We start from the raw sequence: 115,343 nt of genomic DNA on the forward strand, positions 1-115,343 counted from the left end.
ATTGTTCCAAATGATTTGCCATTAAGGTTTGCAAGTCTTGCATTTCTTTTAATAACAATAACATTCGCTCACCGCCAAATTCATCAATGATTTTTTGTTCAAGGTTTAACAGCGTTTCAATAATGGGTTTGGCAAAGGCTTTACCCTTATCGGTCAAGGATAGGATTTTTTCTCGTTTGTCATTTTGACTAATGATACTTGTGATTAAACCGTCTGCCTCAAAGCGTTTGCATAAAGTATTAATGGTTTGTTTGGCAAGCACATATTCATCGGCAATTTGTTTTTGCGTGCGAAATTCATTGACCCAAAGGGCATAAAAAATCGCCAATTCATTATCGCTAATGCCATATTTTTTTGCAAAAATGGCATAACTTGCCACTATTTTGGTAGAAATATCGCCCAGTTGGTCTAGGGGATTTTTGGGGGTATTGCTCATAAAAATAGTCCTAAAATTCACTAATTGCATATTTTAGTCAATTTTAGGATGAATTGCAAGGTTTTTTCAGGCTAGTTGAAAGTTTATTTTGCAAAATTCCAATCAAAAAACACCGCCTAATTTTTAAATTAAACGGTGTTTAAAATCAGCCAATTACTCTGGTTTCACTAATCATAAAATTGGCAATGCGGTGTTTAATCAGCCACTTGCCATTTTCTTTGACATAGGTGTCATTGTAGCGAATGCTGTGGTCGTGCAGGATTTCTTTGCCGTCTTTGGTCTCAACCAATTTAACCGCACAATAGTTAATCGCTGTGGCATTATTTTCATCAACAAAAGACACGCTGTGCTGTCCGTTGATATGATACACGGTGTGAAAACTTGCCAAAAAATCGCTAAATGTTTTTTCAATTTGGGCAACGCCTGCCATATCAAACACCAGTTTTCCACCAATAAAAGTTTGCACGATGGCATCAGGGGTAAACAATGACATTTGCTCGGCGACTTTTTTCTCGTCTGCTAAATTGGAAAAAGTATCTACCAAATCTTTTAAGGCTTGGCGTTCGGTGTGGATATTAAAATTCATTACTGGCTCCATTATTTATTCACACATCAACCTTATAATTCATCAAAAACTTGGCGATTTCTGGGTTGCTGTGGTCAAAAATTAGCGATTTTCCTAAATCAAGCGTGGCGATTTTGGCATTGTCGTCCGCCGTGAGTTCAAAATCAAAAATAGCTAAATTTTCCTGCATTCTTTCAAGGCGACTGGATTTGACCAAAGCGACAATGTTTCTTTGCACAAGCCAACGGCTGATAACTTGGGCGGGCGTTTTGCCGTATTTTTGGGCGATTTGTACCAGTACAGGATTGTTAAAAATGTCATTTTTCCCTTCGGCAAAACTTGCCCACGCCTGCACTACTATGTCATTTGTTTGCAATTTTTCCACTTCATCAAACCGCTGATAAAACGGATTGACCTCAATCTGATTGACCATTGGCATCACCTGATTGCCCGCTCCGAGTGCCACCGCAAACGCTGGCGTAAAATTGCTCACGCCAATGGCACGGATTTTGCCGTCATTGTACAGATGTTCCAAATCCCGCCACGCAGAATAAGTATCGCCAAACGGCTGATGAAGTAGCACCAAGTCCAGATAATCAAGCCCCATACGGTCAAGCGAACGCAACACACTTGCCTTGCAATCGGTGTAATTGGAAATCCACACCTTAGTGGTAATGAAAAATTCATCTCGGGCAATTCCGCTGTTTTTTATCGCCAAGCCGACTTCACACTCGTTTTGATAACTTTGGGCGGTGTCAATATGGCGATAACCTGCTTGTATGGCTGTACTTACCAAATGCTCGGTATCTTGTGGGGCAATTTGAAAAGTGCCAAAGCCCAAAATTGGCATTTGTACGCTGTTGGATAAAGTGATGTTTTGCATAAATTACTCCTATTTCACTTCTGAAAATTTTAAAATGGCTTCTGGCAAACGCTCGCCCATAATTTGAATTTGCTCCAATTCAGTGCGGAATGCTTTTAATTCATCATCACCAAAGACAATGTCGCTTGCCCCCAAATTCTCCATTAAATGAAAGCCTTTGGTAGTACCTGCAATCGGTACAATGCCGTCATATTGAGCAAGTAGCCACGCCAATGAAAATTGGGCTGGGGTGCAGACTTTGCGGTTTGCCCATTTTCTGATTAACGCAAAGAGTTTGGCGTTTTGAGCCAAATTTTGCGGAGCAAAACGGGGCAAAATGCCACGCAAATCTTGACTAGGGTCATTGGCAAAGCGTGTGTGTTCATTGACATAGCCCGCCAAAGTCCCCATACCCAAAGGCGACCACGGCACAAAGCCAATGCCAAGCTGACGGCACACAGGCAACACATCATTTTCACGCCCACGAAACAGCAATGAATACTCGCTTTGAATGGCAGTAATGGGAGCAATGGCGTGAGCTTTTTCAATGGTTTGAGGCGACACTTCACACAAGCCATAGCCCAAAATCTTACCTGCCTGTATCAACTCTTTCATTACCCCTGCAATCTCTTCTACTGGCACTTCGGGGTCGGCACGGTGCTGATACAACAAATCAATGCGGTCGGTTTGCAAACGACTTAACATATTATCCACCACCATTTTGATGTGGTTAGGCTTGCTGTTTACCTTGCCTGTGCGTTGTCCTGTTTTTTGGTCAATATCCCAACCGTATTTGGTTGCCAAAACGATTTGATTGCGAAAAGGCTTAATCGCCTCGCCCACAATCCGCTCACTTTTAAAAGGTCCATAGGCTTCGGCTGTATCAAAAAAAGTAACACCGTGTTCAAAGGCTTGGCGAATGATTTTAACCGAATGATTTTTATCAGGTTCTGGCACGCCATACATATTTTGCCCAAAGCCTTGACAGCCAAGCCCCAAAGCTGACACGGTCAAATTGCCTAATTTTCTTGTGGGCAAAACAGATTGGGTGGTTTTGGTGGTGGATACAACATTTTTTGAGTGTCTAGCATTTGCCAACACACCAGAACAGGCGGATACCGCCATACCTACACCGATTAACCCACTGCTTTTTAACAGATTTCTGCGAGAAATACTCATCAAATTTTCCTTAAAATTTTCAAAATGCCAAATATTGAGTGTATTGTAATCAATCATTTTGTTAAAATATATAAGCAAAATCAAAACAGACTGTTTAGGATATTGGAACAATGCCATACTTTGACGACTTATATTTATTTTTAACGATTGTACAAACAGGCAGTTTTACCAAAGCTGGCGAAAAATTGGGCGTATCTAAATCTGCACTATCGCAAAGTATCAGTCATTTGGAAAACCGCTTAAATATCCGCCTATTAAACCGCACCACAAGAAGCGTCTCACCCACGCCAGAGGGTTTGTCTTTGTATAACGACCTTGCACCCCATTATTTTGCCATTGGCGAGGGGCTTGCCAAACTGACCGAACATCAAGCCCACATCACAGGCACAGTACGCATTAACGCCAGTCATTTGGCGATACAAACGGTGATTTTGCCCAAACTTGCCCCTATTTTGAGCCAAAATCCGCATATTTTTGTACAACTTTACAGCGATAACCGCTTTGTGGATATTGTGGCAGAAGGCTTTGATATGGGGGTACGGCTTGGCGGTACGGTCGCAAGCGGTATGATTGCGGTCAAAATTTCACAAATGGTGCAAATTACGCTGGTTGCCACGCCCAATTATCTAAAAAATAAAGACATTCCAAAAAGCATTGATGACCTAGACCATCATCATCTGATTAATCTGCAACTGGATAAAAATAAACCGCCAATGGACTGGGAATTTTGGGTCAATGGCAAGGTGGTCTCTTACACGCCCAAAAGTCAAATTTTAATGAATGGCAATGGACTAAATGCCATTTTGCAAGATTTGGGCATTGGGCTTGTGGGGCTGTCGCAAGTGGAGCGTTTCATCAAAACAGGGGAACTTGTTGAAATTTTACCAGAGTTTAGAATGACTTATGAGCCATTTTATGCCTATTACCCTAGCCGAAAACACCATTCAAAGGCGTTTGAGGTGGTATTAAATGCGTTAAGGGAATAGGTTTCAGGCAGCCTGAAAGGTTATTTTGCCCATTTTAAAATAAAAAAAACCGCTTGAATTGCTCAAACGGTGTTTTTCTTTTCAAAATTGTGTCAAAGCATACTCTGCCAATTCCGTCAGCACTTCATCGGCAGGTCTTTGTGTGGGTTTTAAATTTAACGCCAAATGCGTTACGCCTTTTTCTTGTTCTTTTACCCAAAAGTCTGCCAAGCCTTTTGCCCCGCCACGCAGATAAATGTTGTTAAACAGTTGGGTGGGGGAATTTTTATCCGCCAGCACTTCCACAAATTGAGCATAGCCAAAGGCGGTTGGCGTCTCTTTTTGGCGTAAATCGGCAAGGGTTTTGATGATGTTTGCCGTGTCATCGGGGTTCACGCCGTGCCACAGCCACGCATCAGGTACATTGGCAAGATACGCCATTTCTTGCCTTGCTCGCCCAATCGCCACAATGGGCAAGCGGTGTTTGGGTTTGGGGAGTAAATCCAAATTGCCTGTTAAATCGCCATAATGTTTACCATTAAAATGGGGAAAGTCCTGCTCGGTCAAGGTTTTAATCAGTTCAATGTTTTCACGAAAACGCTCGGCACGATTGGTAAAATTTTCATTAAAAGCAGGGTATTCCACAGGTCTATCGCCAGAGGATAAGCCCAATAAAAACCGTCCATTACTGAGTTTATCCACGCTGACCGCAGACTTGGCAATGTGAATGGGACTACGCAAAGGGGCAATCAGCCCTGCCGTGCCAAGGGCGATTTTTTGGGTGTGGGCGGACAAAAAACCAAGTGTAACCATCGGGTCAAGCCCTTGCCCCACATCGCCAAAATGAGGGTCATAAAACGGCACATCTCGTACCCACAATGCTGAAAAGCCCAAGTTTTCAGCCAGCCGTGCATTGTCGGCAATGGCGGTCAAATCGTCTGGAATGTGCTTTTGATAGCCCATAAAGGGAGCGATTAAGCCCAGTGTTAATTGATTTTGCCCAAAAACTTGGGAGAAAATGGGGGAAAGCGTGTTCATTTTGGTGTACCTGTCTTATTTAAGATAAGGTATTTTAAGGGCTTTTGAGTTTGCTTAAAATGGGATAAATTGAGAAAGTGTTTTGCTAAATTGGCATAAATGATTTTTTTGGGCTGGCTGAAAAGGATTTTACCCCATTTTAAAAAACACCGCTTAATTTAAAATTAAACGGTGTTTGTACTCATTCAACAAATTGGATTGATTTGCTCGAAAACCAAATAATAATTGTTGAGTTTTGGCTAGATAGCGTACGCCTATCCTTGTGCGTTTACGATAATCTTGCTGTTGTGAACGAATCGGTTTTAGCCATTCATCAGGTTGAACCTGTGCCAAATGCTGAAAATGTGATGCCAAAACGTGCTGTTTATGCTCAATTTGTGCATTTAAATCCAAATGCTGCAAATTACAACCACCACATTGCCTATAATATGTACAAAACGGTTGAACACGATTGCGTGATTGTTCCCCAATAATCCGCACCATATCTGCCTCAATAAATATTAATTTTATTTGCAATACCAGAGACCAAAATAGGATTATACATGGGTCATATTCTCAAAATTTCATCATAAGTTATGATTTAAATTGACATCTGGCTTTATTTTCAGTTTGATAATCAAAGCGATATTTTTGCACACCGTCAGGCGTTTCTTTGGATAAAATCACATATTTTTTAGGTTTTAATTTAACCAAATGCAACTGCGTTAAAAAAGGTCGATAATCATAACCAGACGAGATATAAAAATTAGCCATCACGCCATTATCATTTTCAGGCACGCCAACAATACGATATAAGGGTTTCTCTGTATTATGACAATCATATTTCCATTCACGATAAAAATAATAACCCTTGTTATCACTATGTTCGCCTAATTCAAACACAATCGAATGATGTGTTGTTGGGTCATCATAGACCCAAAAAGCATTGGCTAAACGGCTTGCCAATGGTTGACGTTCGATATTGATTGATTGTGTGCCGACACCTGATTTTGCATAGCTGATTTGACTACACAATACTCCACCCAATAAAATACACCACACCAAGTTAAAACGCATTATACATCCCCTTCATCAATCGAAAATATTCCCACTCTTCCACCACCTGCCCATTTGGCAACACACAGACACCGTATTCTGAACCGTCAGCATTTTTACGGATTTGCGATTGTCCGCCTTGTTTCACACAAAATTCCGAAGCTGGATTAAGTGCATCGGTGATTTGGTTTGGCGTACTTTGACAGGCGGTCAAAACACTCATCATCACTCCCAATAGCAGTAAGTTTTTCATTTTTAATACCTTTTTCAGTTAAGAAATGGCGGTATTGTAAGCGGTTTTGGCTTAAAGTTTAAGTATTCAATTGTGAAATGGCTTGTCAGGCAGCCTGAAAACCCATTTTGCAAAATTTTTATAAAAAAACACCGTTTTCAATTTAACGAAAACGGTGTTTTTAATTAAAAATCAACCAATTCGCTTACCAAATTCAAATGGCATATCGCTATACACCACTTCAAATAAGCCATTGAAATATTGAATGCCGTCCATTACCCCTGCTGGCATATCTTTGTGGGCAGTTTGCAGGGCTTTTTGGAATTTCTCGGGGCTTTCCCATAAAGCGACATTCACAAATTTAAAATGCCCATTGGGGTCAATGTTTTTGTGTAATTGGGTAGCGATATAGCCATCTTGGGTTTTTAAAAATTCGGCAGACTTTTGCCAAAATTCCAACATTACCGCTTCTTTTTCGGCTGGGACAATAAAGCTGTTAATCAGCACATAAGCGTCTTTTGGATTGAAAGTTACATTGCTCATAGATTACTCCGATGGTTAAAATAAACAGTTAAAAAATAGAAAACTTATGCAATAAATTATATCATTTTTGATAAAACTTTCTCGCCTTTTATTTGATGGAAAATTGCCAATCCAATATGCCCAACAATTAAAAGTAATAAAAGCATTGCTAATTCGCCGTGCAAATTATTACCAAGCTGTACCAAAAATTCATTGCCATTTTCACGCCCAATATTTCTTGCCATTCCCAAAACAGGAACAATCAACATCAAAGCATATAAGGCAAAATGTCCAATTTTGACTTTCGTATCGTTTTTTGGGCGTTTTTTGGCATTAACCGCCGCCCACACAATGCGAAGCACGGTCAAAACCAGCACCGCCATTCCAAGAGCCTGATGTGGCTGTAACAAAAAGCGTAAGTCCGGGTTAAATTTGGCAATGAGTGCTGTGGCAAACATAGCGATGTAGCCTAAAAATATGCCCCAGTGCAACAGGCGTGAGATGGTGCCGTAGCGGTTTTGAGTGTCTGGTTTCATTTGCGTTCTCCAATTTATATAGCTTACTATGGAAAATAGTATAGCACACTATGCATTTAAATAGCAAGCTATATTTTTATTCATTTTTGTGTTATAATAATAGTACTTTGATTTATAAGGAAAAATAAATGACGATTAACCAAAAAAATTCGCTGGGCTATCTGACCAATATGATTGCTCGCCAGTTTGCCCAGCTTATCGGACAAGAGCTTGCCCCTTTGGGCTTAAATCCTGCCTATTTGCCTGTGCTGTTTGAGCTGTGGGACGGACAAGAGCTGACCCAGCAAGAATTGACCGAAAAAAGTTCGGTTTCGCAAGCGACAATGGCAAACACGCTGGGGCGTATGGAGCGGGACGGTCTGATTGAACGCCTGCCCAACCCAAACGATGCCAGAAGTCGGCTGATACGGCTGACCTCTGCCGCCCTTGCCAAAAAAGACGATTGTGTCGCCGCCGCTCAAAAAATCAATAACGGCGTGCTAGAAGCCCTTGACGAACAAGAAATCAAGGCGTGGCTTGATATTATGAATAAAGTGGTACAAAGACAAAAACAGATGTTGGGGTAGGTTTGGGCTGGCTGAAAGTTTATTTTGCAAAATTTGAAAACAAAAGTGCCGTCTGAAATATTTTTCAAACGGCATTCCATTTCATTTAAAAAACAATCAAACCTTAACCACAATCTTACCAATCTGCTGATTGCTTGCCATATATTCGTGGGCTTTAACCATTTCATCAAAGGCAAAGATTTTGTCAATTTCTGGGCGTAACTGACCGCTTGCCAAACCGTCATAAACAAATTGTTTGGCTTGGGCGAGTTTTTCAGGCACGGTGGTGATTTCAAAGAGTTCATACCCCCTCACCGTCAAATGTTTGCCCAAAATCGGAAAGACTGGCACAGCAATATCATCGTGGCTTAATGCCCCATAAATGATGTAACGACCATCTTGTGCCATTGCGTTGATGATTTTTGCCGCCTCTTGTCCGCCCACAGGGTCAAATACCACATTCACGCCTTTGCCGTTTGTGATTTTAAGAAGTGTGGCGGTTACATCGTCTTCGCTTGTGGCGACCACAAAATCCGCCCCTTTTTCCAAAAGTACATCGCCTTTGGCGTGGGTGCGAGACAAGGCAATCACCGTTGCCCCTTGCATTTTGGCGATTTGAATGCTTGCCAGACCGACCGAACTGGTTGCACCGCCCAGCACCACCACATCGCCTTTTTGTACTTTGCCAAACTCAATCAGTCCGCCATAAGCGGTAACAAACGCCATCCAACTGGCGGACGCTTGTTCCATTGTCAGATTGTCAGGGTGCTTGACCACGGCGTGTTTGGGCATATTGACGATTTCGCCATAAGTGCCGTATTCGGTAAACATAAAAGATGGAATAATGCTGACCTTATCGCCAATGGCAACTTCGCTCACACCCTCGCCAATCGCCACGACCACGCCTGCCCCTTCGTAGCCCAAAGTCGCAGGGAATACAGGGTCAATCACATACGCCCCTTCTCGGTACATCATTTCGGCACGGTTTAAGCCAATGGCGTGGATTTGGATTTGTACTTCGTGTGCTTTTGGTGTAGGAATTGCTACATCAACGATTTGTAGCACATCAGGCGAACCTGTTTTTGTAAATTGGATTTGTTTGCTCATTGTTTTGACCTTTTGTGAAAATAATGGGCGTATTTTAATGCAATGAATTTATTTTAAAAATCACATCAATCGCAAAACACTTTTGCTAAATTGGCATAAATGATTTTTCAGGCTTCTTGAAAAGAAAAACACCGCTTATCATAACGATAAACGGTGTTTTTTTAAAACATTGTCTTAAAAATTAATTTTAATCTCAACTGCCGAAATATCAACATCTGCGGCATAAGCGATCATTTCTTTCGCTTCGGCAATAATCTCAACCAAATCACGCTTGTCATCAACTTCCATCTTGGAGGCGTGATTGGTCATACTTTGTTTTGACATAAATGGTTGCCAATCTAAATCAGGTGAATTGACATCAAGCCCCATTTTTTGTAACACCTCATCAGCATTCAGATAAGAAACAGGGTAACGCTGTCCATTCGTCAGTTTTTTCCACACATTCTCCGTTGAATTATCTTGGGGTAATAACACATACTCACTAATTAGGATAATTTTTCTGCCTTTATAAGGCGTATCAGAAGAACAGCCTGCAATTTTTCCCAGCATATAGGCTTGTCCGTGTTGAAAACCATCATCTTTAGCAGACCAGCTCTCACGATGATTTCGCATTACCAAAACATATTTGGCATTTTTGACACGCCCAGACTGCACAATCCAGTAACCAATACCACCCTCTTCCTCAAAGGTGGCTAAATTTTTACCTGAATAAATACCGATAACTTTATCCATAGTTTAAACCTCGTTAAGAAATAAAACAGAATTTATGCGTATAATTATATAATTTATCGCTTAAATTTGTCAATACTTAGCGTTAATTTTTTTAAAAATATCGCTTAGTTTTTAAAAAATTATCGTTAATTATTGAAAATATCGCAAATATAATGCCATTTACCCAAAAATCTGCTAAAATAACAAAATACTTTTACCAAATCAGCACAAATGAACCCCAAAAACACCACACTCCACGCCCTAGAAATTTTTTTAGCCGTTGCCCGTGAAAAAAACTTTTCCGAAGTCGCCCGCCAGTACGATGTGGCAAGTTCGGTCATTTCTCGGCAAATCAAGCAGTTAGAAGACGATTTTGGGCAAACCTTATTTTACCGTAGCACAAGGGCGATGAGCCTGACGCAGGCTGGGGAAGTTTTTGCCACGCACGCCAAAGCGATTTTGGGCGAATTTTCCCATTTAACCGACAAATTAAATGATAAAAATCAAGAACCTAATGGCATTATTCACATCAACGCCCCTGTATTTTTTGGGCAAAAACACATCGCTCCACATTTGGGCGAACTAGCCAAACGCTATCCCAAATTACAAATCTACCTTACCCAAACCGATGATTTTATTGACCCTTATGGGGAAAAAGCGGACATTATTGTCAGAGTTGCCGTGCCGATGGACAGCAATTTAAAGCAAAAAATCATTGCTCGCCAACGCCATTTTTTGCTTGCCTCGCCTGCTTATTTGGCAAAAAACAGTACGCCCCAAACGCCTGATGAGCTTGCGACACATCAGGGGCTTTTTTATCGTGGGGAGTTGGGCGTATTGCGTTTTAAAAATTTAAATACAAATCAAATAATTGAAATTAAAGAGAAAATGGTCAGCAACAATGCGGACAGTTTGATTCAAATGGCAATGGACGGTGCAGGCATTGTGATGATGCCCGATTGGGCTGTGGCTGATGAAGTCAAAACAGGCAAACTTGTGCCGATTTTGTCCCATATCCCGATTGCCAGTGGTAATGAGGAGATTGTGCTTGCCATTTTGACGCCGCAAAGCACCTACCGCCCTGTGAGCGTGCAAGCGGTCATTGATTTTTTGGTGGAAAAATGGGACGGTGGTCAAGTGTGGCAGGTGTGATTTTTTAAGGATTTAAAAGATTGGGTTGCCCAATACGGCAATATACCTGTTGCCAGATGGGTTATTTTTATGTATGAACGATGAATCTGCTGAGCTTTGGTGTCAAGCTGAGCAAGATGAACACCAATTCAACTTTTAAAAGTCCCACCAACTTAATCGCAAATCATATCATGATGACAAAAATGGCATGGCGATTTTACCCACACCGCCTCAATGCCATCATGATATGGCAAAATTAACAGTCAAAAGCTTATTTTTTGGAAATATGGTTTTTAAAAATGGTGCATAATCTGTTATGATAAGACATCTTTTTTGTTGATAACATGAGAACAGCAGCCATGGATACAGCCACTTTTTTGAACGCTCTAAGCACGCTTCTGCCAGAACTTAGCATCAAAACCGACCAAGACAGCACCCAGCATTGGGGCAAGGACTGGACGGTACATTTTGAGGTGGATTGCTCGGCGGTACTTTTCCCAAAAAGCACCGAAGAAGTTGCCCAAATTGTTCGCCTTGCCAATGAACATCAGGTTGCCTTAGTGCCTAGCGGTGGTCGTACAGGGCTGTCATCGGCAGCGGTGGCAAGTCGTGGCGAGGTGGTGGTCAGCTTTGATAAAATGAATCAAATCGGTACTTTTTATGAAGCTGACCACATGGTCGAAGTTGAAGCTGGTGTGGTTACCAAGACTTTGCAAGAATACGCTGAAAGTCAAGGCTTGTATTATGGCGTGGATTTTGCTTCTAGTGGTTCTAGTCAGATTGGTGGCAATATCGGTACTAATGCTGGTGGCATTAAGGTCATTCGCTATGGCATGACTCGCAATCAAATCTTAGGTCTGACGGTCGTTACAGGCAAAGGCGATATCTTAGAACTGAATGGCGGTATGCTAAAAAACGCCACAGGCTATGATTTTCGCCATCTGTTCATCGGTGCAGAAGGCACGCTTGGTTTTGTGACCAAAGCCCTCATCAAACTAGAAAAACAACCCACCAACTTAACCGCAATGGTACTGGGCGTGCCTGATTTTGGCTCGGTGGTTGGTCTGTTAAACCGTTTTAATAAAGCACTAAATTTGACTGCTTTTGAGTTTTTTGACGCCATCGCCATTGATAAAGTCATCAGTGCAGGACACGCCAAAGCCCCCTTCGATAGCCAAACCCCGTTTTATGTGCTGCTTGAATTTGAAGCAATCAATGATGAAGTGCTAGACACAGCCATGTCTGTCTTTGAACATTGTGCCGAAGAAGGATTGATTGTCGATGGCGTGATGAGCCAAAGCGTGGGTCAGCTCCAAGAACTCTGGAAATTGCGTGAAAGTATCTCAGAAACCATCTCGGTATTTACGCCTTATAAAAATGATGTTTCGGTGCTGATTACGCATTTGGGCGATTTCATCAATGACATCGAACGCATCGTTAAAGACAATTATCCAGATTTTGAGATTTGTTGGTTTGGGCATATTGGCGATGGCAACCTACACCTAAATATCCTAAAACCTGACACTCTATCCAAAGATGAGTTTTTTGCCAAATGCCAAACGGTCAATCAATATGTCTTTGAAACCGTCCAAAAATACAAAGGCTCCATCAGTGCTGAGCATGGGGTGGGCATGACCAAAAAACCATACCTGACCTACACCAGAAGTGCTGCTGAGATTGAATACATGAAAGCCATCAAGGCGGTATTTGACCCAAACAACATCATCAATCCTGGCAAGATTTTTGACTAACCCAAACAAAAAGCCCTGCATTAGGGGCTTTTTATCAACATGAATCGATGCAATGAAAAATTTCTTCACAACACTTGTCAAATACCTACTGATATTCGTGGTGGTCTATGTGGCGGTCAATCTTTGGCGTTCGCCCAGCACGCCTGCCAAACAAGCTGATATGGGCATACCATCATCATTTTTACAAACTAGCCAACAAGAGCCTGTTTTGGTGTATTTTTGGGGAACTTGGTGCGGCATCTGTCGTCTAACCAGCCCCAATGTCAATGAAATGCACCTATCAGGCTATCCTGTCTTAGGCATTGCAGTCTCCTCAGGCAGCACAGACGAGCTGAATAATTATCTACAACAACACGATTACCGTTTTGCCAATCTTAATGATGAATATGGTCAGCTGTTTGCTGATTGGCAAGGTCAAGTTACGCCATCATTCATCATCATCACAGATGGTCAAGTTAGCCAAAGTTTTACAGGCATCACGCCTCTTTGGCTGATGAAAGCTCGTATGTTTTGGGCAAGCATCTAACCGCCATTGATAATCACGCAGTCTTGATGACAAAACCCCAATAACCAAAAGTCATTGGGGTTTATTATTGACACTCAATCTGTCATCATGGCTTATTTGGCTTGGCGAGCAGGCGTGGTATCAACATTCACGCTTTCGCCCAAAGTGGTCAAATCCACACTCACGCCTTGTTGGGCAGCGTGTTTTGGACTGATGAATAGCGTCAAAGTATTCATCACTTGTGGTTCAATCTCGCTGGGCGACTTACCGTCTAAGACCTGAGCAACCATCTTAGAGGCAGTAACACCAAAGTCATAGTCATTGACACCAAGTGCCGCTGCCGCACCACGACGCACGCTAAACTCATCAGAAGTGATTACAGGAATTTTTAGCTCATTAGCAGCTTGCACCATCGCTTCCATCGCTGATGCCACGCCATTATCTAGCGAAGTATATACCAAATCAGCACGACCTGCCAAAGAACGAGTCGCTTCGGCAACATCACTAGAACGATTGGCGGCAACATCAACCAGCTCCATGCCTCGTTTTGGTAATTCAACCGCCAATTTATTTTTGACCGCCACTGCATTCGCCTCGCCTGGACTGTACACAAAACCGATGCGTTTGGCTTCTGGCTTAATCTTGGTAAACAGCTCAATCTGTGGTTCTAGCGGTAATTGGCTTGATAAGCCTGTGATGTTTGGCTGTGTGCCTTTATTATTTTCATCAATCAATTTGGCAGCAACAGGGTCAGAAACCGCTGTATAAATCATTGGAATCGTGGTGGTTGCCGCTGCCAAACTTTGGGCTGATGGCGTTGTGATACCAATGATGGCATCAGGATTATCTGCCACAAACTGCTTGGCAATCTGTCCAACCGTCGCCATACTGCCTTGTGCTGATTGGAAATTAACCGTCAAATTTTCGCCATCTTTATAGCCCAAACTTGCCAAACCATCAATCACACCCAAGCGAATGTCATTCAACGATGGGTGCTCAACAATAGCAGTGATGGCAATGGTCTTGGTGGCTTTTTGTTCGCCTGTCGCCACCTGAGCATCGGCAGGTTTTTGGGTCGCCTCTTCTTTACAACCTGATAAAATACTGGCTGTCAAAGCCAATGGTAAGCCCATACGATAAATGACTTGGGCAAATTTATTGCGTGGTAGATTCATCACAACTCCATCAATTTTTACTAAAATAAAAAATATTCTAGCACATAATCGCCCAGTCTTGCTAGAATTATTGACAAACAAAAACACCCCAAATCTGCTGATTTAGGGTGTTTGGCATCACAAAAACAAGGTAATCAGTAAGTTTCGCCAGTCTCAACAATGGTAATCTGTGCTGGTGCTGCTTGTTTGCTTGGCTGAGCGGTTGGTGCGATGTCTTTTTTTGGCTCAGCTTTTGGGGCTGGTTTTGAAGTATGTTCGCTCTTTGGTTCAGCTTTTGGCTCAGTTTTTTCGACTTTTGGCTCTGATTTAATGATTTGTTTGGTTTGTTCGCTGACCAAAGTATCTGTCTTCGCCTCTTCTTTGGCTGCGGCTGCTGGGGTAGATTTTTTTGGTTCACTGGACTTGTTTTGGACAGCCTGCTCGCTACGCTTTGGAGTTGGTGTGTCGTTATTTCTGCGTGGTTGCTCCTTTTGAACCACTCGCTCTGCTCTTGGCTGTTGTGAGCGAGTCGCTTGCTCTTTGGCAGGACGACTGACCGTCTCGCCTGCTGGACGAGAAATCGGTGCTGCTGACACGATTTGGTTTTCTTGCATCTTCACCACCGCCTCTGGTCGCACAGATACGGTTGGTGCAGCGATGTTTGCCATCTGTTCATTTGACTCATCTGGCGTTTGGGTATGCACCACGCTGGCGGCAGCAACCAGCACATCAGCCAGCAATGCTACGGCTGGGTGTTCTTCGCCAAGCACCGCCTTATTATCCACGATTTGATAAGAAAAACCCTGTGCCACAAGACGACCTGCAATGATTTGCACTCCTGCTTGCTCTGCACGCTGAGCCAGCGGCATCTGACTTTCTGCAAATAGTGTCTCTGCCGCTGCCAAATCAGTCGCTTGCGGTGTCAGATACACATCAGCAACACAGCCACCCTCAACATTGGCAACATTTTGCAAATCAATCGCCACTGATGATAGCTTGCCACGAACTTTGGTCTCCATGTCTTGCATTTGCAATTCTGACAAACCTGATAGGCGTGCCAATGATGCGTCCAGCAACGCTGCTTGCAAAGAATCGCTCAGACGATTTTTTAGGCTATGGTCATCACACACGGCAGCGATTTGTGTCACCACAGGCTTGGCAACTTTCATGCCATCTGATTCGACATCATTTTTTTCACAGCCAAACAATGCCAAAGCTGCCACCGCTGGAATACCAAAAAATTTTAGCGTTGTTGTTTTCATAATTTGCTCTAAATGCTGACAATCTTTTTTTAAAATCTATCTTTAATGACACAAAACCAAGCTGGCAAAGCCATAATATCATGGCTATGGCATATCTTTATTGCTATTGGTATAATAGCACCTATCGTGTGCCAAATTTCAACATTATACCACAAGCCCATTGATTTGATAGTAACAAGATGACAAAGATTTGGCTTGGATACATTTTTTCTGTTTAATTTTACAAACCATTAACATGACTGTCACAAATCACCCTGCCCAAGATAGAAATTTTGATGCCATCAGTGACCATTTTGCCAAAAAAGTCTATGGCGGACTTAAAGGTCGTATCCGTCTTGCTGTACTCCATCATGATATTGCCGAAATCGTCACGCAGTTAAGTCAAGCACTTGCTCGCCCCTTAAAAATTCTTGATGTGGGTGCAGGACTTGCCCAAATCAGCCTCTCCTTGGCAGACAGTCATCAAGTTACCATCAATGACATCTCAGCCAATATGCTGGCACTGTCCAAAGAATATGCCGCCAATCAACACATCAACACCGATGGCATACGATTCATCATTTGTCCCTATCAAGCATTATCATCGCATCTTGCGGACGAAAAATTTGACCTAATCTTATGCCATGCCGTGCTAGAATGGCTGGGCAAGCCTGAACAAATCATGGACTTTTTTGACCGTCACTTGGCAGATGATGGTGCATTATCATTGTGCTTTTATAATCCTGCCAGTCTGACTTATCGCAATCTGGTGATGGGTAATTTTTATCAGCTAAACAACCCAAAAACAGCTGATAATAAAAGCCTAACTCCAAATCACCCTGTCGCCCCAGAGGTCGTGGAAGAATGGCTACACCAGCATCGCTATCAAATCATACAACAATCTGGCATTCGAGTATTTTCTGATTATGCACCGCTCAAACGAGGCGGTCTAACCAATGAAGATGCGGTGGTTGAGATGGAGCTAAAATATTCAAGACAGATGCCATTTCGCCTGATGGGTCGTTACTTACATTTGATTGCCCAAAAAAAACTTTAAGGCAATAACATGCACAAACAACAACTGATTGGTTCACTACAAGTGATTTTGGCAGGCATCTGCTGGGGCAGTTTAGGGATTTTTTCAACCAAACTGGGCGAGCTTGGCGTAGATAGTTTTGGCATTGCTGCCTTGCGTATCGTGACGGCATCGCTGTTGATTATCATCATCACACCAAGACTATTTCCCATCATCAAGACGCTTGATGGGTCGGCATGGTTTGGTTTGATTGTCCAAGCCATCATTGGTGTGCTTGGCATGACTTTTAGTTATTTTTATGCTGTCAAAACCGTAGGCGTCAGCATGGCGGTGGCATTATTGTACACCGCACCTGTATTTAGTCTGATTTTTGCCAATCTATTGCTGGGCGAACGCATCGCCAAAAAATCCATCTACCTATCCATCATTGCCGTGCTTGGCGTGGCGTGCCTGATGGCACAAGACGGTTTGTCGCCAACGGTTGGCATGGCGATTGGATTATTATCGGGTGTCTGTTATAGTCTTTATGGCGTGCTGGGCAAAAAAGCCATCGCTAACGCCACACCTCCTTTGTTGATATTTTTTAGCTCCATCACCATCAGCAGTCTGATTTTATTGGCTTTGCCAAGCACTTGGCATGCTTACCAAATCATCGCCACACTACCCACCTCAAACTGGCTACTGGTATTAGGACTTAGCGTGATTGGGACGATTGCACCGTTTTTATTGTACATGAGTGCCTTGGACAAATTGTCCGCCACAACCGCCTCCATCTTTACCATCATTGAGCCTTTGACAGCGATTTTACTGGCAATTTTTTTGTTAAATCAATCCTTGCAGCCCTTGCAAATACTGGGTATTGTATTGATTATTCTGGCAACTTTGGCAAACGCTGTGGGCAATCATACCACTAGCCCAGCCAACGACCCAGCAACGCATTGACCGCAGCTTCGGTGCGTAAAATCCTATCTCCAAAACTCACCGCCTGCACGCCCACGCTTTGTAATAACTTGATTTCATAAGGAATAAAACCGCCTTCTGCCCCCACAATCATCACTTTGGGCAAGCCGTCAGCCAAATAATCCGCCAGCCTTGTTTGGGCATAAGGGTGTGCCACCATCGCTCGTCCATCGCCAATCATGGCTGGCAATTCATCTTCCACAAAGGGCTTAAACCGCTTTGCTAGAATAATCTTGGGTGGTATCGTATCCACACCCTGTTGCAGTCCCTCCAACACAAACTCATCAAGCCGTGCCAATAATGGCGACCCCCAGTAGGATTTATCCGTGCGATAGCTGTTCATCAGCACCATCTGCGATACGCCCATTGCCGTCATGTCCATCACAAGCCGTCTTAGCACTTTGGGTCTTGGTAGGGCAAGCACCACCGTCAAATCCAGCTTATCAGGCGATTTTTTGGTCAAATGAACATCATCAAGCACAACGACATCATCGATTTGCCTGATGATTGCCGTACCCAACAATCCACCAATCTGACCCACTTTTAGATCATCGCCCACGCCTGCTCCCAGTACCGTTTTGATGTGTTTGATGGTGTTTGGGTCGTGAATGATGGCAGTATGCTGGTGGATTTGTTCTTGGTTTAATAAAATCACATTCATGCTAACTCTTTTGCCAATACCGCCAAAATTTTTGTTAATTGTGTCTGCAAGGCAGATTGTTTGGCGGTTACCAAATCTTTGGCAAGACCGCCTTTATCCGTGCCAGATTTGACCGCATCAAAGCGTTTGGCAAGCGTCTTTGACAGACTATCCCACACATCAGGTGTATCAGGCAAACTGTCCAATGCCCCAATGTCTGATAATGCCTCGACCAACTGATGGCAGTTTTCATCATACTGCCCCATGATGATGGGCTTGCCAAAGCTGGCAGGCTCGATGGGGTTGTGTCCACCGATTTTTGGCACAAAAGAACCTCCAACCACCGCCACATCACAAAGCTGATACCACGCCAACAGCTCGCCCATCGTATCCGCCAAATATACTTGGGTGGATTCATCAATCATTTGTCCCAAAGAGCGTCTTGCGACAATCAGCCCACTATCTTGGCATGACTGATACACCGCTTCAAACCGTTCGGGGTGGCGAGGCACAAGAATCAATAGCAAATCATCTCTGCTTTGGCACAGCTTGGCATGAGCATTTAGGGCGATACCCTCCTCGCCATCATGCGTGCTTGCCATCACCCATACAGTACGATTTGCCAAAATCGGCTTGAATGCCTCTACCAACGATTGATTGGTCTGGTTCGGCTTGGTCAGACTGACCCATTTTAAAGAATCAGCGACGCTTAATTGGTTGGCAGTCGCCCCAAGTTTGGCAAATTTTTGAGCAAATGCCTCATCTTGGGCAATGATGTGGCTGATGTTTGCCATCATGCTGGCGGATACTTTGGCAAACTTATGATAGCCTTGATATGATTTTTCGCTCAATCTGGCATTGACCATCACGGTTGGTATGCCATGTTTTTTTGACAGATACAGCGTATTTGCCCATAATTCTGTTTCGATGAACAGCACCATCACAGGCAAGACATACGCCAAAAATCGCTCAATCACCGCCTGATTATCCACAGGTACAAAACTGTGCGACACAAGACCTGACGCCAACTCATCGGCAAATAGCTTTTGTGCTTGGGCAAAACCTGTCTGTGTCGTACTGCTTATCCATAAACCAAAACCCAGCTCAATCAGTTTTTTTAGTAGCGGATAAGCGGTGTTTAATTCGCCCAACGACACCGCATGACACCAAATCACCCCTCGACAACCCGTTGGTCTGGACTGATAACGCACGCCAAATCGCTCGTCCAATTCTCGTGATAGCGTGGGCAGGTTCTTGGATTTTTTTTGCACCAACAAACGATATAGCGGCGTCAATACCTTGATGGCAACTTGATAATACATCGGTGGTGGTGTGGCAATCTGTACAGTCATGTGTCTGGGTGTCGGTTAGATGGTTGATTGATTTTATGATGGCATTGTAGCATTTTTGGCAAAAAGTAAACAATGGATAAATGAATGACACAAAAAAGACAGACCCATCGATCTGTCTTTTTTATTAAGATAAATGCTTATTTATCTTTAAGCATATTGCCCAAGACTTCCAGCACATTTTTGGAGCTGACGACTTGTTGTAGCTGGCTGAGATACTGCTTGGCAATGGTGCGAGCCTTCTCTTCTAAGGTGTACCAACGAGCAAAACCGCCCAGCATACGAGCTGCCACCTGTGGATTAGATTTATCCAATCTTTCGATGGCAGATAAATACAGCTGCAAGCCCTCTTCTGACCATAATTGAACAGGTTTGGCTGACAATGCCCCTAGCGTGGTGCGAACACGGTTTGGCGTATTCCAATCATAGTCTTCTCGTTGCATCAAGGCAGCGATGTCTGCCACCGAAGTCTTGCCAGAGGCAGCCTGCACGCTAAACCAGCTGTCAATCACTAACTCTTCGTCAGCAAATCTGTCATAAAAATCAGCCACAAACTCCGCCTTTCTTGGCAAATCATGATTGATGATGGCACTTAATACCCCAAATCGCTCACTCATACAACCTGCTTGTTGATACTGCTCATAAGCCCAAGTGTCAGCTTGTGCAATCTTGGCGGTCAAAGCAATGTCAAGCAAGATATTGCGAAGCAATCTTCTGCCACGAGCGTCAGGCGTATCTTCATAAGCCACCAATGGCAAGGCTTGATACCAATCGCCCACCACATCAGCCAAGCCATCTGCGATGATTTGAACCAGCTCATCACGGCGTGCTTTGACTTTGGCTGGGTCATAGTTTTCTTCATACGCCATGCCCAGCTCTTTTTGGCTTGGCAAATCAAACAGTCTGGCAGCAAGCATTGGGTCAGACTCACGCAGCTTGCTCACGGCAGGTTTGAGCGATGATAAGATGAATGAAGCGTCATCAGTCTGTCCTGCAAGCCAGCGATTGATGAGTGTTTGCAAGGCTTGCCATCTGTTGAAGCCTTCGGTCTCATGTGCCACCAAAAACGCCAAATCCTCATTGGTGTAGTCAAATTCTAATTTCACAGGTGCTGAAAAATTACGCAACACCGACACCACAGGGCGAGAATCTGCATCAAGATTGATGCCCTCAAACTCAAAACTTTGAGCATCTTGGGTCAAAAGCAGCATTTTTTGGGCAAGCAATTTGCCTGACTTGCCATCAAAAATCGCTGTATCAACAGGGATTGGCAAGGCAATCGGAGCATCATAGCCTGCCACATGGCGAGTTTTTTGAGCAAGATTCACAGTGACTGTATCGCCATTGACCACAAAATCTCCCGAAACCACAGGCGTGCCAGGCTGACGATACCAAGGCAAGAACAAGCTGGCTCTCTCATCAGCCGATGCCAATGCCGACAAGAAATCCTCCACCGTTACCGCCTGACCATCATAGCGTCTAAAATATTCATCAGTGCCTTGACGGAACTTTTCTTTACCCATCAAGGTTGCCATCATTCGGACGATTTCCGCTCCTTTTTCGTAGATGGTCAAGGTGTAAAAATTGTTAATCTCCACAAAGCTCTCTGGGCGTACAGGGTGAGCCAGACTACCAGAATCCTCATCAAACTGTGCTGAGCGAAGTAGTGCCACATCATCAATGCGTTGCACCGCTTTTGAGCGAAAATCACCTGAGAAACTTTGGTCACGAAATACCGTAAAACCCTCTTTTAGGCAAAGCTGGAACCAATCACGGCAAGTGATGCGGTTGCCTGTCCAGTTATGAAAATACTCATGAGCGATGACCGATTTGACTCGAAAACTTCTTTCGTCAGTAGCAGTCTCTGGGCTTGATAGAACACAAGAAGTGTTAAAAATATTCAAGCCTTTATTTTCCATCGCACCCATATTAAACTGACTGGTCGCCACAATCATATAGCGGTCTAAGTCATAGGCACAGCCATAGTTTTCCTCGTCCCACTTCATCGAGTCTTTTAGGGCTTGCATGCCTACATGGCATTTATCGATGTCGTGGGCGGTGGCGTACACTTCTAGTAATACTTCTCGTCCTTCCATCGTGGTAAAGGTATCGCTAAGCACTTCTAGATTGGCAATCACACAAGCAAACAGATAGCTTGGTTTTTTGGTCGGGTCATGCCAAATGGCAAAATGTCTGTCATCATCAAGCTCGCCTGAGTCAATCAAATTACCATTGGCAAGCAAGGTCTTAAAGCGTTTTGGTGCTTCTAGACGAGTGCGGTATTCGGTCAAGACATCAGGTCGGTCTGGAAAAAAGGTAATCTTACGAAATCCTTCTGCCTCACATTGAGTAACAAACATCAGCTCATCGCCACTGCCAGCTTGATACAAGCCTTCTAGCGTGGTGTTGGTCTGTGGCACAATTTTGACCACGGTTTCTAGCACAAACTCATCAGGGGTGTGATGAATGCTTAAAGTCTCATCATCAACAGCATAATCAGCAGTATCTAGTGCTTGTCCGTCAATGGCGATGCTTTGTAATTGCAAATCCCTGCCAAATAACACAAACTGCCCCGCCGTCTTTCTCTCATAAGCCGTCTTGGCATACACGGTGGCATATTCATCATACAATTTGATGTCCAAATCGATGTTCTTGACTGCAAATACAGGTGGCGTGTAATCTTTTAGATAAACTTTGGTTGGTTCTGACATATTTCCCTCTTATGTTGTCTGATAAAAAACAAGATTTTGGCAATCGACCTGCCAAGCCAAACATACTACCAAAAAATCCCCATCAAAAAAAGCCCCATGAGCAGTTATGGTGCATTTTCATTCATCTGTGGTATTTTTTAGACACCATGCGTTACGCTTACCCCTGATTCCAACCGTAACTGAACACAACAAAGATAAATCCTTATGTGAAATATGACAATTTTTAGCAAAAAATTCTTGTAAAACTGTTGTAAATTTGTCATCATAACCACATATCATTACCAAAAGTTTACTCGTATTTATATTAGGTTTCACCAATGAAAACAATGACTTTAAAATTATCCGTGATTGCCCTTAGTGCCGCTGTCGCTTTGATGACAGGCTGTGCCAATCGCAACACTTCGCCCAGCTCTCAGGTGGTGGTCGCCCCTAATGGTATTGCAGGCTATACAGGCAAGGCTTATCATGGCACGCCTTTGGTTAATAATTCCAAAGAAATCAAAGAGGCCGCCTCTAAGCTACCAAGCCTTGTGCATTTTGACTACAATTCCGATGTCATCAAACCACAAGCCGCCCAAATCCTAGACCAGCAAGCCAAATTCTTGACCGACAACCAAACCGCTCGTGTCTTAGTAGCAGGTCATACAGATGAGCGAGGCAGTCGTGAGTATAATATGTCATTGGGCGAACGCCGTGCTGCTGCCGTGCGTCAATACCTGATGTCCAAAGGCGTTCATCAAACCAAAGTTGAAATCGTCAGCTTTGGCGAGGAACGCCCCATTGCCACAGGCTCAGCCGAAGCCTCATACTCAAAAAATCGCCGTGCCGAGCTGTCTTACTGATACCTACGCCAGATAAGCTAACTCCAACTGTTTTGGTTGGGGTTTTTGTTTTTCATCATATCAATCGCCAGTGCTCTTTTTAAACATCATCGTTATGACACAAATCCTTCAAAGATGTGTATTTTTATGCCAATCATCAAAAAATAACCTTGATAATCTTTAAATACACCAACAAAAAAAACAGCCCCAAATGGAGCTGTTTTTTATGCCTTGTGGCGGATTAGAAGCGGTAAGTAACACCAAGTTTAGCGATTGGTAAAACTTTTAGGTAGTTTTTGTCTTCCAAATCTTTTTCAGCTTGTGCCGCCAGCTCATCACGCTGTGCTTGGCTCATGTTTGCTGATGCACCAGTTGCAGTTACGGTTGCATCAACTTGACCTAGATAAGCAGCACCCACTTCGCCAAACACGCCCCAGTTTTTGTCGATGTTTGGACGGAAACCAACGGTTAGGTATGGAGCAACTTTATTGCGATGTTCTAGCTTACCTTCTAGCACGCCCACATCAGATTGGCTGTAATCTTCGCCACCGATGCGATAAGTGCCATCACTGTTTGGATTGGCTTTAACTTCTAGTTTGTTGTCTGGAATGATGATACCAGTACCGATGGTAAACCAGTTTGCTGCTGGGCGAAGTTGTACACCTAGGTATGGGTTGCTAAAACGAGTGTCTAGCTGATAGTTAACACCTTTGGCATCAAAGTTATCATTGATGGCTTTGGCGATGTCGCCACCTGCCCAACCAGCCACAACTTCGGTGGTCTCGTTCGCACCCCAAGCGATGTTTGCACCATAGCCTAGTGTACCAACTTCTGCACTGATGGCAGCAGGTTTGGTTGCAGTTTTTACGAAAGTGCCAGCACCATTAACAATGGCTGAACCTGTGTTAGTAACTGCTTTGGTTGTGCCTTTTAGTAGGCTGCCTGCTGCGTCAGTCACTGTATTTGCCATCGCACCAGTAGAAACCAATGCTGTTGCCAACAATGCTAATTGAAATTTTTTCATTGTATTCTCCTTACAAATAGTCGCATTTTGTGGGTTTAACAATTTGCCTGATAAAGCGACTTGGTTATCATTGGTTACATTTAACCATATTTTTTTGGTGCTTGTCATCTCAAAAAATGGGCTTTGTTGTGGTGTCTTGGTAATTTATGATGATGGTTTGTATAACCTTTTGGAAAATGTGCAAGAATTGAGAAAGAATATTACTTATTGATACATTAAGATTTTTAAGCGTGATTTATATAAATATCTGATAAATACGGAAACGGTTTGTTTGATTATCAAGAAAAGTTTGACAATGATTTTGTTGATATTTTATCCAAAATATGAGCATCTAATCACGCACCACCACACTTTCATACACTCTAAGCGGCTTAATGCTAAGGGCTTGGTTTGGTGCATGAGGTTGGGTGGCTGGCATGTTAATTGCTAATTGAGCAGTCATCACACTGACCAAAATACCGTGCTGAATCAAGCATCTGCTCGCCTGATTGTCGTGCATGGATAAGGATAGGCAGGTTTTGGCAAGATGAATTTTATCCTTATCATCAGCTTGCCATGCCATCGAATGTAAGGTCAGATGATAAGTATCGTCACTTGTGTCTGCAACATGAGCGTACCAAGTTGTTGTAGCGGGCTTGATGTCAATCCAAAAATGCCTGCCCAGCTGTTTGGTGTATTGGCAAGATTGACTGGTGCGTTGTTGCCATGTCGCACCACCGCACCCAGACCATAAGATGCCATCAGGTTGCTTGATTAGTAATGAGGCTATATGCTGAGGATTATTGAGTATCATCTGGACGCCATCATCTGATGCTCGCTTGGCTTGGTGCTGTAATCTTGCGATTTGCTTGGCATGCTGAGTTAGTTTGGCATCATTATCCATCTGCGACAAGGCAATCATCGACATCGCACCAACAATCAGCACCACCATCAATACGATGAGCATCACAAAACCCTGCTGCCGCTTCATGATTTACCACCCAGTCTTAGGTTGGTTGGTGTTAAATACACACGATGAATTCGCCAATCCTGCTTGGGCGATACCAATAATCGCTGTGTCTGCCCAAATATCGACATGGGTGCTTGACGAGCCTCTGCTGTACCACGACTCATCAAAACCAGCTCAATCGCCACAGGCTGAACGCTTGGATAATGACGACGATACTCATCAAGCAAGACGGATTGTATGCCTTGATTTGTTTGGACAGATAATCTTACCCAAAACCCACCAATGTCGCCCATCAAGACTGAGCCTTTCTCGCCCAATCCTTCTGGCGACCATGCTCTTTTGACCTTGCGAGCATCGTTTTGCTCATCAATGATGGCATTTTGATGAGCGATACCCAGTCCTTTTTTGTCACGAGTGCCGTCTCGATGAATCTCATCGACCACATAGTGTATGGCATTGCATCGCAAGGCAAGCGTGCCATCATCTTCTTTTTGGACAAAATATCGCTCAATCACTCTTTGCCCATCAACCATCACAAGACGACCATCGCCAAGTCGCACTTGCCGACTGCCCAGTACCAGCCGACCTTCACAATCCCACATATCCTCAGGGGCGGTATAATGTATGCTTAGCTGGTCTGATGGACGCTGGGTATGACTAGGTAGTGTCTGATGTTGGCTGATGATTTGTTGTGCATTGCCACGCTCAATGCGAAGCTGACCTAATTGACTAGGTGCTATCAAAATGCCATCTGCCAAGCCCAAACCCGCCAGCGTGATATGCTGACCAATCTCCAACAAATCCGAACGATGGTCAATGAATCGCCCCAAATCCTGATGTCGAATGCTGTATTTGACAAATGTTGCATAAAGCCCAGTACCCATCAAAACAACCATACTGCCAATCAGTATCGCCACCAGCATTTCCAACAAGCTAAATCCTAAGTTTGATTTCATTCAAACTCCCAAGCGACACATTGCTGCTGACCGCTCTCATCACAGCTGGTATCCTGACTAAGCATATCACCCCAAATCGCCACTAAGCACGCCTGCCCTTGACACATGCTTGGCATAATCATCATGCCCACATCACTGGCTGATTGTGCCAACAAAAAAGCCTGATGACGAGCCATCTGAGCTTCTTGACATGCCAAAGTACACAGATTGACACCGCCATCAAGAGCCTTTTGATAAGCCAAGATAGGATTATCCTGAGTGATTGCCAGATGATATAGCTGGCTTAGCTGCTGTTGATATATCTCTTTTTGAAAGCCTTGCATCACATCAGTCATTTGGGCGTGCTGATGAGCCAGCAAAGTGGCATGATGCCGTTTATCCGCATTGGCACTAGCAACCACCGCACGCCCCTGCACCGCCAGATAGCCAAGTGTCACCATTGACAAAATCAGGAGTGATAACAGCACTTCCAATAAACTAAATCCGCCTTGTCTATTCATGCTTTGCCAATCGCTCCAAGCCAAGTTGCTGACTGCCGTGTGCCAAACAAACTGCCAATATCTTGACAGAAGGATACTGCCTACCAATCAAAGTTGCCACAGCGGACAAAGTGGCTCCTGTGGTCGCCACATCATCAAACAAAATGACCTGCGTGACGGGCAATGCCTGTAATAAATAAAAATCCCCCACAACATTATCTAGGCGTGCCTGACGACTCAATCCACGCTGGTGGGCAATATTATCAGCGCGAGCCACGCCCTGCCAAATGGGTAATTGCCAATGCTTAGATAGATATTTTGCCAACATTAACACAGGATTAAAGCCTCGTTCACGCAGTCGTCTGGTAGTCGTTGGCACAGGAATGATGACGGTATTGTGCCTAGAACAATGTTCAGGCTTAGGCAATGTATCCAGCAGTCTGCTTAATATCATAAAACAGTCGGTTTTTTGATGGTCTTTAAACTGGCTAATGATTTGGTTGATGGGGTACTGATAGTAACAGATGGGGTATGCCAGCAATGTCCGCTCTGCTTGCAAAAAACCAATCTTAACTGGCGACTGCTGGTAAGCAAAATCAGATAAGCAGTGCTGGCACACCACTTTATCACGCCCAGTAAGTCTGCTTAGGCACATCTGGCAAGTGCCATGCAATGTCGCTGCCGTTCTTGCCCACCAATAAGGGGCAAATCGAGTCTGATGTATCAGGGCGGATGATGGGCGGTGTGCTGGCAAAATAACCATTCCTTGTTGTATGTTGATTGCATGAATTTTAGCCCAAGCCATCTAAAATTTCAAATAAAAAACCGCCAGCATCTGCCAGCGGTCTTGATGGTCACAGTCCCATCCAGTCATTAAGCATGACGCCAATGCCGATACCCGTGGTTTTTTTGTTGTAATCAATCAAAGACTGACCATAGCCTTGGAATAGCTGAACATAGGTGCTGATGCCTTTGTCAATGGGGTGTACATAATCAAGCTGTAATGCCCCACGATTTGAGCCAGGATTATAGCGAGCCGTACCAGAAATGTTACCACCAGAATTCAGCTGGTACAAAAATTTGACATCGCCATAGCCGTAATAATCCATGATGTCTGGATTGTCATTCTTTTTGCCTTTGCCTTCGCCATCTGCCACTCTTGCCCATAGGCGTGGCATCACGGTCAATTTATCCCATTCCATACCAGCCATCACATAAGCACGGTTCCACGAACGAGACAGTGGGTCTTTTTCGCCATTAGAATGATGCACCAATCCTGCCCCCAGCATACGAAGCTGACCCCCAAACGGCAAGTCCGCCTTAACAGGCTGTGTCACGAACACTTCTGGCTGATAATCATGAGCTCTAAATGGGCGAGAGTTGTTCTCATTATACACCTGCCAATGCGACTGCTGAGTATAGCCCACCCATAAATCCGCGTCCGTACCCAATAGATTTTCCGCAGCTTTTGCCTTAACCGACAGTTGGAATTTTAGCTCAGGGATTTGCATTTGATGTTGGTTATAATCCACCTGCTCTTGACTTGGTGTGCTTGGGTGTCTGTTTGGATTGGCGTTAAAATACAAAGGCAAAATATACATAGGATTGTGCGGTCTTGCTGACCACAATCCTGTATTATTTCTATCCAAATCAAACGCCAAGCTCAGCGGTGTATAACGGTCTGCTGCCGTCTGTAATGCTTTGGTGTCATTGCTTGAAATCGGCTGAGCTTGCTTGCTGTCTTCGGCAGCATAAACCACCTGTCTGTTGCCACTCACGGTGCTTTTAAGAGTGCTTGACAGTTCAATTTGGCGTTTTGGTGCAATAAAACTAGGTACTTGACCTTGTGCCAACGAATCATAGCACGCCAAACGCATCGCATCGTTAATCAATGACGAACATTCAAAAAACAACGCCTCGCCCTCGCCACGATCGGTGATGTTATGCTCCTGCCAATTAATTTTGCTGGTATCAGCATGAGCCTCCACCCCCAACGCCATGACTGCCAATACAGATAATGATGGTAAAAATTTATTCATTATTCGCTCTTTTTTAAGTGATTAAAATCAAAAAAATCATTCAAATAAACCGCTCATCTTAGCAAACTATTCGTATCGCTTGCCCTGATGTTCAATATAGCCACCTTGATGTCTGCCTGCTGGGTCGTGGTGCGTCCAGTGAACCACACCGCCCTTATCGCTATATTCGTATTCGCCATAAAAACGAACCGCATCGCCTTTTTGTAAGGCGTCAAGGCGTGGAGCAAGGTCAATATTGTGAGCAATCAACACAGTCTGCTTACCACCATCTAACTTGACGATGAACTTTTGGTGACGACTGCCTTTAAGGTCATCTGCCAATATCGCCTTGACAGTACCACAGCCCAAGACTTGCACATTGGAACGCTGATTGGCAAAACTTTCCAAAATAACTTGATTTTGGCACGATGTCGATTGATTTTGTTGTTTGTGCAAACTGTCTGGCTGAGCAGGTGTGCTTGGCTGTTCCTGCTTGCAAGCCAGCAAACAAGATGACATCAGCACCGCCATCAGACCTAATTTTATCATTTTCACACTTAGGCTCGCCTTGATTGAATTAACCGCTTATTATAGGTAGTTTTTGGTCAAATGTATATCAAATTTACCATTCATTCACAAATCTATCTGCACAGACTGTGTCAGCACTCGCCCTTTGGGTGTGCGGTCAATGTATTTTTGCTGGATTAGATACGGTTCAATCACATCTTCAAGCGTGCCTCTGTCCTCAGCAAGTGCTGCCGCCAACGCCTCAACACCCACAGGTCCGCCACCAAAGCGTTCTTGTAATGCCTGCAAATAGCGTCTATCCAAATGGTCCAACCCTTGCTTGTCTACATTAAGCATATCCAAGGCAGATGAGGCGATATGCTGGGTAATCATGCCATCGCCTTTGACTTCGGCATAATCACGCACACGACGCAGCAGGCGGTTGGCGATGCGAGGTGTGCCACGACTGCGACGAGCAATCTCTACCGCCCCATCATGGTCAGATGCCACACCCATCAGACGAGCGGAGCGTTTGACGATGGTGGTCAAATCTGCCACGCTATAAAACTCCAATCGCTGCACGATACCAAATCGGTCTCGTAATGGCGAGGTCAATAGACCTGCCCTAGTCGTTGCTGCCACCAGCGTAAATGGCGGCAAATCCAGTTTGATAGAACGAGCGGCAGGACCTTCGCCAATCATGATGTCAAGCTGATAATCCTCCATCGCAGGATATAAAATCTCCTCAATGGCAGGACTTAGTCTGTGAATCTCATCAATAAATAACACATCGCCTTTTTCAAGATTGGTCAGCATTGCCGCCAAATCGCCCGCCCTTTCTAGCACAGGACCGCTGGTAGAACGCAGATTGCCGCCCATTTCTTTGGCGATGATATTAGCAAGTGTGGTTTTGCCCAAGCCTGGCGGACCAAAAATCAGCGTGTGGTCTAATGCCTCTCCACGAGCTTTGGCAGCAGGAATGAATACCTGCATTTGTTCTTTGACGGTCGGCTGTCCGATGTATTCTGCCAGCGAAGTGGGTCGAATGGCACGGTCGGTTGGGTCGTCTTTTTTTGGACTGGGGTCGATGAGTCGATGGTCTGACATGATAAAGCTGCTTTTTATGGATAATGTTGCTTGCTATTTTAGCACAAACTCATCATAAATTAACCAATCCACCCCGATTGATGAGCAAACAAACCATCTTGATTTTGCTCATTTTACATGATTTGACCAAATCCACGCCATTTTTTGCTAAATTTAGCAGTTTGGCAAACGCACTCGCCAAAATTTGCCAAAATGGGCAATTTTTTCCCTTGTGTTACTAAAATTAGACTAAAAAAACAATACACATACATTTTATTGGTAATTTTTGTATGACTTTTTGCAGATAAACAATTATCATAGGCACAAATCAAGGAACAAGCGATTTTGTCAATGATGAAACATACCACCATCTATCACACCACCAACAAAGTGTGGCTAAATCTTTTGTTAAGCACGCTGATATTATCCGTGCTAAGTGTCACTCATCTGGCTCATGCTGAATCTCGCTATCAAAGAGATGCTCGCAACCAACTTCGTCAAATCAGCACCCAAGATGTCTATTTGACCGTCAGCCAGTATGAATTGGCGTTGATTCAGGTGTTGTCAGAAATCTGCCCACCCATGCTTAATCAAAACCAAAAGGTTCGTTTTGATAAGGTGTACAACAAACAGCTGCGTGCATTCATGCCCAATAACAGCAATCCACAGCAAGCACTACGCCAGCTGTCGGGACAACGGGACTATCGGTTGATTTTGCACAATGTGCGTTCATGGACAAAAAGCTATCCTGCCAGCGAAAACCGTGCTTTGTGCAAAGAATTTGCCCAAATGCCCTTATAGACCCAATAATCATTTTAATTTTATCTTCACACCCTGCCTAAGTGATGATGTATGTCATCACTTTTTGATGATTTAAAAGTCGCCAGATGACGATGAATTTTGGGTCTGTTTTGTCAAAGTTTGCCAAATTTCCCATCATTTTTGCCAAAAAATTTGTTATACTACCCCAAAGACATGGTAAATTTTTTGGATAAAAAATATGTACGCTTTTAATCGCAGTTTTCCAAACACTCGCCTGCGTCGTCTGCGTGTCTGTGATGGCATTCGCCAGATGGTCGCTGAAACCCACCTAAAACCCCATCATCTGATTGCCCCTGTTTTTGTCATCGAAGGCAATAACCAGCAACAAGCCATTGCCAGTATGCCCAATGTCTATCGCTACTCGATTGATTTATTGATTGAGCATACCAAAGAATTGTATGACGCTGGCGTAAGAATGATTGACATCTTCCCTGTCATCGACCCAAATCTAAAAACACCTGATGGTCGTGAAGCCTACAATCCAGACACGCTGGCAGTGCGAGCAGTTAAGGCGATTAAAGATGCTTGTCCGCAAATGATGGTGATGACCGATGTCGCCTTAGACCCCTACACCACACACGGTCAAGATGGCATCATTGACGAGACAGGCTATGTGGTCAATGACATCACCACCCAAGCTCTTGTCAAGCAAACTTTGGCTCATGCCAAGGCAGGGGCGGATGTCATTTCGCCCAGCGACATGATGGACGGTCGTATCGGTGTGATGCGTCAAGCCCTAGAAAGCGAGGGTTTTGTCAATACCGCCATTATGGCATATTCTGCCAAATACGCCTCCGCCTACTATGGTCCGTTTCGTGATGCTGTCGGTAGTGCTGGCAACCTAAAAGGACACAAAAAGCAGTACCAAATGAACCCTGCCAACCGAGCCGAAGCTCTGCACGAGATTGCTTTGGATTTATCCGAAGGGGCGGATATGGTGATGGTCAAACCTGGTCAGCCTTATTTGGATATCGTGCGTGAAGTCAAAGACAGCTTTGGCGTACCAACCTTTGCTTATCAAGTCTCAGGCGAATACGCCATGCACATGGCAGCAATCCAAAACGGCTGGCTGTCTGACGCTGTCATTTTAGAAAGCCTGCTTGGATTTAGGCGTGCAGGTTGTGATGGGATTTTGACCTATTTTGCCTTAGATGCCGCCAAAATGCTAAACGACCTATAATTTTAAGTAACACTTGTACCAATTTTATTCAAAACCGTGTTAGAATAGCTGATGAATTTTTCTTAATAGCTGACTAAAAGCCCATTGGTACAACACCGCTCTGATGAGCATTAATTATTTGATGGATTGATTATGACTATTGAAAATGACACCGCATCTATCAATGATGCCGATCTAAAAAAACAGCAGTTTGAACAAGCTGCCTTGCACTATCACGAACACCCACGCCCTGGTAAAATCAGCGTTACCCCAACCAAACAAATCGCCAACCAGCGAGATTTGGCATTGGCATACTCGCCAGGCGTTGCTGTGCCATGTCTTGAAATCGAAAAAGACCCAAAACTTGCCGCCAAATATACCGCTCGTAACAATCTGGTTGGTGTCATTACCAACGGTACAGCCGTGCTTGGCTTGGGCAACATCGGTGCATTAGCCTCAAAACCTGTGATGGAAGGCAAAGGCGTACTGTTTAAGAAATTTGCTGGTATTGATGTATTTGACATCGAAATCGACCAAAACGACCCAGACAAGTTCATCGAAGCAGTGGCAAGTCTTGAACCCACTTTTGGTGGTATCAACCTAGAAGACATCAAAGCCCCAGAATGCTTCAAAATCGAAAGAGAATTGCGTGAACGCATGAACATTCCTGTGTTTCACGATGACCAGCACGGTACAGCCATCATTGCTGCCGCTGCCTTATTGAACGCCCTAAAAATCGTCAATAAAAACATCGCTGACATCAAAGTTGTCTGCTCTGGTGCTGGTGCTGCTGCCATCTCTTGCCTAGAACTCATCATTGCACTTGGTGCGACTCGCTCCAACATCTTTGTGCTAGATTCTCGTGGTGTCATCACCAATCGTCGTGAAAATCTGGACGAATCCAAACAACGCTTCGCTCAGGACTCTGATGCCACTACTTTGGACGAAGTCATCACTGACGCTGACTTTTTCTTGGGTCTGTCAGGACCTGGCATTCTAAGCCAAGAAATGGTCAAACGCATGGCAAAAGACCCTATTATCTTTGCCCTTGCCAACCCAACCCCTGAAATCATGCCTGAGCTTGCTCACGCTGCTCGTCCTGATGTCATCATGGCAACGGGTCGTTCTGATTATCCAAACCAAGTCAATAATGCCCTGTGTTTCCCTTACATTTTCCGTGGTGCATTAGATGTGGGTGCAACCATTGTCAATGAAGAGATGAAGATTGCTTGTGTTCACGCCATCGCAGCGATGGCTCACACCGAAGAGTCTTTGGAAGAAACCAAAAAGAGTGCAGGCTTAGGCAGACAATTTGGTCGTGAATACCTCATTCCAGGACCACTAGAACCAAATCTTATCCTAAATATCGCCCCAGCCGTTGCAAAAGCTGCAATGGATAGCGGTGTGGCAACTTTGCCAATCGAAGATTTTGATGCTTACCGCCAAAAACTTTCTGAGTTCGTCTATAACTCAGCATTGGCAATGAAGCCTGTCTTTACCCAAGCCAAATCTGCACCAAAACGCATCGTGTACTGTGAAGGCGAAGATCCAAATGTCCTTCGTGCCGTGCAAGTGGTGGTTGATGAAAACATGGCACAGCCAATCCTGATTGGTCGTCCCGATGTCATTCAAGCACAGATTGACGCATTGGGCTTGCGTCTGACTTTGGGCAGCAATGTACAAGTAGTGGATTTAAACAACAATCCAAAATATGAAGACTACTGGAAATTCTACCACAAGAACAATCAACGCTTGGGCGTTTCTGAGGAACTGGCTCGCCGTGATGTTCGCCGTAAGTCAACCCTGCTGGGTGCATTGATGGTTGAAAAAGGTGACGCTGATGGTATGCTGTGTGGTACTTTTGGTTACTACGATTTACATCTAAACTATGTTCGCCGTGTGATTGGCAAAAAAGACAGCGTCAGCGACCTGTACGCCATGAGCGGTGTCATCATGCAAAATCGCACGCTATTCATCGCGGACCCTTATATCCACGAAGACCCAACCGCTGAGCAAATCGCTGAGATGACCGTACTGGCAGCTCAAAGCGTGCGTCGTTTTGGTGTTGAGCCTCGTGTGGCGTTGCTGTCGCATTCTGATTTTGGTACTTCAAACCGTGAATCCGCCCAAAAAATGCGTCAAGTTCACGACTTATTGACTCAGATGAATGTTGATTTTGAATTTGATGGCGAAATGCACGGCGATACCGCTCTTGATGTGCGTATCCGTGAAGAAAACCACCCATTTAGCACCCTAAAAGGTTCGGCAAACCTACTGATTATGCCAACTTTGGACGCAGCTCACATCTCGTTCAACTTACTAAAATCAGCCACAGGTTCAGCAACCATCGGTCCAATCCTATTGGGTGCTGACAAGCCTGCACACATCTTGGTGCCGTCATCAACCGCTCGTCGTATCGTGAATATGACCGCCATTGTGGTGACAGACGCACAGCAAAACGACAAATAATCCACTTATTTGTTCATGCAAAACGCCAATTCTTGATGGATTGGCGTTTTTTATACCATAAGCCCTCTACTTGGTTTAAAAATAATCATCGCCACATTCAATCATCTTACTATGGTTTTTTTAACCAAAACTTGCTATATTAAATCCATCTTTTCTTTTTTTATATCAATAATCATGCAAGTTTTTTTGGTTGGTGGTGCGGTTCGTGACGCTTTGCTGGGACTACCCATCAAAGACAAAGATTTTATGGTGGTCGGTGCTACGCCAGCACAACTATTGTCGGCAGGCTTTGCCCAAGTTGGGGCAGATTTTCCTGTGTTTTTGCACCCTGATAGCCATCACGAGTACGCCCTTGCTCGTGTGGAGCGAAAAAACGGTCAAGGCTATCAAGGCTTTGCTACCGACACAACAGGGGTTAGCCTTGCCGATGACCTACTAAGACGAGATTTAACCATCAATGCCCTTGCCATCGAGGTAAACGGACTGTTTGACGATACGCCAAAGACAGGGCAAGTCATTGATTTTTATAATGGTTTGGAAGATTTAAAACAAAAAATCCTACGCCATATCTCCCCTGCCTTTACCGAAGACCCTTTACGCATTTTACGCACGGTGCGTTTTTTGGCTCGTTATCATCAGTTGGGCTTTAAAATTGCCGATGAGACCATCTGCCTTATGCAACAAATGGCACAAAATGGCGAATTGGGGCATTTAAGCCGTGAACGCTTATGGGCGGAAAGTGTCAAAGCGATGGAGGCTGGTACGGCTCATATTTATTGGCAAAGTTTAAAGACGCTAAATATTTTGCCCTATTTTTTAAAAGCATTAGATGACTGCTGGCAAGATGAATTGGTTTTTAAAAAGGTCATTGAGCGATTAGACTTGGCAAAAAAAGATAATATGGCGGTACAATTTGCCATTTTATGTAGTGGCTATTTGAAAAATAACGAGTTAAATAAAGCGTTAATTAAACAAATCGCTCATCAATTAAACGCCCCAAAACACCCAATACATATCGCCAATCTCTTAACAGACTTTTATGATATTTTTAATCAAACACCAAAAGCGGTAGATATTATCAATTTAATAGAAAAAACCAAAGCTCATCAAGGCAATCGACAAACGCTTGATGACACCTTGACTGCCATTTTTTTGATGAAACAAGATGCTGACGATGGATACAGCCACGCAGTCAAACTCTTAGATACCGCTATCGCCATTTATAAGGACATTAGCATCAAGGATATTGATGAGAATTTGACTGGCAAAGAGATTGGCTTGGCACTACATCAATTAAGAATCAAACAAATACAGCAACTACTTGACGAGACACCAGCTCATGACCAATAAAGTCGCTCTCATCACAGGTGGAGCAAAACGCATCGGAGCCAGCATCAGCCAATTACTGCACGCCAATGGTTTTGATGTCATCATCCATCATAGCACCAGTATCCAGCACGCTCATGCTTTGGTTAATGAGTGTAATGCCATTCGCCCCAATTCTGCCAAGTGTGTACAAGCAGATTTGGGTATTGTCAATGATTCATTGGCATTGCAACGATTTTATCAACAAGTGATGGATTGTTTTGGCAGGCTTGATGTACTGGTGCATAACGCATCAAGTTTTTATGCCACACCGCTTGATGGTGATATTGAACAACTACATCAACAATGGGACGACTTATTTTTGACCAATGCCAAAGCACCCTTATTTTTAAGTCGGCTGTTTTTGGACGAATTGACACACAATCAAGGCAACATGGTCAGCATTTTAGACATTCATGCCAATGACAAGCCTTTTGTTGGCTATCCCATCTACAATATGGCAAAAGCCGCTCATCGCATGATGGTGCAAAGTCTTGCCCTAGAACTTGCCCCAAAGGTGCGTATCAATGGCGTATCGCCAGGCGTGAATATTTTTCCAGATGACAACAGTAACGCCCAGCTCAATGATGACACCAAGGCACTCTTGACTGACTCCATACCGCTTGCCTGTATTGGTACGCCAGAGGACATCGCCCAAGCGGTGCTATTTTTTACCAACACCCCTTACATCACAGGGCAAGTTCTGGCGGTGGACGGTGGGCGAAGTTTGACGCTCAAAGGCGGTTAGACTTATGCTCAGCTGTGTTTTAAATACACTAAAACGCTTCATTACTTTGTGCGTGATTGCCCTATGTTTGGCGTTTGTCTTGGCGTACATGACAAGTTTTGCTCCCGCCCCTGATGTGGTAGAGTTTGATGATTGGGGCTGGTGCGAAGGTTATGCCACTGCCGATGATTGTGATGTTGGACTGCGTAGTGATGGCAATTTATCAGGACGAATTTTTGTAAAATATCTTAGCGATTGGTTTTTTATCATCTTACCCATTACAGCACTTGTGTATTTGCTTGGGCTTGTGTTTGTGTGGTTGCGGCAAAAAATAAAAAAAGCATTTTGGCGTGATGAGTAATGACAAATAACACAATCCATCTATGTTACCAAATTCTTGCAAAAACTTACCCAATCGTTAAAAACCATTTGGCTTTTTAATAATTTTATTGTAGAATGTGCCGTCTTTTTGTGTCTTTGGCAAAAGACAATATTTGGTTTTTATAAATTGGAGTAAGATAGCATAATCAAATTTCAAACACGCCCGCTAACAGATTTTATGATAAGTCATTGATTTATCGACATTTATAATCTGCCAAAAGTAAGTTTGATGGGTATTAAGCAATCTAAAACGCCTTTTCTTTTGCGTTCCTAAACGCTTGTGGAGGATTTTTCATTGAGTACACCTGTTACTGCCCTTAATAATGTTGCTAAGTTGCAACGAAATCTTGGTCTCTGGCATGTCATCATCATCGGTCTTGCCTATATCCAGCCAATGACCCTACTAGACACCTTTGGACAAGTCTCAGAGGCAAGCCTTGGGCATGTGCCAATGTCATACGTCTTTGCCTTGATTGCGATTTTGCTAACTTCTATCAGTTATGGGCATATGATTAAAGCCTATCCATCATCAGGCTCGGCTTACACCTACACCCAAAGAGCCATCAACCCATCAATGGGCTTTATGGTCGGTTGGTCGTCTTGGCTTGATTATCTACTTTCACCTCTTGTCAATATCATTTTGGCAGTGGGCTATTTGACCGCTCTATTTCCCGATGTCAATCACTGGGTTTGGGTCATTGGCTTAACAGGCTTGATGACTGGGGTAAACCTATTTGGCTCAAAAGTGGTGGCATATTTTAATAGCTGGATTGTGTTTGTTCAGCTTGCAGTGATTGCCATTTTTGTGTTTATGACCTTTCAGCAACTCAACGCAGGAGTCAATGCTGATGGTACGATTGATGTATCTGCCAGCTATCAAATGTGGAGCCTTGACCCATTTTGGAACAATATGACTTCTGTAACGGCAGTGATTACAGGGGCAACCATTTTGTGCTTCTCGTTTACAGGATTTGATGCTTTATCCAGTCTTGCCGAAGAGACCAAAGATGTCAAAAACACTCTACCCAAAGCAATGTTCCTAACTTCTTTAATCGCAGGGATTATCTTTATTATCAGCACCTATTTTATGCAACTGTATTTCCCAAAAGAAGCTGTGGGCTATTTTGGGAAAGAAGCTATTTCTGATGGCACACAACCTGCCATTTTATTGGCAGTGGGTGGTGCAGTATTTCAAGGTTGGGTGCTTGGCTTTGCCATTGTAACGGTAATGGCATCAGGCATTTCGGCACACGCAGGTGTCTCTCGTCTGATGTATGTGATGGGGCGTGATGGGGTCATTAGCCAAAAATTCTTTGGTAAGATTCACGAAAAACTGCTAACACCTGTCAATAACATTTTGCTGGCAGGGGCAATTTCCTTGACCGCAGGCTTTATTGAGCTGGATACAGTAGTGGACTTGATTAGCTTTGGGGCATTGACTGCATTTAGTTTTGTGAATTTATCGGTACTATTTCACTACGCTGCTCGCCACAAACGCAACAAAACAGGTAAAGACATTGCCAATTATATTATCATTCCAACACTGGGCTTTATTTCGGTCATTGCGATGTGGTTTAATACCACCCAGCAAGCCTTTTTGGTTGGCATTAGTTGGGCATTTATTGGCTTTATTTGGCTTGGCATCAAAACTTCTGGCTTTAAAAAGCCTGTCCCACAATATCGTGAAGACACCTGATTGTTTGGCATATTTCAAACATCAGTCCATAAAAATATCCCCAAATTTTGGGGATATTTTTTTATTAAGATTATCATTCATCAGACTTAGGGTATAAGGCAGGTAAGTCCAGCATTTGCTTAACTAAGGCGAATTTTAGGGAGTCTCGACTGCCCAAATAAATCTGATAAAAACTAGAATTAAGCAAACTTGCCCCACCATGACCCACCGCCCAGATGGTCGAAAGATAATCACGGCTACTCATCGTGCTGTTTTGCTCTTGTAGATATGCCGTGGCGATTTGCTCAACTTTTGCCATACGCTTGCGGCGAATGTGATATAATTTGGCAAACAAATCATTTAGCCCAAGCACCGTTGATGATAATCTTTCTTCGATGTGGTTAAACAGCACCGCTCTTTGGGGCAGGTTGAGCATTTGTAGCACCATGCGTGCAATCCCTGCTGCCGCACCATCATTGACATCATTCATGCCAAACAGTCGATTTTCATAATCAATCAAAATTCGCAACAGTAGTTCATCTTTACTGGCAAAATGCTTGTACAAAGTACCCTTTGCCAAGTCTAATTGTAGGGCAAGACTGTCTAGCGTCAAATCGCCCTCGCCAGATTCTAGCAATAATTGCTCAGCGGTTTGCAAAATCTTGCTTTCTCTGTCTTCAAACTTCTGTTTGCGGTCGGTCATAATCACGGTATTCTTATTGAGATTATCAACGCTTGTTTCTCGTTGATATTGTTGGATTTTTAATGGGCAATTATAGCAAAATTAACACCGTCAATATATGTTATTTTTGCTAAAAAACCATCAAAATCGTGTCAAAAAGTACGCCAAATATCTCGCTATTGTTGCATTTTTATCCAGTTGGTTGAGCTATTTAAGATAATATTTGATTTTATCAATGAAAATGATTTTTAAAACTTCGCAAAATAATGTGAATAATTGTACACTTTAATAATGCTTTATGATAATATAGGAAAAGCAGCCAAAGCAAGTGTCAAAATACTTACTTAGCCAAAGTTTGCAATCTGTTTTTATAAGGCTTTCTCCTATGAGCATTGAACGCAATCCTGAAAGTTTTGACAATGCACCCATCAACTGGGTACCTGCCATTGTCCTGCTTTCCACACCGATTTTAGCAATCATTTTAGTGCCATGGTATCTATGGACACACGGCACTACCCCTGCTGTTTGGACAGCTTTTGCCTTTTTTATGGCTTGGACAGGGCTATCGATTACCGCAGGTTATCATCGTCTATGGGCTCATAAATCTTATGAAGCACACCCGATTGTCAAATATTTTTTATTATTGGGTGCAACACTGGCTGTCCAAAGCTCAGCCTTTGACTGGTGTTCAGGACATCGTACGCACCATCGCCATGTCGATGATGAATATGACGACCCGTACTCATCAGCTCGTGGTTTTTGGTTTAGTCATATGCAATGGATGCTAAAAAAATACCCAAGCGGTCAATATGACTACAAAAATATCCCTGACCTAAAAAAAGATAAAGTGCTGACCCTACAACATAAATATTATGGTCTATGGGCGGTCTTGACCAATGTGGTCGTTGTGGGCATTGCAGGTCTTATTACAGGCGATATGCTGGGGACTTTTTTGATTACAGGTCTGCTGCGTTTGGTTTTGACCCATCATTTTACTTTTTTCATCAATTCTTTGTGCCATATGATTGGCTCTCGTCCTTATACCGATGAAAATACCGCACGAGACAACCCTGTATTAGCAGTATTGACTTGGGGCGAAGGCTATCACAACTATCATCACTATTTCCAATACGATTATCGCAATGGCGTCAAATGGTGGCAATACGACCCAACCAAATGGTTCATCGCTACTTTATCAAAAATCGGATTGGCCTCTGAACTTAAAAGAGTTGATGACCTGACCATCAAGCACGCCGAAGTAACGATGCAATTTAAGCGAGCCCAAGAACGCATCGCCAAAGGTGGTGAGCCAACTTTGGACGACAGACTTAATGCTTTTAAAGAACGCATCAATGCTGAATATGAAGCATTTACCAAAACGGTCGAAGAATGGCACGCTCTAAAAGCCAAATCCATCGAGCTAAAACGAGCCAAACTAAGCTCAAAAATTACCGAAGCAGATGAACGCCTAAAAGCTCAGTTTGCCCAAGTAGAAGCCAAAATTCGAGCACACAGCGAGCATATTGAACAGGCGTTTTTACAACTCAAAGGTAAAATCGCCTAGTCCAAACGAACAAGCCCCACGCCAGCGTTGGGGTTTGTTTTTTCATTGTGCCAGCATCTCTGACGGCTTATAATACTCTTATTTTTTGATAATCCAATCATGAAATTCATTCAACGATACAATCAGCATAATCCAAAACTTTATCATCATCAGCTGCCATCAGCACTGGATAATCCAAAACTGGTTCATCTAAATACCAAGCTGCTATCACAACTTGGCTTGGATACATCACTCATCGATTGGCAAGCCGTGATTGGCGGTCAGCTTGATGATTTGATGGCAGCTGCCAGTAAGCAAGGCGACAGTCTTGACCCCTTAGCCATGGTCTATGCAGGACATCAGTTTGGGCAATGGGCAGGACAATTAGGCGATGGGCGTGGACTGCTGATTGCCGAAGTGCTGGATAGGGCTGGGAATATTCATGAATTGCACCTCAAAGGTTCTGGAAAAACTCCCTATTCTCGTCATGGCGATGGGCGAGCAATGATTGCCAGTACAGTCAGGGAATATCTATGTTCGCACGCCCTATCACATCTGGGCATCGCCACATCGACCGCCATCGGCTTTGTGGTTTCAGACACACTCATTCATCGTGGGCAACCAGAACGAGCGGCCGCTTTGCTTAGAGTGAGTGATTGTCATGTTCGGCTTGGGCATATCGAATGGGTTGCCTGCTACGCCCCAGAGATTTTTCCTGCTTTCATTGATAAGTTAATCGCTGATTATTACCCCCAATTACATCGCTCCCAGACAAATAAAGCCACCGACATCGTCGCCTTTGTCAGGCAAATCGCCCTTCGCACCGCTCGACTGATTGCCAGCTGGCAACTGGTTGGATTTAGTCATGGCGTGATGAATACCGACAATCTTAACATCACAGGCAGTACGCTGGATTTTGGCCCGTTTGGTTTTATGGAACGCTTTGACCCAACTTGGATTAATAACGCCTCTGACCACACCGCCCGTTATTGCTATCAAAATCAGCCCACCATCGGGCATTATAATCTTGCCACCAGTCTAAGGCATCTGTATCAGCTTGGATTGACAGGTGCCCATCTTCGCCAGATTTTATTGGATTATGAAAATGAATTCATCAAGCAATATCATCAAGGGCTGTTTGCCAAATTTGGATTTGAAGCCTTTGACTCATCACAACAAGATAACCTAGAACAGCTGTGTTATGATTTTTTATATTTATTACAAAATCATGCCTTAGATTACACCAATAGCTTTCGTGCATTGATTGCTGTTGTTGATGAACGCCAGCATTTATCACAGTATGCTCATGAGTATGCCCTGCTGGATATTTTGTATCAAGAACTGGGTCATCAAGGCAAACAAGACTGGGAAAACTGGCTAAAACGCTATAAGTCAGCAATCGCCCTATATCCATCGCCAACAACCACTCTCATCGACAAACTATCGGCCACCAATCCTGTCTATGTCCTACGAAATCATTTGGCACAATCTGCCATTGATGGCGTGCTTAATGATGATTTTTCAGCATTAAATCGAATATTTACACTATTAAGCAACCCTTATCAATATCAAGACATCAGCAGCCCAAATGATGTGCATAGCAGCCCAAAAAGTCAGGTTGCTACGGTCAGTTGCCTCTCCTAAATCCATAATATTATCATGGATTTAGGCTTTTATGTTCGACCAATTGCTGTTATAATGATACAATATTTTACAATATGGTGGTAATATGCCCAGTTTATACTTGCTCATTCCGCTAAGCCTAGTGCTATTTGTATTTGCCATTTGGGCAATTTATTATGCGGTCAAATCCAATCAATTTGAAGACTTGGACAATGCTCCTGAGCAAATCATTTTGGACGACCGCCAAGAACGCCGAAAGCATCACCACTGATACGAAACGACCATGAACAGCACTTTGATATTTGCCGCCCTAGCAATGGGGTTTTTTGGATCACCACACTGTCTGGGTATGTGTGGTGGCATCGTAACCGCATTTGGCATTTCGATGCACAAACTCTCTCCCGCTCGCAGACGCTTGTTGATTGCTGGCTATCACTTAGGCAGGCTGGCAAGCTATTTGATTTTGGGTGTGATTGCCGCTTTATTTGGCAAACACCTGCTCGCTCCATTGATTGCCGATAATAACTTGCCTCGCTATCTTTTGGGTGGTGCGTTGGTATTTGTTGGACTGATGATGCTTGGCTTACCTGTGCTAAACCAATTGGAAAAACTAGGTTTATCGCTATGGAATGCCCTAGCACCCATTCGTGCCAAAGTGTTGCCCATGAACACCCTACCAAAGGCGTTGATGGCTGGATTGCTGTGGGGCTTTTTGCCATGTGGTATGGTGTATGGTGCGTTAGGCATGGCAATCAGCTTGTCTGTCTCTGAATACATTGGACTGACGGCAGCAATTTTTATGGCGTTTTTTTGGCTAGGCACTTTACCAATACTGCTTGCCACAGGCACAGTCATGAATTTTTTACACCAAAAAATCAGCCGTCTGCATCTGCGAGCGGTCAGCGGTGTGATTCTCATCATATCAGGATTGTTGGCGGCTTTTTCGATGCCGTTGATGCACAGCTTGCACGGCAATCACAGCCATCATGCACATCATACCAGCCATGAACATCACGCCGATGGCAATGTTACAGAGCATGACATGCATGACCATCATCAGCATCACGCTCATTAGATGACAATAATCCTAACGCTGACTATTACCCAATAAAAAACAGCAGTCATCACGACTGCTGTTCTTGTGCCAGATTGATTACAAAATACCGTATGCCACCAAAGCATTCGCTACTTGGGTGAAGCCTGCGACATTCGCCCCTGTCATGTAGTCAATCGCCCCTTTGGTTGTACCATATTTATCAGCGGCAGCTTTGGCATTATCATGGATGTTTTTCATGATATTTTTTAGCTGTTCGTCCAGCTCTTCAAAAGTCTTGTATTGACGCACAGAGTTTTGGCTCATTTCAAGACCTGATACCGCCACACCACCGGCATTGGCAGCCTTACCAGGAGCATAGGCAATGCCGTGTTCACGCACCACATCGATGGCGGCGGCATCTAATGGCATATTTGCACCTTCGGCAACATATTTCACGCCATTTGCCACCAGTTGCTTGGCTTCATCAGCATTGACCTCATTTTGAGTTGCACAAGGCAAGGCAATATCCGCCTTAAACTGCCAAGGCTTCTCGCCTGCACGCCATTCACCACCAAATTTTTCGACATATTCAGACAATGGCTTGCGTGCGTATTTTTGAGCCTTAACCCAGTCAATTTTTTCTTGGGTAAAGCCAGCTTCATCAAGCAAAACACCTTGTGAGTCAGAGAAAGTGATGACTTTTGCACCCAGTTGCATTGCTTTTTCAGCAGCGTATTGTGCCACATTGCCAGAGCCTGAAACCAGCACCGTCTTGCCTGACAAGACATCATTGTTCGCTTTTAGCATATTATCAAGGAAATATACCAAGCCATAGCCTGTCGCCTCAGTACGAATGAGCGAGCCACCAAAGCCAACACCCTTGCCAGTCAAAACACCTTCGTATTCACGAGTTAGGTTTTTATACATCGCAAACATGTAATTAACTTCACGACCGCCAACACCAATATCGCCTGCTGGCACATCCATGTCTTTGCCAATATTCTTGTGCAGCTCACGCATAAAGGCATAGCAAAAACGGCGAATTTCAGCGTCTGATTTGCCTTTTGGGTCAAAATCACTACCACCTTTACCACCACCCATCGGCAAACCAGTTAGAGCATTTTTGAAAATCTGCTCAAAACCTAAGAATTTTAGCACGCCCTCATTCACGGTTGGGTGAAAACGCAAGCCGCCCTTGTATGGACCAATGGCGTTGCTAAATTGTACACGCCAGCCACGATTGACTTGCACTTCGCCTTGGTCATTTTCCCAATTCACACGAAACGAGATGATGCGGTCAGGCTCACACAGACGCTCAAATACTTTTAGTTCTTCAAACTGAGGATTGTCAGCATAAACTTGCTTGATGGTCATCGCCACTTCTTGTACCGCTTGGATAAATTCTGGCTGATGGGCATAGTTTTTTTGTACATTTTGTACAGCAGACTCAATGGTCATGGCAAACTCCTTGATATGTGACTAAAATTTGATACTTTGGTTAGGCAGCATTTTTATGACATTCATTATATATATCATAAAAAGTTGTACTATCATAAGTAAATATAATATAAACAGATTACTCGGGAAATGCAAGCGATTTTTTTCGGATTTTACGATTTTTTTATGGTATTTTTTGATAAATCAAAAAAACCCAAGTCATACATCACTTGGGTTTTTATGGATTGGTCAAAGACTACTGAGGCGTTTTGTCGATTGAGGTCACTTTTGTGCCAAACAGTCGAGATTCAAACTCTGGCAACATGGCAGCCATTTCTGCACCAAGATACATCTGTGGCTGACTTGGCTCAAAACCCATCAAGGCTTCTTTTTCACCCACTCGTTGCACCGCATGGTCAAATACCGCCTGCCAAGTATCGTGTGTCTTGTCCGCCAAACTTTGTTCCAAAAATGCTCGTCCAAAATAAGTCAAATCAGCATCATCAGTACAACCAAATGATGGTTTGTCCGCTGCTGATGCCGTGATAATCATCGTATAAGGGTCTTTTAAAGGATTGATGAATGCCCCAGAATAACACGCCGAGACCACAATCACACGCCAACGAATGCCTGAATTATCCAGTGCTTTTTTGAGCCAATAAGCATCAATCTGGTCAAGCTCTAATGGCGGATTGACCACCGCAAGTTCGCCTGTTGGCTGATTCTCTTCATCAACCGTGCCATGCGAACTAAGCATCATAAACAGCACATCTTCTTGTGGATTCATCTTGCCTGCAATGCCCGCCAAGCTGCGTTCAATATTGCTACGGCTGGCAATGGGAAAATCTTGCCAAGTCTGTGGATTGTTAATCAATGATATGGAGCGGTTTTGAGTGCCAAGCTGAGTGTCAAATAGTTTTTGGGCTTGCAATACTTCGCTGGCAAACACATTTTGATTGGCATAAGGAGCAATGCCCAAAAAATACCAATCAGGCACGCCTTTTTGTTCTTTGTGCAAATGCTCAATGGCCTGACCAAGTAGCACCGTCTGAGCATAAAACGCCTGCTCACCTAAGACAACTTTTTGTTCTTTGGTCTTAAAAATCGGCTGATTGACGACATTTTTTTGCCAAATCACCAGCAACACAATGGTTGCAAGCGGAATCAATACTCGCTCCCACCACGACCAATGTAAGCGTTTGGCAAAAATCCACAACAAAGCCGTTGTCTGCCACACAAACAGTAAGACAAACACATTGGGCAAAATGCCATGCAGCCAAATCGCCAGCCAGCCTTTATTCTCCAAAAACTGAATGCCACTTTGTAATAAAATCAGCAAAGTATCTGCCGTTAGCCATAAAATCGCTGGCACAAAAAGTAGCGAATAATTCAAAGAACGCTTGGCAAGAATGATACCAGCCACCACCATGATGGACGGCCATACCAAATAACTGAGCAAGCCTTGTTCGTTAAAATAGCTGTCAGTCATTGCTGACAGATAGGCAAACAAAATATTGGCAGACAACGCTAATATTAAAAATAGCACAAACTGCCCAAAGGTTGGCTTAACCCAACCAAAGGCTTTGGTACTGCCAAGCAACATCCAAAAAGCAGCCATCAAATTTGCAAAAAAATTCATCAATACTCTCAGCTTATTGTGCCAATCAAACGCACCTGTCATGCTGGCTATTGTATCACATTCACCTTAAAAAAATGCCAAGTGTTTCTTATTTGAACGATTTAATTCATCAGCCAATCTGATACAAGAAAAACCGCCCAGAATTTGGACGGTTTTGGTTGAAAAATTCACTGATTTATTTCAACAGCAGTTCATTCACTCGTCTTAAATACCCAGCAGGGTCGTCAAGCTGTCCGCCATCAGCCAAAATGGCTTGGTCAAAGATGACTTGACCCAAGTCATCAAATTGGGCAGAAGTCTCCAATTTGGCAATCAGTGGGTGGCTTGGGTTGATTTCAAGCGTGGGTTTGACATCAGGCACAGGCTGTCCCATCGCCTTTAACATCTGTGCCATTTGTGGGGTTAGCTCGCCATCACCCACCACGATACAGGCAGGAGAGTCCACCAAACGACTTGACACTCGCACATCTTTGGCACGGCTACCCAAAAGCGATTTTAGGCGGTCTACCACAGGCTTAAAGGCTTCTTCTTGTTTTTTGGCTTCTTCTTTTTCGGCTTCATCGGTCAAATCGCCCAAATCCACCGCCCCTTTGGCAATGTTCTTTAATGGCGTGCCGTCAAATTCGGTCAAGAAATTCATCGCCCATTCATCCACCTTTGAAGTCATCAAAATTACTTCAATGCCTTTTTTGTTAAACAGTTCTAGTTGTGGGCTGTTTTTGGCACTTGCTAGATTGTCAGCGGTTAGATAATAAATGGCGTTTTGACCGTCTTTCATTCTTGCTTTATAATCAGCAAAACCTGTGGCAAGCTCGCTGTTTTGGCTTGTGGCGTAGCGAAGTAGCTTGGCGATTCGTTCTTGATTGCTCATATCCTCGCCCAAGCCTTCTTTTAGCACATCGCCAAATTCGGCATAAAATTCTTTGAATTTGCTTTGTTTTTCGCCATCTTCACTGTTTGCCAAACTTGCCAAAAGGGTCAAAACACGGCGTGCGTTGCCATCACGGATTGCCTTAACATCACGAGACTCTTGCAAAATCTCACGGCTAACATTTAAGGGCAAGTCCGATGTGTCAATCACGCCCTTGACAAATCGTAGATACATCGGCAAAAGCTGCTCGGCATCGTCCATAATAAAGACACGCTTCACATACAGTTTAAGACCTCTTTGTTGTTCACGGGCGTACAGGTCGTAGGGGGCTTTTTTGGGAATGTAAAGGAGCTGGGTGTATTGCACTCGCCCTTCTACACGGTTGTGCGTCCACGCAAGTGGGTCGGTAAAGTCATAAGTGATGTTTTTATAAAAGCCTTGATATTCTTCATCGCTGATCTCTGATGAATCCTTTGTCCACAAGGCAGATGCTTTGTTGATGGTTTCCCATTCATCGGTCAAAATGTATTGCCCTTTGCCAGCAACCACCTCGCCATTGTCATCAAGTTCATCTTGCCATTCTTCTTTACGCATTTGAATGGGCAAGCTGATATGGTCAGAATATTTGGATACTAAGGATTTGATTTTGTAGCGGTCAAGGTAATTTTTGTCGCCATCTTCATCATTGCCAGCGTATTCGTCTTTTAAATGCAGGGTAATGGTCGTGCCACGATTTGCCTTGTCAATGGCTTGGGTTGTAAATGCCCCTGTGCCATCTGACTCCCAACGCACGCCATTACCGCTTGGCTCGCCTGCTTTACGGCTTTCTACAACAATCTTGTCCGACACAATAAAGCCAGAATAAAAGCCAACACCAAATTGCCCAATCAAATGCCCATCTTTTTTGTCGGCTTCGGATAAGTTGTCAAGGAACGCCTTGGTGCCTGATTTGGCAATCGTGCCTAGATGTTCAATGGTATCCGCCTCGTTCATACCAATGCCATTGTCACTGATGGTTAGGGTTTTGGCGTCTTTGTCAAAGTCAATTTTAATCGCCAAATCGCCATCATTTTCGTACAGATTGCCATCGGTGGTCGCCAAAAAACGCAACTTGTCGCAAGCGTCAGACGCATTGGAAACGAGTTCACGGATAAAAATATCAGGGTTTGAATAAAGTGAGTGCGTTACAAGATGAAGTAGTTTGGTTACTTCGGCTTCAAATTGATGGTTGGTTGTGGTCATAAATTTCTCCGTTTATTTTGTGAATGCCAGTTATTTATGGGTTGATGGTATTTTTTCAAGATGAAATAAAAACAAAAGACACCAATGCAGATGTCTTTTTTGTTGTTGGTAGATTAAAATCTAAAAATTCTTACCAAATCAGTTTTGCAGTTTGCCCAGTTTATTTTTCTTATATTTTTTATAACCCACTCGTGCACCATATAAAGGAAGAGCAAACACAATGAGCGACATCATGAACATAATCCCTTCTGGCAATCTTGGTGCATCACTCAACACCGCCATGATGACCAGACCAACTGAAAGCATCAACCCACCAACAGCTCCGTATAAAAAGGCATAAGTCAGCATAAATCTCAACGCATTCATGCATGCAAACGCATTTTTATAAAGCATTTTCCCCCAGTGTTTTAGGCGACCGTCTGATTTTTTACTCCATGGAAAATCCAATCCTCTTAGTTTTTCCTTATATGTTTTATGACGCTTATAGCCGACCCGCGCACCATAGATGGGCGAAACATAAAGCATTATTACAGATGGGATAAAGACAATCACAACCAGTATTTTAAAAATCGAATCTTGTAAAAAAGAACCAAGTGCCATTGTCAGCATCACAGCAATCACACCAATCAAACCATACATAAAAACATAGCCAATCACCGATAAAAAGATGTTTTTATGAATGCGATTCTTAAAGCCTTGTGCTTGAACAGTTGATAGGTGTTTAATTAAAATTGCCTCAACCGATGCCAGACACTCCTCTCTGCTTATATTTTTTGGGGTAGGTTTAAAAAACAATCCTCCAAAAATATCCTTGTATGTATTGCCAATATCGCTCTTTTGTGCCAATGCAAAAATTTTATTTCTTTGATTCTTGCTTTCATGTGCCAACATAATCAACTCCATAGTTTAAAACTTAACTTATTCTACATCAAAATCAAGCAAACCAAAAGTTAAATTCTTGGCTGCCGTTTAGTCTATTAGACTTAACAATATGGAAAATCAAACAAAACAATCATTATATTCTCATATATAGAAAAAACTTTTATTATAATATAACATATTGATTTTGATGAAATTTTTGCCAAAAAATCCCTTTTATTTTGTAAGGAATTATGCTATTTTAATCATGAAGCATTTGTTGTTTTTAACCCAATTTCGACAACAGGAGCTTGTTATGACCACAATGAAAGCAATGACTTATTATGGCGAAAACGACATTCGTTTTGAAGACCGTCCAAAGCCTATCATCATTGACCCCACCGATGCGATTATCAAAATGACCAAAACCACCATTTGCGGTACAGATTTGGGCATTTGGAAAGGTAAAAATCCCGAGATTGAAGAAGTTGCTCGTCAAAAAACAGGGCAATGGAACGGTCGCATTCTAGGACACGAAGGTATTGGTATTGTTGAAGAAGTTGGCTCATCGGTCAAAAATTTCAAAAAAGGCGATAAGGTCATCATCTCTTGTATCAGCCGTTGTGGTTCGTGCGAAAATTGCCAAAAACAATTGTACTCTCATTGCCGTCAAGGCGGTGGCTGGATTATGGGCTATATGATTGACGGCACACAGGCTGAATATGTGCGTACGCCTTTTGCTGACAATTCCTTGTATCTGTTGCCAGAGGGACTAAATACCGATGTGGCGGTGTTTTTGTCGGACGCATTGCCCACAGGACACGAGATTGGCATTCAGTATGGCGATGTCAAACCTGGGGACACCATTGCCATTGTCGGTGCAGGCCCTGTCGGCATGGGCTGTCTTTTGACTGGGCAACTCTACTCACCTGCAACGATTATCGTCATTGATATGGACGACAACCGCCTAGAAATGGCTCGTCAAATGGGGGCAACTCATACCATCAATCCAAGCTCTGAAGATGTCATTGAAAAGGTAATGCAAATTACCGATGGTCGTGGTGTGGATACTGCCATTGAGGCGGTGGGCGTGCCTGCAACTTGGGATATTTGCCAAAAAATCGTCAAAGAAGGGCAAAACATTGCGGTGGTGGGCGTACATGGTCAGGCAGTCAATCTGGAACTGAACAAGCTGTGGATTAAAAACCTAAAAATCACCACAGGGCTTGTCAATGCCAACACCACAGGCATGCTCTTAAAGGCATGTGAATGCAGTAAATTGCCAATGGATAAACTTGCCACGCACCATTTTAAATTCAGCGAGATGGAAAAGGCTTATGATGTCTTTAAACACGCCTCTGAAAATAAAGCGATGAAAGTGGTTGTTGAATACTGATACCAACAGCTTACCTCGCCCATGCTTGAATTGGTATGGGCGATTTTTATTAACCAAACCAAACAATCTGACAAACCAACATCAGTCCCATCACGCCCACTACCGCACTCACTTGGCATCGCCAACAAATGGGTGTTTTCTCCATCATTTCATCATTAAAAATCAAGTTAATTCAACCATAAAGTGCACCCTTGCTACACTTAATTACTAAGAAATACTAGCAATTTTATGGCAAACTGGTAAAATAGTGAGTATATCTGAAATAATTAAGATGATTTTATGTCTGATAAAACCTTTACCGCATCATTGCTGTCAATTTTATTAAAAATTCTACTGGCAATTTTTGCATTGATTCTGATTTTACTATTGGCGTTTCCGATTGGTTTTTATGGTATGGCGATGTACCTTGAACCAACCCTGCCTGATGTCAAAAACATCAACAAAACCGAACTTGAAATGCCGCTGCAAATCTACACTGCCGACAACAAACTCATCGGGCAGTACGGCAATCGCTATTCGTTGCCTGTAACCCGTGCAGAGATTCCACAACATCTGATTCACGCATTTTTGGCAGCAGAAGACTCATCATTTTTTGAGCATAGCGGTATTAGTGTTAAAGGCTTAGGTCGTGCTTTGACCGAAGTCATCACTGACGATGACTCTCAAACAGGTGGCTCGACCATCACCATGCAGGTGGCAAAAAACTATTTTCTAAGTTCTGAGCGTACCATTGACCGTAAGCTGACCGAATTGTTCATCGCTCGTAAAATCGAAGACGAGCTGACCAAAGATGAAATTTTAACCCTATATGTCAATAAAATCTATCTGGGCGAAGGTACTTACGGGGTGCAGGCAGCGGCTCGCCGCTATTATAGCAAGACATTAAATGACCTAACCATTGGCGAGATGGCAATGATTGCAGGCTTGCCAAAAGCTCCTTCCAAATACAATCCTGTCATCAATCCAGAGCGAGCCTTAGAACGCCGTGACTGGATTATTGGGCGAATGCTCAAAGAAGGCTACATCACGCAAGCAGAGCATGACGCTGCCATTGCCGAACCCATCGGTCTAAAACCTTATACCGAACAGCTTGATTTGAACATGCCTTATGTGGCAGAGATGGCAAGAAACTCTTTGGTTGAGCAGTATGGCGATCGAGTGATGGATTCCGGCTGGCGTGTGCAGCTAACCATTGATAGTCAATCACAACTAGATGCTGATGCGGCATTGGTGGGCGGTTTGCGTAGTTACGACCGCCGTCATGGCTGGCGTGGCGTGGAGGCTGAGTCAGGCGAATTGGCAGGTCGTAAGAATTTTGATAACATTTATCCTGCCAAAGTCACCAAAGTGCACAACAACAGCTTTGAAGCAGAGCTTCAATCAGGTGATAAAGTAACCATTCCTTGGTCTGGCATGAACTGGGCTCGTCGCTATTATAGTGCCAACCGTGTTGGTGGTGGTTATAGCAACGCCCATCAAATGGTCAAAGTGGGCAATATCGTACGAATCTCTCCACTAAACGAAGCCAAAACTGCTTGGAAGATGGAATCCATTCCAAAAGTACAAGGTGCATTAGTTTCTCTTGACCCTGAGAATGGGGCATTGCGTGCCGTTGTGGGTGGTTTCCACTTCAACCACAGTAAATTTAACCGTGCCATTCAAGGCTATCGTCAGCCTGGCTCAACCATCAAGCCATTTGTCTTTGCAGCAGCCTTAGAAACAGGTAAACACACGCCTGACAGCTTGGTTTCAGACGCTGCCATTCGTATTGGTAGCTGGCGACCAAAAAATGCTGATGGTCGCTACACAGGCAACATGACGCTACGCCGTGCATTGGCATTGTCTCGTAACACGCCTGCGATTCGTCTGCTTCGCTCTGCTGGTCTTGATGAGACTCGCCAACTGATGAATATGATGGGTGGTCTGGAAATGGATCGTATGCCATCAACGCTGGCACTGGCACTAGGTGCAGCAGATGTTACACCACTACAAATGGCAACAGGCTTTGCCACCATCGCCAATGGCGGTCATCGCATTCAGCCTTATTTTGTTGAACGCATTTATAACTTTGCCAATGATGTGGTTTATCAAGCCAACCCTGTACAAGCATGTGCTGCCTGCTTTAATGAAGAGCTTGAAAAAACCAATCAAAAACTGCTTGATGACTTTACCAAAGCAAAAGAGCAGGCTAAGACTGACGCTCAGGATGCACCTGCACCACAAGCAGGTACAGCTGCGGCTGACCGTCTAAATCCAAAATCCGCACCACAATATGTGGCTGCCAAACAAGCACCTCGCATCATCTCACAAGAGACCGCTTACAACATCTCTAATATGATGCGAGAAGTCATCACCAGCGGTACGGGTAAAAAAGCCCGTGCTGTTGGTCGTGGCGATGTAGGCGGTAAAACAGGGACAACCAACCTTGCCAAAGATGCTTGGTTTGCAGGCTTCCACCCAACCAATGTCGCCATCGTCTGGGTTGGTTTTGACACACCATCGCCATTAGGTGCCAAAGAGTACGGTGGTGTTGCTGCCCTACCAATTTGGGTAAACTTCATGCGTAAAGAACTCAGTGGTACACCAATTCAATGGGTCAGCAAAGAAGACCGTTCAAAAGCCACGAAGACCACACAGCAGGTCATCGAACTTAAAGACAACTAACCCAAATCAATAAAATCCCCTCGTTGCTCAACAAGGGGATTTTTTATTGTCAAAATTGTCAAATTCATCTGCTTAATGTCAAATCATATATCCAATAAAAACACCAAAAAACCAAGCCTTTTTGTCAATGATGGTGCATGATGGATTTATTAGCGTCATCAAATATCTACATTTTTGTTCGATGATAAGATTGTTTATTATCCCCTTATTTTTATACTTTTCACAGTAATACCAATTCACATCATTCATCAATAGCAGCACAAATCATCCCCATCTTATAAGAGTGCATAAAAAAACCGCTACCCAAACTGACGGTAGCGGTTTATTTGACAAAATCGTAAGAAAATCAACTCCAACTATGCTGTTCGTTTTCGCTTATGCGAACGCTCAGCGGCCTGTTGTTTGGCTTTAAGTTTGGATTTTGCTTGCCTTTGGCTCATCGGATCTGCGGACAAAGACCGATAAATCTCAATACGGTCGCCATCTTTTAGTGATTCATCAAGCCGTTTTTTGACAGAATATACGCCCACATACCACGCACGATGGTTGGGGTCGCTGTACTGATTGTCTTGGCACCATTGACCAAATTCTGCCAATTCTGGCATCGCAAGCCAGCCACCATCTTGCAATGCTTGCAAAATGGTAGTGCCTTGCTCCACTTGGTATTCAGCGTATTTTTGCGTATCTTGCCCAGCATAAACCACAGCAATGTTGATGGGATTTATAGCCATTCTAGCACCAAGCCCACCAATGCCATCAGTACCGCCACAGGCACAATGATTCGCACCAAGACACGCCAGATATTGTAACGCAGCTCACTGGCAAAATTGAAAGTCTTACGCAAATGGCTGATTTTCATCACAAAACCTGCAAAAATCGCCAACAATAACACCGCCAATAAAGCAACAACGGCAATCAACTGCGACATCACCGCTGTCGGCAACAAACTTGCCAACATCGCCAAAATCACAGTCAGACCTCCGCCAACCAAGACACCCAAACGAGCAATCAACTGACTGCCAGCATAATACAATAAAAATGCCACCACCAGCAACATGCCCAAACCGCTAACCACAAAAGACCATGCGTCAATCAAAGAACTACTGACCAACAATGCCAACGCCCCAAAAGCCAGCTGCGTCAGCCAAATGGGCAAAATCAATCCTGATAGTGATTTTTTAAGCTGCATACTTTGATTGGAGATACCCACCGTGCCAAACCAATATAGTCCACTGCCCACACCGACACACAGCAACGCCAATACAACCGCTTTTGCCCATTCGCCAAGACTAACTTCGCTCATGGCAGGAATTGTCACCCCACCCAGCAAAGCAATTACTGCACCCGCAACCAGCAGTAGCAAGCCAACAGGCAATAATCGTGATTTTAATAAACTTAAAATCAACACCACCACCATCACACCAGCCGACAAGCCAATGCTAGGAATCTGCACGCTTTTACCAAACTCTGCCAAATGCCCATCGGTCAAAGCAAAAGCAATGCGACTGCTCACACTTCCTGCAATCAGTAATGATATCAATACCGATAGTACAGCAAAAATTCGCCAAATCACCCCAGCATCAGCTTCACGAGTCAGTTTTTGCATGCCATGCCAAGGAGCGTCTGCTGAACGAGCGGACAATGCCACTTCGGCAAACAATACAGGCAAGCCCACAAACATTGCCCCAAGCCACAACAACCAAAAATCCAGTTGGTGTGCCATGCTCGGTGCAATCAATCCTGTCAATAGCAAAGGCAATGCCCCAGCAATCAAAAAGACCAAATAACGGTGTGTCATTTTTTTCACCAATCAATTAAAAATAAAGATTATTGTAACACAAAGCCCCATAAAGCAAAATAAAGCCAAGAAAAAAGCCCCCAACTGGGAGCTTTTTTTGCACATCAAATCAATGCACGGCTGATAGATATTCAGACAGAATCTTGATGTCACGGTCTGATAGACGAGAAGCAACCATCTGCATCATGCCTTTTTCGCCTTTTTTGGCAGCGTCATTGGTACGCACTTCCATATCAGAACCAACTTCATCTTCACGACCTGCGGCACGGAATAGTTTTAGCTGAGTTGCCAAATATGATGCGTGCTGACCACCCAAGCGTGGGAATGCAGCCCAAGCGTTACCATTACCCTTAGGATCATGGCAACCTGCACATGGAATGACACCACGAGTCTTGTCACCGCCTAGATATAGCTTAGCAGCTTCTGCGGCAGTAGCTTTATTACCATAGCCTGGTGTCCAAGGAGCTTGATTTGCATAATAGCCCGCTAAGTTAGCCAAATCTTGCTGGGTTAGACCAACAAGCTGAGCTTCCATAATGCCATTACGACGGGTTTTATTTTTGAAGTCCACCAACTGCTTATATAGATACTTGATGTTTTGACCACCAAGGTTTGGTTGTGCTGGTGCAGCACTAACACCGTTCATGCCGTGACAGGCAGCACAATTAACTTCCACAATCGCCTTACCTGCTTCGATGTCATAAGCAGGTACAGGATAAGAGACAGCGTGAGCAGATAAGCTGGCAAAGCCAATCCCAGTCGCTAGGGCTACTTTGGCTAACATTGCTTTTTTTGCAGGTTTCATATGACAATTTCCTACTAACTTGGCTAAGTCTTGGGTTTTGTTCGTCCGCTAAATTTTATGCAAAAAATCTAGCACAATTGTTATTATTCACAAAAGATTTTGAAAACAGCACTATTATAGCAAGATTTTAGTAAATTTTCCTACAAAAATTGTGGCTTTGGCAACATTTTTTTAAAAAAATTATTTTCCCATGGTGTTGTGCGTGTTTTTGTGGAGAAAAATCAGCGGTTTTTTTTGGTAAATACATCGACCACTTGATGGATATTTTACTGATTTGGTTGGCGATTTTGGCATTTTTGATATTTCGTGATACACTTAGATGATTAAATATTTTTAGACCGCTTTGTGCTTAATATGACTTACGATTTTTTAAAACAAATTCATCAGACCAGATTTTTGATGTCTGCCCCCACTTTTAAACTTTGCCCAGAAGATACAGGCTTTGAAGTGGCGTTTGCTGGACGCTCAAACGCTGGTAAGTCGTCCGCCATCAATACCATCACCAACCAAAAACAACTGGCTCGCTCCTCCAAGACACCAGGTCGCACCCAGATGATTAACTTTTTTACTGTCGGTCATCAAGACGCACGCATTGTTGATTTGCCAGGCTATGGCTACGCTGCCGTCCCTGAAAGCATGAAAATCAAATGGCAAAAAGAGCTAGAAGAATATCTGGTGTCTCGTCAATCGCTGGCAGGGCTGGTGCTACTGACCGACATTCGTCACCCACTCAAATATTTTGATGAGCAAATGCTGCATTGGGCAAAAGATGGCGATTTGCCCGTACATGTGCTTTTGACCAAAGCCGACAAGCTCAAACGAGGTGCTCAAAAAACCGCTCTACTTGCCACCAAAAAACAACTGGACGCTCTTGGATTGCCATTTAGCATTCAGCTGTTTTCTGCCCTAAAAAAAGAGGGGCTAGATGAACTGTCAGGCGTGCTGGGCGATTGGCTGGACTTGGCAAATCTACCAGCCAAAATCCAGCAGCAGACAGACGAAACTCCAACACCAGCCACACAAGACAACAACCCATGAACGCCACACTATATATAGTCGCCACGCCCATTGGTAATTTGGGCGACATGACCACTCGTGCCATTGAGACGCTCAAACAGGTGGATTTGATTGCCTGCGAAGATACTCGCACTTCGGCAAAATTACTCAACTATTTTAACATCACCACCCCAACGGTTGCCTATCATGAACACAACGCTGATAGCCAAACCCAAAAACTCATCGAAAAACTGCTGTCAGGACAATCGGTCGCACTCATTTCAGATGCTGGCACGCCGCTCATCTCAGACCCTGGATTTCGACTGGTTAAGGCAGCCCATCAACATGGCATTAGCGTCTCGCCCATCGTTGGAGCGTGTGCCATGGTGGGAGCATTATCAGCGGCAGGGCTTGCCTCAGATAAGTTTAGTTTCATGGGATTTTTGCCAGCCAAAACACATGGTCGCCAAAAGGCATTGGCACTGTGGCAAAACCGTCCAGAAACTTTGATTTTTTATGAAGCACCCCATCGTATCATCGAATGCTTAGAAGACATGGCAGGTGTTTTTGGTGCAGATAGAATTGCCACACTATGCCGTGAATTGACCAAAACTTTTGAGACGATTAAGCAGGCGACACTGGGCGAGTTGCTTGAATTTGTCAAAAATGATGCCAATCAACAAAAAGGCGAGATTGTTCTTGTGGTCTCAGGCGTACAAATCAGCCAAAAAGACGATAAAGACTATGATGCATGGCTGCTGCGTATCGCCCAAGAACTACCTCCCAAAAAAGCCGCCAGCATCGTTGCTGATGTGCTTGGACTCAAAAAAGGTCAAGTCTATGACCGTCTGCTGACATTACAGCAATCAACACCCAATTCATAATCATCAACTAAGGAGCTAACCATGACTGACAACAGTCTAAAATCCGCCCTCACCGAAGCGGTCAAAAACGCCATGAAAGCCAAAGAAATGGACAAAGTTAAAGTCCTAAGAAATGTCCAAGCCGCCATCAAACAGATTGAGATTGATGAACAAGTCGAGCTTGACGACAAGGCGGTACTGGCAATCCTACAAAAACAAATCAAACAACGCCAAGAGTCGTTACAAATCTACCAAACCAACGGTCGTGAAGATTTGGCAGCTCAGGAATCTTTTGAAATGCAAATCATCAGCCAGTTTTTGCCAGCTCAGCTTGACGAATCCGCCCTGAACGACATCATCGCCGCCACCATCAGTCAACTAAATGCTGATGGCATGAAAGACATGGGCAAAGTCATGAATGCCGTCAAAGAACAAACCGTTGGACAAGCTGACCCTGCCGTCATTTCAGCCTTGGTCAAAAAAGCCCTGACCGCCTAATACGCCTCTTATCAAGCATGTCATGATTTAAGCCAATTTAATGATGATTATTTTGGCTTAAATTCTTTGGCACTCATCACAGCTTGCTTATCTTTTTCTAATAATGCTGACAAAGCCGCCAATCTATCATCATCACGCTTAGCGACTTGTTGGGCTTGGGCAAGTGATTTTAAAGATTCTTGGTATTGACCATGCCACAGTGCCACCTGACTGCGGGCACGCAAAGCATGAATGGTGGCGGTGGTGATTTGCATTTCATCATCGGTCAGCTGAGCCAGTTTTTGATAAGCCTGCTGAGCTAATTGCCACGCCTGCACATCATGCGAGCCATCTTGGGTCAAATCATTGAGCAGCACCAAGGCATCGGTCGGCTGGTCAGCATGGATATGATGCTGTGCCAAATACAATCGCAAATCCCTGCGTTCAGGATAAATCAGCTGGCACGGCTTAATGGCAAGCACCGCACCTGCATAGTCTTTTTTGGCGGCCAATAAATGTGCCTGCGTCACACAAACCAACGGGTCAAATGGATTTAAATCACCTGCCTTCATGACTTCACTCGCCTCTTGATGACGATGATTATCCGCCAAATAGGTCGCCAAAGCCAATCTTGCTCCAATACTTTGGGTGGCGTGTGCGACAAGCTGGGTGTGCGTGGTTTGCTTGGTTAGGTACTTTAATCGCCACACCCATTGGTCAAATAATTTTGCCTGCTCTTGTTTGGCGGTCATGACTGGCGGACGATAGGCACTGGCTCTGGCGGTTGCCTCGCTTAATCGCTCGCTGGTGAATGGGTGTGACTGCACAAAGCTGGGTACGAATGAGCCTTTGCCTTGATTAAGCATGTGCTGTTTTTGTAGTCTTTCAAAAAATCTTGGCATGGCATCAGCATCATAGCCAGCTTGTGCCAAAATCTGCATACCCACACGGTCAGCCTCTCGCTCATGTTCTCGGCTATGTACCGCCGCTCCTTCGGCACTCGCCGTCTGTGACCCTGCCATCGCCACCAATGCCGCATCGCCACCACCGCCCGCAGCACCAGCAGCAATCGCCGCCAACAACCCGCCCAACTGCATCGCCAACAGCTTTTTTTGATTGTCTAATTGATGCTCATAGTGTCTTTGGCTGATATGAGCAATCTCATGTGCCAGCACACTTGCCACTTCGTCCATTGTTTGCGAACCAATGATAGTTCCTGTATTCATGCCAATCAGACCACCAGGTACGGCAAAAGCATTGATGCTATTATCATTGATGAGTAGTACTGAATACAAAGGTAGCTGACGCACCAATCCATTCATATGACCGCTCATCTGATGAATCACCTGCTCCGACCAAGGGTCATTTACCACAGGCAAGCTGTCATAAATCTGTCTAAGCGACCATGCCGCCAGCTGTTCATTGCGATGTTTTTCATAAAAACCAACACCGCTTGCCAGACTTGGTGCTTGAAATAAGGATTTTTCGCCTTGCCCTTGATGGGCATTGGCATTCATTGCTAACATTGGCAGACACGCCATCGCTACGGCTAATTTTTTTAACATCGCTTGATTACTCATTGTGTGACTTCTGATGAAAGATGAATGATGAACCACAACCAAAATACAGCACCATTATTCACAAAATTTGTCTCAATAATCAATATTTTTGTTATTTTTATTGACAGATTGGTTATATTTTGTCAATATAAATCGCAATGGCTGGCTTGATGAGCAAACTTTGTTAAGTTTTGGAATCATAATCAGATGGCTTAGTCAGAATTTGGATATATCTGCTTTTATTGTTGAAAAGGATAACTTTATGAAAAGCACTCGCCTTACCCCTCTTTGCTTTGCTGTTGCACTTGGCTTAGGTACTCTACTAACCGCTTGCGGCGAAGACAAAAAGTCAGCCCAAGCCACCGATGCCAATGCTGCCGCCCCTGCTGACGCTAGTGTCGCCCAAGAAATCATCATCGGTAATGGTGCCGAACCTGAATCACTAGACCCCCATAAAGTGGCTGGCGTGCCAGAATCAAACATTTTGCGTCAAATGCTGGTTGGCTTGGTTTCTGTTGATGACAATGGCAAGACCGTTCCTGGTATGGCGACCGAATGGAGCAGTCCTGATAACAAAGTCTGGACATTCAAACTGCGTGATGCCAAGTGGTCAAATGGCGACCCTGTGACTGCCGAAGATTTTGTATTTAGCTTCCGCCGTCTGATTGACCCGATGACCGCATCGCCTTATTCGTCATATCTGGTGGACGCTCATTTTGCCAACGCCCAAGACATCGTGGACGGTAAAGCCAAGCCTGAAACTTTGGGCGTCAAAGCCATTGACGAAAAAACCCTAGAAATCACTTTATCAGAGCCAGTACCTTATCTGCCTGATATGATGTTCCATACCTCTGTCAAGCCTGTCAATCCAAAAGTTGTCAAAGAGCTTGGCGATAAGTGGACTTCTGTTGGCAACTATGTGGTCAATGGTCCATACAAGCCTGTCGATTGGGTGGTCAATGAGCGTATCGTGCTAGAACGCAACCCTGAATACTTTGACAACGACAAAACCACCATCAATAAAATCACTTTCCTAGCGATTGAGGCAGGGGCAGCAGAAGTATCTCGTTACAAGGCTCACGAGCTTGACATCACTTCTACTGTACCGCCTGAACAGTACAAGACACTAAAAGCAGAGCTGGGTGATCAAGTACAAACCACGCCAAGCCTATGTACTTACTACTATGAGTTTAACCACACCAAAGCACCATTTAATGATGTTCGTGTGCGTAAGGCATTGGCTTTGACTGTCGATCGTGAAGTGATTACCGACAATATCCTAGGACAAGGTCAAAAACCTGCTTATCAGTACACGCCAAAAATCACCAATGGCATCAAAGACTTTAATCCAGAATGGCAATCTTGGGATAAAGCCAAGCGTGCTGCCGAAGCCAAGCGTCTGCTGAACGAAGCTGGTTTCAACGAAAGCAATCCTTTGACCTTTGAACTGCTGCATAACACCAGCGAATCACACAAACAGATTGCTGTTGCTGTCAGCCAGTTCTGGAAAGAAAACATTGGCTTTGTTAATGTCACGCTAAACAACCAAGAATGGAAAACCTATCTTGAAACCCGTCGCCAACAAAAATTCGACATCGCTCGTGGTGGCTGGTGTGCTGACTATAACGAGCCATCGACTTTCCTAAATACCTTCAAGTCGAAGAACTCAAACAACAATGGTAAGTACAACAATCCTGAGTTTGATGCCATCTTGGCAAAAACTTTGGGTGGCGATGTTACCCCAGAACAGCGTGCAGACCTATATACCCAAGCCGAAGCGATACTGGATAAAGATGCAGCAACCATCTTTGTCTATCACTACACCGACAACCGCTTGGTTAGCCCAACCGTGAAAGGTCTGACAACAACTGACCCATTATTCCAATGGGAAGTCAAAAACCTAAGCAAAGTCGCTGGTAACTAATATCAATGCGACTCATGCCAAATGCCCAAGCCAACAACTTGGGCATTTTTAGTGGGTAATTGCAATATTTTTTCCGATATTTTTTGCATAAAATCATTGAATTTTATAAAATTCGGTGTTATTGTATGGTTACGCAACTGATACAATCTTGTAAAATTGCACACACTTCTCCACCCCACCACAAGGAATGTTGGACAAATAAGGATTCTTAATATGTCATCATTAACAAAGACCGCTTTGGTCGCTGCTCTAAGCATCGCAATGGGTCTGACTGCCTGTTCATCAGAAACCCCAACCAAAGAAACCCAAGCCAGTCAATCTAGCCAAGCCAAAAACAGCCTGACCATCAACAACGCCAGCGAGCCTGAATCGCTTGACCCGCACTTGGCACAAGGTGTTCAAGAGGCCAATATCATTCGCCAATTTTCCGAAGGCTTGGTCAGCACTGATAATGACGGCAATCTGATTGCTGGCATGGCGACCGAATGGAGCAGTCCTGACAATAAAGTCTGGACATTCAAACTGCGTGATGCCAAGTGGTCAAATGGCGACCCTGTGACTGCCGAAGACTTTGTATTTAGTTTCCGCCGTCTGGTCAATCCAGAAACAGGCTCATCGTATGCCAGCTATCTTGCTGATGCCCAAGTGCTCAACGCCCAAGCCATCATCGATGGTAAGGCGGCAATCGATACTTTGGGTGTCAAAGCCATTGATGACAAAACACTACAAATCACTCTATCAGAACCTGTTCCCTACTTTGTAGATATGATGGTGCATAGTGCAGTGCAACCTGTCCACCCTGCCACCATCGAAAAATTTGGCGAAAAATGGACAGACCCTGCCAACATCGTGGTCAATGGTGCTTACAAGCCAACCGAATGGCTAGTGAACGAAAAAATCGTTCTAACTCGTAACGAACACTATTACGATAATAGCAAAACCAGCATTGATGAACTCATCATATTGCCAATCTCGCAAGCCACCACCGATGTGGTGCGTTATCAGGCAGGCGAAGTGGATATTACCGCCAGCGAATTACCGCCAGAACAATTTGCTGACCTAAAAGCCACTTTGGGCGATGAGCTAAAAACCGCACCCACGCTATGTACTTATTATTATGATTTAAACCAAGCCAAAGCACCGTTTGATAACGAAAAAGTGCGTCGTGCCTTGATGTTATCTTTTGACCGAGAGTTGATTGCTGACAAAGTCATGGGGCAAGGTCAGCCTGTGGCTTACCAATTTACCCCGACCGCCATCAAAGGCAACCTGACATACACCCCAGAATGGCAATCTTGGGACAGAGCCAAACGCATTGAAACCGCCAAGCAGTTATTAAGCGAAGCTGGTTATAATCAAAATAATCCACTCAATTTCACTTTGCTGTACGACACCAACGAAAGTCACAAAAAAATCGCTGTGGCAGCTGCCAGTATGTGGAAAGATGCCTTTGGTTTTGTGAATGCCGAACTCATCAACCAAGAATGGAAAACCTACCTAGACAGTCGCCGAAATGGCAATTATCAAATGGTTCGTGCCAGATGGTGTGGCGATTATAATGAAGCCTCCACCTTCCTAAACCTTAGAAAATCAAACAATACGAATAATTGGAGCGGTTTTAAAGACCCGCAATTTGACGCATTGATGGAGCAATCCTTGCGTGCTGATGTTGATGACGCTGCTCGCATCAAACTCTACCAAGATGCCGAACGCATTATGGATGAAAACAGCACACAGATTGACATTTTCTATTATGCCAATGTTCGTTTGGTCAAGCCCTATGTTCAAGGTTACTCCAATAAAGACCCATTGGATTTGTGGCAAGCCAAATATTGGTCTATCAAAAAATAACCATCGATATTTAACAAACACAAGGAGTTTTTTATGTTAAATACCCAATCAAAAATCTTAGGCGTTTCTATCATTTCTGCAATGCTATTGCTGGCAGGTTGTGGTCAGGACAAGGCTGCTGACGGCAAAGGTGCAGAAGGAAAAGCTCAAAATGTCGTGCGTATCAATAATGGCGATGACCCTGAATCACTTGACCCACACATCGCCAATGATGTTGGCTCATTCAACATCATTCGCCAGATGTTCTTAGGTCTAACCACCACCGATGCTGAGGGCAAAACCATTCCAAGCCTTGCTACCGAATGGAGTAATGTGGACGAAAAAGTTTGGACATTTAAGCTAAATCCAAATGCCAAATGGTCAAATGGCGAACCATTGACCGCACACGATTTTGTGTACAGTATGCTGCGTCTGCTTGACCCAAAAACTGCATCGCACTACGGCACTTATCTTGCTGATGCCAAAGTGGTGAATGCTGCTGCATTTAACACCGGTAAAGCCAGTGCTGACAGCGTTGGTATCAAAGCGCTTGACGACCACACACTACAAATCACCCTATCAGAACCTGTACCGTATTTGGCTGAACTGTTGGCATTGCCAGTCGCTGCCCCTGTGCATAAAGCCACCATCGAAAAATTTGGCGAAAAATGGACAGACCCTGCCAACATCGTGGTGAGCGGTGCTTATACTCTCGAAGCAAACAAAACAGGCGAAGTAATCCGCCTAAAACGCAACGAGAAGTTCTACGACAATGACAAAACCTCCATCGATACTGTGGAATTTTTGCCAATTCAAGGCATGGCTGCAATCAATCAATACAAAGCAGGCGATATTGACCTTGTGGGCGGTGTTCCGCCAGAGCAGTTTGAAGCTCTAAAAAAAGAGCTTGGCGAAGACCAAGTGCGTACCGCACCAAACTTCTGTCACTACTATCTAGACTACAACTTCAAAAAAGCACCAACCAATGATGTTAAAGTGCGTCAAGCGTTGAATCTGACCATCGATAGAGACATCGTGACCAAAGACATGATGAAGCGTGGCGAAATCGCCTCTTATCAGTTCACGCCTGAAATCATGCAAGGCTTAGGCAAGGTAACACCAGTATGGGCAACTCAGGATATGGCAACTCGTGCTGCTACCGCCAAAAAGCTACTAAACGAAGCTGGTTATAACGAAAATAATCCGCTAAAAGTAGAAATTTTGTACACCACCAGCGAGACTGGCAAAATGATGACCGCTGGCGTATCAGCCATGTGGAAACAACATCTTGGTTTTGTTGATACCGCCTTGGTCAATCAAGAATGGAAAGTCATGCAGCAAATGCGTCATCAAGGCGACTTCCAAATTTCTCTGGGTGGCTGGTGTGCCGACTACAACGAACCATCGTCGTTCCTAAATATGTTCCGAGCGAACAACGACAACAATAACGGTAAGTACAACAATCCAAAATTTGACAGCTTGCTAGATGCAACAACTGCCCCAGATGTGTCTGCTGAACAACGCAAAGACCTGTATATTCAAGCAGAACGCCTGTTGCACGAAGATGTGCCAGCTGCTTACTTGTTCTTGTCTGTTGGCTCTCACATGATTAAGCCACACCTAGACGCTCCAACACTAAAAGACCCGCTGCACAACTGGCAGGTCAAAGATTGGAAACTCAAAAAATAAATCTGCTTGTAATGTCATGGTGTACTGTATGTTGCAGTACACCATTTTTTATGTTTAATATATAGAAAAAAACAATAAATATACATTATTTGATTTGAAAAACCCATACAAAATAGCAATAAAATCGCCACGCTCTGTGATTTTTTCTAAAAAAGTTTGTTATAATACGGCTTTGTGGTAGTTTTGTGTTTATTTGTGTATGAAAATAATATCGCACAAAACAAGCAATCATTATGAACCAATCCAAAATCATCGACCACTCGGCAGAAGATTGACGGATGTAGTCAAGGAAGTATTATGTTTAAGCTGATTGTTAAGCGTTTTTTTGAAGCAATTCCAACATTGCTGTTTTTGATCACCATTTCATTCTTTATGATGCGTTTGGCACCAGGCAGTCCTTTTGCTGGCGAAAAGAACCTACCGCCAGCAGTGCTTGCCAATATTGAAGCCAAATACAATCTGAATGACCCTTTGGGAATGCAGTATCTAAACTATCTATGGCAACTATTGCATGGTGATTTTGGTCCATCATTCAAATACAAAGACTACACCATCAATGAACTTTTGATTCAAAACCTACCTGTTTCATTTGAGCTTGGTCTTTATGCGTTCATCGTTGCTGTCTTGATTGGTGTTACTATTGGTGTCATTGCTGCACTACGCCAAAATGGATTTGTGGATTATATTTTGATGACATTGGCGATGATTGGGGTTGCTGTTCCTAGCTTTGTAAAAGCACCGCTATTGGTCTTGATTTTTGCCGTTACTCTAAAATGGCTTCCTGCTGGTGGTTGGAATGATGGTGCATTCATGAACCTGATTTTGCCTGTAACCGCCTTATCTTTAAGCTATGTAGCAGGCATTGCTCGTATCACTCGTGGCTCGATGATTGAAACCCTAAACAGTCCATTCATTCGCACTGCTCGTGCCAAAGGTCTATCAACCAGCACCATCATCATTAAGCACGCTCTGCGTCCTGCGATGTTGCCCGTAGTATCTTATCTTGGCCCTGCTTTTGTGGGCATCATCACAGGCTCTATCATTATTGAGACTATTTTTGGTATTCCTGGCATTGGCAAGCTCTTTGTGAATGGTGCGTTGAACCGTGATTATAGCTTGGTGCTTAGCCTAACTATTTTGGTTGGTACTTTGACAATCGTATTTAACGCCATTGTTGATATTTTGTACGCTGTCATCGATCCGAAAATCAAATACTAATCATACAATAAGGATTGTTTATGTCTACTCAAACAACTACAACGCCAGCCAATTTGGTCAAGGAAGTCAAAGCTCGCAGTCCATGGCAAGATGCTTGGAAGCGTTTTTCTCGCAACAAAGCGGCATTGGTCAGCTGTTTTATTCTACTATTAATTGCGGTATTTGTTACTGTTGCTCCTATGTTTGTGCCATTTGGTTATGCCGATACCGATTGGGCAAATATGGGTATCGCTCCTTCTGTTGATAGCAAGCACTACTTTGGCACAGATAATCTAGGTCGTGATTTGTTGGTGCGTGTTGCTGTCGGCGGTCGTATTTCCTTGATGGTCGGTATTGCTGGGGCATTGGTTGCGGTCGTCTTTGGGACGATTTATGGCTCTGTTTCTGGCTACTTGGGCGGCAAGGTCGATATGCTGATGATGCGTTTTGTTGAAATTTTGACCGCTTTTCCATTCATGTTCTTTGTGATTTTGATGGTAACTCTATTTGGTCGTAACATCATCTTTATTTTTGTTGCCATCGGCTTGGTTTCTTGGCTTGACATCGCTCGTATCGTGCGTGGTCAAACTTTGAGCCTAAAAAATAAAGAATTCATCATCGCTGCTCGCACAGGCGGTGTCTCTGACTGGAAAATCATCACTCGCCATATCGTACCTAATGTCTTGGGCGTGGTTGTGATTTACGCATCATTACTTGTGCCTGGTATGATTATGTTTGAATCATTCCTAAGTTTCTTGGGCTTGGGCGTGCAAGAACCAATGACCAGCTGGGGTGCATTACTACAAGAAGGGTCACAAACCATGCAAGTTGCCCCTTGGCAGCTGCTTGCACCAGCAACATTCTTGGTCATTACCTTGTTCTGCTTTAACTTTATTGGTGATGGCTTGCGAGACGCACTTGATCCAAAAGACCGCTAATCAAAGGAATTGGAGTTATAAAAATGGCATTATTAGAAGTCAAAGACTTAAATGTAAAATTCGTTACCGAAGATGGCTTGGTCAATGCGGTCAATGGCGTAAATTTCACCCTCGATCAGGGTGAAACGCTGGCATTGGTTGGCGAGTCAGGCTCTGGCAAATCAGTTACCTCCATGTCAATCATGCGTCTGTTGCCAAAGAACATCACTCGCTATGACAAAGGTTCGTCCATTGTATTTGATGGCATCTCTATTCTAGAAGCCAGCGAAAAAGAACTGCAATCATTGCGTGGCAAGCGTATCGGCATGATTTTCCAAGAACCGATGACCAGCCTAAACCCTTATCTTACCATCGGTACACAGCTGATTGAAGCTGCCACGACGCACAACCCAAACATCAGCCAAACCCAAGCCAGCTCACAAGCGGTTGAGCTTTTGACCAAAGTGGGCATCCGTGAGCCTCAAAGACGGCTCAAACAGTATCCACACGAGTTTTCAGGCGGTCAATTACAACGCATCATGATTGCGATGGCATTGACCAACAAGCCTGACCTGCTCATCGCTGACGAACCAACCACAGCACTTGATGTGACCATTCAAGCAGAGATTCTGGATTTGCTTAGAGCATTGCAAGCTGAAATGGGCATGGCAATCATCTTTATTACGCACGATTTGGGCTTGGCAGAACATTATTCAGACAAAGTCTGTGTCATGAGACACGGTCAAATTGTTGAGCGTGGCGACATCAAAGAAGTCTTTAACAACCCATCGCACGACTACACGGTAGAGCTGATTAACTCCACCCCAAAAGGTATGAAAGAGCCTGTGGCAGCCGATGCCAAAGTGCTGCTTGATGTCCAAGATGTCAAAGTAAAATTCGTGCTAGAAAGTAACTTTTTTGGCAAGCCTACCAAAATCTTTGAGGCAGTCAAAGGCATCAGTATTCAAGTCAAAGAAGGCGAAACTTTGGGTATTGTTGGCGAGTCAGGCTCTGGCAAATCAACACTTGGCAAGGCAATCATGCAGATGCTGCCTTATACTGGCAAAATCAGCTTTGACGGTAAAGATTTGGACAAGCTGTCAAAAGCTGAACAAAAATCTCTAAAAGCAAAACGCCAAATCGTCTTTCAAGACCCTTATGGCTCACTATCGCCACGCTTGACGGTAGGCGACATCATCGCCGAGCCACTAACCGTGCATGAGCCACATCTAAGCAAAGAAGAACGCACCAAGCGAGTCTTGGCAATGCTTGACGAAGTAGCAATGCCACACTCTGCCCTAAACCGCTATCCACACGAGTTTTCAGGTGGTCAGCGTCAGCGTATTGCCATCGCTCGTGCCATGATTTTGAACCCAAAATTTGTCTTGCTGGACGAGCCAACCTCAGCACTAGACCGCTCGGTTCAGGTCAAAGTGGTTGAGCTGTTACGCAATCTGCAAAAGAAATACGGTCTGACTTATCTATTCATCAGCCACGATTTGGCCATCGTGCGTGCGATGAGTAATAATGTCATCGTCATGCAACAAGGCGAGGTGGTGGAATATGGCAATGCCGAACAAATCTTCCACAACCCCAAAGAAGAGTACACCAAAAAATTATTGGAAGCGACTTTCAATCTATAATCTTTTGGCAATCACACCAAAAAAATCCCAAAGTCATCATCTTTGGGATTTTTTATCATCACAGCCAAACCTTGAAAACCTGACTATCAGCCCCATTATGCACATAACTTTGACAAACAACTATGTATCATGAATTATCCTTTTTTGGCATCTTGTGATGAAGCTTTGTACAATCATCTTAGCGAGGAACTGGCACAACAAGCCGATGAAATCGTGCGTCCTATCAGTCATTTTTTTGACGCACAAGGTTTGCCCTGCCCCATGCCTCTGCTTAAAGCAAAGGTGTCGCTTCGCTTGGTGGCAAGCGGTCAATCGTTATATTTGCTTGCCAGCGACCAAAATTCACAAACCGATATCATCGCCTTTTGCAAAAAAAATGGGCTGATGGCACACAGCTGGGTCAGCCAATGGACAGATAAGCCTTGCTATCATTTCATCATCAATAAGCCCTAGACCAAAAAATAGTCGCTATTTTGGCGTGATAATTTATATGAATTGTGCATTTTTTACTAGCCTTTCTGGTCAGAGTTCCGTACAATAGCAAAGAATATTTAATCAAATCAAAGACAACCAAGTTATCAAAATGACCAAACATTCACACCCTGCCAATGATTATGATGACTACGATGAGTATGACGAATTTGGCGATTATGACGATGAGCTTGATGAAGCATTGATTGGGGAGTTGGACGATGAATTTGACGACATCGAACTTGACGAACTAGAACAAAGCTACTATCAGGACAAAAAACTTGCCAAAAGCTACTCGCCTGCGGTCATAGATGACGCCAATGTTGCCACCAAAGACCTAGTGCCTGCGATGCCCACACATTTGACTGCACCTGGTGTCAATCTGGGGGCATACATCAATACCGTGCATCAAATTCCCATTTTAAGCCCAGAAGAAGAACAAAAACTGGCTCAGCGATATTATAATGATGGCGATTTGGAAGCTGCCAGACTGCTGGTGATGAGCCATCTGCGTTTTGTGATTCATATTGCCAGAAGCTATTCTGGCTATGGGCTGTCACAAGCAGACTTGATTCAAGAGGGTAATTTGGGCTTAATGAAAGCAGTAAAACGCTTTGACCCAAATAAAGGCGTGCGTTTGGTCAGTTTTGCGGTGCATTGGATTAAGGCAGAGATTCACGAATTTGTCATCAAAAACTGGCGAATCGTCAAAATTGCCACGACCAAAGCACATCGTAAGCTATTTTTTAATCTACGAAGCCTAAAAAAATCAAGCAATCAGCTCACGCTTGAAGAGGCAACCGCCATCGCCAACGACCTCAATGTCACCGTCAAGCAGGTATTGGAAATGGAGGCACGCCTAACCAGCTATGACGCCTCATTTGAAATTCAAGACAGCGATGAAGATGATGGTCGCTATGCACCGCAGTTATTCTTAGAAGATGCCATTGACCCTGCCGAAGTGGTTGAAGAAGCTGACTGGGAGGACAATACCACCACCGCTCTACAATCAGCCATGGATAGCCTTGATGACCGTTCACGAGACATCATCACCCAAAGATGGCTTGCCGACCAAAAGGCGACTTTGCACGAGCTGGCGGCTGTGTACAACATCTCCGCTGAACGAGTGCGTCAAATCGAAAAAAATGCGATGGATAAAATCAAAGAAGCCATTACCATCGATAGCGTTATTTTGGACACCTAAGGAGCAATGATGAACTGGCTTAGAATCAGTGCCATCAATTTGGCGATGGCGGTGGCGTTTGGGGCATTTGGCTCACATGGGCTAAAAAACATCGCAAACGACTACCAATTACAGATTTGGCAGACCGCCACACTCTATCTATTCATTCATGCCTTAGGCTTACTTGCCATTGGCGTGCTGCACACGGTCAGTCGCCATCGTGCCAGCCTAAGTGCATGGCTTATCCAGATTGGCGTGCTGATTTTTAGCGGTACGCTGTATTTGATGGCGTTAGGCTTGCCAAAGTGGCTTGGGGCAATCACCCCCATTGGCGGCACTCTGATGATTATTGGCTGGTTGACTCTTGCCTTAACCAAATCCAGCTCTCATCAGTCATAAAAAAATACCCAATGATGAAAATGCCTGTTATAAAATCATCATTGGGTATCGCCTGCTAATTTGCCATATTTTTGGGATTTTGGCAATGATTTTTTGGTAAAAATTAACCCATGAATTTTTTTTGGTTAAACATCATTAAAAAAACGCCCACCATTAACATCGCTAAGCAAAACCATCATTGCGTGGATTTTGCCCAAAATATCGACTCAACCGAAAAACCATCATAAACGACCTTTTCAAGGGTTTTTTGTAGGTTTTTTAAAAATACGACTGATTGACGGTGTCAGCTGACGCATTATCGTCACAAACACATCACTCGCCATTCATCAAATCAAGCCAGCTTATGACAACATCAACACTAAAAATCGCCAGCATTCAACTGTGCAGTCAAACCAACATCGACCAAAACCTTGCCATCATCAGTCAAGCGGTACAGGAGGCAGCAAAACACGGTGCAAAATTCATCGTGCTGCCAGAAAACGCCTGCGTGATGGGCAGACAAGGGGAACTGGCTCAAAGATTTGATGAGATGGTGGTATTTTTTCAGACGCTTGCCAAGACGCATCAGGTACATCTACTGGCAGGCACTCTGCCCTGCCCTTATCGCCCTGATGGTAGCAACACGCAAGAAAGATTTCGCCAAAGCAGCTTGCTGTTTGACGACTCTGGCAAACAAATCGCTCGCTACGATAAAATCCATCTGTTTCGTGCCACGGTCAATGACAGTACTGGCAACTACGATGAGGGCAGAACTTTTGAGGCTGGCGATAAGCTGGTTGTTGCCCCCTGCCTGATAGACGGTATGTCTGTCAATATTGGGCTGACCATCTGTTTTGATGCCAGATTTCCAAGCCTTGCCCAACGCCTAAGACAACAAGGGGCGGATATCATTACCGTGCCAGCCGCCTTTACCCATCAGACAGGTCAAGCACATTGGCAACTGCTGCTTCAAGCTCGGGCATTAGACAGTCAGTGCCTGATGATTGGTGCAACGCAAGGTGGCACGCATTACATTGGCGACAGCACTCGCCAAACTTGGGGTCATGCCATGATGGTCAATGCTCATGGTCAGATACTTGTCAGTACAGACAGCACCGAAGTTGGGACAAAAGGCTATCTGGTTTGCTATGCTGATTTTGATAAAGCCTTTCAAGACAGCGTGCGTCAGCGTATGCCAATTTTTGATTGTCATCGCTTGGCATAAGCGTCATCAGTCGCCTAGCCAGTCCACGCCATTTTTAGGACAGCCGCCACCACAAAAGGCGTGATGACAATCGTGATGATTGACCCTGCTGACAATAATGCCAATGTTGGCAGTGCGTTTAGTCCTGTGGCGTACAAATCCACCGCCCCTGTGGCAAATATCAATACAGGCAGCTGCATTGGCAAGGCGATGAGTGGCACTAAGACAGCGGCATTTTTTAGCGTGAGCGTCAAACTACTGGCAATCGCAGACAAACCAAGCAGCATTGGCGAACCAACCACAATAGAGCCAGCCAGCACCACCGTATCCATCATCGGCAAATCAAACAGCACCACGACCAATAGCGACAATACCGCCACCGCACCAGCACTAAATAACCAATGCACCATCAAGCGTGCCAATACCCAGACAGATAAGGGAGCATTTGCCACCACCAGCTGAGCCAATGTGCCATTTTCAAACTCGCCTCGAAACAGCTCATCTACCCCCATTACTAAGGCAATCAAGGCAGCAATCCACACCGCAGATGGAGCAAGTCTTTGTAACAAAACAGGCTCGCTACCAATAGCAAGGGGGAACAGCGTAATAATCAACAAAAAGATGACAAGTGGGTATAGCCAGCCAACCATGCCTTGTTTTTTGATTTGCCATTCTCTGCCAAGCATGGTCCAAAATACATGATTCATCATAGGGCAAACTCCGCCAAATCCAACACACCATTTGTCGCCTTGGTCGCCTGATGACTGGTCATCAGTACCGCACCGCCTGCATTGGCAAATTCGACAATTCTTTGTTCCAGCTTTGCCACCATGCTCACATCTAATGCTGTTAAAGGTTCATCAAGTAGCCACAAGGGAGCGTGCGACACATTCAATGCAAATAATCTTGCCAAGCCCACACGACGCATTTGTCCTGCTGATAATTGCACGCTGGATACTTCTTGCAATCCTTGTAATCCCACCCACGCCAGCGATTCATCAATCATCTGCTCATCGGCAGTAATGCCATACAATGACAATAAAAATCTTAAATTCTGTTCTACGGTCAAATGCGTGCTAATGCCAAGCTGATGGGATACATAGACCATTTGGGCTGGCAGTTGTACCCACCCTTCAATGATAGGCAATAATCCTGCCAGCTGAGACAATAAGGTCGTCTTGCCCAAGCCATTTTCACCAATCAAATGATAAATATCGCCTGCACGCAGTTTGGCACACACGCCCTGACACAGCACAAAGTCGCCTCGCTGTACCGCCACTTGCTCTAATTGTGCAATCCATTGACCCTTTGTTTGATAATCGCTCATCGCCCCACTCATTGCTCATCAACCTGCTGTCATCATAAATGGTTATCATACCAAAAAATCACTCATAAAATCAGTCATCAAATGCCAATTTCTGCATAATTTTTGCAAAAAATCCTGCAAAATTTGTTAAAATCTACCAAAACAAGTAAGATTTTTAGGCAATGAACTTCTTCAAACGACTCAAGCAAAGATTGACCAAATCCAATCGCTCCAACAGCACCCAAACTGATGAGACAACCACTCAAATCAGCCATCGCCAATCTCTAATCAAGACCATCACTTCTTGGCTGTCTGACAAAGATTGGCATTATGAACAGCACAACAATCCCAATCTGCCACATACTTGGCATTTTATTCTACACTTTCAGGAATTCAAGGATTGGGCGTGCGTGCTGCAAGTCAATGAACAAAATCAGCTGGTCAATCTGTACGGCGTCTTGACCCAAACCGTGCCAGAGACGCATTTTGCCACTGCCTTAGTCGCCATCAATCGCATCAATACCCGCCTACCACTGGGCAACATTGAGCTAGACACCAACGATGGCGAACTGCGAGTACGAATCGGTTTTGATGCTGAATTTGTGCCACCCACCAACAAGCTGCTGGATATGTATCTGCATCTACTCATTCAGCTAAGTAAGGCTGCTCATGAGCTGTATGGCGACCTCTGTCAGGAGGAAGAGCCAAGCCCCATCATCTATGACTATCTGATGAATGAACCAAACGATGATGAAGTAGAGTCATCGCCATTTTTTGAACCCACTCAGCAGTATCAATAATATTTTGTTCGGTCAAAATCACCAAATTATGATGTCTTTTAAAGTCGCCCACCACCCCCTATTTTGTTTGCCTTTGCCAGAGGGACACCGCTTTCCGATGGCAAAGTATCGTCTTTTACCACAAACGCTCTTGGCGGACGGCATCATTGCACCGTCTCAATTTTTTGTTCCAAGAATGGCGACGGTTGATGAGATTTTGACCACGCATAGTCCTGACTATTGGCAAATGCTAGATGAGCTAACCCTACCGCCCAAAGATTGCCGTAAAATCGGACTACCAATGAGTCAAGATTTGATAGACCGTGAACGCTATGTCGTTGGGGCGACGATAGACTGTGCCAAATACGCCCTAACAGACGGTATTAGCTTATCCACTTCTGGCGGTACACACCACGCCTTTAAAGACAGTGGCGAGGGTTTTTGTGTGCTAAATGATGTCTGCGTGGCAAGTAATGTGCTGTTAAATCAAGGACTTGTCAAAAAGATTTTAATCCTTGACCTAGATGTCCATCAAGGTAATGGCAATGCGTCCATAATGGCGGATAATGCCAATGTCTTTGTGATGAGTCTGCACGGCGAGAAAAACTATCCTTATCACAAGCCTGCCTCCGACCTAGACATTGCTTTGGCGGACGGTGTGGGCGATGATGAGTATTTGTCATTATTAAAATATCATTTACCCAAAGTGCTTGATGAGTTTAAGCCCGATTTTATCTTTTATATCGCAGGGGTGGATGTCCTTTGTGATGATAGATTGGGTAGGATAAACTTAACGATGAATGGGCTGTATGAGCGAGAACGCTATGTGATAAAAACTGCCTACCGCCGCCAAATCCCAATGACGGTGGTCATGGGCGGTGGCTATGCCCCTGATATGGGGGTGATTGTGAAGGGGCATTGTGGGGTGTTTGGGGTGGTGAGAGATTTGTACATTTATACAATTTAAAAAAACCATCACTCATCTTTTGTTAAATCCAGACCAATAGATTTCAACTCCTCAAACCCCAATTTTATCAAAGCTGTACCTTCACTTATCAACCCATCATCACCTTTAGCAACCCCTAAAATAGTTTTAAGAATTCCAATTTTATGGGTTATTAAAGAAAAAGAATTATCCAATTCATATATTTTAGTTAGAATCTCTATGGATTCCTCCAGTCTTTCTAAGTATAAATTATTCAATTTATCATGACCTTTTGGTAGAATTTTTAATATTTCTGTTTTGAATAAGAGTTTTGCGACGTCATTATTAATTTCTGCTAGTTTTTTCTCTATTAACTCTATTTCTTTATCCGTAAGTTCTCTACTCAAAATATACCCAGCAACAATATCAATAGTAAAAAGAACAATATTACTCTCAATTCTTAGAGATAATATATTTTGAAACTCTTCAATTTCAGCTTTAGGGGGTTTTTGGTCAAATATTTCTGTGTCACATTCATAAATATCCCATAGATTTGATGTCATTTCTAAATAATATCTTGTAGCGAATAGCCTCTTAAATTCCTCATAGTTGTTGTAAGGAAAGTAGGGATTTAAATCTAGGGATTTAACTATATAGTTTATAGCAAGGTCGTAGTTGTTTTTTTCAAATTCTAAAATTGCCTTATATCTATAATAAGAACACTCAAAATTATTTATTAACATAACAACATTTCGTGATGTTATGTTTTTTTCCTGAGTAATTTGCTTAACTTCATTTATTAATTTAATATTATCTTGTAGGGAGAAATTTAATGAAGATAAGTCTTTAAATCTTAAAAACATATCATTAAAAGATTGTGTTATAACCATCAGATTTATTTTAATAGCAAGGTTAATTTTTTCTCTTTCATTTAAATTATTGTTATCCAAAACTTCCTGAATGGCATCTATATTTTCCTTAAAACTAGCAGATGTATCAAGGTTATCTAAATTTAGATAACTCTTATAAATAATATCCTCTTGATTAATAAAAAATGAAAAACCAAATACAATATTATCTTTAATGGTTTTTTTAAAAAAACTATTAATGCTAATTAGATTTTTGGGTATAATATAGAATTCTGGAATATCTGCTATTATTATACGCAAAATATTCATTTTGTTTAGATAACTATGCTGATTAAACTTTTCTATTTCCTCATGAATTATTAAATCTATTCTTTCAGTTTGGAAGTTTTTATCAAGGTAGATTTTTTCATTTTCGTAAAAAGTACCAAAATAAATTAATGCAGGAATTTTGGGTGAAAATTTTAAATGAAAAACAAGTGAAAATAGCACGACTACGCTTATTGATAAAAGTATCGCTAAATCAAGTGGTATATTAAAAAAATAATATAAAGAAAATGTACCAAACATAGTTAGTAACCAATGTTGGTATTTTAAAAAAACAAAACACAGAGAAGCCTTAAAAAATTTTGAAAGGCGTGGATTTAAAAATGATGCACCAATGTATGCAAGTAATGATGCAATAATACCTGCTATATAATTATTGGTTAAAATTTCTCTGAAGTCAAACCAAATTGTATCCATATTTAAATCATATTAAAAATTGGTAGTTTCCATTAAAAAAATAGAAACTACCAAAAACACCATCATAACCCCTCAATCTCCCCCATACTCTCCTTCACCTTCCCAATCTGCCCTTCAAGCTCACTTAACTTCTCTCGTTCAGCCGAAACAACCGCAGGTGGTGCTTTGGCAACAAAACTTTCATTGGCAAGTTTATTTTTAATTTGCTCATATTGTTTGGTGAGTTTTTCTAGCTCTTTATTAAGACGAGCCAGCTCCACCGCAGGGTCAATCAAGCCTTTCATCGGCACATAAACGACCGCTTGCCCAATCACGCCAGATGATGATAATGGGGCTTTTTCATCATTTGCCAAAAATGTTAGGCTCTCCACCTTAGCAAGGGCTTTAAATAAGGGTTCAATTCTTTGAATTTGTGTTTTTTCGCCCTCATTGATGTTTTGTAATAAGACAGGCAATAATTTGGCATTGCCCAAATTCATCTCACCACGAATATTTCGCACCGCCCCAATTAAGCCTTGTAGCCAATGCATATCATTTTCAGCAGTTTCGTTAATTCGTTCAGGGTTTGCAACTGGATATGGGGCAAGCATTATGGTTTCACCACCACGCCCAATCATCACAGCGATTTTTGTCCATATTTCTTCTGTGATAAATGGCATAATCGGGTGAGTAAGCCTTAAAGCCGTTTCTAATACCGACAGTAGCACATAGCGTACTTGGGCTTTTCTATCATCACTGATAGTCTCATCATTTAATACAGGTTTGGTCAGCTCCACATACCAATCGCAATATTCATTCCAAATAAAATCATAAATACTTTGACTTGCCAAATCCAAACGATAAGTGTCAAATGCCAGATTGACCGCCTGTTCACATTTTTGTAGACGGCTTATTATCCATTGTTCTGGTAATTCCCAAAGTTCAGGTTTTGCCATTTGGTGAATGTCTTTACCGTCCACATTCATTAAAACAAATCTTGTGGCATTATAAATCTTATTACAAAAATTCCGATAACCCTCTACTCGTTTTAAATCAAATTTAATATCTCGCCCTGTACTTGCCAACGCACAAAAGGTAAATCTAAGTGCATCTGTTCCAAAGGCGTTAATGCCGTTTTCAAATTCCTTGCGAGTGGCTTTTTCAATTTTGGGAGCGTCTTGGGGTTTCATTAGCCCTGTGGTGCGTTTGGCAACCAAACTTTCTAAATCAATGCCGTCAATCAAATCCAGTGGGTCTAGTACATTGCCTTTTGATTTAGACATTTTCGCCCCCTCAGAGTCTCGTACTAAGCCGTGTACATAGACGGTTTTAAAGGGGACTTGCGGTTTGCCATTTTTGTCTTTAACAAAATGCAAGGTCATCATAATCATTCTGGCAACCCAAAAGAATATGATGTCAAAGCCAGTTACCAATACCGATGTAGGGTGAAAAGTTTGTAAAATGGCATTGTCAAAATCTTCATTAGTCCCTTTCCAGCCAAGCGTTGAAAAAGTCCAAAGGGCTGATGAAAACCAAGTATCCAAAACATCATCATCTTGGCGTAAAGCAATATCGGAGAGATTATATTTTTCACGCACTTCGTTTTCACTGCGACCAACATAAAAATTGCCATTATCATCATACCACGCAGGAATACGATGACCCCACCAGAGTTGACGGCTAATACACCAATCTTTAATATCACGCATCCACGCCATATACATATTGGTATATTGTTCTGGCACAAATTTAATATCGCCATTTTGTACCGCATCTATGGCAGGTTTGGCAAGCTCATCAATTTTGACATACCATTGGTCGGTAAGTAACGGCTCAATGACTGTACCACTTCTATCGCCTTTGGGGGTTTTTAATTGGTGTGGTTCTATTTTTTCTAGCCAGTTTTCATTTTGGGCTTGTTCCACCACTTTTTTACGGGCGATATAACGGTCTAATCCTTGATATTGTGTTGGTACGCTGATTAAATTAGGCGTTTTTTGTTCTGCATTTTCAAATAATTCAAATTCGGTTAAGATATTGGCATTAACATCAAAAATATTAATCAGCGGTAAATTGTGCCGACTACCCACTTCATAATCATTAAAATCGTGAGCAGGGGTAATCTTAACACAGCCTGTGCCAAAGTCTTTTTCCACATAATCATCAGCAACAATCGGTATTTCACGATTTGTAATCGGCAAAATCACCGTTTTACCAATCAAATGAGCATAGCGTTCATCATCAGGGTGAACCGCAACCGCCGTGTCGCCAAGCAAGGTTTCTGGGCGTGTCGTGGCAACGGTCAGATAATTTTTACCGTCTTTGGTGCTTAAATTGGCGTCCGCAAAATAATAATTAAAATGCCATAAATTGCCCTGTTCATCGTGGTTTTCCACTTCTAGGTCGGATAAAGCGGTATGCAGTTTGGTATCCCAATTGACAAGGCGTTTTTTACGATAAATCAATCCCTCATCATACAGGCGGACAAAGACTTCTTTGACCACGTCCGATAACTCATCGTCCATTGTAAAGCGTTCACGAGACCAATCCACCGATGACCCCAAACGGCGAATTTGACGAGTGATATTACCGCCCGACAGCTCTTTCCATTCCCATACTTTTTCTAAGAATTTTTCACGCCCCAAATCGTGGCGAGAGATGCCCTGTTGTCCAAGCTGGCGTTCTACGACCATTTGTGTGGCAATGCCTGCGTGGTCAGTACCGCCTTGCCATAGCGTGTTGTAGCCTTTCATACGATGATAGCGAGTCAGCGCATCCATAATGGCGTTGTTAAAGCCGTGCCCCATATGGAGCGAGCCTGTCACATTGGGCGGTGGTAGGGCGATGGAGAAGGATTTGTCTTTGTCCAAAGTGGGCTTAAAATAGCCGTTACTTTCCCATTTTTCATACATGCCCGATTCGATTTCGGCTGGATTATAGTTTGGGGAAAGTTGATCTAAAATACTCATAAACACTCCGATTTTTTCAATAACATTCACTAATATTAACGATTCTACCACCAATCCATTTGTCATATCAGCAAGCATCAAACACATGACAATCAGATCAATCCATCAATCAACCGATGGCTTTTTGGTAAAAATTTTTTGCATAAAAAATACCCCCTATTCTAGCAAAAATAGGGGGATTTGTGGGGGATTTTTTAACATTCAAACGATGATTTTATCGCCAAACTGTATTGCTGACAGACCATCGACCACAAAAAATGGGTTGCACGCCAAGCAAATCTTGGCTTAATCCTTGTCCAAATGCCAAAAGCATAAAATACCAGCCAAAATAGATTGTTATTCCCAGCAGTTCATGCCCTACTCGTCCAACATACCATGCCTAATGACCATCGCCATCACGATGGTATTTGGTGGGCAAATCAAAGTGTTGATTTAGCTTTCTTGGTGTACTGCCGTCCCATAAGCCAGCACTTCGACACCGCCATCGTCAATCTGATTCATCTCAAAACGAATGCCATAAATGTGTGTGCAATTTTGCTGATAGGCCATTTGTTTGGCTCGCACCAATGCTTCTCGTCTGGCTCTATCCAGCAGACTTTCATAGACCGTCAGATTTTTGCCAAATAAACTAAGCACGCTTGCCCACACCAGCTTAAAGCGGTCTTGGGCAATGACCACACTTCCTGTAACCAGCACGCTATGTTTGGCATTTGGTTTGATGAATCGCTCACTAGACACAATGATGGCGGACAGCTGACGCTCAGCTTGGGCAAGGCTTGCCAAATGCTTGCGTTCAGCTCGACTGCCAAAATACCAACCCATCAAAAACAAGACAATTGCAATCAGCCAATCTGGGTGTCTTAGCAATAGTGAAATGATGTCACTCATCAGCCTGTCGCATCATCAAAATAGGCGGATTGCCCAAATGGATTATACTGCTTTTGCACCTTGACCGCCGTGCCATACACGAACAACTCCGATGCCCCTGCGGTAATGTTGGAGGTAGAAAAGCGAATACCGACAATGGCATCTGCCCCAAGTGCATGGGCTTTGGCAATCATACGCTCCATTGCCTCTTGGCGAGCCTCTTCAAGCAGCTCAGTGTAGGCCACCAGCTCTCCACCCACGATGTTTTTTAAGCCTGCCAGCAAGTCTTTGCCAACATGTTTACTGCGTACCGTACTGCCATACACCACATCAAGTCGTTCGGTAATGATGTGATTTGGCAAATGTTCAAGATTGGATAATTGCACGATGTGATTCGCCATTTAGTCGTTAGTGTGGAATAATAAAAACAGCTCGGTAATGTTGCTTTCCAAAGCATTTGCCATCTGAGCCAGCGTTTCGTCATCTCGCATTTCATCCATTTCCTCGTCAATGCCTGACAACATCACCATTGGCAAAGTCAGCATCGCTACATCTTCTTCGGTGTTCTCATCATCAAACCAATCGACATTTTCATCTGAATACATCGCATCAACAAAGCCAATCGCCCATGCTGCCAAGTCGCCATCTTCGCTAAAATCTTCCACTTCCTCGCTGGCATCAAATGGCAATTCGATGGGTTCTTCTGCTTTTAGGGTGTCGATGAGTTCTTGTCGCCATGCTTTTAGGGCGTTTTTGACTTCATCGCTGACCGACTTGTCCGCTCCCTCAAAAAAAGCCGACAGCCAATTTGGCAAAGGCTTGCCCACCACCGTTGCGGTCAAAAAACCATGAGCAGCGATTGGGTCTAATCCTACCTCATTGGCATCAGATTGTAGATAGTCAAACAATTCTTGCTTATTCATTTCTAGTACCTTTTTTATCAAATCAATGATATATCAGAAAAAATGCCCATACCAACCAAATTTGGCATAGGCATCAAATGATTCATCTGCTCGTTGATGATTGTTTAAAAATCATCGTCAAAATCGTCATCAAAATCGTCAAATTCAGCAAAATCGTCCTCTTCTTCTAAGGCACGCTTTAACTTATTTAGGCGTTGCTCTTCTAGCAATGCGTCGATTTTTAGGCGTTTTTCTAATGGTTTGGTTTTGCCCTCATCTGCCAATTTGGCATCAGCATCTTCTTCAAAATTATCGTCGTCAAAATCGTCGTCAATATCGCTCATCATGACTCCTTGGTTTGTTTTTTCACTGATATGATTATGATTTTTGTGCTATATCATAGCATCAATTAGCCTTATAAAATGCTTTTAAAGTTTTGTCAAGCATTTTCATCAAAACCACCCCAAAAAACATCAATCTTCCAACAAAACCGCATCTCTTAGCGTATTTAGTCGCTCCACCATACCATGACTCATCGCATCGATGGTTTGGCATTCTCGTTCGGAAATTGAATTTGGATTTTGTAGATTTTCTAATGTTGTATAAGGAGCAAGCTGTTTTTTTGCCTGTGCATCAAACAGCGTCAGCATGGGCAAACGGCGACGCTTAGCGATGCTAAATGCTGATGATGCTTGTTCAGCACTGCTGGCAATCGTCGTCATTGGCAAAGCAAAACGCCCAAGTTCACGGTGCTTATCATACACCACTTGATTGACCATCAGCACCAGTTGTGCCAGCATCAAGCTTGCTGTTGCAACTTTGGCATGTTCATTTTGGGCGGTCAAGGTGACTGTCGCCCCTTGCTCATCAAACTCACCAATTTTGGCAACCGACACGCCCGCCACAAATGCAGACGCCAACAATTTATCAACGGTTTTTTCTAACAGCTGATTGCACAAAGCAAAATATGCCTGTTTGCCGTCATAGCCTACTGCATCTAGCAAACGGTGTGGGTCATTAAAACAAATCTGCACCACATAGCCATCAACATCATCTCTCTCATCTTCAAATGTCTCGTCTGATGGCTCAAAAACACCCTCATTGTCCTGCATTGATGATGGCGTTGGTGCTTGCTCATCGTTTGTTGATGGTTTATCTTGTAACTGATAAGGAAGCAGTCCTTGTGTGAGCAATCTGGCTCTGACATCGGTGGCGATTTGGTTTTTTAGTGCATCAGTTGGGCGAGCCAAATAGCCATACAACACAAATAATGCCAAATGCAATACCGCTGTCGCTAACAAAAACAGCCAATGCTCCGACAGTACAATCGCATAACTGATGGGTTTGGTTTCAATCACCACAGACCCCAACACCTTATCGCCAGACGCTACGGTCTGATTGCGGGTACGATAACCACCTGCTCCCTCTTCGCCCTTAGGTACAATTAGGTTATTTTTGGCATCGTACACACCCACAAAGCCAATCTGCGGCTCTTTCATATAGCCATCGGCAATCAGACTGGCACTGACCGTGTCATTATTTGCCAATGCCACCGTCATACTTGTGCCTAATTCTGCCACCAAAGATTCCGCCACTTGGCGGTATTGCTCACTGGCTTGGCGTTCATAACTGATTGAAAAAAATAACAAATGCAATAATGCACTAAGTAAAACAATCAAAAAGAACAAATTTTTTTTGGGTGCAGAATAAGTCATGAATACCGCTTTACATCAAAGGTCAAAGGTCGATTGGCTCATTACGAGCTGTATTTTGTAAAAAATACTTAAATTGTGCCATTTTTAACGAAGTTGGGCAATAGTTTTTATGCTTTTTTATCAAGTTTTTATCACAAAAATCATCAAGCCTGACAAATCTTACATAAAAACCACGATAAATCTTGTACAAATTCCCAAAAAGGTGCTAGTATGATGGGGTTTTAACAAAAGATTTTTGATGTACTTGATTGAACATCAATACATCGATTTAACACGATTTTGGGTAAGCAATGATGCATCATTATACCTTACAACACGGCATTCAAGATTGGCAAAACGCCCTACAAGCACTTCATTTAGCCCCTGAATCTGACTGGCAATCATTGCCACTGTTTGGGATTGTGTTGGTTGGCGATGTGCCAATCCAGTCTGTGCAATCATGGGCTGATGAGCATCGTTGGCAACTGGTGCCACTGACTACTCAAAAATCGACGGTTGATGTGGTTAATAGTTTAGATAATATTCACAATACCAGTGTGTATCGCTGTGTGATTTTTTCAAACGCCATCATCGACCAGCCAGTCGATGAGCTGCCACGCCTCATCAAGGCACAACTCACATCACGCATCAATCAAGCAATGGATATTCACATTTTACCCATTGATAAACTGCTTAGACCACATCGATTGGCGTGCTTTGACATGGATTCAACGCTCATTGAGCAAGAAGTTATCGTGGAGCTGGCTCGCTACTGCCACATAGACCAAGAGGTTAGCCACATTACCGAATCAGCGATGCGTGGCGAGATTGATTTTGCGACCAGTTTTAGTCGGCGAGTGGCACTCTTGGCAGGGGCAGACCAATCCATCATCGAGCAAATCATCGCCAATAACATCACCTTTCAATCTGGGGCGTTGGCAACCATCCAATCCTTAAAGGCACTAGGCTATCATACCGTGCTGGTTTCAGGTGGTTTTGAGCCTTTTGCCAAGCATGTTGCCCATACGCTAGGCATAGATGAATATCACGCCAATCCTTTGGATATTGCTGAGGGCAAATTGACTGGCAAAGTCAGCCTACCCATCTTGGACGGTCATCAAAAAGCCTGCATTGTCCAACATATCGCCAAACAACTTGGCATCACAAACGACCAAATCATCTGCATTGGCGATGGAGCGAATGATTTACCAATGATGTCCATCAGTGATATTGGCATTGCCTATCACGCCAAACCCATCGTCCAAGAACAAGCAACGCTTGCCATCAATCACACAGGGCTTGAAGGCGTGCTATACGCTCTTGGACATCAGTTAGTCTCATCATCTTAAACCAATAGAGTAAAATATATGTTCACAATTCCAGTCATCAATGTCAAAACAGACCCTTTGGACGCATTGCTTGCAGGTTTGGGGTTACGCATTCAGACTCTTGCTAAATCTCGCCATAACGAAGCCTTTAACAATCTGATTAAAGACAAAGTGGCGGTGATTGAATTTAGCTCTCCGCAGATGTCTCGCCATTATCGCTTTGACAATGGCTTATTTTCCCAAGAGATTGGCAAAACCACACAAGCTGATTTAAGCATCGAATTTACCGACAGCATGATGGGGGCAAAACTGCTTGCCAAAGGCGATGTCGCCGCCTTAATGACTGCCATTCAAGACGGCAAAGTCAAAATCACAGGCGATTATAAGCTGGTGCTGTGGTTTGCTGGAATCGGCAAACAAGCCGCCACCGTGCCTGATGAATATCGCACCTATGTTGAGCAAGCCAAAACCTATGCCCAACTTGCCAAGCCATACGCCCAAAGTGCCAAAGAACTGTTTGACTCGGTCAAACAAAAACTAGGCAAATAAATTTCAAAAACAGCAAATCAGTCGTACGGTTGGTTTGCTATTTTTAACAATATTAGGTACAATTGTTTACCCAATCATTCATACGGAATCTTTGACACTATGCTGACCATGCACCCAAGCAAGGAAGAAATTGCACGCTTATTTGACCTGCCTTTGATGGACTTATTGATGCAAGCCCAAACGGTGCATCGCCAGCACTTTAATGCCAATGAAGTCCAAATCAGCACTTTGTTGTCCATCAAAACAGGTAACTGCCCCGAAGATTGCGGCTATTGTAGCCAGTCTGGCCATCATCGTGACAAAACGGGTCTGACCGCCGAAAAACGCATGGAAATCAATAAAGTGCTTGCTGCCGCTCGCCGTGCAAAAGCGTCTGGCTCATCAAGATTTTGTATGGGGGCAGCTTGGAAGCACCCTTCTGCTAAGGATATGCCCTATTTGGTGGAACTCATCAGCGAGGTCAAGGCACTAGGGCTAGAAACCTGCATGACTTTGGGTATGCTAAAACCAGAACAAGCCAAGCAGCTTGCCGATGCAGGACTGGATTATTATAATCACAACCTTGACACCTCTCGTAATTATTATGATAGCGTCACTTCCACACGCACCTATGATGACCGCCTAGACACCATCGCTCATGTGCGAAACGCTGGCATCAATGTCTGTTCAGGTTCTATTGTTGGCATGGGCGAAAGCAGACAAGATCGCATTGATTGGATATACGAACTGACCCAAATGCCCATTCCTCCACAGTCTATTCCTGTCAATCTGCTCGTCCCCATCAAAGGCACACCACTTGGCGATAAAGTGCTGGCAGAAGGCAGGCTGTCTGTCATCGAATGGATTCGCACCATTGCCGTAACTCGCCTTTGTTGTCCAACCAGTCATGTCAGATTATCAGCAGGTCGTGAAAGCCTGACCGATGGCGAGCAGGCATTGGCATTCATGGCGGGGGCAAATTCATTTTTCTATGGCGACAAACTACTCACCACAGGCAACCAATCACAAGCAAATGATGACCGCCTGATGGCAGAACTTGGCTTGACACCAACCAAGCCAATGCCAAAGCCCATCATTACTGATGCCATGAACGGCAAAGTCATCAACCAAACATTACCAGAACATTGCCCACTAAGTGCCTGATGAACAAAAAGATGTGTTATAATGACACATCTTTTTTTAAACTTTAACATCATGTTTGACTACATCAAAGCCTTTCACATCATTGCCATGGTTTGCTGGTTTGCTGGCATTTTTTATCTACCTAGACTGTTTGTCTATCACGCCATGAGCGATGATAAAATCAGCCAAGACCGTTTTGCCCTCATGGAACGCAAGCTGTATCGTGGCATCATGAATCCTGCCATGATGGCGACTTGGGCATTGGGTCTGTCGATGGTCATCAGCCATTGGGAAGTTTATAAAACACAAGGCTGGTTGCACGCCAAGTTATTGTTGGTCATTCTGCTGACCATCTATCACATCGCCTGCGGTCGCTATCGCCTAAAACTTATGACCAACCCCACACTAAAAACACATACTTTTTGGCGATGGTTTAATGAGATTCCTGTGTTTATCCTGATAGCTGTGGTGGTTTTGGTTATAACTAAGCCCTTTTAGCAATCCTTCGCCCAATAAAAAGACCAGTGATTACAACTGGTCTGTGTCATTAAGCCTAATGTTGGCAAAGCGTGTAGCAACCGCCCTGCCTGACAGGATTTCTTTGGCAAGCATCAGCTCTTGTTCGCTGACAAATCCACCAAACTGATATTGGATTTGTCCATCTGTTACCATAATCCAGTCATCATTGATGGTAATTTGGGCATTGGGCGAAAAAGTCAAACTCTTTTGGTCAATTTCAAAGCGTCTGGGCGACAGCTTTAATGTACCAACACAAAAAATATGGCGATGTTTGGCTTTTTGTTTTTGGATGTTAAACAAAAACACCATCACCGCAAAGCCAAACATTGCCCCAATAGCGTAGGTTGAAGGCATGGTAAAACACACCCACGCCACCGCCAAGCCCAGCACCAATAGACCTAATGCCCACCAAATCATGCCATCATGAGCATTGCCTGATAGCTCAAAAGTCGCCACACCGTCTGCCACTTGTACCATCTTACCAGCCCAATGCTTGCTTTTGCTGTTCGATGAGTTGGGCGATACCAACACCTGCCAAATCAAGCATCTGCTCAGCCTCTTCTTTGCTAAACGGCTTATCCTCTGCCGTTCCTTGAATTTCGATGAATCCGCCCGCCTGCGTCATCACCACATTCAAATCAGTATCGCAGGTAGAATCCTCAGAATAATCCAAATCCAACATCACTTTGCCATTTTTGACCCCAACCGACACGGCAGCCACCAAACCAAGCAAAGGGTCTTGGCTTAGCTTTTTGGTGCGTTGCAGCTGCTCTAAGGCATCAATCAATGCCACCGCCGCCCCTGTAATGCTGGCAGTGCGAGTACCGCCATCTGCTTGAATGACATCACAGTCGATATGAATGGTGTGTTCGCCAAGTTTTGACAAATCCAGCATGGCACGCAAAGAACGACCAATGAGTCGTTGAATCTCTTGGGTGCGTCCAGACTGACTACCACGCACCGCCTCACGCTGGGTGCGAGTTCCTGTGGCTCGTGGCAACATGCCATACTCAGCGGTCAGCCAGCCTTTGCCCTGCCCTTTTAACCAGCGAGGCACGCCTGCCTCAATACTGGCGGTGCATAGCACTTTGGTATCGCCAAAACAGACAAGCACCGAGCCTTCGGCATGCTTGGTGTAGTGTCTGGTAAAAGAAATGGGGCGAAGTTCATTAAATTGACGACCGTCTTGACGCATGGCATTCTCTCTATAAAATGATGATACGCAGCATTGTACCAAGTTATCCACGATATTACAAAGCAACTTGGTAAAAAACCCATCATGAAGACGGGTTTTTTGCTCATTGGCAGATTACTTTTCTAGATTTCGCAGCTCTTTACGCAAAATCTTCCCAACATTAGACTTGGGTAGTTCATCGATAAAGGCGATGTGCTTGGGTCGTTTATAGCCAGTCAAATGTTGTTTTGCCCAATTTTGTACTTCTTTTTCATCAAGGCTGGCATCTTTTTTAACCACATACACCTTGACCACTTCGCCACTATGATTATCAGGCACACCAATCACGCCACATTCTAATACTTTTGGATGAGCGGCGATGGCTTCTTCGACTTCATTTGGATAAACATTAAAGCCTGACACCAAAATCATGTCTTTTTTTCTATCGACAATTTTCACAAATCCATCAGCGTCCATCACGCCAATATCGCCTGTGCGAAAATAGCCATCTTGGGTCATCACTTTGGCGGTCTCATCATCTCGCTTATAGTAGCCTTTCATGACTTGCGGCCCTTTGGCACAAATCTCGCCAGCCTCGCCAAGAGCAACCTCATTACCATCATCGTCCAAAATCACGACATCGGTATTTGGTAGCGGAATGCCAATTTTGCCTGTAAAGCCCATCGGTGGTGGATTGACCGTCAAAACAGGGGAAGTTTCGGACAAGCCGTATCCTTCGGTGATTGACCGACTCGTCATCGCCTCCCAAGCCTTAGCGGTGCTTGGTAATACCGACATACCCCCACCCAATGCCAATCGCAAATTACTATGGTCTAGTCCCTTAAAGCCCTTATGATTGGTCAATGCATTAAACAAGGTATTGACAGCAGGGAAGAATGCTGGACGATATTTGGCAAATTGTTTGGTTAAGTCATCAAAATCTCGTGCATTGATGATAAGCAGCAGACTAAATCCCAGCTTCATCGCCAGCAAGCTAACCATAAAACAAAAGATGTGATACAACGGCAATGCCACCGCCATATATTGCCCTTTGATATTGCCATCAGGAAATGCCGTTTTGACAAAATTGGTTGCCTGTTCGACATTGCTAATCAAGTTGCGATGAGACAACATTGCCCCTTTTGCCACGCCTGTCGTACCGCCTGTGTACTGCAACACCGCCACATCATCTAGGTCAAGCTGTGGACGCACATAATGACTGACTGGCACTTTGGATAACGCCTCTTTAAAGCTGATGGCTCCTGCAATGTGATAGCTTGGTACCATTTTTTTGATGTGTCGCACCACAAAATTGACCGCTAAACCTTTCAATCCCATCATATCGCCCACACTGGCGACAATGACATGCTTGACTTGACCCTTATTTTTGACCTGCTCAAAAGTCTTGGCAAAATTTTCGATGATGAACAACACCTTAGCATCTGCATCATTAAGCTGATGTTCTAGCTCATGAGCCGTATAAAGTGGATTGACATTCACTAATGTATAGCCAGCACGGATAATGCCAAACATACAAATGGGATATTGCATCACATTAGGCATCATGACCGCCACTTTATCGCCTTGTTGCAGTCCAAGCGATTGTAAATAAGCAGCAATCTTACGACTGGCAACATCAAGCTCACCATAAGTCATTGACACACCCATCGAGGTCATGGCAATGCTATCTTTATGCTCACTGATACAGCCATCAAACACATCAAGCAATGAGCCAACATCATCATTCCATGCCATCTGTGGGTCAATGCCATATTTTTCGTAAGTTTGATACCAAGGGCGTTCAGAAAAAATAGTCTGCACGGTCATCTTGTCATTCCTTTTCCATTCCTGTTATTTTGATAAAAAAACACCTTGCCAAACCATAAGTTTAGCAAGGTGCGTTTATGGTTGTTCACTGTTAAATCTAACATAAATACTGATGTTAGACAAGCAGTAAACTTAATTTTTAATCAATGCTACGATTTTTAACAAACCGATGATAATTTGGTAAAATGTAATCAAACACGATTTATCTTAATTTGCCCAATTACTCTTACAATGTACACATCTATCACTAATAGATACAAATGGAAATTATTTTCACTATCATTTACTTAATGAATATTTTTGATTATAATAATTCGACAATAAAATGAATGGAGAAATTATTATGCAATTACTCAAACCCAGTTTTCTATCATTATGCATATTAAGCATTTTAAGCACTTCTGCGTTTGCCGATACATCAATTGCTCCCGTCGTGCTAGACCCTGTTGTCATTACCGTAGAATCACAAATAAAACAATCATTGGGAGCGTCCATCATCAGTCAATCAGACCTAGAACGCACACCAATCAAAAGTGATATTGCTCAAATTGTCCGAAAAATGCCTGGCGTCAATCTAACAGGGAATTCTGCCACAGGTCAACGAGGTAATAATCGTCAGATTGACATTCGAGGCATGGGACCAGAAAATACCCTGATACTGATTGATGGCAAGCCCACAACCTCTCGTCAGTCGGTGCGTTATGGCTGGCGTGGCGAACGAGACACTCGTGGTGATTCACAATGGGTACCTTCTAATCTCATCGAAAAAATTGAAGTACTACGAGGACCGTCCGCTTCTCGTTATGGTAATGGTGCTATGGGTGGCGTGGTTAATATCATCACCAAGAAAATCAGCGACAATCCATCAGGCTCGGTAGAGATTTATACTGAAAAACCACACAATGATAAAGAAGGAAATAGTCGTCGCATTAGTGCCAATTTTAGCGGTAGTATCATTCCTCAAAAATTAGGTTTTTTAGTATATGGCAACCTAAACAAAACCGACATGGACGCTGTGGACATCAATCCTTTGGTGCCGTACAAAAATGCCAATGGGCAAAGTTATCTAACCCGAGCAGCAGGTCGTGAAGGCGTGGAAAATAAAGATGTCGGGCTACGACTCAATTATCAAATCAATCCCAGCCATCATCTGCGTTTTGATGCAACCTATGGTCGTCAAGGCAATCAATACACAGGCGATACTCAATATTCCAATCGTGATTCAAGTGCCACCACCACAAGTGCACAATCTGTCAGTAACGCCCATCTAAACAGCCTGATTGGCAGTGAAACTAATATCATGAAAAAATCAAGCCATGCATTGACTCATGAAGGCGAATATTCATGGGGTGATAGCAAGGTAATACTGCAATATGACCAAACCAAAAACACCCGCCTAAATGAAGGTTTGGCAGGCGGTCCTGAGGGAGTAATCAGCCATACTTTGCCACACTTTGAGGACACCAAACTAAACACCATGAGAGCTCATGGCGAGATTGTCATACCGCTATCTTTTGCTCTGCCGCAAACATTGACTTTAGGTGCTGAATATGTCAAAGACACACTGCATGAACTTGCCAACATGGAAGAAGGTACCAGCAGTGGTACAGACCCCAATGCCACTTATGCAAATACCCTATACCAAGGCGACCGCAGTAAATTGATTTCAAAAGTTGCTTCCATTTATGCCGAAAACAACATCAACATCAAAGACAATACCAATTTTGCCATCACTTTGCGTTATGACCACCATAATCATTCAGGCTCCAATCTAAGCCCTGCTTTTAACCTAACCCATCATCTCAACGAACGATGGACGGTCAAGGCAGGTATTGCCAAAGCCTATAAAATTCCAAATCTTTATCAAAACTCTCCCGCTTATATGCTTGGCACTCGTGGGCAAGGTTGTCCATGGAGAGCTCAGGTTTCAGGCTGGTGTGTTTTACAAGGCAATGCCAACCTAAAACCTGAAACCGCTGTTAATAGCGAACTTGGTTTTTTATATCGCAATCAAGGCGTTAATGCCAGCTTAACCTATTTTCATAGCGATTATAAAGACAAAATTGCCGCCAGTGATACCATTCGTGAAGTTATCGAAGCTCCTTATGGTCAAGGCACTACCAAATACAATGTATTAGACTGGATTAATATTCCTAAAGCTGTTGTTGAAGGATTGGAAGGCAGTATCAGCTATGTCAACAATGGACTACGCCTAAATAACAACTTAACCTACATGATTAAATCTAAAGACAAGCATACGGGCAATCCTTTGTCGTTGGTGCCAACTTATACTTGGAATACAACACTTGGTTACGATTTAAACGATCGATGGGATATTAACGCCACTTATACCCATTACGGTCGCCAAAAAGCACGCCAATTTGCCGAAAGCAACATCGAAAATGTCAGCAAAGACGGCTTATTACACAACCAGAACATGAAAGGTTATGGGATTTTTTCGGTCAATACTGGCTATCAATTTAACGACAATCTAAGCGGTCGTCTTGGTGTCAACAATCTATTTGATAAGCAAAAATTGCGTGATAATACCATTGGTCAAACCTACAATGAAGCGGGTCGTTCCTACTTTGCCAGTTTAAAATATGACTTCTAGGAGACTTTATTTGTTTGGCATTAACACACCAATTAAGTCCATTGTCTCTAAGCGTATTGTCTTATTGCTTGGGCTGACGGGCATCATGCAAGGTTGTAGTCATGTGCAGTCATGGCAACCTGTTACCATCTCCAACAGCCAGCAGCAAATCATACATTCCACTTATACCGACAAAGACTATTTGATTCAAGTGGCAACCATTGGTGATAAACCCATCAATGGTTATCCTGTGGTTTATGTGCTTGATGGCAATGCTTTTTTTACAACAAGTGTTGCCATTGCTCAACTGATGCATGGCAGACCCAATCAAGCTTTACCAAAATCTCTGATGGTGGTCGGCATAGGCTATCCCATTTCCAAAAATTTTGACATCAAAAATCGCACTCATGACTACACTGTGCCATCTGCTAACTATCCCAAACCAAAAGGGGAGCAAATTAGCTTTGGTGGTGCTGATAAATTTCATCAGTTTATAAGCCAAGAACTCACCCCCATTTTAAACCAGAAGTTTGGCATCAATGCCAATCATCGCACCCTATTTGGGCACTCTTACGGTGGTCTATTTGGATTATATGCCCTATATCGCCATTCCCAAGATTTTAATCGCTATGTCATTGCCAGCCCTTCGATATGGTGGAATGATAAAAGCATTCAGATTCATCAGGCTCTATTTACGCCCAGTCCCAACATCGCCCATGTACTCATCACACTGGGCGAACATGAATTAAATGCCCCACATAAAAATCCTAATGCACCCACCAGCGATTTGCCAAATAGTGATGCCTACCTAACCCATCAATTTTTGGTCAAAAAATTAGGGCAGTCCAAAACATCATTTGCCTTTCATTCTGATCATAGCCATGGAGACAACGCCTACCCATCTTTGTTAAAGGGCATCCGTTTGGCATATCAAGCCTGTCAAACAGATGCAGATTGTTAACCAAAACCCCAAGTCAAATAACTTGGGGCTTTGGTTAGTCTAGCTTTCTTAACTCTTTACGCAGGATTTTGCCGACATTTGACTTGGGCAATTCATCGACAAACACGATGTGTCTTGGGCGTTTATAGCCTGTCAAATGCTCTTTTGCCCACGCCTTAATCTCGCCAACGCTCAAATCATCTTCTTTTTTGACAATAAAAATCTTTACAGACTCGCCACTATGCCCATCAGGCACACCAATCACGCCACATTCTAGCACTTTTGGGTGAGCGGCGATGGCTTCTTCGACTTCATTTGGATAAACATTAAAGCCTGACACCAAAATCATGTCTTTTTTTCTATCGACAATCTTAAAATAGCCTTGCTCGTCCATCACACCAATATCGCCCGTGCGAAAATAGCCATCTTGGGTCATCACTTTGGCGGTCTCATCTGGTTTTTTCCAATAGCCTTTCATGACTTGCGGCCCTTTGGCACAAATCTCGCCAGCCTCGCCCATCGCCACCTCACGACCCTCATCGTCCAACAAGATGATGTCTGTCGATGGAAAAGGAATGCCAATTTTGCCCGTATAAGCCCCCAAAGGATTGAAAGTCAGCACAGGCGAAGTTTCGGACAAACCGTAGCCCTCGATGATATAGTTGCCTGTCAATGCCTCCCATTTTTCGGCGGTACTAGGCAGAACCGACATACCCCCACCCAAAGAAATGACCAAATTGCTATGGTCAATCCCAGCAAATCCTTTATGATGAGCCAAGGCATTAAATAAAGTATTCACGCCCGAAAAAAACTGCGGGCGATACTTGGCAAACTGCTTGGTCAAATCATCAAAATCTCTGGCATTGGGGATTAGCAACAAACTAAATCCCATTTTCATACCAAGCAAACTAACCATAAAGCAAAAAATATGATACAGCGGCAACGCCACTGCCATATATTCGCCATGCTGATAAGGCTTGGCAAATCCTGTTTTTACATAGGTCATGCACTGCTCGACATTGGCAATCAAATTGCCATGCGTGAGCATCGCCCCTTTTGCCACACCTGTTGTGCCGCCTGTGTATTGCAAAATCACAACATCATCTAAGGAAACGGCTGGCTTTTGATAATTCTTGGGATTGAATTTTAAGATGGATTTAAAGCTGATGGCATTATCCAGATGATAGGCAGGAATCATCTTTTTGATGTATTTGACCACCGCATTGACCGCCAAGCCCTTGATACCCATCATATCGCCAATCGCTGTCGTGATGACATGACGCACCAGCCCCTTATTGCCAACCTGCTCAAAAGTATGGGCAAAATTTTCGATGATGAATAATGCTTTTGCCTCACTATCAATCAGCTGATGTTCAAGCTCATGAGCGGTGTACAATGGGTTAATATTCACCAGCACCAAGCCTGCACGCACAATCCCCATCATTGTTGCCAAATATTGTGGCGTATTTGGCATCATCACCGCCACTTTATCGCCTTGCACCAAACCCAATGATTGTAGATAAGCTGCAATGCGTAAACTGATGCGGTCAAGCTCATCATAGCTTAGATGCACGCCCATAAAAGTGGTCGCAATCTGCCCACGATTGGTGGCGAAATTTTTATCAAAAAAATCCAATAAAGAATTCACATCATCAGGCATGACCAAATCAATGTCCAAGCCTTTATTGGTATAGGTTGCCTGCCAAGCTCTATCACTTGGCGTCTTAAAACTACGATAATCTGTCATTGTTCTTATCCAAAATCACTGAAAATAAAAAACTATCCAACCATCATTGAACGATTTATCACATCATTCGCTCATGTTCCGACCATGCCCAATCAGGTAAAGCACTTGGGGTATCTATGGTACAAACAAATAATCACACTCACGACCAGATGGCTTAATTGCCATCGAGTAGCCGTGACATACATCCCACCAACCCCTTGGCAATGTTATCCTTACTCATTTTTGCCAAGTCCACTTTATCCAGCCCGTATTTATCGGCAAAAAACACGCTCATCGCATTGTCATCACTTCCAAAGCCAATACTTTTATCCGAGACATCATTGACCGCAATCATATCCAAATTTTTGGCAACAAGTTTGCCTTTGGCATAATTTTCAATGTCCTGTGTTTCAGCAGCAAAACCCACCGTCAAAAGGTGCGGATAAGTTTGGGCAATCGTTGCCAAGACATCAGGGTTTTTGACAAGCTCTAAGGTTAAGCCGTCATTATCAGCCGTTTTTTTAAGTTTTTGGCTGGCAACATTTGCCACTCTAAAATCCGCCACAGCAGCCGTGGCAATAAAAATATCCGCCTTTTCACAAACCTGTAAACACGCCGTAAGCATCTCATCCGCCGTGCCAATCGTGCATTTTTCTGCTCCAAGTGGCGTGGGCAAGCTCACCTTTTCGCCTGCGATGATGATAACCTTTGCCCCTGCACTCACACACGCCCTCGCCAAGGCATAGCCCATTTTGCCTGTGGAGTGGTTGGATAGGTAGCGAACAGGGTCAATGGGTTCAAGGGTTGCCCCTGCGGTGATGACGACCGTTTTGCCTGCCAAAGTTTGGGCGGCATCTTGGCGGTCAAAAAAGCTCAAAATCTGCTCACAAATCGCCTCAGGCTCTGGTAGCCTCCCCATACCAACATCACCGCACGCTTGTTCACCGCTGTCAGGGTTTGCAACTTTAAAGCCAAATTGGGCAAGTTTTTTTAGATTATCCTGTAAAATGGCATTGCCCCACATTGCCTGATTCATCGCAGGATAGACCCACACAGGAGCGGTGGTGGCGACAATGACGGTGGTTACAAGGTTATCCGCCAAACCATTTGCCAATTTACCAATGGTGTTGGCAGAAGCTGGGGCAATGACAACCAAATCCGCCCACTTAGCAAGCTCGATATGCCCCATTCCCCTTTCGGCACTTTCATCAAGCAGTTTGGTATGCACTTCGTTGCCTGTCAAGGCTTGCAAGGTCAAAGGCGTGATAAACTGGCACGCCCCGTCCGTCATCATCACTCGCACGCTATGCCCTGCCTTGATTAACAGGCGTGCCAAAATGGCGGATTTATAACAAGCAATACCGCCAGTTAGGGCAAGTAGGATATTTTTGGAATGGGTCATTGGCTTAAAAATCAATTAAAAATGGGCTATTTTAGCATAAATTGGCAGTATTTGCTATTTGGGAAACTGCGTGAAAATACTCTAACATATTCTTTATCATAATGCTTAAAAAAAATAAAAGCACCATGATATTGGTGCTTTTATTTAGCATTGGCTGGGCGACTTATTTAAGTACACATTCTGCAATCAAACGGTCAAGTTTTCTGATGTCGATTTTTTTATCCAAATTGATTTTGATGTGTCCTGCCCTTGTCCATAATTCAAGCTCTGCATTCACATCAAAAAATCCACCAGCATTTTCACTTGACCACATATTGATATTGGCATACGGCAAAGAATAAGTCTCAATCTTCTTGCCTGTCAGACCTTGTGCATCTCGTATAATCAGACGCTTATTGGTAAAAATGGCACTATCTCGAAAGGTGCGATACGCTGCTACCGCATACTCGCCATCAACCAATAAAGCCTGTACATCTTCTGGAATGGGGCATTCTTCGACTAGCGTCCAAGCGGTAATGGTAGCAATTGATGAATCCATGATATTATCTCCAAATCGACAGCCAACTCCAACATTGGCATTATTAAAAAACCAGCGGTTAAATGATACCACCTCATCAACATGATGATAACATCAAATCATCAGCACATCAATCCATATCGCCACTATCCACAGCCAATCAAACAACACGCCATCACCATTTTATTTATAAACAAAACCAAATCACCACAAGTCAAGATGAACTTCATCAAGGTTGTTTATTTTTTGATAACATGAGTAAACCACCCAAAAAAAATTACCCAAACACATATCTTAGCACCATCAAAAAGCACATGAGTACAATCACAGGGCGGATAAATTTCGCACCGCCTTTGACGACCATGTTTGAGCCAAGATACGCACCGATGATTTGCCCTGCCATCATCACAAAGCCCACCGTCCACACCACCTGACCGCCAATGATAAAAAAGATAAGCGAGGCAATGTTGGTGGCAAAATTTAAAAGTTTGGCATTGCCTGTGGCTGTAACCAAATCTTGCCCACGCCCAACCACACCAGAGAGCGAAAAAAATGTCCCCGTCCCTGGTCCAAAATACCCATCATAAAAGCCAATGGCAGGCACAACGCCATTTTGCCACGCCTTGTGCGACAGTTTGGGTGGTTGTTGATAATTGCCCAAATTAGGGCTAAATAAGGTATAAAGCCCCATCGCCCCCACAATAAAGGTAATGGCAGTTTTTAAAAAATCTGGTGGCGAAAGCTGCACCAAAATCGTCCCCACCGCAGAACCAACAAAGGCAAGGATTAGAGCGGTTTTGATGATTTTGGGTTTGGCAATGCCCTTTTTTATCATGGCAAGACTTGCCGAAAGCGACCCTGCACAGGCTTGCAGTTTATTGGTGGCAAGCACCGCCACAGGGTTTAGACCTGTCAAAAGCAGGGCTGGCAAGGTCAAAAGACCACCACCGCCCGCCATCGCATCAACAAAACCTGCCAATATCGCCACCATAAATAATATGAACAATAATTCAATGCTCAACATCATACACACTCGCAAACCAACAAAAGGAAATTTTAGCAAAAATGATGAATTTTTGGCGATTTTTATGTCTAAAATGGCATAAAAAACACACAAAAACACACAAAATTACTTTATTCACTGGCGAAATTTTGATATATTGGAAAAATTCATAAAATATATCACTATAAACAGATAATCCAATGATACCCACGCACAACCATGCCATGGTTGTCTAGGCAGGAGAATTTATGTTTGCTTCCTTGAAAAGGTTTTTTGAGCTAGAAGCGGCTGGCGGCATCATCTTGGCATTAGCAGCCATACTGGCGATGCTTGTCGCCAATTCGCCATTACACGACTTATACCACGCTTTTATTCATGCCCCTGTGGTGGTGCAAATTGGTCATTTTGAGATTGCCAAAGATGCCCATCATTGGATTAACGATGGCTTGATGGCGATTTTTTTCTTTTTGGTGGGTCTTGAACTCAAACGAGAAGCACTGATTGGCGAGCTGTCCGACATCAAACAAATCCTAATGCCAGCCCTAGCAGCGGTGGGTGGCATGATTGCCCCTGCGTTGATTTATGCCGCCTTTAACTGGGATAATTCAGCCAATCTGGCTGGCTGGGCAATTCCTGCGGCAACAGACATTGCTTTTGCATTGGGTGTGCTAAGCCTACTTGGCAATAAAGTACCTAATGCCCTCAAAGTATTTTTGGTGTCAATCGCCATCTTTGATGACTTGGGTGCAATCATCATCATTGCCTTATTTTATACTCATGATTTATCCTTGACCGCTCTTGCCATCGCTGGGGTGTGTCTGCCTATCTTGTATCTGCTTAATCGCCTGAATGTGGTGCGTATCACGGCTTACATTCTGATTGGTCTTGTCATGTGGGCAGCATTGCTAAAATCAGGCGTGCATGCCACTTTGGCAGGGGTATTGCTGGCATTTTTCATTCCCCTAAAAAACAAACAAGACCCTGAGCATTCGCCACTTGAAGAGCTAGAACACGATTTGCACGGTACGGTTGCATTTGGGATTTTGCCTTTGTTTGCCTTTGCCAATGCTGGCATTTCGCTGGCTGGCACAAGCATAGACACGCTACTACACCCCGTGCCACTAGGCATTGGTGCAGGCTTATTCATCGGCAAACAAATTGGCGTGATGGCAGCAGTTTTATTATGTCTTAAACTTGGTCTTGCCAAGCTGCCAACTGGTACGAATATCCGCCAAATTTATGGCGTTTCATTGCTATGCGGTATCGGCTTTACCATGAGTCTATTTATTTCAGGGCTTGCTTTTGGCGGTATTCCAGAAGGGTTTGATCCACGACTTGGCATTATTTTAGGCTCTTTGATTTCAGGTATTTTGGGTTATTTATTGCTTCGCACTTGCATCAATAATGCCACCCACCCAACACTTGCCGTTGATGATGGTAAAGGCTATTTGCATAACTAACCAACACCATCAAAAAACCGCTTCGCCCACAAGGTAAAGCGGTTTTTTTGATGCCAGACCATTCATCAAGTTGCCATCACGCCAAGTGTTTGTATCCCAACATCAATCGATAAGCCAAGCATGAATGGTTTTGTCGCACTTATTTAAATCCCTTGATGACAAGCAAGACATCATTAGTCACTGCACTCATCATCACACCCCAATAAAAAAACACCCCAAATCAGGGGTGTTTTTTTGTTCATCGCCTTAGATGGCTTGGATTGCGGTCAGGGCAATGGTATAGACAATATCATCAACCAAGCAGCCACGAGATAGGTCATTAACAGGTTTGTTTAGACCTTGTAGCATTGGACCTACGCTGAGTACATTGGCGTTTCTTTGTACTGCTTTATATAAAGCATTACCAACGCTTAGGCTTGGGAAAATAAAGACATTAGCTTGTCCTGCCACAGGCGAATTAGGTGCTTTTGATTGAGCAACCGAAGGCACGACAGCAGCGTCATACTGCAATGGACCCTCAACGGCAAGCTGTGGCTGTCTTTCTTTGACAATCTGAGTGGCATTGGCAACCAAATCCACATCAGCACCAGCACCAGAAGTGCCAGTTGAGTAGCTAATCATCGCCACTTTCGGGTCAATACCAAAGGCTTTGGCAGACTCGGCAGTTTGAATGGCAATCTCAGCCAGTTCTTCGGCAGTTGGATTTGGATTGACTGCACAGTCAGCATACACCACCACCGACTCAGGCAATAGCATGAAGAAGCAGCTAGACACAAGACTGTACTGCGGTGCGGTCTTAATCAACTGAAATGCTGGACGAATAGTGTTGGCAGTCGTATGTACCGCTCCTGATACCAGACCGTCCACATCGCCCATTTGAAGCATCATCGTGCCAAGCACCACCGTATCTGTCAGCTGTTCTTTGGCACCTTGCTCGTCCAGCTTGCCTTTACGGCGTTCTACCATCGGAGCAACATACTGTTCGGCAATGCTTTGTGGGTCGATAATTTCAAGGCCTGCTGGGATTTGTAAGCCTTTTTCGCTGGCTACTTGCTGCACTTCTTCTGGCTTGGCAAGCAGTACGCATTGAGCGATACCACGAGTTTGGCAAATGATGGCAGCCTCAACGGTGCGTGGCTCAGCACCCTCTGGCAAGACGATGCGTTTTTTGGCACTGATTGCCTTTTGGGTCAAGGCATGGCGAAATGCTGATGGCGATAGATTTGGCTTGCGGCTGCTTGGTTTGATGAACGCATCAATGCCATCTGTGGTGGTTGCCTGACCGATGACTCGTTCGCCAAAATCCGCCTTGCTGATGTTGATTAAGGCTTCATCATCGCCCACCAAAATCACATCAGCATCAAGTGCTAAGGCAAGCTCACGATTGACACGGCTGGCATAAGGATATTGCTGACTTACCCCTGCAACCAGCGTAATCTCATCACTGCTTTCGCCCGCTTTGGCATAAACCAGCTCCAACAAATCGTCCAAATTATTTTTGGCAAGAGCGGTCTCAAAACTGTCTTTGCCAAACACTGCAAACGGACTAAATACCGCTTTACCAGTACCAGCAATAAAAGCATCAAAATCAAATGCTTGGGTTGGGACAAGTAGAATGGTTGTCATAATTTTTCCTTAACTAAAACTTGTTTTGGTGATGTCTTTTGAGTATTGACCGCTTAGATGGTCATGCTATTTTGCACCATGTTGCAAAAAAGTTCCTATTTGGGTCAAAAATCTCACGCCCAAAACACATCGCCAATGGTGTGATTTAGCCCAAACGCCCTGCCATGACAAACCAACTCATGGCACGCCGCTTCATTAAATATAGGGCTGGTGTTATTTGTGTTTTTTAAATTTGTTTTTGGACAAGACATCTTGAATGTATTCATGCCTCAAAAAAGCATTTTTTTATCATCAAATATCATGTTGATGACTTGCCCAAATGGTCAATTTTTTTAAAAAATAGGCAAAAAATGCACCGTTTGACACAGTGCATTTTTTTACTTACAGACCCAAAACAGCTTTGGTTTCAAAGGCGATTTGGAATTCTTCATCGGTTGGGATTACCCATAGCTCAATGCTAGAATCAGCAGTATGGAAGCTGCCTTCTGCACCACGGAACAAGGCTTGGTTCTTGTCTGCATCAATCTTAGCACCCAAATGTTTTAGATGAGAGACGATAGATGCACGCATATCTGCACCATTTTCACCCACACCGCCTGTAAAGGCAATGCCTGTGAAAGTTGGTAGAGCAGCGGTCAAGCCCAAGATGTACTTGGCAGTACGATAAGCAAACATTTCTAGTGCCAAAATCGCATCAGCATTGCCTTCTTTGGCGGCAGTTTCTAGGTTACGCATATCATTTGAGATGCCAGAGACACCAAGCAGACCGCTTTTTTTGTTCAGCAAGGTATCAATCTCTTCAATGCTAAGACCTAGCGTACGATGTAGATGAATGTGCATGCTTGGGTCTAAGTCGCCACTGCGAGTACCCATCATCAAGCCTTCTAGCGGGGTAATGCCCATACTGGTGTCTAGACTTTTGCCCTCATACACAGCGGTCGCTGAGCAACCATTACCCAAGTGAGCCACTACCCAGCCGTGCGGTGCTGGCTTATCGGTCAAGGTGCTGGCACGATTAGAGACATAAGCGTGTGATGAGCCGTGGAAGCCGTAACGGCGGATTTGATGCTCTGTATAAAGCTCTTTTGGAATGGCGTAACGATAGGCGTGAGCTGGCATACTTTGATGGAATGCGGTGTCAAAAATCGCCACCTGTGGCAAATCTGGATAAATTGCGTTAATCGCACGGATACCAGCAGCATTGGCTGGGTTGTGTAGCGGTGCAAGACTTGCCAGCTCTTCGATGGTTGCCAAGACTTCGTCAGTAATGACAGTCGCTGATTTGAATTTATCGCCACCATGCACCACACGATGACCAACCGCCACAGGCTTATACTCGCTGATTAGCTCGCCCAAGATGATTTGTAGGGCTTCGGTATGAGCACCTGAATTGGGGATATTGATTTCAATTTTTGAACCATCTAGGTTTTTATGCTTGATGCGAGCATCGGTGTTGCCTAAGGCTTCGGCAAGACCTTCAATGCGGCTTTCGCCATCTTCGCTGATTAGGGCATATTTGATTGATGATGAACCACAGTTTAGGACTAGGGTTGGATTGATTAGACTCATAAAAGCTCCAATGGGGATTTGTGTTGGCGAAGTGGTTGCTTTAAGAATGATGAATTTTTAAAATCATGCCACCAAACGCCCGTGATTATCAAACGATATACCGTCTATTTTACAATGTTTTGCCTCATTTTGCCAAAACAATTTTTGACCGAATAATTGTCATTATGCTACAATACACGGTGTTTTTAATAAAATTTGATGGTATTGTATGAAATTATTACCAATAGCACTCATCGCCCTATTGTGCCTGACAGCCTGTGGTCAAAAGGGAGCGTTATACCTACCTAACCAATCCACCAACATTTCTCAACAATAAAAAATTAAGGAAATTTTGTCATGACTTTTAGTCCTGCCAGCCGCATGATTGATGACGCCTTATTGATTGACGCTGATGTTCTGACCCAAGCATTGCCTTATATTGATTATCAAAACCACCACCTAACCATCGATGGCGTGCCTGCTGATGAACTATGCCAAACCTATGGCACGCCTTTATATGTCTATTCTAAGCGTGCTTTGCTAGACAAATATGCTGAGTACTGTCATGGTTTTGCCAATATCAACCATCGTATCTGTTATGCGGTCAAGACCAACTCAAATCTTGCTGTTCTAAAAACTCTGGCACAGGCAGGGGCTGGTTTTGATATCGTTTCCAAAGGTGAATTGGCTCGTGTATTGCAGGTGACAGACGGCAAAAAAGTGGTTTATTCAGGCGTGGGCAAAACCAAGGAAGATATTGCTTTTGCTTTGGAGGCTGACATTGATTGCTTTAATGTTGAAGCGATTAGCGAGTTGGATTTAATCAACCAAGTTGCCCAAGAGCTTGGCAAAACCGCTCGTATCTCACTACGCATCAATCCTGATGTCGATGCCAAAACTCACCCTTATATTTCAACAGGCATGAAAGATAACAAGTTTGGCATCAGTCACGAGCAAGCCGTAGCAAGCTATCTACACGCCAGCTCATTGCCAAATCTGCACATCAAAGGCATTGACTGCCATATCGGCTCACAACTGCTCGACACGCAGGGCTTTTCAGATGCTTTGGATAAAATTATCGAACTGATTGACGCCCTAAAAGCCCATGGCATCACGCTAGAACACATTGACCTAGGTGGCGGTCTTGGCGTGCGATACATCGATGAAAATCCTGCCAGTATCGCAGAATACGCCCAGACGCTATTGCCACGCTTGCAGGCTTTGGGTTTGACATTATATCTTGAACCAGGTCGCAGTTTGGTTGCCAATTCTGGTGTGCTTTTGACTCGTGTTGATGTGTTAAAACCCACCGAATTTAAAAATTTCGCTGTTGTTGATGCCTCGATGAGCGAATTGATTCGTCCCGCTCTATATGAAGCGGTCATGGCAATCATTCCAGCCAACAATGAACATCAAGACAATCCAAAGGTTTGGGATATTGTCGGCTCAGTCTGTGAATCTAGTGATGTGCTGGGCAAAAATCGCCTGCTTGATATCAAGGTTGGCGACACACTTGCCATCACAGGGGCTGGGGCATACGGCTTTACGATGGCAAGCAACTACAACAGTCGCCCACGCCCTGCTGAGGTGATGGTTGATGATGGAAAACATCGTCTGATTCGCCAGCGTGAGACACTAGATGACTTATGGAAAGGCGAATTTGCCTAATGCCTCCAATCTCAAAACCGCTCCATGTTGAGCGGTTTTTTTATCATACAAACCAAGCCACACTCAGTATCTGCAATCCCATCATAAACCATCATCAAAACAAGGCAACAAATTTGGCAAACCGCCTGACTTTTGGACAAAATAAATCGCCTCGAAAATCCATCATTTGGCATAAAAACACCTAGCCAAGCCCATGACAACATGGTAAGATAGCAGGCAATATTATAAAAATGAAGGACACAATTATGCTGATTGAATTTACCAAAATGCACGGACTGGGCAATGATTTTATGGTCATTGACTTGGTTACCCAAAGAATGGTTCTAACCCCAGAACTGGTTAGACTGCTTGCCGATCGCCGTATTGGTGTGGGTTTTGACCAACTACTGATTGTTGAACCACCCACCCGTCCCGATGTGGATTTTAAATACCGTATTTTTAATGCTGATGGCAGCGAAGTGTCACAATGTGGTAATGGTGCTAGATGCTTTGCCTCATTCGTTCAAGCACGCAAGCTGTCTTTTAAACAGCGACTAAGAGTCGAGACCGCCAGCGGCATCATCACTCTGAACACCGACCGTTACGGCTGGGTGCAGGTCGATATGGGCAAGCCCAAGTTTGAGCCTGTTGAAATTCCTTTTACCCCAAAAGCCATCACTCGCATTGGTAATGCTTATCGGCTGGATGTTGATGGCGAACCTGTTGAGCTGTATGTTGCCAACATGGGCAATCCACACGCCGTCATCAAAGTGGACGATGTTTTGACCGCTGATGTTGAACGATTAGGAGCGTTAATTGAGTCGCACGAAGCATTTCCTGAGCGAGTCAATGTCGGCTTTATGCAGGTTGTCAATCAACGCCACATTCGCTTGCGTGTCTTTGAACGAGGTGTTGGCGAGACCCAAGCCTGTGGCACAGGGGCATGTGCGGCAGTTGCCACAGGGATTCGAGAGGGCTGGCTAGATGAAGGTGTGGACATTCGAGCTCAGCTATATGGAGGTAGTCTGGCGATTCGCTGGCAAGAGGGCTACTCTTTGATGATGACAGGTCCAACTGCCTTTGTCTTTGAGGGTGTATTTAGCCCAGATGGACTGGCGGCATCGGCTGGTATCAAGCTCAACCCAGACGCTGACAACACCTTTTAGCCGTGAGATTATCCGCCATTCTCAACCCAAAAACCCCAAGACCCGATGATGCGGCTTGGGGTTATCTGACTGCTTGGCTAAAAATCTTATCCCAACAAAATTTCTCCACTCATACCATCAATGCTTATCATCAAAGCATCATTCGCTTGCTGAATTTTTTAGAAAATCAACAAAAAAACCTACTGCACGCCACTCGCTTGGACATTGAACAATATTTTGGCACTCGCCTAGAAGAAGACGGCTTGCAAGTCAGTAGTATCAAACAAGAATTGGCAGGCATTCGTAAATTTTGCCAATATCTGACTGAGCAACATTACTTGGCTTACAATCCCACCACAGGCTATAAGCTAAAAACCCAACCCAGAAATCTACCCAAAGTCGCTGATGAATCGCTCATCGCTCGCCTACTAGACCAACCAATGCCATCAGAGCCAATGGCTGCACGACTGTGGGTGCGAGATAAGGCAATGTTTGAATTGATGTACAGTAGTGGATTGCGGGTCTCAGAATTGGTTGGGCTGAACATGGGCGACATCAATTTTGATGAGAAAATCGTACGAGTGCTGGGTAAAGGCAATAAAGTCCGCCAAGTGCCTGTTGGTTCCAAGGCTTTGATTGCCATCAAGCACTACCTACCCCATCGAGATTTGTGGCAAGAACAAAACAGCAATGCCCTATTCATCAGCGAACGATTTGGAACCAGATTATCGGTGCGTGCAGTACAACTAAGACTGACCGCCTGTGCAACACGAGCAGGCATAGAACTGTCCTTGCACCCACATCTGCTGCGACATTGTTTTGCCTCTCATTTGCTGACCGCCAGCGGTGATTTGCGTGCTGTTCAAGACATGCTTGGGCATACTAACATCAGTACCACGCAGATTTATACCCAAGTGGATTTTGGTACGCTATCACAAGTTTATGATGGCACACACCCCAGAGCCAACAAAAAATCACGCCCAACATGACGCTCATCAAGCGACACACCAGCAATTTAATGCCCATCATTTGTCTGATATTGGCTTAGCTCAATCAAATTACCATCAGGGTCTTGGATATAGATGGATTGAATTGTACCAACCGCCCCTGTGCGTGTCACAATGCCATCAATGATGGGTATCTGTCTTTGATGTAAAAATTCAAGCCATGCCTTTAAACCACCATCAACCAATAAGCACAAATCAGCACTGCCTGTGGTGGCATGCTTGGCATTGGGCAACACAGGATTGTCTTGATGATGTAGGTTGATTTTTTGCTGACCAAATCCCAAAGCATGACGATGATGACCAAAAATCATGTGCGTCATACCCAAAATCTGAGTGTAAAACGCCACGCTTTGCTCAATATCCGACACGGTCAATACCAAATGATCAAGTCCGACCACCTTCATTCATCATCTCCTTGTTTGACGGTAAAGTAGTTTTGGTAATTTTTTATTCATCATCATTAACATCACAAGATTGCACATGATGACTTGGCAACTCGACCAAAAAACAGTTTTTTGTTGATAATTATTTCACAAAAATTAGGCATGAACACCCTTGGTGCATATAACCAAAAATTAAAAACCGCCCATGATTACCATCATGGCGATGAGTACATCATCGAGACTGACTCTCATGACAACATGGAATTTGGTTGTATTTTGTGCAGTGTTGTGCATTGATGATTCATTGCAATCCATGTAGCAATCACATGATGAAAGATAAGTTTTTTACAATAAATAAACCCCAAGATAGCACTCTTGGGGTTTATTGTCAATGTAGCAAAAGCAGATTACATCATACCGCCCATGCCACCCATACCGCCCATGCCTGCCATAGCAGCAGCACCGTTATCAGCGGTTGGCTTGTCGGTAATCATCACTTCGGTAGTCAGCATTAGACCTGCCACGCTGGCAGCGTGTTCTAGTGCTGAGCGAGTCACTTTGGCTGGGTCAAGGATACCCATTTCAAGCATATCGCCATATTCGCCAGTAGCAGCGTTATAGCCATAGTTGCCAGAGCCATTTTTAACCGCATTGATGATGACAGAGGCTTCTTCGCCAGCATTGGTAACGATTTGGCGAAGTGGTGCTTCCATCGCACGGCGAAGAATATTGATGCCAGCATTTTGGTCATCATTGTCGCCTTTTAGCTCGCTAAGTGCCGCCAAAGCACGCACCAACGCCACACCACCACCAGGCACAACACCCTCTTCAACAGCAGCACGAGTGGCATGCAGGGCATCGTCCACACGGTCTTTCTTCTCTTTCATTTCTGTTTCGGTTGCTGCACCAACTTTGATGACCGCCACACCGCCAGACAATTTGGCAATGCGTTCTTGTAGTTTTTCTTTGTCGTAGTCGCTGGTTGATTCTTCGACTTGACGGCGAATCGCTTCCACACGCTCGCTGATGGCGGTTTTGTCGCCAGCACCGTCCACAATCACGGTATTTTCTTTGCCAATGGTCACTTTCTTGGCAGTACCTAGATGAGCAATTTCAGCAGTTTCAAGGCTTAGACCAACTTCTTCTGAAATGACCACACCGCCTGTCAAGATAGCGATGTCTTGTAGCATGGCTTTACGACGGTCGCCAAAACCAGGTGCTTTGACTGCACAGGTTTTTAGACCGCCACGCAAGTTATTGACCACCAAAGTTGCCAACGCTTCGTTTTCTACATCTTCGGCGATGATAAGAAGTGGACGGCTGGTTTGCATGACTTTTTCAAGCAAAGGCACGATTTCACGGATATTGCCGATTTTTTTGTCCACAAGCAAAATCAATGGATTGTCAAATTCACAAGTCAAGGTATCTTGCTTGTTGGCAAAATATGGGCTGATGTAGCCACGGTCAAACTGCATACCCTCAACCACTTCAAGAGCGTCCTCAAAACCTGAACCCTCTTCAACAGTGATGACGCCTTGCTTGCCAACTTTTTCCATCGCTTGACTAATCAGCTCGCCAATCTTAGTGTCTGAGTTGGCAGAGATAGAGCCAACTTGGGCAATGGCTTTATGGTCATTGGCAGGTGTTGCTAATGCTTTGATTTCTTCAACAGCAGCACGCACCGCTTTATCGATACCACGCTTTAAGTCCATTGGGTTCATGCCAGCAGCAACGGTTTTCATACCTTCAACCAAAATAGCCTGAGCAAGAACAGTCGCAGTGGTCGTACCATCGCCTGCCACATCATTGGTCTTAGAGGCGACTTCACGCACAAGCTGTGCACCCATGTTTTCAAATTTATCTTCTAGCTCGATTTCTTTGGCGACAGACACGCCATCTTTGGTGATGGTTGGTGCACCAAATGATTTGTCAATCACAACATTGCGACCTTTTGGGCCTAAGGTAACTTTGACGGCGTTGGCTAGGATATTCACGCCATCAATCATCTTTTCACGGGCATTTGTACCAAAACTTACATCTTTTGCCATGTTTTTTCTCCGAACGATTGTAATTTTTTAATCAATTATGCTTCTAGCACGCCAAGCACATCGCTTTCTTTCATGATGAGCAATTCTTCGCCATCAACTTTGACCGTTTGACCAGCGTATTGGCTAAACAGCACCACATCGCCAACTTTGACATCTAAGGGACGCACACCATTGTCGGTGATTTGACCATTACCAGCAGCGATGATGGTGCCTTGTTGTGGCTTTTCTTGGGCAGAACCTGGCAATAGGATACCGCCAGCGGTTTTTTGCTCTTCTTCGGTGCGGCGAACCACGATGCGGTCGTGCAATGGACGAATTTTCATAAAAACTCCTTAACTTTGACAATTATTTTTTCATTAAGCAAATGATTTGCTCAAAATCTTGGCTTACAGATGGTGTTTGTGGTGCAATTTTTCAAGCAATTTTTTACAAATAGCCATAAATTTTTTCTTGATTGATGCCAGATTGTCCGTCAATTTACCCAGACCGCCACAAAAATATCCAAATCTTAGCAAATAAACCAAATTGTTACGCAATCTTGGGAAAATTTGACACAAGCACTACAAACAAAAGCGATTATTTACTTGAAATTGTAACAAAAATTGTCCATTATAAGCACACAAACACAGATTTCTATCAGATGATGGAGTTTTATAATGAAAATGACTAAAACAATCCTAGCATTAAGCACTCTTGTTATGTTGCCAGTTGCCAGCTTGGCAGCTGATTTACCAGCGTTTTCTGCCACTTATAATGTCAGTGCTGACGGCTTTAAAGGCAGTGCCACTCGCACCCTAACCAAGTCAGGCAATAGCTACAAATACAGAGTATCAGGCTCTGCCGCCAAAGTTGCCAACCTAAGCCAAGAGGCCAATTTTAGCCTATCTAACAACCAAATCGTCCCAAATAATGCACAAATGTCAGCAAAAATCTTAGGCATTGGTAATACACACAGCATTAAATTTAATAATGCGGCAAAAACTGTGGTCAGTACCTATAAAGGCAAAAGCAAGACGCTCAATATGAGCCGTCAAGCCTATGATGACCTTAGCATGGAGGCTCAAATTCGCCAAGAACTCATCAATGGCAAGTTTAGTGGCAGCTACCATCTGGTCAAAAAGAATGAGATTGAAGTCACCAAATTCAAAAAAGCAGGCAACAGCAAAATCACTGTCCCTGCTGGCACTTATGAAGTGATTCGCATTGACCGCATTCATCACGACACCGACCGTGCAACCAGCTTTTGGCTAGCACCACAGCTAAACTATCTGCCCGTCAAGGTCAGTCAAATCGCTGATGGCAAGGTCATCTCGATGGAGCTAAGCAGAGTTAATCAATGATTGGATAAGTAAATCGATGGCACAAGTACATTAGGTGGTTGTGCCATTTTTGTGCATGGCAGGCAATCGTTTTAGTAGCACAAACAGCAGTCCGTTAATCAATACCAGTAGCACAGTTTGAATGATGCCATAGAACAGCAAGACAGTTGGCAGCTGCTGATACACACCCATCAATAATTGCACACCTGCCACACCTAAATAAATCAGCGTCACAAAACTAAGCACAATCAACGCATAAGGCTTTTTACCGTGCCAAATCCAGATACTGCCAATCAACGCAGGTAAATATGCCAGCAATTGCACACTAAAAAATTTCAACCAGTCTGATGATGTCATCATCGTCAATATCACAGGGTGCACCACCACCCCCATCACCAGCCACAGCCCCCAACTCAAACGCAATTTTTGCTGAATTGGTGCAACGGGCTTGGGTTGTTTATCGGTTGCTTTCATACCATTTCCATTACTTGATGAGCTGTAAAGCAGTCTGTGCCAATCTACTGCCTTGTGCCATTGCCAAGATTTTTTCGTCTTGGCTGAGTGTCAAATCATGACGAGACCCCGACACACCTGTTGCCCCATAAGGCGTACCGCCACGAGTGGTGTGTGATAACTCAGGGTGCTTATATGGTAAACCCATCACCATCATGCCGTGATGCAATAATGGCATCATCATCGTCAAAAGAGTGCTTTCTTGACCGCCGTGCAAACTGCCCGAACTGCCAAACACACACGCAGGCTTGCCCTGCAAACCGCCAGACAGCCAAACCGACACCGTATTATCCCAAAAATACTTCATATTTGCCGACATATTCCCAAAATACACAGGGCTGCCCAACGCCAGACCGATGCAATCATGCAAATCATCAGCCGTGCAATACAAATCGCCAGCGTCAGGAATGACATCTGCCACCTGCTCGCAAACGGCAGAAACTTTTGGTACGCAGCGAATACGCACCCCAACCCCAGCGTCCGTCACGCCCTGTGCAATCAGATACGCCAGCTCTTTGGTTGTGCCGTGTGCCGAATCATACAATACCAAGATATACTCTGACATCATTGACCTCTTATTGATGTGATGTTTGCCCATATTATAGCAAGTTTTGGCATAAAAATCGCATCACACAACTCATCGTGATACACAATTACTCACATAAAATCCCAAAATGTTGGTGCATTTTTTGATACACTATACAGATTAAACAAACAACTTGATTGATTTTTTATTACCATGACTCATTTATTAAACAAACTTCCTTTTGCTCATCATGGCTGGTTCATGTATTTACGCCTGCTGTTTCGTCATTTTACCCAAGATGAATGCCAGCAAAAAGCCGCCAGCCTGACTTATACCACGCTACTGTCCATCGTACCTGTTTTGACGGTTGTGCTGGTGGTGTTTTCCAGCATTCCAGCCCTACAAGGCGTGCGAGAACAAGTCCAAAACATCATCTATGATAATGTCATGCCATCATCTGGCGTACAAATCAGTCAATATATCCAAACCTTCGCCGAAAAATCAAGCAATCTTGGCATTGTGGGCGTACTGGGGCTGTTTGTTACGGCCATTTTGACACTCAACACCATCGAACATACATTCAACCATATTTGGCGAGTGCAAGAGCGTTCTGGCGGTATGGCAAGCCTGATTCGTTACTGGGTCATGATTACGCTTGGCCCGATTGTGCTTGGTGTGATTTTTGGTGCATCTAGTGCCATTCAAAGCCTAAGTTTTTTGAACCAAAAATTTGCAGGCTACGGCATTGATTGGGGTGTTTGGGCGTATTTGGTGTCTTTTGCCCTGATGGTGGCAGGCTTTATTGGCATGTATTGGTTTATCCCAAAAGCACAAGTACCCATCAAAAACGCTGCCATTGCAGGTTTGGTCATCGCCATTTTGTTTGAAACACTCAAACAAATTTTTGGCACGGTGATGAGCAACTTTACCAGTTATGAGGCGATTTATGGTGCTTTTGCCGCTTTGCCGATTTTTTTATTGTGGATTTATTTGTCGTGGAATTTGATTTTATTGGGGGTGCAAATCAGCTACACCTTGACCATTTTTGATACCAAAGAGACACCCGTTCGTCACCCATTGCTTAGCCTGCTTGATATGCTAAATTTGGCATACAAAAAATATCAACAAGGCGAAAGTGTCAGTGAAAATGAACTGCGTGGTATGTTGGGTCGCAAGGAATTACCAAAATGGAATATCTATCTAGGTCAATTATTAACCAATAATCTACTCATCCCCACCAAAGATGGGCAATACACCCTCAAAACTGACCTAAAAACCGTTAATTTATGGCAATTTTACAAAAAGCTCCCTTATCCTTTGCCCATTCGAGATGAATTGGAGCAGCTGGTGTCAGCCGATAATGACCCATGGTTTGATGAACTGTATGATGAGCTGATTAAAATTGAAAAAGTCGCCAGCAAAGAATTAGACATCACGCTGACCGACTTGTTTGATGGCGTACCACTTCGTAAAAAACAGCCCATCGTCAGCATTGATGATGAAGACCATCAAGAAACTGGCGAACTGCTGGGTTTTGACCAAAAAGCTCGTAAAACCATCGATGAATTTGGCAATGCCGTCATCATTCCAGATGGTAAGGGCAAGTCTGCAACCACACTCAAAAAACTCATCAGCTCAGTACCAGCTTTCATCACACGACATCTATCTAGATTTAAGCGATGAGTTTTTATCCCTGCCATCCCTACTTTTGGCAGGGATTTTTTTATAAAATTTTATCGCAAACATCAAATCCATCGCACCAAAAAAAGTAGTCAAAGCACCATTGGCGATGTCGTTAAGATGCACGCCATGATTTGCCATGGTTAATGTAAAAAATCCAACGCAAGCCATCACGCCATGATGAGACTGACGAATGATTTTTGTGGTGTACTAAGATGAATTTGACATCACTTTTAGCCGACACAAGCCATCATATTGTCATGGCTTGCTTGTTTTGATGGTGTAATGGTATCCAAACGGTCATTATGACACCCCATCAATCCATCGCAATGACATCAAGCATAGATTTAACATAATCCAGCAAAATGATACCAAAAAACACCGATGTCATCTTAGCTGCAATCAAAAACCCCAAATCGACTGACTTGGGGTTTTTGATTGATTGGCTTGTGAATTTAATTAGAATTCATAGCCTAAACCAACGCCTGCACCGATGGTTTTTTGGGTATTGGCATCGACATTCATCTTAATCGTGATTCTGCCATTGTCGCTACGGCTTGAAAAGCCCACAGCAACCGCAGCTTGGTCTCGATAAGAACCTAAGCCAAATGCCAGCATTGATTTGCCAACCGTGCTTACCTGTGGCAAGGCGGCAGTAGCACGAGAACCTGCCAAACCTGCTTCTAGGTTTTGCTCCACACCATCAATGTGCTGACGCAAATTGTTGATGTATTGGTTGGTTGCAAATAACTGCGACCCATTGACAGCATCGGTTGAATTGGCAGAAATCACACCTGGTGCAACATTGCTCACCACATTATGACCCATATTGACCGTACCTTGTGCATTGACCGTTAGGCTATTTGTCGTGATTGCATTGGCTGTTACCGTGTCGGCTGTCAGCGTGTCTGCAACTTTAACATTGTTAAACGATACATCATCGGTCGTGGTGATGCTTAATTTACCAGCATTTTGGGTGATGGCGATGTTATCACCTGCATTGATGGTAACCGTATTACCTGGATTAACCAGCTCTTTGCTTGAACCTGATACCTTGCCTGTGCCAGATGCACTGGTGGTTAGGGTAAATCCTGAGTTGTTAATCGCTTTGGCAACATCATCAGCAGTCACCAATGCAGCAGTCGCCACCGCCAAGTCTTGTTGGGCGTTAGTCACAGCGGTTTGGGCTGCTTGACGCTCCGCTGGTGTGGCGGTTGTTGGCAATTTCGCCAATGCAGTTTGGGCATTGGTTAATGCAGTTTGGGCATTAGTCACAGGACTGATGGCAGAACCTGCTTTTTCTTGACCTGCTGGAACACCCTCAATGCTGGCTGTATGTGCGTCAATCTTGACGGTGCTATTTTTACCATCGCCATTTGTAACGGTAGCGATTGTGCCTTTGCCATCAATAAAGTTGATGTTGTCGCCAGCTTGTACCACATCTTTGGTTTCGCCATTGTTTTGCAGATTCCAATCGCCAGCTGCTTGACCTACCTCGCCATCTTTACCATCTCTACCATCTTTGACTACGGTAGTGGTGGTGCCATTGACATCGGTAACGGTGATGGTATGGGTGCCATCTTGATTGTTGGTTACTGTGGCGATGGCATTTTGACCGTCTTTACCGTCTTTACCATCAGCACCTTTTTCACCTTGGTCACCTTTGTCACCTTTTAGGCCTTGGATACCTTGTTCGCCTTGGTCACCTTTGTCACCTTTAGCACCGTCTTTACCGTTCTTGATGTCAAAGGTTTTTTCGCCAGTAGCATCAGTGATGGTGACGGTTGAGCCTGTGTCGTTGGTGTCAACGGTTACAGTTGGGCTAAAGCCGTCAGCACCTTTTTCACCTTGGATACCTTGTTCGCCTTGGATACCTTGTTCACCTTTTAGGCCTTGGATACCTTGTTCACCTTGGTCACCTTTGTCACCTTTTAGGCCTTGGATACCTTGTTCGCCTTGGTCACCTTTGTCACCTTTAGCACCGTCTTTACCGTTCTTGATGTCAAAGGTTTTTTCGCCAGTAGCATCAGTGATGGTGACGGTTGAGCCTGTGTCGTTGGTGTCAACGGTTACAGTTGGGCTAAAGCCGTCAGCACCTTTTTCACCTTGGATACCTTGTTCGCCTTGGTCACCTTT

General features: G+C 43.9%; 108 protein-coding genes (2 of these 108 running past the window's edge). 51 read left to right on the forward strand and 57 right to left on the reverse strand.

The genetic code is table 11. The annotated features are described in order from the left end of the window. From LU297_RS02675 to LU297_RS02690, 4 genes are all read right to left on the reverse strand, one after another. Positions 1-436, reverse strand: partial view of a MarR family winged helix-turn-helix transcriptional regulator gene (locus tag LU297_RS02675; RefSeq protein WP_263076869.1) — the 5' portion only. 2 nt of this gene lie to the left of the window's left edge; 436 of the gene's 438 nt are visible here — the first part of the coding sequence; the start codon lies at positions 434-436; the stop codon is cut by the window's left edge — 1 of its three bases falls inside, at position 1. Positions 437-581: 145 nt separating this feature from the next. Then, positions 582-1,022 carry a nuclear transport factor 2 family protein gene (locus LU297_RS02680; protein ID WP_263076870.1) on the reverse strand — a complete coding sequence of 147 codons (441 nt, stop codon included), beginning with the start codon at positions 1,020-1,022 and terminating at the stop codon, positions 582-584. A gap of 19 nt (positions 1,023-1,041) precedes the next feature. Further along, complete coding sequence (locus LU297_RS02685) at positions 1,042-1,884, reverse strand: aldo/keto reductase (RefSeq protein WP_263076871.1); 843 nt, start codon at positions 1,882-1,884, stop codon at positions 1,042-1,044. A 9-nt stretch (positions 1,885-1,893) separates the two neighbouring features. Further along, positions 1,894-3,042: an aldo/keto reductase gene (locus LU297_RS02690; RefSeq protein WP_263076872.1), complete on the reverse strand. Its 1,149-nt coding sequence runs from the start codon at positions 3,040-3,042 to the stop codon at positions 1,894-1,896. Between the two features lie 110 nt (positions 3,043-3,152). Between LU297_RS02690 and LU297_RS02695 the strand changes: the two genes are divergently transcribed. After that, entirely contained in the window at positions 3,153-4,028 is an 876-nt protein-coding gene (locus LU297_RS02695) for a LysR family transcriptional regulator (RefSeq protein WP_263076873.1), read from the forward strand. Between the two features lie 81 nt (positions 4,029-4,109). On the opposite strand, the gene LU297_RS02700 is transcribed toward LU297_RS02695, so the two are convergent. Beyond that, positions 4,110-5,045 (reverse strand): TIGR03571 family LLM class oxidoreductase, encoded by a 936-nt coding sequence (locus tag LU297_RS02700; RefSeq protein ID WP_263076874.1) that lies wholly within the window; start codon positions 5,043-5,045, stop codon positions 4,110-4,112. Between the two features lie 203 nt (positions 5,046-5,248). Here LU297_RS02700 and LU297_RS02705 point away from each other — a divergent pair, with 203 nt between their 5' ends. Further along, a complete protein-coding gene (locus tag LU297_RS02705; RefSeq protein ID WP_263076875.1) occupies positions 5,249-5,518 on the forward strand; it encodes a hypothetical protein in 270 nt (89 codons plus the stop codon). A 100-nt stretch (positions 5,519-5,618) separates the two neighbouring features. On the opposite strand, the gene LU297_RS02710 is transcribed toward LU297_RS02705, so the two are convergent. The 4 genes from LU297_RS02710 to LU297_RS02725 all read right to left on the reverse strand — a co-directional run bounded on the left by LU297_RS02710 (position 5,619) and on the right by LU297_RS02725 (position 7,370). Next, the gene (locus LU297_RS02710) at positions 5,619-6,101 is read right to left on the reverse strand and encodes a hypothetical protein (RefSeq protein ID WP_263076876.1); all 483 of its coding nucleotides are present in this window, start codon (positions 6,099-6,101) and stop codon (positions 5,619-5,621) included. Further along, positions 6,091-6,333 (reverse strand): putative hemolysin, encoded by a 243-nt coding sequence (locus LU297_RS02715; protein ID WP_263076877.1) that lies wholly within the window; start codon positions 6,331-6,333, stop codon positions 6,091-6,093. Before LU297_RS02715 ends, LU297_RS02710 begins: the two co-directional genes overlap by 11 nt. A 171-nt stretch (positions 6,334-6,504) precedes the next feature. Then, positions 6,505-6,855 (reverse strand): antibiotic biosynthesis monooxygenase family protein, encoded by a 351-nt coding sequence (locus tag LU297_RS02720; protein ID WP_263076878.1) that lies wholly within the window; start codon positions 6,853-6,855, stop codon positions 6,505-6,507. Positions 6,856-6,911: 56 nt separating this feature from the next. Continuing rightward, positions 6,912-7,370, reverse strand: coding sequence for a cytochrome b (locus LU297_RS02725; RefSeq protein WP_263076879.1), 459 nt, complete (start codon positions 7,368-7,370; stop codon positions 6,912-6,914). A gap of 128 nt (positions 7,371-7,498) precedes the next feature. Here LU297_RS02725 and LU297_RS02730 point away from each other — a divergent pair, with 128 nt between their 5' ends. Beyond that, positions 7,499-7,936, forward strand: a complete 438-nt coding sequence (locus tag LU297_RS02730) for a MarR family winged helix-turn-helix transcriptional regulator (protein ID WP_263076880.1) — start codon at positions 7,499-7,501, stop codon at positions 7,934-7,936. A 96-nt stretch (positions 7,937-8,032) separates the two neighbouring features. On the opposite strand, the gene LU297_RS02735 is transcribed toward LU297_RS02730, so the two are convergent. Further along, positions 8,033-9,022, reverse strand: a complete 990-nt coding sequence (locus LU297_RS02735) for a zinc-dependent alcohol dehydrogenase family protein (protein ID WP_263076881.1) — start codon at positions 9,020-9,022, stop codon at positions 8,033-8,035. A gap of 174 nt (positions 9,023-9,196) precedes the next feature. Then, positions 9,197-9,754, reverse strand: coding sequence for a hypothetical protein (locus LU297_RS02740; RefSeq protein WP_263076882.1), 558 nt, complete (start codon positions 9,752-9,754; stop codon positions 9,197-9,199). Between the two features lie 210 nt (positions 9,755-9,964). Between LU297_RS02740 and LU297_RS02745 the strand changes: the two genes are divergently transcribed. From LU297_RS02745 to LU297_RS02755, 3 genes are all read left to right on the forward strand, one after another. Beyond that, positions 9,965-10,885 (forward strand): LysR family transcriptional regulator, encoded by a 921-nt coding sequence (locus tag LU297_RS02745; protein ID WP_263076883.1) that lies wholly within the window; start codon positions 9,965-9,967, stop codon positions 10,883-10,885. A gap of 338 nt (positions 10,886-11,223) precedes the next feature. Then, positions 11,224-12,615 (forward strand): FAD-binding oxidoreductase, encoded by a 1,392-nt coding sequence (locus tag LU297_RS02750; RefSeq protein WP_263076884.1) that lies wholly within the window; start codon positions 11,224-11,226, stop codon positions 12,613-12,615. A gap of 52 nt (positions 12,616-12,667) precedes the next feature. Continuing rightward, positions 12,668-13,141 (forward strand): thioredoxin domain-containing protein, encoded by a 474-nt coding sequence (locus LU297_RS02755; RefSeq protein ID WP_263076885.1) that lies wholly within the window; start codon positions 12,668-12,670, stop codon positions 13,139-13,141. Positions 13,142-13,233: 92 nt separating this feature from the next. Here the strand turns inward: LU297_RS02755 and LU297_RS02760 are convergent, their stop codons facing one another. Together LU297_RS02760 and LU297_RS02765 are read right to left on the reverse strand one after the other, a co-directional pair. Continuing rightward, entirely contained in the window at positions 13,234-14,253 is a 1,020-nt protein-coding gene (locus LU297_RS02760; protein WP_432806277.1) for an ABC transporter substrate-binding protein, read from the reverse strand. Between the two features lie 176 nt (positions 14,254-14,429). Next, entirely contained in the window at positions 14,430-15,536 is a 1,107-nt protein-coding gene (locus LU297_RS02765) for a hypothetical protein (RefSeq protein WP_263076887.1), read from the reverse strand. 235 nt (positions 15,537-15,771) lie between these two features. Between LU297_RS02765 and LU297_RS02770 the strand changes: the two genes are divergently transcribed. Both LU297_RS02770 and LU297_RS02775 read left to right on the forward strand, forming a co-directional pair. Next, positions 15,772-16,572, forward strand: coding sequence for a methyltransferase domain-containing protein (locus tag LU297_RS02770; RefSeq protein ID WP_263076888.1), 801 nt, complete (start codon positions 15,772-15,774; stop codon positions 16,570-16,572). Between the two features lie 9 nt (positions 16,573-16,581). Then, positions 16,582-17,493 carry a DMT family transporter gene (locus LU297_RS02775; protein ID WP_263076889.1) on the forward strand — a complete coding sequence of 304 codons (912 nt, stop codon included), beginning with the start codon at positions 16,582-16,584 and terminating at the stop codon, positions 17,491-17,493. Here the strand turns inward: LU297_RS02775 and LU297_RS02780 are convergent. The 3 genes from LU297_RS02780 to pepN form a co-directional block, all read right to left on the reverse strand. Beyond that, entirely contained in the window at positions 17,462-18,172 is a 711-nt protein-coding gene (locus tag LU297_RS02780; protein WP_263076890.1) for a 16S rRNA (uracil(1498)-N(3))-methyltransferase, read from the reverse strand. The genes LU297_RS02775 and LU297_RS02780 overlap by 32 nt on opposite strands. After that, the gene (locus tag LU297_RS02785; protein WP_263076891.1) at positions 18,169-19,503 is read right to left on the reverse strand and encodes a 3-deoxy-D-manno-octulosonic acid transferase; all 1,335 of its coding nucleotides are present in this window, start codon (positions 19,501-19,503) and stop codon (positions 18,169-18,171) included. The genes LU297_RS02780 and LU297_RS02785 overlap by 4 nt, the downstream gene beginning before the upstream one ends. 137 nt (positions 19,504-19,640) lie before the next feature. After that, the gene (gene pepN, locus LU297_RS02790; RefSeq protein ID WP_263076892.1) at positions 19,641-22,211 is read right to left on the reverse strand and encodes an aminopeptidase N; all 2,571 of its coding nucleotides are present in this window, start codon (positions 22,209-22,211) and stop codon (positions 19,641-19,643) included. 317 nt (positions 22,212-22,528) lie between these two features. Here pepN and pal point away from each other — a divergent pair, with 317 nt between their 5' ends. Beyond that, complete coding sequence (pal, locus tag LU297_RS02795; RefSeq protein WP_263076893.1) at positions 22,529-23,053, forward strand: peptidoglycan-associated lipoprotein Pal; 525 nt, start codon at positions 22,529-22,531, stop codon at positions 23,051-23,053. A 220-nt stretch (positions 23,054-23,273) separates the two neighbouring features. On the opposite strand, the gene LU297_RS02800 is transcribed toward pal, so the two are convergent. The 8 genes from LU297_RS02800 to ruvB form a co-directional block, all read right to left on the reverse strand. Continuing rightward, entirely contained in the window at positions 23,274-24,056 is a 783-nt protein-coding gene (locus LU297_RS02800; RefSeq protein ID WP_263076894.1) for a hypothetical protein, read from the reverse strand. Between the two features lie 331 nt (positions 24,057-24,387). Then, complete coding sequence (locus tag LU297_RS02805; protein WP_263076895.1) at positions 24,388-25,026, reverse strand: hypothetical protein; 639 nt, start codon at positions 25,024-25,026, stop codon at positions 24,388-24,390. Next, positions 25,023-25,961 carry a PilW family protein gene (locus LU297_RS02810; protein ID WP_263076896.1) on the reverse strand — a complete coding sequence of 313 codons (939 nt, stop codon included), beginning with the start codon at positions 25,959-25,961 and terminating at the stop codon, positions 25,023-25,025. The genes LU297_RS02805 and LU297_RS02810 overlap by 4 nt, the downstream gene beginning before the upstream one ends. Beyond that, a complete protein-coding gene (locus LU297_RS02815) occupies positions 25,958-26,461 on the reverse strand; it encodes a prepilin-type N-terminal cleavage/methylation domain-containing protein (RefSeq protein WP_263076897.1) in 504 nt (167 codons plus the stop codon). Before LU297_RS02815 ends, LU297_RS02810 begins: the two co-directional genes overlap by 4 nt. Continuing rightward, positions 26,454-27,245, reverse strand: a complete 792-nt coding sequence (locus tag LU297_RS02820; protein ID WP_263076898.1) for a ComF family protein — start codon at positions 27,243-27,245, stop codon at positions 26,454-26,456. The genes LU297_RS02815 and LU297_RS02820 overlap by 8 nt, the downstream gene beginning before the upstream one ends. A 49-nt stretch (positions 27,246-27,294) precedes the next feature. Then, a complete protein-coding gene (locus LU297_RS02825; protein ID WP_263076899.1) occupies positions 27,295-28,479 on the reverse strand; it encodes a phospholipase A in 1,185 nt (394 codons plus the stop codon). A gap of 66 nt (positions 28,480-28,545) precedes the next feature. Continuing rightward, positions 28,546-29,007 carry a DUF3465 domain-containing protein gene (locus LU297_RS02830; RefSeq protein ID WP_263076900.1) on the reverse strand — a complete coding sequence of 154 codons (462 nt, stop codon included), beginning with the start codon at positions 29,005-29,007 and terminating at the stop codon, positions 28,546-28,548. An 84-nt stretch (positions 29,008-29,091) separates the two neighbouring features. Beyond that, positions 29,092-30,072, reverse strand: a complete 981-nt coding sequence (ruvB, locus tag LU297_RS02835) for a Holliday junction branch migration DNA helicase RuvB (protein WP_263076901.1) — start codon at positions 30,070-30,072, stop codon at positions 29,092-29,094. Positions 30,073-30,402: 330 nt separating this feature from the next. Between ruvB and LU297_RS02840 the strand changes: the two genes are divergently transcribed. From LU297_RS02840 to LU297_RS02870, 7 genes are all read left to right on the forward strand, one after another. Beyond that, a complete protein-coding gene (locus LU297_RS02840; protein WP_263076902.1) occupies positions 30,403-30,852 on the forward strand; it encodes an MCR_0457 family protein in 450 nt (149 codons plus the stop codon). Between the two features lie 199 nt (positions 30,853-31,051). Next, the gene (gene hemB, locus LU297_RS02845) at positions 31,052-32,053 is read left to right on the forward strand and encodes a porphobilinogen synthase (protein ID WP_263076903.1); all 1,002 of its coding nucleotides are present in this window, start codon (positions 31,052-31,054) and stop codon (positions 32,051-32,053) included. Positions 32,054-32,185: 132 nt separating this feature from the next. Further along, positions 32,186-34,501: an NADP-dependent malic enzyme gene (locus LU297_RS02850; RefSeq protein WP_263076904.1), complete on the forward strand. Its 2,316-nt coding sequence runs from the start codon at positions 32,186-32,188 to the stop codon at positions 34,499-34,501. 174 nt (positions 34,502-34,675) lie between these two features. After that, a complete protein-coding gene (locus tag LU297_RS02855; RefSeq protein WP_263076905.1) occupies positions 34,676-35,851 on the forward strand; it encodes a tRNA nucleotidyltransferase/poly(A) polymerase-related protein in 1,176 nt (391 codons plus the stop codon). Next, positions 35,841-36,614 carry a pteridine reductase gene (locus tag LU297_RS02860; protein WP_263076906.1) on the forward strand — a complete coding sequence of 258 codons (774 nt, stop codon included), beginning with the start codon at positions 35,841-35,843 and terminating at the stop codon, positions 36,612-36,614. The genes LU297_RS02855 and LU297_RS02860 overlap by 11 nt, the downstream gene beginning before the upstream one ends. A 4-nt stretch (positions 36,615-36,618) precedes the next feature. Continuing rightward, positions 36,619-36,954, forward strand: a complete 336-nt coding sequence (locus LU297_RS02865) for a hypothetical protein (protein ID WP_263076907.1) — start codon at positions 36,619-36,621, stop codon at positions 36,952-36,954. A 315-nt stretch (positions 36,955-37,269) separates the two neighbouring features. Further along, on the forward strand, positions 37,270-38,670 hold the full coding sequence (locus LU297_RS02870) for an APC family permease (protein WP_263076908.1): 1,401 nt from the start codon (positions 37,270-37,272) through the stop codon (positions 38,668-38,670). Between the two features lie 73 nt (positions 38,671-38,743). Here the strand turns inward: LU297_RS02870 and LU297_RS02875 are convergent, their stop codons facing one another. Next, positions 38,744-39,352, reverse strand: coding sequence for a TetR/AcrR family transcriptional regulator (locus tag LU297_RS02875; RefSeq protein ID WP_263076909.1), 609 nt, complete (start codon positions 39,350-39,352; stop codon positions 38,744-38,746). A gap of 364 nt (positions 39,353-39,716) precedes the next feature. Between LU297_RS02875 and LU297_RS02880 the strand changes: the two genes are divergently transcribed. The 4 genes from LU297_RS02880 to LU297_RS02895 all read left to right on the forward strand — a co-directional run bounded on the left by LU297_RS02880 (position 39,717) and on the right by LU297_RS02895 (position 43,572). After that, the gene (locus LU297_RS02880; protein WP_263076910.1) at positions 39,717-40,895 is read left to right on the forward strand and encodes an acyl-CoA desaturase; all 1,179 of its coding nucleotides are present in this window, start codon (positions 39,717-39,719) and stop codon (positions 40,893-40,895) included. Between the two features lie 99 nt (positions 40,896-40,994). Beyond that, positions 40,995-42,518, forward strand: a complete 1,524-nt coding sequence (locus tag LU297_RS02885; protein WP_263076911.1) for a protein adenylyltransferase SelO family protein — start codon at positions 40,995-40,997, stop codon at positions 42,516-42,518. A gap of 85 nt (positions 42,519-42,603) precedes the next feature. Then, positions 42,604-42,768, forward strand: a complete 165-nt coding sequence (gene ccoS / locus LU297_RS02890; protein ID WP_263076912.1) for a cbb3-type cytochrome oxidase assembly protein CcoS — start codon at positions 42,604-42,606, stop codon at positions 42,766-42,768. Positions 42,769-42,780: 12 nt separating this feature from the next. Then, a complete protein-coding gene (locus tag LU297_RS02895; RefSeq protein WP_263076913.1) occupies positions 42,781-43,572 on the forward strand; it encodes a sulfite exporter TauE/SafE family protein in 792 nt (263 codons plus the stop codon). Between the two features lie 78 nt (positions 43,573-43,650). Here LU297_RS02895 and gdhA read toward each other — a convergent pair whose 3' ends face one another. The 4 genes from gdhA to LU297_RS02915 all read right to left on the reverse strand — a co-directional run bounded on the left by gdhA (position 43,651) and on the right by LU297_RS02915 (position 49,613). Then, complete coding sequence (gene gdhA, locus LU297_RS02900; protein ID WP_263076914.1) at positions 43,651-44,991, reverse strand: NADP-specific glutamate dehydrogenase; 1,341 nt, start codon at positions 44,989-44,991, stop codon at positions 43,651-43,653. Positions 44,992-45,226: 235 nt separating this feature from the next. After that, positions 45,227-46,609 (reverse strand): C13 family peptidase, encoded by a 1,383-nt coding sequence (locus tag LU297_RS02905; protein WP_263076915.1) that lies wholly within the window; start codon positions 46,607-46,609, stop codon positions 45,227-45,229. A 175-nt stretch (positions 46,610-46,784) separates the two neighbouring features. Beyond that, a complete protein-coding gene (htpG, locus tag LU297_RS02910) occupies positions 46,785-48,722 on the reverse strand; it encodes a molecular chaperone HtpG (RefSeq protein WP_263076916.1) in 1,938 nt (645 codons plus the stop codon). A gap of 138 nt (positions 48,723-48,860) precedes the next feature. Continuing rightward, complete coding sequence (locus LU297_RS02915; RefSeq protein WP_263076917.1) at positions 48,861-49,613, reverse strand: hypothetical protein; 753 nt, start codon at positions 49,611-49,613, stop codon at positions 48,861-48,863. Positions 49,614-49,896: 283 nt separating this feature from the next. Here LU297_RS02915 and LU297_RS02920 point away from each other — a divergent pair, with 283 nt between their 5' ends. Next, positions 49,897-50,976 carry a zinc-dependent alcohol dehydrogenase family protein gene (locus LU297_RS02920; RefSeq protein WP_263076918.1) on the forward strand — a complete coding sequence of 360 codons (1,080 nt, stop codon included), beginning with the start codon at positions 49,897-49,899 and terminating at the stop codon, positions 50,974-50,976. A gap of 279 nt (positions 50,977-51,255) precedes the next feature. Next, positions 51,256-53,640, forward strand: coding sequence for a penicillin-binding protein 1A (locus LU297_RS02925; protein WP_263076919.1), 2,385 nt, complete (start codon positions 51,256-51,258; stop codon positions 53,638-53,640). 356 nt (positions 53,641-53,996) lie between these two features. On the opposite strand, the gene LU297_RS02930 is transcribed toward LU297_RS02925, so the two are convergent. From LU297_RS02930 to LU297_RS02940, 3 genes are all read right to left on the reverse strand, one after another. Continuing rightward, complete coding sequence (locus tag LU297_RS02930; protein WP_263076920.1) at positions 53,997-54,371, reverse strand: RnfH family protein; 375 nt, start codon at positions 54,369-54,371, stop codon at positions 53,997-53,999. Next, entirely contained in the window at positions 54,362-55,438 is a 1,077-nt protein-coding gene (locus LU297_RS02935; RefSeq protein WP_263076921.1) for a hypothetical protein, read from the reverse strand. Before LU297_RS02935 ends, LU297_RS02930 begins: the two co-directional genes overlap by 10 nt. Positions 55,439-55,547: 109 nt before the next feature. Further along, positions 55,548-56,243, reverse strand: coding sequence for a c-type cytochrome (locus tag LU297_RS02940; RefSeq protein ID WP_263076922.1), 696 nt, complete (start codon positions 56,241-56,243; stop codon positions 55,548-55,550). A 354-nt stretch (positions 56,244-56,597) separates the two neighbouring features. Here LU297_RS02940 and yihA point away from each other — a divergent pair, with 354 nt between their 5' ends. Genes yihA through LU297_RS02955 form a run of 3 tightly spaced genes read left to right on the forward strand, consistent with a single transcriptional unit; the run spans position 56,598 to position 58,600 of the window. After that, positions 56,598-57,281 carry a ribosome biogenesis GTP-binding protein YihA/YsxC gene (yihA, locus tag LU297_RS02945; protein ID WP_263076923.1) on the forward strand — a complete coding sequence of 228 codons (684 nt, stop codon included), beginning with the start codon at positions 56,598-56,600 and terminating at the stop codon, positions 57,279-57,281. Next, positions 57,278-58,123 (forward strand): 16S rRNA (cytidine(1402)-2'-O)-methyltransferase, encoded by an 846-nt coding sequence (rsmI, locus tag LU297_RS02950; protein ID WP_263076924.1) that lies wholly within the window; start codon positions 57,278-57,280, stop codon positions 58,121-58,123. The genes yihA and rsmI overlap by 4 nt, the downstream gene beginning before the upstream one ends. Positions 58,124-58,144: 21 nt before the next feature. Then, positions 58,145-58,600 (forward strand): GatB/YqeY domain-containing protein, encoded by a 456-nt coding sequence (locus LU297_RS02955; RefSeq protein WP_263076925.1) that lies wholly within the window; start codon positions 58,145-58,147, stop codon positions 58,598-58,600. Positions 58,601-58,647: 47 nt separating this feature from the next. Here LU297_RS02955 and LU297_RS02960 read toward each other — a convergent pair whose 3' ends face one another. Beyond that, positions 58,648-60,159 carry a M48 family metalloprotease gene (locus LU297_RS02960; RefSeq protein WP_263076926.1) on the reverse strand — a complete coding sequence of 504 codons (1,512 nt, stop codon included), beginning with the start codon at positions 60,157-60,159 and terminating at the stop codon, positions 58,648-58,650. A 241-nt stretch (positions 60,160-60,400) separates the two neighbouring features. Between LU297_RS02960 and LU297_RS02965 the strand changes: the two genes are divergently transcribed. The 10 genes from LU297_RS02965 to LU297_RS03010 all read left to right on the forward strand — a co-directional run bounded on the left by LU297_RS02965 (position 60,401) and on the right by LU297_RS03010 (position 72,595). After that, complete coding sequence (locus LU297_RS02965) at positions 60,401-62,062, forward strand: ABC transporter substrate-binding protein (protein WP_263076927.1); 1,662 nt, start codon at positions 60,401-60,403, stop codon at positions 62,060-62,062. A 213-nt stretch (positions 62,063-62,275) separates the two neighbouring features. Beyond that, positions 62,276-63,913, forward strand: a complete 1,638-nt coding sequence (locus LU297_RS02970; RefSeq protein ID WP_263076928.1) for an ABC transporter substrate-binding protein — start codon at positions 62,276-62,278, stop codon at positions 63,911-63,913. A 33-nt stretch (positions 63,914-63,946) separates the two neighbouring features. Further along, positions 63,947-65,581 (forward strand): peptide ABC transporter substrate-binding protein, encoded by a 1,635-nt coding sequence (locus LU297_RS02975; protein ID WP_263076929.1) that lies wholly within the window; start codon positions 63,947-63,949, stop codon positions 65,579-65,581. A gap of 297 nt (positions 65,582-65,878) precedes the next feature. Next, complete coding sequence (gene oppB / locus LU297_RS02980; RefSeq protein ID WP_263076930.1) at positions 65,879-66,799, forward strand: oligopeptide ABC transporter permease OppB; 921 nt, start codon at positions 65,879-65,881, stop codon at positions 66,797-66,799. A 20-nt stretch (positions 66,800-66,819) separates the two neighbouring features. Further along, positions 66,820-67,716 (forward strand): oligopeptide ABC transporter permease OppC, encoded by an 897-nt coding sequence (gene oppC / locus LU297_RS02985; protein ID WP_263076931.1) that lies wholly within the window; start codon positions 66,820-66,822, stop codon positions 67,714-67,716. 23 nt (positions 67,717-67,739) lie between these two features. Beyond that, on the forward strand, positions 67,740-69,338 hold the full coding sequence (locus LU297_RS02990; RefSeq protein ID WP_263076932.1) for an ABC transporter ATP-binding protein: 1,599 nt from the start codon (positions 67,740-67,742) through the stop codon (positions 69,336-69,338). Positions 69,339-69,467: 129 nt separating this feature from the next. Continuing rightward, positions 69,468-69,791 carry a sulfurtransferase TusA family protein gene (locus LU297_RS02995; RefSeq protein ID WP_263076933.1) on the forward strand — a complete coding sequence of 108 codons (324 nt, stop codon included), beginning with the start codon at positions 69,468-69,470 and terminating at the stop codon, positions 69,789-69,791. A 367-nt stretch (positions 69,792-70,158) separates the two neighbouring features. Beyond that, the gene (gene rpoH / locus LU297_RS03000; RefSeq protein ID WP_263077312.1) at positions 70,159-71,013 is read left to right on the forward strand and encodes an RNA polymerase sigma factor RpoH; all 855 of its coding nucleotides are present in this window, start codon (positions 70,159-70,161) and stop codon (positions 71,011-71,013) included. 6 nt (positions 71,014-71,019) lie between these two features. Further along, entirely contained in the window at positions 71,020-71,391 is a 372-nt protein-coding gene (locus LU297_RS03005; RefSeq protein WP_263076934.1) for a DUF423 domain-containing protein, read from the forward strand. Positions 71,392-71,734: 343 nt separating this feature from the next. Then, positions 71,735-72,595: a carbon-nitrogen hydrolase family protein gene (locus tag LU297_RS03010; RefSeq protein WP_263076935.1), complete on the forward strand. Its 861-nt coding sequence runs from the start codon at positions 71,735-71,737 to the stop codon at positions 72,593-72,595. A 14-nt stretch (positions 72,596-72,609) separates the two neighbouring features. On the opposite strand, the gene LU297_RS03015 is transcribed toward LU297_RS03010, so the two are convergent. Continuing rightward, positions 72,610-73,284, reverse strand: a complete 675-nt coding sequence (locus tag LU297_RS03015) for a heme exporter protein CcmB (RefSeq protein ID WP_263076936.1) — start codon at positions 73,282-73,284, stop codon at positions 72,610-72,612. Then, on the reverse strand, positions 73,281-73,901 hold the full coding sequence (ccmA, locus tag LU297_RS03020; protein ID WP_263076937.1) for a heme ABC exporter ATP-binding protein CcmA: 621 nt from the start codon (positions 73,899-73,901) through the stop codon (positions 73,281-73,283). The genes LU297_RS03015 and ccmA overlap by 4 nt, the downstream gene beginning before the upstream one ends. 161 nt (positions 73,902-74,062) lie before the next feature. On the opposite strand from ccmA, the gene LU297_RS03025 reads away from it, so the two are divergent. Beyond that, positions 74,063-74,680: a YbjN domain-containing protein gene (locus tag LU297_RS03025; RefSeq protein ID WP_263076938.1), complete on the forward strand. Its 618-nt coding sequence runs from the start codon at positions 74,063-74,065 to the stop codon at positions 74,678-74,680. Positions 74,681-74,708: 28 nt separating this feature from the next. Next, positions 74,709-75,626 (forward strand): histone deacetylase family protein, encoded by a 918-nt coding sequence (locus LU297_RS03030; RefSeq protein ID WP_263076939.1) that lies wholly within the window; start codon positions 74,709-74,711, stop codon positions 75,624-75,626. Between the two features lie 8 nt (positions 75,627-75,634). Here the strand turns inward: LU297_RS03030 and LU297_RS03035 are convergent, their stop codons facing one another. The 7 genes from LU297_RS03035 to LU297_RS03065 all read right to left on the reverse strand — a co-directional run bounded on the left by LU297_RS03035 (position 75,635) and on the right by LU297_RS03065 (position 83,626). Further along, positions 75,635-77,194 (reverse strand): hypothetical protein, encoded by a 1,560-nt coding sequence (locus tag LU297_RS03035; protein WP_263076940.1) that lies wholly within the window; start codon positions 77,192-77,194, stop codon positions 75,635-75,637. 62 nt (positions 77,195-77,256) lie between these two features. Beyond that, the gene (locus LU297_RS03040) at positions 77,257-80,142 is read right to left on the reverse strand and encodes a valine--tRNA ligase (protein WP_263076941.1); all 2,886 of its coding nucleotides are present in this window, start codon (positions 80,140-80,142) and stop codon (positions 77,257-77,259) included. A 432-nt stretch (positions 80,143-80,574) separates the two neighbouring features. Next, a complete protein-coding gene (locus LU297_RS03045; RefSeq protein WP_432806266.1) occupies positions 80,575-81,030 on the reverse strand; it encodes a YbjQ family protein in 456 nt (151 codons plus the stop codon). Next, positions 81,030-81,395 (reverse strand): YbjQ family protein, encoded by a 366-nt coding sequence (locus LU297_RS03050; protein ID WP_349773725.1) that lies wholly within the window; start codon positions 81,393-81,395, stop codon positions 81,030-81,032. Before LU297_RS03050 ends, LU297_RS03045 begins: the two co-directional genes overlap by 1 nt. A 15-nt stretch (positions 81,396-81,410) precedes the next feature. Further along, a complete protein-coding gene (locus LU297_RS03055; protein WP_263076943.1) occupies positions 81,411-81,932 on the reverse strand; it encodes a YecA/YgfB family protein in 522 nt (173 codons plus the stop codon). Between the two features lie 104 nt (positions 81,933-82,036). Continuing rightward, positions 82,037-82,255, reverse strand: coding sequence for a PA3496 family putative envelope integrity protein (locus tag LU297_RS03060; RefSeq protein WP_263076944.1), 219 nt, complete (start codon positions 82,253-82,255; stop codon positions 82,037-82,039). Positions 82,256-82,384: 129 nt separating this feature from the next. Continuing rightward, positions 82,385-83,626, reverse strand: coding sequence for a hypothetical protein (locus LU297_RS03065; RefSeq protein WP_263076945.1), 1,242 nt, complete (start codon positions 83,624-83,626; stop codon positions 82,385-82,387). A 290-nt stretch (positions 83,627-83,916) separates the two neighbouring features. On the opposite strand from LU297_RS03065, the gene serB reads away from it, so the two are divergent. The 4 genes from serB to hemJ all read left to right on the forward strand — a co-directional run bounded on the left by serB (position 83,917) and on the right by hemJ (position 87,102). Then, positions 83,917-84,954 carry a phosphoserine phosphatase SerB gene (gene serB, locus LU297_RS03070; RefSeq protein WP_263076946.1) on the forward strand — a complete coding sequence of 346 codons (1,038 nt, stop codon included), beginning with the start codon at positions 83,917-83,919 and terminating at the stop codon, positions 84,952-84,954. Between the two features lie 18 nt (positions 84,955-84,972). Then, complete coding sequence (locus LU297_RS03075) at positions 84,973-85,482, forward strand: hypothetical protein (RefSeq protein WP_263076947.1); 510 nt, start codon at positions 84,973-84,975, stop codon at positions 85,480-85,482. 99 nt (positions 85,483-85,581) lie between these two features. After that, complete coding sequence (bioB, locus tag LU297_RS03080; protein ID WP_432806267.1) at positions 85,582-86,625, forward strand: biotin synthase BioB; 1,044 nt, start codon at positions 85,582-85,584, stop codon at positions 86,623-86,625. A gap of 21 nt (positions 86,626-86,646) precedes the next feature. Beyond that, entirely contained in the window at positions 86,647-87,102 is a 456-nt protein-coding gene (hemJ, locus tag LU297_RS03085; RefSeq protein ID WP_263076948.1) for a protoporphyrinogen oxidase HemJ, read from the forward strand. Positions 87,103-87,132: 30 nt separating this feature from the next. On the opposite strand, the gene LU297_RS03090 is transcribed toward hemJ, so the two are convergent. The 3 genes from LU297_RS03090 to LU297_RS03100 all read right to left on the reverse strand — a co-directional run bounded on the left by LU297_RS03090 (position 87,133) and on the right by LU297_RS03100 (position 90,124). Beyond that, a complete protein-coding gene (locus tag LU297_RS03090; RefSeq protein WP_263076949.1) occupies positions 87,133-87,600 on the reverse strand; it encodes a hypothetical protein in 468 nt (155 codons plus the stop codon). A gap of 1 nt (position 87,601) precedes the next feature. Beyond that, positions 87,602-88,318, reverse strand: a complete 717-nt coding sequence (gene rph / locus LU297_RS03095; protein WP_263077316.1) for a ribonuclease PH — start codon at positions 88,316-88,318, stop codon at positions 87,602-87,604. A gap of 114 nt (positions 88,319-88,432) precedes the next feature. Further along, a complete protein-coding gene (locus LU297_RS03100) occupies positions 88,433-90,124 on the reverse strand; it encodes an AMP-binding protein (protein ID WP_263076950.1) in 1,692 nt (563 codons plus the stop codon). 340 nt (positions 90,125-90,464) lie between these two features. Between LU297_RS03100 and LU297_RS03105 the strand changes: the two genes are divergently transcribed. Next, on the forward strand, positions 90,465-92,738 hold the full coding sequence (locus LU297_RS03105; protein ID WP_432806278.1) for a FepA family TonB-dependent siderophore receptor: 2,274 nt from the start codon (positions 90,465-90,467) through the stop codon (positions 92,736-92,738). A 10-nt stretch (positions 92,739-92,748) separates the two neighbouring features. Continuing rightward, positions 92,749-93,678 (forward strand): alpha/beta hydrolase, encoded by a 930-nt coding sequence (locus LU297_RS03110; protein WP_263076952.1) that lies wholly within the window; start codon positions 92,749-92,751, stop codon positions 93,676-93,678. 34 nt (positions 93,679-93,712) lie between these two features. On the opposite strand, the gene LU297_RS03115 is transcribed toward LU297_RS03110, so the two are convergent. The 4 genes from LU297_RS03115 to LU297_RS03130 all read right to left on the reverse strand — a co-directional run bounded on the left by LU297_RS03115 (position 93,713) and on the right by LU297_RS03130 (position 98,329). Then, positions 93,713-95,404, reverse strand: a complete 1,692-nt coding sequence (locus LU297_RS03115) for an AMP-binding protein (RefSeq protein WP_263076953.1) — start codon at positions 95,402-95,404, stop codon at positions 93,713-93,715. A gap of 154 nt (positions 95,405-95,558) precedes the next feature. Continuing rightward, positions 95,559-96,785 carry a bifunctional phosphopantothenoylcysteine decarboxylase/phosphopantothenate--cysteine ligase CoaBC gene (coaBC, locus tag LU297_RS03120; RefSeq protein WP_263076954.1) on the reverse strand — a complete coding sequence of 409 codons (1,227 nt, stop codon included), beginning with the start codon at positions 96,783-96,785 and terminating at the stop codon, positions 95,559-95,561. Positions 96,786-96,948: 163 nt separating this feature from the next. Then, on the reverse strand, positions 96,949-97,323 hold the full coding sequence (locus LU297_RS03125; RefSeq protein ID WP_263076955.1) for a PH domain-containing protein: 375 nt from the start codon (positions 97,321-97,323) through the stop codon (positions 96,949-96,951). Positions 97,324-97,579: 256 nt separating this feature from the next. Continuing rightward, positions 97,580-98,329, reverse strand: coding sequence for a TSUP family transporter (locus LU297_RS03130; RefSeq protein ID WP_349773719.1), 750 nt, complete (start codon positions 98,327-98,329; stop codon positions 97,580-97,582). A gap of 224 nt (positions 98,330-98,553) precedes the next feature. On the opposite strand from LU297_RS03130, the gene nhaA reads away from it, so the two are divergent. After that, positions 98,554-99,765 (forward strand): Na+/H+ antiporter NhaA, encoded by a 1,212-nt coding sequence (gene nhaA, locus LU297_RS03135; RefSeq protein WP_263076956.1) that lies wholly within the window; start codon positions 98,554-98,556, stop codon positions 99,763-99,765. 246 nt (positions 99,766-100,011) lie between these two features. On the opposite strand, the gene pta is transcribed toward nhaA, so the two are convergent. Further along, positions 100,012-101,391 carry a phosphate acetyltransferase gene (gene pta / locus LU297_RS03140; protein ID WP_432806268.1) on the reverse strand — a complete coding sequence of 460 codons (1,380 nt, stop codon included), beginning with the start codon at positions 101,389-101,391 and terminating at the stop codon, positions 100,012-100,014. Positions 101,392-101,772: 381 nt separating this feature from the next. Further along, positions 101,773-102,960: an acetate/propionate family kinase gene (locus tag LU297_RS03145; protein WP_263076957.1), complete on the reverse strand. Its 1,188-nt coding sequence runs from the start codon at positions 102,958-102,960 to the stop codon at positions 101,773-101,775. 208 nt (positions 102,961-103,168) lie between these two features. On the opposite strand from LU297_RS03145, the gene lptM reads away from it, so the two are divergent. From lptM to LU297_RS03165, 4 genes are all read left to right on the forward strand, one after another. Further along, the gene (gene lptM, locus LU297_RS03150) at positions 103,169-103,276 is read left to right on the forward strand and encodes an LPS translocon maturation chaperone LptM (protein ID WP_263076958.1); all 108 of its coding nucleotides are present in this window, start codon (positions 103,169-103,171) and stop codon (positions 103,274-103,276) included. 20 nt (positions 103,277-103,296) lie between these two features. Then, positions 103,297-104,607 (forward strand): diaminopimelate decarboxylase, encoded by a 1,311-nt coding sequence (gene lysA / locus LU297_RS03155; RefSeq protein WP_263076959.1) that lies wholly within the window; start codon positions 103,297-103,299, stop codon positions 104,605-104,607. Between the two features lie 245 nt (positions 104,608-104,852). After that, positions 104,853-105,752 carry a diaminopimelate epimerase gene (dapF, locus tag LU297_RS03160; RefSeq protein ID WP_263076960.1) on the forward strand — a complete coding sequence of 300 codons (900 nt, stop codon included), beginning with the start codon at positions 104,853-104,855 and terminating at the stop codon, positions 105,750-105,752. A 2-nt stretch (positions 105,753-105,754) separates the two neighbouring features. After that, complete coding sequence (locus tag LU297_RS03165; protein ID WP_263076961.1) at positions 105,755-106,720, forward strand: tyrosine-type recombinase/integrase; 966 nt, start codon at positions 105,755-105,757, stop codon at positions 106,718-106,720. Between the two features lie 26 nt (positions 106,721-106,746). On the opposite strand, the gene LU297_RS03170 is transcribed toward LU297_RS03165, so the two are convergent. Next, positions 106,747-107,142, reverse strand: a complete 396-nt coding sequence (locus tag LU297_RS03170) for a VOC family protein (RefSeq protein ID WP_263076962.1) — start codon at positions 107,140-107,142, stop codon at positions 106,747-106,749. A 141-nt stretch (positions 107,143-107,283) separates the two neighbouring features. Between LU297_RS03170 and LU297_RS03175 the strand changes: the two genes are divergently transcribed. Then, the gene (locus tag LU297_RS03175) at positions 107,284-107,418 is read left to right on the forward strand and encodes a hypothetical protein (RefSeq protein ID WP_263076963.1); all 135 of its coding nucleotides are present in this window, start codon (positions 107,284-107,286) and stop codon (positions 107,416-107,418) included. A 110-nt stretch (positions 107,419-107,528) separates the two neighbouring features. On the opposite strand, the gene groL is transcribed toward LU297_RS03175, so the two are convergent. Further along, positions 107,529-109,169, reverse strand: coding sequence for a chaperonin GroEL (gene groL, locus LU297_RS03180; RefSeq protein WP_263076964.1), 1,641 nt, complete (start codon positions 109,167-109,169; stop codon positions 107,529-107,531). Positions 109,170-109,204: 35 nt separating this feature from the next. Next, entirely contained in the window at positions 109,205-109,492 is a 288-nt protein-coding gene (locus LU297_RS03185) for a co-chaperone GroES (protein ID WP_263076965.1), read from the reverse strand. Between the two features lie 333 nt (positions 109,493-109,825). Between LU297_RS03185 and LU297_RS03190 the strand changes: the two genes are divergently transcribed. Continuing rightward, positions 109,826-110,509: a DUF3108 domain-containing protein gene (locus LU297_RS03190; RefSeq protein ID WP_263076966.1), complete on the forward strand. Its 684-nt coding sequence runs from the start codon at positions 109,826-109,828 to the stop codon at positions 110,507-110,509. A gap of 30 nt (positions 110,510-110,539) precedes the next feature. Here LU297_RS03190 and LU297_RS03195 read toward each other — a convergent pair whose 3' ends face one another. Together LU297_RS03195 and wrbA are read right to left on the reverse strand one after the other, a co-directional pair. Next, positions 110,540-110,962, reverse strand: a complete 423-nt coding sequence (locus LU297_RS03195) for a hypothetical protein (protein ID WP_263076967.1) — start codon at positions 110,960-110,962, stop codon at positions 110,540-110,542. 10 nt (positions 110,963-110,972) lie between these two features. Beyond that, positions 110,973-111,569: an NAD(P)H:quinone oxidoreductase gene (wrbA, locus tag LU297_RS03200; protein WP_263076968.1), complete on the reverse strand. Its 597-nt coding sequence runs from the start codon at positions 111,567-111,569 to the stop codon at positions 110,973-110,975. A gap of 171 nt (positions 111,570-111,740) precedes the next feature. On the opposite strand from wrbA, the gene LU297_RS03205 reads away from it, so the two are divergent. Further along, the gene (locus LU297_RS03205; RefSeq protein WP_263076969.1) at positions 111,741-113,210 is read left to right on the forward strand and encodes a YihY family inner membrane protein; all 1,470 of its coding nucleotides are present in this window, start codon (positions 111,741-111,743) and stop codon (positions 113,208-113,210) included. Between the two features lie 456 nt (positions 113,211-113,666). On the opposite strand, the gene LU297_RS03210 is transcribed toward LU297_RS03205, so the two are convergent. Then, a protein-coding gene (locus LU297_RS03210; RefSeq protein WP_263076970.1) for a YadA-like family protein crosses the window boundary here: on the reverse strand, positions 113,667-115,343 show its 3' end. It continues 6,099 nt past the right edge of the window; the window shows 1,677 of its 7,776 coding nt (coding positions 6,100-7,776); its start codon lies off the right edge, out of view; the stop codon is at positions 113,667-113,669.

Source organism: Moraxella nasicaprae (assembly GCF_025643275.1).
GTDB lineage: Bacteria > Pseudomonadota > Gammaproteobacteria > Pseudomonadales > Moraxellaceae > Moraxella > Moraxella nasicaprae.

What these genes read in the sequence shown, in the direction of transcription:
- LU297_RS02860 (WP_263076906.1), top strand. Translation starts at nt 35,841, where the DNA reads ATGACCAATAAAGTCGCTCTCATCACAGGTGGAGCAAAACGCATCGGA.
- LU297_RS02935 (WP_263076921.1), bottom strand. Translation starts at nt 55,438, where the DNA reads ATGACACACCGTTATTTGGTCTTTTTGATTGCTGGGGCATTGCCTTTG.
- LU297_RS02930 (WP_263076920.1), bottom strand. Translation starts at nt 54,371, where the DNA reads ATGGCTATAAATCCCATCAACATTGCTGTGGTTTATGCTGGGCAAGAT.
- LU297_RS03025 (WP_263076938.1), top strand. Translation starts at nt 74,063, where the DNA reads ATGAACTTCTTCAAACGACTCAAGCAAAGATTGACCAAATCCAATCGC.
- LU297_RS03035 (WP_263076940.1), bottom strand. Translation starts at nt 77,194, where the DNA reads ATGGATACAATTTGGTTTGACTTCAGAGAAATTTTAACCAATAATTAT.
- LU297_RS02850 (WP_263076904.1), top strand. Translation starts at nt 32,186, where the DNA reads ATGACTATTGAAAATGACACCGCATCTATCAATGATGCCGATCTAAAA.
- pta (WP_432806268.1), bottom strand. Translation starts at nt 101,391, where the DNA reads ATGACAACCATTCTACTTGTCCCAACCCAAGCATTTGATTTTGATGCT.
- LU297_RS03010 (WP_263076935.1), top strand. Translation starts at nt 71,735, where the DNA reads ATGACAACATCAACACTAAAAATCGCCAGCATTCAACTGTGCAGTCAA.
- pepN (WP_263076892.1), bottom strand. Translation starts at nt 22,211, where the DNA reads ATGTCAGAACCAACCAAAGTTTATCTAAAAGATTACACGCCACCTGTA.
- LU297_RS03040 (WP_263076941.1), bottom strand. Translation starts at nt 80,142, where the DNA reads ATGAGTATTTTAGATCAACTTTCCCCAAACTATAATCCAGCCGAAATC.
- LU297_RS02690 (WP_263076872.1), bottom strand. Translation starts at nt 3,042, where the DNA reads ATGAGTATTTCTCGCAGAAATCTGTTAAAAAGCAGTGGGTTAATCGGT.
- LU297_RS02760 (WP_432806277.1), bottom strand. Translation starts at nt 14,253, where the DNA reads ATGGGCTTACCATTGGCTTTGACAGCCAGTATTTTATCAGGTTGTAAA.
- bioB (WP_432806267.1), top strand. Translation starts at nt 85,582, where the DNA reads ATGCTGACCATGCACCCAAGCAAGGAAGAAATTGCACGCTTATTTGAC.
- LU297_RS02785 (WP_263076891.1), bottom strand. Translation starts at nt 19,503, where the DNA reads ATGACTGTACAGATTGCCACACCACCACCGATGTATTATCAAGTTGCC.
- ruvB (WP_263076901.1), bottom strand. Translation starts at nt 30,072, where the DNA reads ATGTCAGACCATCGACTCATCGACCCCAGTCCAAAAAAAGACGACCCA.
- LU297_RS03075 (WP_263076947.1), top strand. Translation starts at nt 84,973, where the DNA reads ATGTTCACAATTCCAGTCATCAATGTCAAAACAGACCCTTTGGACGCA.
- LU297_RS02755 (WP_263076885.1), top strand. Translation starts at nt 12,668, where the DNA reads ATGAAAAATTTCTTCACAACACTTGTCAAATACCTACTGATATTCGTG.
- LU297_RS02750 (WP_263076884.1), top strand. Translation starts at nt 11,224, where the DNA reads ATGGATACAGCCACTTTTTTGAACGCTCTAAGCACGCTTCTGCCAGAA.
- LU297_RS02780 (WP_263076890.1), bottom strand. Translation starts at nt 18,172, where the DNA reads ATGAATGTGATTTTATTAAACCAAGAACAAATCCACCAGCATACTGCC.
- LU297_RS03195 (WP_263076967.1), bottom strand. Translation starts at nt 110,962, where the DNA reads ATGAAAGCAACCGATAAACAACCCAAGCCCGTTGCACCAATTCAGCAA.
- htpG (WP_263076916.1), bottom strand. Translation starts at nt 48,722, where the DNA reads ATGACCACAACCAACCATCAATTTGAAGCCGAAGTAACCAAACTACTT.
- LU297_RS03185 (WP_263076965.1), bottom strand. Translation starts at nt 109,492, where the DNA reads ATGAAAATTCGTCCATTGCACGACCGCATCGTGGTTCGCCGCACCGAA.
- LU297_RS02995 (WP_263076933.1), top strand. Translation starts at nt 69,468, where the DNA reads ATGAATTATCCTTTTTTGGCATCTTGTGATGAAGCTTTGTACAATCAT.
- LU297_RS02820 (WP_263076898.1), bottom strand. Translation starts at nt 27,245, where the DNA reads ATGGCTTGGGCTAAAATTCATGCAATCAACATACAACAAGGAATGGTT.
- lptM (WP_263076958.1), top strand. Translation starts at nt 103,169, where the DNA reads ATGAAATTATTACCAATAGCACTCATCGCCCTATTGTGCCTGACAGCC.
- LU297_RS02715 (WP_263076877.1), bottom strand. Translation starts at nt 6,333, where the DNA reads ATGAAAAACTTACTGCTATTGGGAGTGATGATGAGTGTTTTGACCGCC.
- LU297_RS02990 (WP_263076932.1), top strand. Translation starts at nt 67,740, where the DNA reads ATGGCATTATTAGAAGTCAAAGACTTAAATGTAAAATTCGTTACCGAA.
- LU297_RS03090 (WP_263076949.1), bottom strand. Translation starts at nt 87,600, where the DNA reads ATGGTACAAGTGGCAGACGGTGTGGCGACTTTTGAGCTATCAGGCAAT.
- LU297_RS03190 (WP_263076966.1), top strand. Translation starts at nt 109,826, where the DNA reads ATGAAAATGACTAAAACAATCCTAGCATTAAGCACTCTTGTTATGTTG.
- wrbA (WP_263076968.1), bottom strand. Translation starts at nt 111,569, where the DNA reads ATGATGTCAGAGTATATCTTGGTATTGTATGATTCGGCACACGGCACA.
- LU297_RS02965 (WP_263076927.1), top strand. Translation starts at nt 60,401, where the DNA reads ATGAAAAGCACTCGCCTTACCCCTCTTTGCTTTGCTGTTGCACTTGGC.
- LU297_RS02880 (WP_263076910.1), top strand. Translation starts at nt 39,717, where the DNA reads ATGAGCATTGAACGCAATCCTGAAAGTTTTGACAATGCACCCATCAAC.
- LU297_RS02725 (WP_263076879.1), bottom strand. Translation starts at nt 7,370, where the DNA reads ATGAAACCAGACACTCAAAACCGCTACGGCACCATCTCACGCCTGTTG.
- LU297_RS02815 (WP_263076897.1), bottom strand. Translation starts at nt 26,461, where the DNA reads ATGAATAGACAAGGCGGATTTAGTTTATTGGAAGTGCTGTTATCACTC.
- lysA (WP_263076959.1), top strand. Translation starts at nt 103,297, where the DNA reads ATGACTTTTAGTCCTGCCAGCCGCATGATTGATGACGCCTTATTGATT.
- LU297_RS03045 (WP_432806266.1), bottom strand. Translation starts at nt 81,030, where the DNA reads ATGAGTGACATCATTTCACTATTGCTAAGACACCCAGATTGGCTGATT.
- LU297_RS02680 (WP_263076870.1), bottom strand. Translation starts at nt 1,022, where the DNA reads ATGAATTTTAATATCCACACCGAACGCCAAGCCTTAAAAGATTTGGTA.
- hemJ (WP_263076948.1), top strand. Translation starts at nt 86,647, where the DNA reads ATGACACATCTTTTTTTAAACTTTAACATCATGTTTGACTACATCAAA.
- LU297_RS02730 (WP_263076880.1), top strand. Translation starts at nt 7,499, where the DNA reads ATGACGATTAACCAAAAAAATTCGCTGGGCTATCTGACCAATATGATT.
- gdhA (WP_263076914.1), bottom strand. Translation starts at nt 44,991, where the DNA reads ATGACCATTGAGTCTGCTGTACAAAATGTACAAAAAAACTATGCCCAT.
- LU297_RS02735 (WP_263076881.1), bottom strand. Translation starts at nt 9,022, where the DNA reads ATGAGCAAACAAATCCAATTTACAAAAACAGGTTCGCCTGATGTGCTA.
- LU297_RS02955 (WP_263076925.1), top strand. Translation starts at nt 58,145, where the DNA reads ATGACTGACAACAGTCTAAAATCCGCCCTCACCGAAGCGGTCAAAAAC.
- LU297_RS02745 (WP_263076883.1), top strand. Translation starts at nt 9,965, where the DNA reads ATGAACCCCAAAAACACCACACTCCACGCCCTAGAAATTTTTTTAGCC.
- LU297_RS02720 (WP_263076878.1), bottom strand. Translation starts at nt 6,855, where the DNA reads ATGAGCAATGTAACTTTCAATCCAAAAGACGCTTATGTGCTGATTAAC.
- LU297_RS03015 (WP_263076936.1), bottom strand. Translation starts at nt 73,284, where the DNA reads ATGATGAATCATGTATTTTGGACCATGCTTGGCAGAGAATGGCAAATC.
- LU297_RS03065 (WP_263076945.1), bottom strand. Translation starts at nt 83,626, where the DNA reads ATGACTTATTCTGCACCCAAAAAAAATTTGTTCTTTTTGATTGTTTTA.
- LU297_RS03175 (WP_263076963.1), top strand. Translation starts at nt 107,284, where the DNA reads ATGAACACCCTTGGTGCATATAACCAAAAATTAAAAACCGCCCATGAT.
- oppC (WP_263076931.1), top strand. Translation starts at nt 66,820, where the DNA reads ATGTCTACTCAAACAACTACAACGCCAGCCAATTTGGTCAAGGAAGTC.
- LU297_RS02970 (WP_263076928.1), top strand. Translation starts at nt 62,276, where the DNA reads ATGTCATCATTAACAAAGACCGCTTTGGTCGCTGCTCTAAGCATCGCA.
- LU297_RS02825 (WP_263076899.1), bottom strand. Translation starts at nt 28,479, where the DNA reads ATGAATAAATTTTTACCATCATTATCTGTATTGGCAGTCATGGCGTTG.
- LU297_RS03060 (WP_263076944.1), bottom strand. Translation starts at nt 82,255, where the DNA reads ATGAGCGATATTGACGACGATTTTGACGACGATAATTTTGAAGAAGAT.
- pal (WP_263076893.1), top strand. Translation starts at nt 22,529, where the DNA reads ATGAAAACAATGACTTTAAAATTATCCGTGATTGCCCTTAGTGCCGCT.
- LU297_RS02885 (WP_263076911.1), top strand. Translation starts at nt 40,995, where the DNA reads ATGAAATTCATTCAACGATACAATCAGCATAATCCAAAACTTTATCAT.
- LU297_RS02770 (WP_263076888.1), top strand. Translation starts at nt 15,772, where the DNA reads ATGACTGTCACAAATCACCCTGCCCAAGATAGAAATTTTGATGCCATC.
- LU297_RS02895 (WP_263076913.1), top strand. Translation starts at nt 42,781, where the DNA reads ATGAACAGCACTTTGATATTTGCCGCCCTAGCAATGGGGTTTTTTGGA.
- ccmA (WP_263076937.1), bottom strand. Translation starts at nt 73,901, where the DNA reads ATGAGCGATTATCAAACAAAGGGTCAATGGATTGCACAATTAGAGCAA.
- serB (WP_263076946.1), top strand. Translation starts at nt 83,917, where the DNA reads ATGATGCATCATTATACCTTACAACACGGCATTCAAGATTGGCAAAAC.
- LU297_RS02915 (WP_263076917.1), bottom strand. Translation starts at nt 49,613, where the DNA reads ATGTTGGCACATGAAAGCAAGAATCAAAGAAATAAAATTTTTGCATTG.
- LU297_RS02805 (WP_263076895.1), bottom strand. Translation starts at nt 25,026, where the DNA reads ATGAAGCGGCAGCAGGGTTTTGTGATGCTCATCGTATTGATGGTGGTG.
- LU297_RS02810 (WP_263076896.1), bottom strand. Translation starts at nt 25,961, where the DNA reads ATGAAATCAAACTTAGGATTTAGCTTGTTGGAAATGCTGGTGGCGATA.
- LU297_RS02685 (WP_263076871.1), bottom strand. Translation starts at nt 1,884, where the DNA reads ATGCAAAACATCACTTTATCCAACAGCGTACAAATGCCAATTTTGGGC.
- LU297_RS02840 (WP_263076902.1), top strand. Translation starts at nt 30,403, where the DNA reads ATGATGAAACATACCACCATCTATCACACCACCAACAAAGTGTGGCTA.
- LU297_RS02975 (WP_263076929.1), top strand. Translation starts at nt 63,947, where the DNA reads ATGTTAAATACCCAATCAAAAATCTTAGGCGTTTCTATCATTTCTGCA.
- LU297_RS02875 (WP_263076909.1), bottom strand. Translation starts at nt 39,352, where the DNA reads ATGACCGACCGCAAACAGAAGTTTGAAGACAGAGAAAGCAAGATTTTG.
- rpoH (WP_263077312.1), top strand. Translation starts at nt 70,159, where the DNA reads ATGCCCACACATTTGACTGCACCTGGTGTCAATCTGGGGGCATACATC.
- LU297_RS02700 (WP_263076874.1), bottom strand. Translation starts at nt 5,045, where the DNA reads ATGAACACGCTTTCCCCCATTTTCTCCCAAGTTTTTGGGCAAAATCAA.
- ccoS (WP_263076912.1), top strand. Translation starts at nt 42,604, where the DNA reads ATGCCCAGTTTATACTTGCTCATTCCGCTAAGCCTAGTGCTATTTGTA.
- LU297_RS02775 (WP_263076889.1), top strand. Translation starts at nt 16,582, where the DNA reads ATGCACAAACAACAACTGATTGGTTCACTACAAGTGATTTTGGCAGGC.
- LU297_RS02765 (WP_263076887.1), bottom strand. Translation starts at nt 15,536, where the DNA reads ATGAAAACAACAACGCTAAAATTTTTTGGTATTCCAGCGGTGGCAGCT.
- nhaA (WP_263076956.1), top strand. Translation starts at nt 98,554, where the DNA reads ATGTTTGCTTCCTTGAAAAGGTTTTTTGAGCTAGAAGCGGCTGGCGGC.
- LU297_RS02740 (WP_263076882.1), bottom strand. Translation starts at nt 9,754, where the DNA reads ATGGATAAAGTTATCGGTATTTATTCAGGTAAAAATTTAGCCACCTTT.
- LU297_RS02800 (WP_263076894.1), bottom strand. Translation starts at nt 24,056, where the DNA reads ATGAAAAAATTTCAATTAGCATTGTTGGCAACAGCATTGGTTTCTACT.
- LU297_RS03100 (WP_263076950.1), bottom strand. Translation starts at nt 90,124, where the DNA reads ATGACCGTGCAGACTATTTTTTCTGAACGCCCTTGGTATCAAACTTAC.
- LU297_RS03130 (WP_349773719.1), bottom strand. Translation starts at nt 98,329, where the DNA reads ATGATGTTGAGCATTGAATTATTGTTCATATTATTTATGGTGGCGATA.
- LU297_RS03170 (WP_263076962.1), bottom strand. Translation starts at nt 107,142, where the DNA reads ATGAAGGTGGTCGGACTTGATCATTTGGTATTGACCGTGTCGGATATT.
- yihA (WP_263076923.1), top strand. Translation starts at nt 56,598, where the DNA reads ATGACTTACGATTTTTTAAAACAAATTCATCAGACCAGATTTTTGATG.
- LU297_RS02940 (WP_263076922.1), bottom strand. Translation starts at nt 56,243, where the DNA reads ATGAAACCTGCAAAAAAAGCAATGTTAGCCAAAGTAGCCCTAGCGACT.
- LU297_RS02695 (WP_263076873.1), top strand. Translation starts at nt 3,153, where the DNA reads ATGCCATACTTTGACGACTTATATTTATTTTTAACGATTGTACAAACA.
- LU297_RS03005 (WP_263076934.1), top strand. Translation starts at nt 71,020, where the DNA reads ATGATGAACTGGCTTAGAATCAGTGCCATCAATTTGGCGATGGCGGTG.
- groL (WP_263076964.1), bottom strand. Translation starts at nt 109,169, where the DNA reads ATGGCAAAAGATGTAAGTTTTGGTACAAATGCCCGTGAAAAGATGATT.
- coaBC (WP_263076954.1), bottom strand. Translation starts at nt 96,785, where the DNA reads ATGACCCATTCCAAAAATATCCTACTTGCCCTAACTGGCGGTATTGCT.
- LU297_RS02855 (WP_263076905.1), top strand. Translation starts at nt 34,676, where the DNA reads ATGCAAGTTTTTTTGGTTGGTGGTGCGGTTCGTGACGCTTTGCTGGGA.
- LU297_RS02865 (WP_263076907.1), top strand. Translation starts at nt 36,619, where the DNA reads ATGCTCAGCTGTGTTTTAAATACACTAAAACGCTTCATTACTTTGTGC.
- LU297_RS03115 (WP_263076953.1), bottom strand. Translation starts at nt 95,404, where the DNA reads ATGACAGATTATCGTAGTTTTAAGACGCCAAGTGATAGAGCTTGGCAG.
- LU297_RS02905 (WP_263076915.1), bottom strand. Translation starts at nt 46,609, where the DNA reads ATGAATTTTTTTGCAAATTTGATGGCTGCTTTTTGGATGTTGCTTGGC.
- hemB (WP_263076903.1), top strand. Translation starts at nt 31,052, where the DNA reads ATGTACGCTTTTAATCGCAGTTTTCCAAACACTCGCCTGCGTCGTCTG.
- LU297_RS02830 (WP_263076900.1), bottom strand. Translation starts at nt 29,007, where the DNA reads ATGATAAAATTAGGTCTGATGGCGGTGCTGATGTCATCTTGTTTGCTG.
- LU297_RS03145 (WP_263076957.1), bottom strand. Translation starts at nt 102,960, where the DNA reads ATGAGTCTAATCAATCCAACCCTAGTCCTAAACTGTGGTTCATCATCA.
- LU297_RS02920 (WP_263076918.1), top strand. Translation starts at nt 49,897, where the DNA reads ATGACCACAATGAAAGCAATGACTTATTATGGCGAAAACGACATTCGT.
- LU297_RS03030 (WP_263076939.1), top strand. Translation starts at nt 74,709, where the DNA reads ATGATGTCTTTTAAAGTCGCCCACCACCCCCTATTTTGTTTGCCTTTG.
- LU297_RS03055 (WP_263076943.1), bottom strand. Translation starts at nt 81,932, where the DNA reads ATGAATAAGCAAGAATTGTTTGACTATCTACAATCTGATGCCAATGAG.
- LU297_RS03205 (WP_263076969.1), top strand. Translation starts at nt 111,741, where the DNA reads ATGACTCATTTATTAAACAAACTTCCTTTTGCTCATCATGGCTGGTTC.
- rsmI (WP_263076924.1), top strand. Translation starts at nt 57,278, where the DNA reads ATGAACGCCACACTATATATAGTCGCCACGCCCATTGGTAATTTGGGC.
- oppB (WP_263076930.1), top strand. Translation starts at nt 65,879, where the DNA reads ATGTTTAAGCTGATTGTTAAGCGTTTTTTTGAAGCAATTCCAACATTG.
- LU297_RS02925 (WP_263076919.1), top strand. Translation starts at nt 51,256, where the DNA reads ATGTCTGATAAAACCTTTACCGCATCATTGCTGTCAATTTTATTAAAA.
- LU297_RS02960 (WP_263076926.1), bottom strand. Translation starts at nt 60,159, where the DNA reads ATGAGTAATCAAGCGATGTTAAAAAAATTAGCCGTAGCGATGGCGTGT.
- LU297_RS03125 (WP_263076955.1), bottom strand. Translation starts at nt 97,323, where the DNA reads ATGGATTCATCAATTGCTACCATTACCGCTTGGACGCTAGTCGAAGAA.
- rph (WP_263077316.1), bottom strand. Translation starts at nt 88,318, where the DNA reads ATGCGTCAAGACGGTCGTCAATTTAATGAACTTCGCCCCATTTCTTTT.
- dapF (WP_263076960.1), top strand. Translation starts at nt 104,853, where the DNA reads ATGCTGATTGAATTTACCAAAATGCACGGACTGGGCAATGATTTTATG.
- LU297_RS02710 (WP_263076876.1), bottom strand. Translation starts at nt 6,101, where the DNA reads ATGCGTTTTAACTTGGTGTGGTGTATTTTATTGGGTGGAGTATTGTGT.